This is a genomic window from Microbulbifer sp. MCCC 1A16149 (assembly GCF_050368945.1).
GTDB lineage: Bacteria > Pseudomonadota > Gammaproteobacteria > Pseudomonadales > Cellvibrionaceae > Microbulbifer.
Map to the genome: position 1 here is coordinate 230685 of NZ_CP185959.1, position 115343 is coordinate 346027.

Sequence of the window (115343 nt, forward strand, 5' to 3'; positions counted from 1 at the left end):
AATGGATTCACAGGATTGCACGCATTTCTGTAACACCAGCGAACTGGCATAGGGCGCCCTGTCGTAAAGGTGCGCGGCATCAAACTCCAGCCGCAGCGTTGCAGTATCAAATACAACCGGACAGTTGAAGTGTGCCCGGTAACTTTCGCCGTAGCCCGGATCCGGGTAGGGCAGGTACAGGCGCAGGTTATGCAGTGGTCGCTTCAGTACGTCTTCACACAGGGCGACGATAGTCCCTATCCAGAACTCCGAGCAGATCGGCAGCACCTCAGGGGCGACCCGTATCTGACTCGCCTCAATCCTCCCGATATTGTCCTGCATCGAAATAATGCTATTGACCGCCGGGCTGGCCAGGCGGAGATAGCGCAGCCCCAGCTCGAAAGCATCGGCCATGCTGCGGGCGCTGATCAGCGTGTAGCCGATCACCCCGAAATCTGAAAACCGGGCTTCTCGGCTCGCGTGTAAACCGATATCCGCCCGCGGCGTGAGGCGTACCGTATTTTGGAAGATCACCTGTATCTGGCTGAATGACACCCGCGCCTGCGGGTTATCCAACTGTCCCTCCAGGACACCGCTGCCTTGCAGCACCTCCCGCACCGGCACGCCAAATCCTGCCAGGGTAGATATCAGGCGAGTAATGCTGTGCAGCAGGTAGGACTTCCTTTCTCTTTCCGGCTGAAAACTAGAGAAAAGTTTCACTTTTTGGGCGCTTTCTGAGGTTTTTCGGTAGGTGCAATATTGGTTATTAAATCACCGATTGGCGGAAATGGACACCCCCGTGTCCCCAACAAACCTTATTTGGGTTGGCGCCTTATGGTCCCCTATAAGCGAGTTCGGATGAGGGAATTTCGCCGGTAGCTGCCGGCTTCCCACTCCCGAATACAACGCTAAAAACGATGCCGAAAAATAGCAATAACGAGAGAAAGACCATGAAAACACTGTCCAGTGCCATCGCGCTGTGCGCAGCGCTGTGTAGCGCCTCCACCTTTGCCGCAGAAGCCGGCAGCCACCTGATCAAGATGGGTGCAGGTACCGTCAGCTATAACAGCGAATCCAACGAACTGAGCGACAACATGGGTATGGGCACCGCCCTGACCCCGGCCGGTATCACCGCGATCGCCGACGACCACAGTGTCACCCTGTTCTCATACGACTATTTCATCACCGACAACTGGTCCGTGCAGTTCGCTGCGGGCACGCCGCCGACGGTAAAGCAGGTTGCCACCGGCACTGCCGCAGCCCTGGGTGAGGTGGGTGAGAGCAAGGCGCTGACTCCGGCAGTCATCGGTCTTTACCACTTCGACCTGGGCAGCAAACTGAGTGCCTACGTGGGTGCCGGCGTTAACTACGCCAAGTTTATGGATGTAGAGATTTACGAGAGCTATGAGCACGCGTTCGGCGGTGAAAGCGAAGGCACTGTCGAAGACAGCGTGGGAGGCGTGGTGAAGATTGGCGCGAACTACGCGCTGAATGAAAGCTGGTCAGTGGACCTGGCGTATTCCCGCTACTGGGTGACCAGTGATATCGAAGTTACCACCGATACGCCGCAGATCGGCGATGTTACCCGCTCCATCAGTATCGATGTGGACCCGGACATCTATTCCCTGACGGTCGGATATCAATTCTGATCAAATTGGACACAAACAAAAACGGGCCCCGAAGGGCCCGTTTTCACATCAGTAGGGGATTAAACCACTACGATGTTTTCAGCCTGCGGGCCTTTCTTGCCTTGAGTTACGGTGAACTCAACGGCCTGGCCTTCGGTCAGGGTGCGGAAACCGGTGCTAGCGATAGCGCTGAAGTGTGCGAACACGTCCGGACCGGACTGCTGCTCAATAAAACCAAAACCTTTTGCTTCGTCGAACCATTTAACGGTTCCAGTCACTGTATTAGACATATCTAATTTCCTGAAATTAAAAAGAGTGTTGCCTCGAGAGGCGGGTGGTGCTTGATGTAAAGGCTCTTAGTAACTGCAGGACACGATATGAACAAAACGTGGCATTGCGAGTACGACAGCGATATAGCGGTATCAATAAAAGTCTTTCTTTCTAGCAGGGGCCACTCTATAGGGAAGTGATCGCCCTGTCTAGAAATTGTTCAGTAATTGGTCGATACATTTCGAAGTTTTAGCCGCCAATATCCCCCGGTAAGGGTTTTCAGGCGGCCTGAGCCTCCGCGCGGGCCCGATCGGCGAGATATTCGTCGTAGGTACCCTGGAAATCGACCAGCTGCTTGTCCTTGATCTCCAGCACCCGGGTGGCCAGGGAGGAGACAAACTGACGGTCGTGGCTGACGAAGATCAGGGTGCCTTCGTACTGGGACAGCGCCTTGTTCAGCGCCTCGATGGACTCCATATCCAGGTGGTTGGTGGGCTCGTCCATCACCAGCACGTTGGTATCCATCATCATCAGCTTGCCGAACAGCAGGCGGTTCTTTTCCCCACCGGAGCACACCCGCGCCTTCTTGTTGGCGTCGTCTGCGGTAAACAGCAGGCGCCCGAGCATACCGCGTACCGCCAGGTCATCGTGCTTGGGGGTGCGCCACTGGGACATCCACTCGAATATGGTCAGATCGTTGTCAAAATCCGCGCTGCTGTCCTGGGGGCAGTAGCCGATGGCCGCATTTTCGGACCATTTCACCACGCCGCTGTTGGCCTGCAGCTGATCCACCAGGCAGCGCAGGAAGGTGGTTTTGCCCACCCCGTTCTCGCCGATCACCGCCAGGCGTGCGCCCGCTTCCAGAATCATCTCGCCGCCGGCGAACAGGGTCTCACCGTCATACCCGTGGGCCAGATCTTCCAGGGTCAGCGCCTGTCGGTGCAGTTTCTTGCTCTGCTGGAAGGTAATGTAAGGCTTTACCCGGCTGGAGGGCTTTACCTCCTCCAGCTTGATCTTCTCCATCTTCTTCGCCCGCGAGCTGGCCTGCTTGGCCTTGGACGCGTTGGCAGAGAAGCGGTTAACGAAGGATTGCAGCTCTTCCAGCTCCGCACTCTTCTTGGCGTTCTCCGCGTGCAGCTGCTCCTGGATCAGGGTGGAGGCAGCCACGAAGTCCTCGTAGTTACCCGGGAAGACGCGCAGCTCGCCGTAATCAATATCCGCCATATGGGTGCAGACCTGATTCAGGAAGTGCCGGTCGTGGGAAATGATGATCATGGTGGAGCGGCGCTGGTTCAGCACTTCCGCCAGCCAGTGGATGGTGTGGATATCCAGGTTGTTGGTAGGCTCGTCCAGCAGCAGGATGTCCGGATCCGCAAACAGGGCCTGCGCCAGCAGCACGCGTACCTTCCAGCCCGGTGCCACCTGCTTCATGGAACCGAAATGCAGGGATTCCTCGATACCCGCCTCCAGCAGGATCTCACCCGCGCGGCTCTCCGCGCTGTAGCCGTCCAGTTCCGCGAACTGCACCTCCAGGTCGGCCACGCGCATACCTTCTTCCTCGCTCATTTCGGGCAGCGAGTAGATGCGGTCGCGTTCCTGCTTGATCTCCCACAGGCGGGTATCACCCATGATCACCGCGTCGACTACCGAGTACTCCTCGAACGCGAACTGGTCCTGGCTCAGTACACCCACGGTGCAACCGGGCTCGATGGACACATTGCCCGCAGACGGCGCCAGCGCGCCACTCAGGATCTTCATGAATGTGGACTTGCCGCAGCCATTGGCCCCGATCAGACCGTAGCGGTTGCCATTGCCGAACTTGGCGGAGATGTTTTCAAACAGCGGCTGGGCACCAAACTGCATGGTGATATTGGCGGTGGTGATCAAGAGAATATTCCCGGGGGCTTACAGGTGGGCGGTATAGATGAGCGTCATCAATGACGGCCGCTGACGCCAGAGCGTACGGCGAGCCGCGCACTATAAGGGCTTGCGGGCAGGGTGTCGAGAATTTTGCCTAATAATTGAGCATTCGATAGTCGCAGGACGGGCAGGCTTCTGGCAATGGTCCCTATGCGGGTTTGCGCAGCGATTTGGTCCAGGCGTGTAACAGGCCAACCGGGTTTTTCAGCTTTCTGCCGAGGTTCAGCAGTTTCCACTGCTCCGGATTCAGTAACTGCGGTTGCTGCTCGGCGAACAGGCGGTACAGGTGATATCGGGTTACGGTTTTGGCGATGCTCCAGTCCGGGCGCCAGATACGCGAGCGCAGGGTGGCGCGCTCGAAATCCACCAGTCCGATGTTGCCCTCTGCATCGACAAGGATGTCTCTAAGCGGAAGGGAATGGCGCGCCACCCCAGCGGAAAGCATCTTTTCGACGATTGTCGAAAGGTCCCGCAGATTGCGCTCGCTGAGGGCTTTTACTGAGGCACCTGGCAGGCGTGACATCTCGAGCAGGCGGGATGTGTCCGCAGTGCGGATCAACTGGGGAAAACCCGTGACGCCACGCAGCCGTTGCAGAGCGGATTTTTCAACCCGATAACGGCGATCAACGCCCGGTCTTTGCTTGAAGTACTTGGTCACCGACTCGGTGCCGACCTTGAGCAAGACCTTGCGGGTCTCGTAGGTGCCATTGATGACGCTTTTTCCCGTGGATCGGGAGCGAATTACATTTTCCATGAAACGTCCCTGTTTCAAGTGAACTGCCGAAATCTATCAGTAGTTCAGGCCCGAGAAATCATGCGCCATATGTTCGCTGCCAAACTGGTCTTCCGTGACTAACTGGCGCAGGTAATAATTTCATTCGTGAAATTATTATTACCGGGAAATTAAGATTTGGAAAATGTTTTTCGATGATCCGAGGGGATATCCTCCGCCTAGAGAGCCTGAAAAGAGCAGGCCCTGCATTAGGACGATTTTACGCACACGTAGACTGAATTAGTCGATTCCTCGCTCATGAACGGGTTGTAAAACGAGATCACATGCGACTCCACCGACTCAAAAACTGTCCCCAGTAAATCCTCGAAAGATTCCTCTGGCAGGTTTTGTGACCACATCGCGAATACGCCTCCCGGCTTCAACTGCTCCGCCATCAGTGCCAGATTGTCGGTGGTATAAAAGTCCGCATTGGCTGGGTTCAGGTACTCGGTGGGTGAGTGGTCGATATCCAGTAGAATCGCGTCGAACCTTCTGCCCGGGTATTGAGGGTCAAAACCCGTTTGTGGTGCTGTAGCCAGGTCAAAGAAGCTACCGTGTACATAGCGGTTCCTGCCATCGGCGTTGAGAATTTTTCCGAGTGGCACTTTCTCGTCGCGGTGCCAGCCGATCACGGTGTCGAGTGCGTCGACTACCAGTAACTCGGCGATACGTTCATCTTTCAGCGCCGCCACTGCGGTATAGCCCAGTCCCAAGCCGCCAACCACGACATCCAGCTGGTCACCCCGGGTCTTGGCCAGACCTAGTGTCGAAAGCGCTTCTTCTGCTTCCACAAACATGCTCGACATCAGGAACTCTTCGCCGAGCTTTACCTCGTAAATATCCCGCTCTCCGAGCGCCGGGATACGCCGCCTGCGCAGCGAGATTTCCCCAAGAGGAGACGGTTGACTATCGATTTCTTCAAATAACAGGGGCATGGCGAATAAATCCTAACGCGACTGAAATGATGGGGAATATTTTCTGATGTGGAAAGCTCCACTAATTGGCAGCCAATATACGACGTCGATTGCAAATAAACATCTGGAATTTTTCTCAATCACCGAGATCGCGATTATCAATATGCCGCGATAGATATGTGCGCTCCGAGGGGCGTCATTCCTTGCGCTGGCAGTTGTGGCAAAAGGAGTTGACGTGTAATCGCGTGTAAGGGGTTGTAATCGCTTAGTAATTTCAAACTTTTTGGTCAGATTCTTTTTAATATCAAGCAGTTGTCACGAGTAACTTGAATTCCCCTAAGCGCTAAATTTCGGCTTGTCACGAAAAGCATTTTTCGGTCGTTGCCAAATAAAAATTCACTGATATTCTCGCTGCGCTCGCCGGCTACATGACAAGGAGTTTTAGCCGGATGGATGAGAATGTTAGTGAAAGCGAATCAACTAAAAAGGAATTTAACAATGAACGACACGGTTAGTGAACCCAAGGCAATTCAGTTCAGTGAAGCGGGACAGCCTGCAAAAATCAATTACCAGGTGCCATTGCCCGGTGCACATACCGGACGCCGGATCATGGAGCTGGATCTGGGGCTGGGTAACAAGGACTTTACTGCGCTGGCCAGAACAGCCGGAACCTCCTATAAGGAATCTCTGGGCCTTGATCCGAAGGTTAAGGACAATCTGATTCCCAATGATACTTTAGTAAAAAACTTTCTCAGCGAAAGTATCTACCGGATCAGTACCCGTGTGACTCGGCTTCCTCAGGACGTAAAGCCGGCCCGGGCCCCCATCGACAACACCACATCGCGCGCCACAAGCAGCCAGCAGATGAAAACCATTGCTGCACTGAATGATGCAGTGGATCCTCGTGTTTTCAAGGAAAACATCCATACCGGAATTGTAATGGTGCCGACAGTCGGCTGGGCTGGCAACCTGACCTATACCCCGCATCCGGTTGATTCGTCAGAGAAGCCCAAAATATTCCTGGTGGAGCGCTATGGAGTCAGCTCGTTCCTGGGCGACTACGGTATGGGTAAAACGGTGAAGACGTTTACCCTGTTGCCCGGGGAAACGACGCGTATATCCATGCGTACCTGGCAGAGCACCAAGGAGAGCCGCGAGGAATCCTCCAGTATTATCGACTCGCACGAGCAGTCCGCACGGGAGCGATTTGCCGACAAAATCCAGAATGAAACTACCGACAAGCAGACCAAGTCCAAAACGGAAGAGTGGCATGTAGAAGCGGAAGTGTCCGCCAGTTGGGGTTTTGGTAGTGCCAGTGTATCTGGTGGCGGGAGCGGCGAGTACTCCAGTGGACGTGAGCAGTTTGCCAAGCAGGCAGCAGAATCCGTCAAGGAACACGCTGCAGAATCTTCCAGCAAACGGGAAATGTCGGTAACCAGCAGCTCCGAGCGGGAGGAGGAATCCGGATCGGAAACCATTATCGAACGCACCATCAGCAACGCAAATATGCGTCGTGTCCTGAACTTTGTGTTCCGCGAGTTGAATCAGGAGTACATTACCAAGTTACACCTGAAGGACGTCCGTGTGGCGTTTACCAACGGTCGTCGCGATTCCTGGCGCGAGGTGCCTATTTCCGGTCTGCTGGGCTTCCTGCAAGAGTTCGTAGTGGAGCACAAAATCCCGCAGGTGGCTCGTGCCATCCTTAAAGTAGCGGGCTTTATCGCCGACAGCGAAGATATCATGGTGCCCACCCTGGAGCGGGTAAACCTTGTGGATCACGGTACACGTATTGAGATCGAGCCGGCCACTCTGGGTGAAGATGGCGAGTTCCCGGTGCCTACCGCCAACAGCTATTACCGTTTCAAATCCGGACCTTTGAATCAGGCCGATTCCAGCAATCCCGTGGATGGCGTCCTGCTGAATGACTCGCGTATTACCATGCGAACTGACAGTGTTATCGTGGAAGCATTGCTCGGACAGGCGGATGCACTCGACGAATATGCGATGACGATCCAGCGCGCAGCGGCAAACAAGGAAACCCTCGCTAACGATCGCGAACGCATTGTTCAGGCCGCGATCGCGGAAGCCAAGCTCGAGGATCGCCTCGAAACCATCGTCGACCTGAACCGTCTGTGCGCCCTAGAGACAGAAGAGTAAGGAGGAAAAACCGATGCCTCCAAGACATCCAGTCACTGATGTGGGCCAGGTGCTCAACTCAGCGACGCTGACACAGACGCCGGTGGCAGGTACCAAGGCAGCCACTGGCGGTAGCTCAGGGACAGCCAAGGGTCCATCGATCAAGACATTGATGCTTTACGATAGTGGCGATTCTGGAATCAGCGGCTTCGCGCCGATCCTTGCGCGCGCCTATTATCCGAAAGCAAAACTGGTAGGTGTCGGGTCCGTTGCGGAACTGGCGGCGGCACTGAGCAAGTACGGGAAAATCGATACTCTGGTTATCAATGTACACTCGGCACCGGGGCAGCTATTTATAGGCGGCCGTAACCCGACTACGGAGACCGTGCGCCAGGCGCTGGCAAAGACCGGCGTTACCGTGCAGTCAAAAATCGTATTCGAGGGCTGCCAGGTAATGCGGGATCCGGTCGATACTTGCAAGATGGTCGCGAGTATCTGTGGTCCCAAAACGCAGGTCACCGGCTTTACCTATTTCAGCGTCTCCAATACTTTCGAAATTGATTTTACGGACTTCAAGGACGCAGGTGAAATCCAGTCGTTTTACGACGACTTCACCATGGATTACATGGTACCGGGGCTTCCCTCGGCCAAGGCCTCTGTAGGTAAGGTCATTACCCACGGGCGTCGTTGGTTCCGGGATAAGTACGATGAGACGCTGCCAGAAGACGGGAATTTCTTGCATATTGAGAGTCTGGAAAGTCTGCAGCCCTACAAGCTTAGTACCGCTGAAGATGCCCTGCGAGCCCAGGCTGACTTTTCCGGTCCGGTTGTGCCCGGCGCAAAAGTGACGGTAACTAATGTATCGGCCGTTGCGAATGCAGAGCAGGTGGAAGCGGAAGCTGCCACACCGTGAGATCTATGAGCTAACGCTTACGCTATTAAAAATGGAGTAGCGATGTATGTCGCTACTCCCTTTTTTATGCAAGAAGTCGACCCTGAGAGCACAGACTTAGAAGACTTACCGGATACTTCTGAGTTCTATGTTATCCAGAAAAAAGGCAAATGATCCGGTATCCCGCACTCCCCGGGTCATTCGCAGCTTCACGCTTTGTGCGTTCGGCGGCGCCTCCAATCTCGAAATGGTCAGTCTCTGCCAGCCGTCAATGTACTCCACATTGTCTTCGCGGTGCGCACTTTCACTACTACCCTTGCACTCGGTCTCCTCGTACCAGGAGACCCGGAATATCCCCCCGCCCTCTTGATTGGAGCGGGAGTCGATTTTCACATCCGCAGCCGCGGTGAAAACCCGATCGGTACCAATATTGATACATTGAGAAAAGGTGTGTGCACCATAGCCGCCCTTGGCCGAAGTGATGGCAAGGCGCGCACCGCCGGTGTACCCCTTGCCCTCTCCGGCAGACCAGCGCGTGTCCCCGCTGGTCTGCCAGCCATTCAGTTGCTGGCTGAAATTCCCATTGAATACGTAGTTTGCCCCCAGTGGTCGGGTGAACTTGGGATCGTAGGAGGTGGGTGAACGGGAAGCCTGCTGAAATTCTAAGGGTACGAGAACAATGTCATCCCACATCGCCTGCTCCCCTTTGGCAGAAGTCCTGGATTGGGAAACAGTAATTTTTGCCGATTTCGCACTCAGGTTGCGCAACAGACGATCCCGGGTGACTTGCTGCCAACCACGTACAGAGGGCTTGGGCTCCAGATACGCGGCAAAAGTACCGCCGGTGGAGCAGTCCTCACTCTTGTACCAGACGAGGTTGATCCTGTTCGTCTGGCGGGCTTTGAAGAAACCGATGGGCTGATAGCGTGCGGAAAGGCGATACCGGCGACCGTCTTCAAGCGGCACACACTGGGAAAGCTCCGCATTGTAGATGCGTCGCTCCTTGGGGTGCTCTGGTGGCGTAGACTGCACCGCAAGAGCACCAGTCTCGGGGAGCCCGGAACTGGTTGCCCAGTGGAAGAAATGTGCATTCTTATCGGCACTCCAACCCTCGATACCCCGAGAGAAGTCGCCATTAAAAACCCGGTTACCGAATCTGGGTTGAACGGCTGCGCCTTTCTCCCCGCTGATATTAATCCGGGAGCTCAGGGCCGCTTCATCGAGGTTCCTTTCCTCGATCTGCCCAGCGCAAGGCGTATCCTGAAAGCTCGTATGGCCGTCTACATCAGTACACTGGTAGAGCGCTGCAAAGAGTGGCCGGGGTATCAGCAAGATGGCCAGTAGTAGATACGCACGCATGGTCGATATTCCTTATCCGTTACCGCGAGCTTTCACTTTTCTTCGTGCGCGCATGAAAAAATGTTCAGATAGTCATCTATTGTCGGCTGCATGATGGCTAGGGTGCGTTCGAAACCTAAAGAAGGCTCTTTACTTTCCGACTGCCCAAAGTCACTGCCTGTTATGAGTGCTGCGAATATGAAAAATGGTACTTGGTAAAAAGTAAGTGCTCGCTTGCCGGGAAAGTGTTCCATCGGGTTGCCGATCTTTAATTTTTTATTTGCTTGGTTGCTGATCTGAGAAATTGGTTACTATATCGGTCAAAATGGTTAGCTAATTGTTTCACGGAGCGAAAAATGATTGAACAAAAATTGATAGTGGGCCGCTATCTTGAACTTAATACGCCGGTACCAGTTAATGCCAGGCCGGCGGCGAACGGTTTTCAGGAGGTGACCCGGCAGATACTTCATATTTCCAAATCCTCATCCAAATCCGCGCCGATGGCACCCAATAATCCGATGGCCGGATTTAACCCAACATTCAAACAGAAAATGGAAATTGGTTTCCAGCGCGCAGGACAACATGTGCAAAGTCAGATGGATCGCCAGAGAACCAGTAACGTTGGTACTGGGCATTCTCCCAAGGTGCACCGTAACTTTGCCTGGCTCGAGTGGTTGCCAGGCGTGGTAAGCGAAGTTCGTCCAAATGGTGTGGATATTCTCACCGGTCCTATGAGCGGCTGCTGGATCACAACCTACTTGCGCAATGGCGTGCGCTATGTTGGGCATGTGGGTACGGACATGACGCCTACTACACCAAATTCAATCGCGGCAAGAACAGCTTGGAATAATTATGCCCGTGACGCGCAAATTGGCGCATTCTCTGGCTTCAACCCGTTTAATGATCCGTGGACTAATGGTGCCATGCCTGCGGCCTTACCGGGAGAATCGAACCGTAAAACATTTGCCCTGGTGACAACCGAAGGGCACTTCTACACCGTGATTGCCTATCCCCAGGCCAGCCAGCCCACCCGAATTCGTATTGCGGGTATCCAGAGAAACACTCCCTCTCTGCCGGTGCGTGGTCAGATTTAACGACGCATAGGGTATTTATTGGTGTGGGCTTCCAGCGAACTCCAGGATTCGGATCCGCTGGAAGCCGTTTTCGACGGCTTTCCAAATACTTCTTTATCTTATGGAGTCAGGGACGACAGCTCTTTGTGCTCGTTGCAGCTCCTGATGCAGCTCTGACATCGGGGCCTGTTCCACTATCAACCAGCCCTGGTAGGATCGATCCAGGTCCGCAATCAGTAAAATCACAATCGAGAATGACAGCGCCAGTGCCAGCGCAATCTGTACAGACCCGCGCCGACCCGCACCGAGCTGGAAGCCAATACCGAACATCGCAAGCGCAGTCACCACCGCCAGTGCCGCCCAAATCGGAGACGGGATCCGGTAGTGGGCCCCGACGTGGATTCTCGATGTGTTGAAATCGATGACTTCATTGAGAGCGTCGATAAATTTGCCGAGCCGTATCCCGTCGTACCCCTCAGAACTGAGTTCCGCGGCAATTCGCCAGAGTTCTTCGTGGATTTCCTTGCTGCGCAATACCCGTTGCTCAAAGTTCTCCAGGTGTTTCGGGTCAAAATCCCGTACCGCCGAATACTCCGCCAGCAAGGCACGCGCCCTTAGCCGTGCTTCGACGGGGATAAGGTCTGCCCGCAGGTAGGTAGTGGAAATGGCGTTGACTTCATTAAGTAACAGCGCCTTGCGTTGCATAAATCGCTCTGCCGTAGAGTTGAAGGTAAACGCCAGAAGAAAGGCCAGGAGTCCGAGAATTGCCGCGACTGCACTGCCTATGGAAACATCACTCAATACCCCCTTGCGTGAACTACGCCGACCAAAGAAGTCGCCAAGTGCCATGGAGACGAGCACCAACAGCACCGAAAACCCGCCGAAATAGGGAAGGGAGATTTGATTAAAGATGCCAGAAGAGTCCATGCTAAAAACCGCCGTTTAAAGCAAGTTTGGCCCAAGCTGTGTCGGTCTGTGGTCCTTTATGCGCCAGGCTCACCCAGGGCAGCTATCCACGGTGAGCCTGTGATCATTACTTCCGGTACACGATAAGAATCACCAGATCTTCGTCGCCTGTCTGTCGCAGGCCGTGGGAGTTCCCCGGGCGGGTGAGGATGGCCGTCCCGGGGCCAACCTCGGATGTCTTCCCATTCATGGTCAGTTCCCCGGCTCCACTGATCACGTAATAGATCTCGTCCTTGTGCTGCTCGTGGTAGCCGATGGCCGAACCAGGGTGCAGAACCCGCTTTTTAAAAACCTGATTCATTGCGGATACATCGGAAAAGAACGGAAAACCTGTGGTTTTGCCGCCGCCTTTATGTGGGCCAGGTTGATTGATCGCGATATCTGAATCCTGCTGGATAAAATATCCGCTATCTTCCACTTTCTGTGCCAGCGACACGCTGGCAAAAAGGGTCAGCGCCAAGCCCGATAAATATCGATTCGTTGTTATTTGTAATAATTTCATAGCCTGCTACTAAAGCGCGTACCGGCCAATATAGTGTGCGATGTCCATCAACCGTGCCTTACCGCTGAATTCAAACCGCACCTTGCCCAGCGAAGAAAAATACAGCTCCAGCTCGCTATCGATATCAAAAGTACCGGAACTCTCTACCGAGAAGGCGACGATGTTCTTGTAAGGCAGCGAAGTGAAATCCTTCTTGCTACCGGTGATTCCCTGTACGTTGACCGCAATAATTCGCTTGCTGGTAAACACCACGCCGTCGCGCATGGATTTGAAGGAATCCAGCACCTCCTCGCCGTCGAGTAACAGCGGGGCGACCTTTTCGGCGAATCCGGCATTCTGTTTCAGCTTGAACAGACTTTTGTTTTCGAAATCGATCATAGAATTGGTATCCGTTTATACAGATTTACGGCTAATTGGTACGACAGAGAATGCCATATCTTCGCTATAGTAAGTAGCCCGAGTAACGGCATCCCTAAATTAGATAAAAATTACACTTATGGCGGAACTGTTCCAAGCCAGATTAAAAGAAATCTACCAGAACGAATCGCGCCGGGTGCTCGCAACCCTGATTCGTCTGCTCGGGGATTTTGATCTCGCCGAGGAGGCCCTGCACGATGCGTTCGCCGCGGCACTGACACAGTGGCCCAGCGACGGTATCCCCGATAACCCGCGCGCCTGGCTGGTTTCTGCCGGGCGCTTCAAGGCCATCGATCAGCTGCGGCGCAAGGCGCGCTTCAATGTGTCTTACGAGGAGGTTGCCGAACGCCTCGAAGCCGAGCTTACAACCGATGATGAGCTGGAAGTCCAGGGCATTGAGGATGACCGGCTGCGCCTGATATTCACCTGCTGTCATCCGAGCCTTGCCCCGGAGGCTCGACTTGCCCTCACCCTGCGCGAGGTGTGCGGGCTCACTACCGAAGAAATTGCCAGCGCCTTCTTAACTTCTACACCCACCCTGGCGCAGCGCATCGTGCGCGCCAAGGCGAAGATACGTGATGCCAAAATCCCTTATGAGGTTCCAGCGGCGGAGCAGCTACCCGAGCGTCTCGACAGCGTATTGCACGCCATTTACCTGATTTTCAATGAAGGCTACTCCGCTTCCTGCGGTGACAGCCTGATCCGCCAGGACCTCTCAGCGGAAGCCATTCGCCTGGCGCGGCTGCTGCGCGAGTTATTGCCAGAGCCCGAGGTGGAGGGCTTGTTGGCGCTGTTGCTGCTGCAGGATTCTCGCCGCGCAGCGCGGGTGTCCACTAATGGCGATCTCATCCTGCTGGAGCAGCAGGACCGCACTCTGTGGGATCAGGAGCAGATCAAGGAGGGTAGTGCACTGGTGCTGCGCGCGCTGGCCAGTCGCCGTTTTGGTCCCTATACCCTGCAGGCCGCCATCGCCGCGGTACACGCGGAAGCGGGCTCCATGGATGCCACCGATTGGCCGCAGATTGTCGGCCTGTACGATGCCTTGCTGGAGATTACCCCATCCCCGGTCATCGAACTCAATCGCGCCGTTGCCCTCGCGATGCGGGATGGCCCCGAGCAGGGGCTGGCGGTGATTGATGGGTTACTGGAGCGCGGTTTGCTAACGGACTATCACCTCGCACATGCCGCCCAGGCGGACCTGTACCGTCGTCTGGGGCAAAAGAATGAGGCGTGCGCCGCCTACCGGCGTGCCCTGGCGCTGGCGCAACAGGGGCCAGAGCAGCGCTTTCTCGCTGCCCGCCTCGACGAACTGGACTCGGGCTGACTAGCAAGGCCAAAAAATTTTAAAAAAAAGATTCAATCCACTGTCGAAATCCCTTCTCCCCATTCGACTAACCAGTGAAACCAACACCTCAGCAGCTGCTGGCCAAATAAAAGGAGCAAAAGATGAAGTATCTGGCGCTGGTCTATTACGACGAAAAGCTGATGGAGCAGAAGTCCCAGCAGGAATGGGATGCGCTCAACCAGGAGTGCATTGCCTGTGTAGAGGACCTGAGTGCAAACGGCCACTTCATCGATGGCAGCCCGCTGATGCCCACCAGCTCAGCCACCACCGTGCGCGTGCGCGACAACCGCGTCACCGTGACCGATGGACCCTTTGCCGAAACCAAGGAGCAGCTTGCCGGCTTCTATATGCTCGAGGCCAGGGATCTCAACGAGGCCATCTCCCTGGCCGGCAAGATACCGCCGGCCCGCTACGGTTCGGTTGAAGTGCGCCCCGCACGGGAACTGATGGAAACCGGTAACGCCGCCGGCGGCGACGCAGGCTGAGTTCGCGAAACACGTTAAAAGAGGAGAATCACCATGCCCGGCACCGTACGTTTACACCGCGTGTTGCGCGCTCCGGCCGAGCGCGTCTATCGCGCCTTCACCAACCCGCACGCCATGGCCAAATGGTCCCCGCCAGATGGTTTCTACGCGATTTACGACCATCTGGAGCCCGAGGTGGGCGGTACCTACAAGGCGTCGTTTATCAACTTCACTACCGGGGAAAAGCATTCTTTCGGCGGCGAGTTCAAGGAGATGATCGAGAACGAGCGTATTCGTTACATAGACATCTTCGACGATCCGAACCTGCCAGGCACCATGGAGGTCACGGTCACCCTCAAACCGGTGTCCTGTGGTACCGAGCTAACCATCGTGCAGGACGGTATCCCCGACGTGATCCCGGTTGAGATGTGCTACCTCGGCTGGCAGGAGTCCATGCTGGCCCTTGCCCGTCTGGTCGAACCGGAAATCAAACAGTAACTAAGTTCCAACAGTAATTATGTTTAAACAGGGAAGGGATTAATCATGAAAAACTACCTCGCCATGTACCTCGGTACCCCAAAAACCAGCAAAGCATGGGACCACCTCACCGAAGAAGAGCGGCAGCAGCGCATCCAGGAAGGCATGGCCGCCTGGGGCGGCTGGATGGAAAAACACAGCGATATCCTCGTTGCCGAAGGCGGCCCGCTGGGCAAGACCAAGCGTATTGGGCCCGATGGCATCAGTGATGTGCAAAACAATATGACGGGCTACGTCATCATCAAAGCGGAAAGCCACGAAGACGCGGCCAAGCTTTTCGAAAACCACCCGCACTTCGCCATCTTCCCCGGCGATTGCGTGGAAGTGATGGAGTGTATGCCGATCCCGACGCCCTGAATTCAACTGCCGCCGGGCAATAATCCGCCCGGCGGTTTGAATCTTTATGCAAGGGCAAACTCCACCGCCCGTATCGCATGAATCTCCGCCGTATCATAGAGCGGGGTTTCCGTATCAGACTGCTGCACCAGCAAAGCAATTTCGGTACACCCGAGAATCACTGCCTGCGCACCTCGCTGCTGAAGGTTCTCAATAATTTCCAGATACCTAGCCTTTGACTCAGGCTCAATGATCCCCTGGCACAGCTCCTGGTAAATCACCTCGTGCACCAGGCTCTGCTCGTCGGGCGCAGGGGTAATTACCTCGATACCGAAGTTTTCCACAAGTCGTCCCTTGTAGAAGTCCTGCTCCATAGTAAACCGCGTACCCAGCAAGCCCACCTTGGTAACTTTATCGCGCACCAGCTGCTGTGCGGTGGCATCGGCAATATGCAGAACCGGAATCGAAATCTGTGATTCGATCTCGTGAAAAACCTTGTGCATGGTGTTGGTACAGATCATCAGGAAATCCGCGCCGCCTTTCTCCACGGATTTGGCAGCCTGCGCAAGAATCCTGGCCGTCGCGGGCCAGTCGCCGGCATGCTGTAGTTGTTCGATTTCCGCGAAGTCCACGCTGTACAGGCAGATCTTGGCCGAGTGCAGGCCACCCAGTTCCGCCTTCACCCGCTCATTGATCGCCTTGTAGTAGCTGGTGGTCGATTCCCAGCTCATCCCGCCCAGCAGGCCAATGGTCTTCATTGCTTTTCCTGTTTTTTAATTAGTGTTCCGTATCCAATGCATTTCACTGTATCAGGAGCAGGGGTGCCGATTAAGCTGTGGTCATTGCCAGCAACTTCTCTGCATGCCGGCGCAACTCGGATTTGAGGTCCGCGGGCGAGAGAATTTCAAAATCGTACGGTAGCCGTACCAGCTGTGAGGCAAACCAGCCCAGGCAACCGGTCTGTGCGCGCCACAGCACCCCATCGCCTTTTGGCGTCAGCAGACCGAGTTCATCACCGAGCATCCTGGTGGCGGTCTCGAGATCGGTATGCAGGAACAACTCCACTTCAAAACCTTGCTCCATGGTCGCGAAGCTACCGCTGAGATAGCCGGCTGCATCGAAGTCCTGTGGCCGTTCAAAAGGCGTTTCCAGTCTGCGTAACTGGCGCATGCGATCGAGGCGGAAGGTGCGGATTTCTACGCGCAGGTGGCAGTGGCCCACCGCGTACCAGCGGCCGTAGCGGAACACCAGGCCATAGGGATCAAATTCCCGTTGCGTCACTGCCTCATCTGCGTTTTCCCTGCTACTGGTATAGTCAAACACCACGCGGCAGCGGTTCTGAGTGGCGGCCGCCAGGGTGGCCAGTGTGAGGCTGTCCGCCGCCGCAGAAGGCACCAGATCCAGGGTGACACTATCGTCCAGCGCGCGCAGTTGCTGTTTCAGTTTCTGCGGCATCACCCGTTCCAGTTTGGCCTGCGCGCTGGTTACGGCGGTGGAGACTTCCCCCACACTGAGACTGCGCGCGGCTAGCAGGCCGAGGGAAATGGCCAGGGTCTCTTCGTTGGTGAACATCATCGGCGGCAGCTTGTAGCCAGATACCAGCCGATAACCACCGTAGCGCCCGCGCTCCGCCGTGAGTGGAATACCGATTTCTTCCAGCGTCGCGATGTAGCGGCGCAGCGTACGGCCGTCTACGCCCAGCATCTTTGCCAGCTCGCCCCCGCTGGCATTGCCGTGACTCTGTAGCAGCTCCAGCAGCGCCAGTACCCTCGTCGTCGGATTCGACATGAATTGCATCCTGCATTTTTTATTAGGGCGGAATATAGCCTATTTGACCCATAGAGTACTCGCATCCCGCTCACACACCGTGACGGATGATGAGAAACTGAAGCAACGGAGAGCTGCTATGCAAGATGAAGTGATTTTCTATACCAACCCACAATCCCGCGGTCGTCTGGTGCGCTGGATGCTGGAAGAAGTGAGTGCTCCCTACCGCACCGAGGTACTCGAATATGACGGCAACATGAAAGAGCCCGCCTACCTCAAGATCAACCCCATGGGCAAAGTGCCGGCCATCGTGCACCGTGGCGAGGTGGTAACCGAGTGTGCCGCCATCTGCACTTACCTCGCAGACGCCTTCCCGCAAGCCGGGCTGGCACCACTGCCGGAAGAGCGCGCCAGCTACTACCGCTGGCTGTTCTTTGCCGCGGGGCCACTGGAAGCGGCGATTACCGACTTCAAAGTGCTGGGCGTGGAGCCGGATGCGCAGAAGCAGAGAATGGCGGGCTACGGCACCTACACCGCGGTACTCGATAACCTGCAGCACTGGCTCAAGGAGCACACCTATATCTGCGGCGAGCGCTTTACTGCAGCAGACGTATACGTCGGTGCGCAGATCGCCTGGGGTGTGGAGTTCGGCACCATTGAAAAGCGCCCGGAATTTATCGACTACGCCAAGCGCGTCACCGCCCGCGATGCGCACCGCCGCGCCACGGTCAAAGACGATGCGCTGGAGAAAGAGAAGGCCTGATAGAAAACTGACAGGCTACATGTAACGGGTGGGGCGGCCATTTGCGGCCGCCCCGTCTCACAGAGTCTTAGTTTTTGCTGCCGGTTACTTTTTGATAGCACCCCAGGGGGTTTTGCTGGAAGGGCTGCGCGACTGGCTGTCAGCTGCCGGTTTGGCCGGTTTTTCTGGGCGGCCCGATTTGTTGAACTTCTTGTTCGCCTTCCCACCCTTCGGCGAAAAATTCAGGTTCGACGCCGGCAGATCCTTGACCACAGGAAATTCCTCGATCGTCACCCGCTCAATGATTTTGCCAAGCCGACGCTCCACCGCGCACAGGCGTTTGAAATCGTCCTTGGATACCAGCGACACCGCCTCGCCGGAAGCCCCTGCGCGGCCGGTGCGGCCGATGCGGTGGATATACTCATCGGCGTCGTCGGGCATATCGTAGTTGACCACGCGCTCCAGCTCGTCGATATCAATACCGCGAGCGGCAACCCCGGTGGCCACCAGTATGTTGATCTCGCCGGACTTGAAGCCCTCGAGAATCCGCGAGCGCGAGGCCTGGCTGCGACCGCCGTGGATGGATTCCGCCGCAATGCCGCGCTTCTCCAGCTGGCTCACCAGCTTCGCTGCGCCGTGCTGGGTGCGGATAAAGATCAATGCCTGAGTCCAGTGGCGCTCGTTGATCAGGTGGCTGAGTAGCGCCGACTTGTTGTGCTTGTCCACCGCGATCAGCCACTGGGAAATTTTGGGTGCAGACTGGGTGTTTGCCGCAATGGACACCTCAAACGGATTCTCCACCACGTCCTTTGCCAGTGACCGGACCTGAGGCGACAGGGTCGCGGAAAACAGCAGGCTCTGGCGCTGCTCGGGCAGGCGCGCAAGGATTTTGTTGAGGTCATCGATAAACCCCATATCCAGCATGCGGTCTGCCTCATCCATCACCAGCATCTGCAGCTCGTCGAAATAGAGTGCGCGCTGGTGTGCCAGGTCGAGCAGGCGCCCCGGCGTGGCCACCACAATATCCACACCCTCAATCAGCTGCTGCTTCTGCGGTTCCAGATCCACGCCGCCCACCATGCACATGGACGCCACCGACAGGTGCTTGCCATACAGCCGGATATTGTCCTCCACCTGCATGCCCAGCTCGCGGGTGGGCACCAGGATCAGCGCGCGAAAGCGCTTTGCCCGCCGCTTGCGTTCACCACTGAGCAAATCCAGCATCGGCAGCACAAAGGCCGCGGTCTTACCGGTGCCTGTCTGTGCAGTCGCAATTATGTCCCGCCCTTCCAGGATGGCGGGAATCGCCTTGCGCTGGATCTCGGTGGGGGTTGCATACCCTTTCTCTTCAAGGGCTTGCAGGATAGGGGCGCTCAATCCCAGGGGATGGAATGTCATCTGGACTCTCTAAAGGGGGGGTAGCTAGGGGCATTGGCCGGTGAATGGCCAGCGGCTGGTTTCAGCGCAGCATGGTAACAGTAAAGTACAGCGTAGGCGCCGGCTAACTAATAGGCGTTGGGAGCGGTCGCTCCCTAATCCCCATGCCTTAGGCGTTATGCGCGGTCGGTCCCTGACCGCGGAGGGGCAGATTCCGTTCAGGTAATGGCCCACGCCACGAGTGACAGTACCAGCCCCGCCAGCAGGAACATCAGGCCCTTGAGCATGAGTGATTTCGGGTAGTCGGCTTCCTTGTGAATCAGGGAGTAGGGGAGGCCCGTTATCGGGCCGAGAATAAGAGACGACAGCCCCCAACCCCAGCGGTTGTTACCCAACGCCGTCAGCGCCGCCATCAGGCCCCCAAACCAGAACAGCGTAATGCCAATTACCAGGATGATGAATATCGGTATGGTCAGCCACTGGTTGGTTAAAAATACCTTGAGGATTTCGTGTTCCATAATCTTTCCGGGTGAATATTTTGGCGCGATTGTAGCAAGGCCGGACGGAATTTAGGGCAGCCAGACTCAGGTCAGGATTTGACGCTCGGCCTTGCCGACAATGCCGCCTTGATCCGCTGGCGCAACCAGGCCCGCAACGGATCGTCCTGGGTGCGCTGGTGCCAGATTTGCAGTATGTCTACATCCGGCAGTTTGACCGGGCAGGGGTAGCTCACCAGGTCGGGCAGGCTGCGGCAGGCCTGTGCAGCCACCGAGTTCAGGCAGGTGATCAGCAGGTCGCTGCCCTCAATGGTGGTGGCGGGGGACAGGAAGCTCGACAGCCCCGCCACGATGCGCCGCTGGTGACCGAGTTTGTGCAGTTTCTTGTCTACGATACCGTCCAGGTCACCGGTCAGAGTAGTGACCAGATGCCCGCAGGCCAGGAAGGCCTCTAGATCCAGCGTTTTCCCAATGTGCCGGTTACTGCGGCTCGCCAGTACGCTGAAGCCCTCCTTGTGGACCTTCTGCTGGTAAAAGGACGCGGGCAACTGCTCGAAGAAGCCCGCGATGGCGATATCGCAGGCGCCGGTTTCCAGCTCGGTGCGCGGCAGGCGGCCGCGGGTGTTGTGAAACACCAGCTGTAGTTTGGGCGCCTGCTCACTGATCACCGGCAGCAGTTTGGGCAGCAACAACTGTTCGATAAAGTCGGTGCCAAAGATATGCACCCGGTCTTCCCGCAGCAGAAAGCTCTCTTCGTCGCAGTAGTCGTAAAAGGATTCCAGCGAGCGCACCAGCGCCTGGATCTGCGGCGCCAGCTGGTGTGCCCGCGGCGTGGGCGTCAGTCCGCGCGGGGCGCGGGCAAACAGGGTGTCGTCGAACTCACTACGCAGCTTGGCCAGCTTGTGGCTGAGCGCCGGCTGGCTCAGGTTCATACGCTCCGCCGCCACCGAGGCGTTGCGCTCCTCGTACAGCACCTGGAACAGCTTGAGCAGGTTCAGGTCTTTATTCCCGATATTCATAGCTTTCGATATTCATATTTTGAAAGACTGTAATTCAATGAATCGAATTATCTTATATCAGAATATGCCCTAGCATAGCCCCCAATCTGGCAGCGGCCCGCCCGTGTGGGGCCGGCTGCCGGCGCAAACTGTCTATTGGAGACCTTACATGAAGAAACTGTTTTCGATCGTTGTGGTGCTTCTGGCGCTATCGTCCGCAAGCCTCGCCCTGGCCGCGCCGCGGGTATTGATCGTGGCCACCAGCCACGAGCAGATGGGGGATACCGACGAGAAAACCGGCCTGTGGCTGTCGGAACTGACCCACCCCTACCACGAGCTCAAAAAGGCGGGCTTCGAAGTGGAAATCGCCAGCATCAAGGGCGGCGCGGTACCGGTGGACGCGCGCAGCCTGGCGGATGATGACGCCATCAACTTTGAATTCCTCGCCAGCCCGCAAACCCGCAGCCTGCTGGACAACACCCGCAAGCTCGCGGACGTCAGCCCCAAGCGCTACCAGGCCATCCTGTTCGCCGGTGGCCACGGCACCGTGTGGGACTTCCCCAAGAGCCCCGCGGTGAACAGCGTTGCCTCCGCCATTTATGCTGACGGCGGTTATGTAGCGGCACTGTGCCACGGCCCGGCGGCACTGCTGAACGTCACCGGCCAAGACGGCAAGCCGATTATTGCCGGCAAGAAGGTCGCGGGCTTCAGCAACGAGGAAGAAAAAGCGGTAGGCCTGGCAGACGTAGTGCCCTACCTGCTGCAGGACGAACTGACCGCACTAGGCGCCAACTACCAGGAAGGCAAAGCGTGGGAAAGCTTTGTAGTGCAGGACGGCCGCATCATCACCGGCCAGAACCCGCAGTCTGCTGCGGAGCTGGGTCAGGTGCTGGCCAAGGCCCTGAAGAAGTAAACACTAGCCCGTAAACGCAAAGAGCCCGGTGACTGCCTGTGTTGAGACTGACACAGGCGGTCACTGGGCTCTTTAGTTTCTAATGTAGAGGTAAAAGCCTACTATCAATGTTTGGGATTACCTATGCTGCGGATGCAGAGGGCATAAATTTCCGGTTGTCATTGAATGTCATGAGCAAAGATAAAGTTAAGCACATTAGCGATAAGCAGCGAGAGCGTGACTCCGGGGATGTCTCGAAAGCCATTTGTCGTGCGCGGCAGCATATTCGCAATATGGACTCAGATGAAATCGATGAGCCTGATGGTCTTGCTTCAGGTGATATGAAGAAGTTTCTTGACGACCCGGATTAGTACGAAAAGGACACAGATGATGAGCAAGGAAAATAATAAGTCGACAGCTAAATCATACGGTCAGGCTAAGTCGATATCGGGTTAGGATGGATCAAAGCACGCAAAGTTCTATGTATTACCTAAATTGCAGAAAACAAAACGTCAATTGCGTGTTAAACGCTGCTAAATCTAATATTTCTGTTGGTCTCGTAAGCTAGATCTATAATTTACCCGAACTTATTCAGGTGCTAATAAATATCAATTTTTTCTTTGTGGGTTGTAACGGAATAGGCCATGTATTCAATATTATTTGATTCTTGATTACGTCGAGGTGGCCCTTTTGTTGTGAGATATAGTTTCATTGGCGTCGCGATGAGGATCGTAATGACGGCAATTTTAAATTGCAATATTTGGTCAGGCTCTATTACTCTTTCCCGTGAAGTAATACTTCAATGGCTCTTTGTTTTAGCAGGGTTATACCCATAGAGTAGATGACTAATGGGATTATTTCATCGTCATTCGCGCTGTCGATATAGTGTTCAAGTGAGTCTATCCCATCACCCTCTAGGAGACATTCAAGTACCTCAACGGTCTGTTTATATTTATCAAAAAGCCTTTTGTTTGTTTGAAGTGGGTAGACGCTGTGAGCAAGTAATTCCTTCTCTTTCTTCAGTGAATCAAATGCTTTTTGCAGTATAGGTAGAATTCTCTCATATTCATTTTGGTAATTTTTCAGGTATCCATTTTCTTCCCAGGCTTGCCCCCAAATTTTTCGCCAGTTTTTTTTGGTTACTCGGCGATCAAGTTGATAGCAGGTCCACCTAAAGGCTGGAGAAAGGGTTATTGGTTTGTCCAGTAATGGCTTTCCAAAAACTTGCTCAGCTTCAAAATACGTACCATCCGCTTTTTTTAGTAGGCTCTTATATTCGGAATCAGAACTTTCACCCAGCCCATTCCTTATAATATAGAAAATGTCTCTGCGTGTATGGCTGTAGGTTCTCTCGTTTTCCGTTGCATGCATCTTAAGCATTTCGCTGGCATTTATGAGTACATGACGAAGAGGTCGCGGATTAGAGCCTCCTGCATTTCGGATATCTAATCTATCGATTTCTTGTGGCCATCGTGAGTTGACATCAGAAGATATTTTGATGAGATTTGATAATTCCTTTGATAGAGCTTCAATTGATTCGGTGAGCGTCTTTGTAGCTGGGCCATGTTGGATGGCAAGAGTACTTCGCTCCGCAATCATCTTGGACTCTTGGCTAACCTTTAGGGCGGAAAATGCTGCGTATGCAGCAGCAGTAGTTGCTATCGCTGATAAAATTGAAGGAGCTATGTCAAACCATTCTGCGTAATTCATTTTTATGGTGGCACTTTTTTAGGGTTTTGTTTTTTTGTGGCAAAAAAAACCTAAGCTTTATATTTCTTGGCAGTTCTCGATATGATAGTGATATTAAGATTTTGAAAGCTGCATAAATTCCTGATTTATTTTTCATCTGCTCTTCAATTTAGTAAATGTTAAGCAAAGTAATATATAAATCAATCCGCCAAGTGTTCCGCTAATAAACACGTCAAAAAATAGATTTAGCTTGGAGGAATTGTAGAGAAGCAATGTAGTGCTACCTACAATTGAGGCTGAGACAACTAAGCTTATTAAAGTGAGGAATATTATTTGAGTATTGAAGCGATCGTGAAGGTCTAGGTAGTGTTTTGATAGCCTATCAGAAACGAGCCGGTGCTTATCTTTTATATTCGACCATTGCGAGTCTACCTCAAGCTTTATGGCATTTAATGTACTTTTCTGATTCCTGATTAGAAGCGACATTAAGAGCGCGAAGACAACAGATCCTAGCCATATGGATAAGTTTTTTAGTGTTAGCGCATCCGTTTTTTGCATTTGTCCGCCGGTCAAGACTAAAGCTACTGGTATTGCTAAAAGCTGGTTTTGAATCCCGGAGAATGTAGAGTTTAATTTCGTTGTGAATTCAAATTTTTCATGTTCTATTTGCGTCTTTATTTTTTCAAAAGAAAATTCTGATACGTACAGCTGGTAGTTAGAGTTGATTCTCTCGATGAACTCAGGAAATCGCTTGATTAATGATGAAATGCTGAATCGATCGATTTCTGAATCTTTTAGCATTTCTATTAAAACGCTTTTTACTATTGTTATTTTTTGGTCTTTGTGGATTTCAGCATTAATAAATTGTGTGATAAATGGCTCAGTGTCTAGCGGGTGCGTGAGGTCGCTTAGGTTGTAGTCTAAATTAAGTTCTAGCTTTTCACCGTGCAAAAAAACAGCTTTGGGGATTTCTGGCGCAGCGTAATCTGATAGCTTAAGAAGCTCTTTAACTAGCTTAGCTGTCTCTAAGTATTGTTTTATATTTTTTGGCGTTTTTTCATTTAATTCTTTATGGTGATAATGCTGATCTGCAATATAAAATTCTTCCGGAGGGTTTATTTTTCGGCTTGTAGCTTTGAGGAGGTCGTCCAAATTCTGCGCAAAAAAAGCATCTTTGTCTGACGGTAGTGTGAACTCAACTTTAAATGAATCCGTGCGGTAATTGGTTAGCAGTTGGCATGATTCCAGATTATTTTTAAGGCGTTCAAAGTTTTCTTCTGAAAGAGTGCCAGATGCTTGTCGAGATATAACGCTTTCGTCAGCTAATTGACTGTAAGCTTCTATCGCAATATCTAATTTATTCATCATCACGACTTGGCTCGCCTTTTGCTTTCTGGATTTCTCGTATCAAATCTCCAGGTGGATTTCTGATCAATATTGCACGGTATTCTTCGCTATAATCCACTCTCTCATCAATTAGGTCGCCAACATCGAAACCTAAACTTATTGACCCAAATTTCTTGCTTAGCCGTTTTAGTTTCTTATAGCTTTCTGGGTGAGGTGAAAAGGTTTCACTTACTTCATATTCGTTTTCTCTTACGAATAAAACAAATTTTTCGGGGTCTTGATCATCTATGAAGGCAGAAAGAGAGGTAAGGTTTACAGGTTCGTTTGCAGATTTTTTTTCTATGCAGTAGTCGTGAACGCGAGCTCTAACTCTTTGCTTTTCCTCGGCACTACATTGGCTGTTTTCGCAAAAATCATCAAGAGCCTGCAGTACGTTTTCTGTGTTGAATTTTGCATCCGTATACTCCAAGCAAGATAGCGCATCTCTAAAGTATCTGGATGATTCGGCGTCACTTCCTGAGCCTCTCTTAATAAAAGATAAATATGGCTGCTGATTGGTTTGCCATTTTTGAATGTCAATTCGCGCGGCTTCTCTAAGATTGGTTATGTCGAATGAAAGGGAGTCATTTAAATCTAAAGTTCTTTCATCAATGCCAACGCCCTCTTTCAACTTCAATACTGCAATTAATATCCACTCTCTTCCCTGGTTCGTATATCTAAAAAATATCGGGTAGCTAGTCGTTGCAAACCTCTGCCTCGACATGGATTCGGCGACGATATTAATAGTCCTGCTAGAGAACTGAGCGAAATCTTGATTATTTTGCGTGTATTGAGATAAATAGAGTGGGAATCTGTGGGCATCTAAATTTGATCCCAGGATCCCGTATCCGTTACTAAGCTTTCCATATAGGTTGAGGATGTCCTCACCTAATTTTGTAAGTCGATTATCAATTGGTAGCAGTCTGTCGCGGGATTTAATTTCAACACTCTCACTTCCCTGGGTGTCTTTTTCCTTAATGACCCCATGTATAATTGATTGAGTAATGTTCAATTTTTATCCCCTTTATATTTTAATTTATTAAGTCTGCTTGAATGTGAAATGTATTAAATGGAAAATCTAAGTGCTTGTTGTGGGTTTTCAACTTCGCCCGACAAATTTATTGTATTTTGTTTGAAAATGTTTTTGAGATCTAAATTTGATCATGGGTGTCGTTTGCATGTTGAGACTTCGTATAACGCGTTACGGCTATATTTTGCGAAGGCGCGAAATTTCGTTTTAGATTTATACCATGAAGCTGAAAACAGTGGCAGGCTCTGTAAGTAGTTGTAATTATGTGTGTGGGCACTCACTTATTTCGGTCGCTTTAAAAATGAGCGCAATTGTTGAGGTAGTTTTGAGGTTCCACAGTCTTCAGTCGCTGATTCCCACCACTCCTGCTATCTTCCTCTGCATAACAATGCAAAGGATCGCCCCATGCCCCGCAACCTTACCGCCTCATTGGCGCTGCTGACCTCACTTTCCATCCCGGCTCTCGGCCTTTTCGGCTGCGACCGCTCCAGTACCCAGTCCGAGCCGAAGCCGCAGGCAGAGGCGGCGTCCAAGGCGCCGGCCGAGCAAGAGGCCAAGCCGGATTTCTCCATCGACTACCAGCAGTTCCAGCTGGATAACGGCCTCAATGTGCTGTTCCACATCGACCGCTCCGATCCGGTGGTGGCGGTGTCGCTGACGGCCCATGTGGGCTCGGCGCGGGAGAAGGAGGGGCGCACCGGATTTGCCCATCTGTTCGAGCACCTGCTGTTCCTGGAGTCGGAGAACCTGGGCAAAGGCGGGCTGGATGCGATGAGTGCGCGTATTGGCGGTTCCGGCGCCAATGGTTCCACTTCCCGGGATGTCACCAATTACTACCAGACGGTGCCCAAGGATGCGCTGGAGAAGATGCTGTGGGCGGAGGCGGACAAGCTGGGCTGGTTTATCAATACGGTGACCGATCCGGTGCTGGCGAAAGAGAAGCAGGTGGTGAAGAACGAGAAGCGCCAGGGTGTGGATAACCGCCCCTATGGCCACACCCAGTATGTGATCGATCGCAACCTGTACCCGGAGGGCCACCCCTACAGCTGGCAGGTGATCGGCTCGCTGGAGGATCTGGATAATGCCACCCTAGACGATGTGAAGACCTTCTTCCGTCACTGGTATGTGCCCAACAACGTGACCTTGGTGGTGGCCGGGGATTTTGATCCGGAGCAGGCCAGGGAACTGGTGAAGAAGTATTTCGGTGAGATCCCCGCGGGGGAGGCCATCGAGCGTGCGCCCAAGCAGCCGGTCACCCTAAAGGAAACCAAGCGCCTCTATTACGAAGACAACTTTGCCCGCCAGCCGGAGCTGACCATGGCGTGGCCCACGGTGCCGCGCTACAGCGCGGACAGCTACCCGCTGGCGGTGCTGTCGGAATACCTCTCCGACGGCAAGCGCGCGCCTCTGTACCGGGTGCTGGTGGAGGACGAGCAGCTGACCGCGAATGTCTCCATGGGCGCTTACGAGTCCGAGCTAGCGGGGCAGATGCAGCTGGAGGTGCAGGCATTTACCGGCGGCAATCTGGACGCGGTGTACAAAGGCATCGAGAAGGGCTTTGCCCTGTTTGAGAAAGAGGGCATTGCCGAGGAAGATCTGGAGCGGATCAAGGCGGGCCAGGAAGTGGCGTTTTACAACAGTCTCTCCAGCGTACTGGGTAAGGGTTTCCAGCTGGCCCAGTACCAGATTTACGCGGATGACCCGGGCTACGTGAGCAAGCATATCGAGCGGCTGCTGGCGGTTACCGCAGAAGACGTGAAGCGGGTGTACGACAAGTACATCAAGGACAAGCCCTATGTGGCGACGAGCTTTGTTCCCCGCGGTGAAAAAGCGCTGGCGCTGTCCGGTTCCACTGCCGCGCAAGTAGTGGAAGAGAAGATCGTCGAGGGCGCGGAAGCGCAGTTCGATGCCTCCGCCAGTGCCGAGTACGAGAAAACCCCTTCCATCCTGGATCGCGCCAAGGAGCCGGCCTACGGCGATCCGGCGGAAACCGCGGTGCCGGATGTGTGGCAGGGAGAGCTCGAGAACGGGATCGAGGTCTTCGGCATCGAAAACAGCGAAGTGCCGGTTGTGACCTTCAGCCTGGTGATCGACGGCGGTATGTTGCAGGAGAGCATCGACAAGACCGGTGTGGCCAACCTCACCGCGATGCTGATGCAGCGCGGCACCAAAAACCGCACCCCGGAAGAACTGGAAACTGCCATCCAGAAACTCGGTGCCAGCATCAATGTATCTGCAGGGCAGAGTGCGTTCCGCTTCGATGTGACCACCCTGGCGCGCAACTTCAACGAGGTGTTCGCGCTGCTACAGGAAATGCTGCTGGAACCGCGCTGGGACGAGAAGGAGCTGGTGCTGGCGAAGAAGAGCGTCACCAGCCAGATCAAGCGCGCAGCCGCTGAGCCCAGCGCCATCGCCGGCAAGACGTTTGCGCGCCTGCTGAACGGCAAAAACAGCATCCGCGGTTACAGTGGTCTGGGTACGGAGGAGTCGGTGGCGGCCATCTCCATGGACGACCTCAAGGCCTATTATACAAGCTACCTTTCTCCGTCCGTGGCCCGCGCCCATGTGGTGGGGGATATTGCCAAGGCAGACTTTATGGCGACCGCCGGCCAGCTGGCCAAGCAGTGGCCCGCCAAGTCGGTGAAAATCCCCGATCCGAAATCCGAGCCCGCCAAGCCCGGTATCTATTTTGTGGACGTGCCGGATTCCAAACAGTCCCTGTTGCGTATTGGCCGCCTGGCCATGCCGGTGGTATCGGAAGACTATTACCCCGCGGTGTTTACCAATTACATCCTCGGCGGTGGCGGTTTCGCCTCGCGCCTGATGCAGCAGCTGCGTGAGGGCAAGGGCTATACCTACGGCATTGGCTCGAGTATCTCCGCCGACAAGACCGGGGGCCAGTTCGGCATCGGCAGTGGAGTGCGCGCCAACGTCACCGCGGAGTCGGTACAGTTGATCCACGATATTCTCGAGGACTACGCGGCTACCTATACCGAGGCCGACCTGGAGAACTCGCGCTCCTATCTAGTGCGTGCGAATACCCGCGCGTTCGAGACCGCGCGCGCGAAACTGGGCCTGCTGGAAAACATGAGTGAATACGGCTGGCCCGCGGACTATGTGCGCGAGCGCGAGGCCATCGCCAAGGCGATGACCATTCCCAAGGTACAGAAGATTGCCGAGACCTATATGCAGCCGGAAACGATGATCTGGGTGGTAGTGGGGGACCGCGCCACACAGTTTGATCGCCTGAAGGATCTGGGATTGGGCCAGGCGATCCTGGTGGATCAAAGCGGATCGCCAGAGTAGCGGCCGGCCAACAAAAATTAACCCCTGATTGAGGCCCGGCAGTCTGCCGGGCCTTGCCTGCCCGCCTGAGTTTCATTTTCAGAGCGCTACACGGATCACCAATCCTGCACGTCCGGTAGCGAACTGCGCCATTTAATCCGCAGTTCTTGTACGTGTGTCTATTCTTCCTTTGCCCCGTGCGAGCTGGCTTTGCTAGGGGATTCCATCAATCTTCCCCCCGGTCTGGCAGCAATTTCTGTGGCGCGAGAACAGGGGTTTATTAACGAGTGATCAAAGGATGAAAACATTCACAGGTACGCGGATCCGCATGCTGAGCAGTGTAGCGCTGGCTGCCAGCTTTCTTGTTGCTGGCGGAGCAAAGGCAGAGGTGTTTGATATCGAGCAAGAGGACTTCGCCGGATCATTCATCACGTCTTTCTTAAAGTATCGCGTCAACGAAAAAACAATTTCTACGACATCGACCGGTGAAATCAAAAAGAAAGGTCTCGGAAAATTCCAGAGCCACACGGCAACGGAGTTCAATCTGGGGGGCGGGTCATGTGATACGGGGAATACAGATCCGTATGTGTTCGACCAGCTGTTCTTTGTGGTTAGGTCCAATGTGGTTTTGACATTCGAGAGCGGGCAGGTGTTCCTGAAGGCGGTGCCGCTCGAAGAGGACGCCCCGGCAGGAGGCGGCTGTTTCTATCTCTTCGCTGATCCGGAGGAGGAAACGTTAACGTTAGCAGAAGTACCTGGCCGCTTTGATCTTGTCGTCAAATATAAGGTTGTTGGTGGTACCGGGGAGTTTGCGGGCGCAACTGGAGAGCTGGAAGCGACGTCGAGAGGTACCGTGCTTGAATGGAATGACTTGGGGGCAGATGGCTACAACTTCTTTGGCGGTGTTAGCGGCACCCTTGAAGGTTCTTTCTGTACTAACTGCCCCTAGTGTTCACACCGGGCGCAGAGCAAAAAATGATGTTGTTCTGCGCCCTCCTTTTACTAATCCCTAGCCAATTGGACACCCGGGGTTCTCGCCCTTGCCCCAGGCCATGATCGGTTCCATTAACCAGGCAGAGCCCCAGGGGGAGATGCCGGTGATTGATACGCCGTTATCCTCTTGCGGCTCGACGTTGATCACCGCCACGATATTGCCGCCCTCGTGCTGGGGGCCGGTCCATCCCATCACTTCCCGGCGCAGGGTGAACTGGGTGAGGTTTTCGCTGGCCGCGGTCACCGCGTAGTGCCATACCCCGGAGCCTGCCCCGATCACGATGTTCTGCGAGCGAATAGTGGAACCCTGAATCACGCCCTGGACACAGGCATCCATATTGGCCACTAGGTTGCCCACGGAGTCCTGATACGAGAGCGGCGTGGTTGCGGTGTATACATTACCAAACGTGGAGTCGCTGAGCTTTTGGGCAAATGCGCTCGGTGTGTTTGGGGGCAGTATGGCCGTACACCCCTGCAGTACAGCCATGCCGATAAAGACAGGCAGGGACTTTTTCATCGAATTCTCGCTTTTTTAGTGCTGTTATTTACTGTGCGATAGTCAGAAGCAACCTGTGGAAGTCCTGGGCTGGGACCGAATCAGGAGTGAGTAATCCACAGGTGAAGCCTGGAGTTATAACATGCAAGATTGAAGGTTTGTAGAAAACGTCCAGTCAAAAACACGACTACCAGGTGTTGAAAACGGCTATTTGGAGAGTGGGTCCGTTGCCGGAAAGGCGGAATGTGCCCGCAATGGCTCAAAACTGTCGGCGTGTTGGGGGCGGCGGGCCAGTGTAAGCCCGCCGCCCCCCCAGTATTAGCCGCATCATCGGCTACCGCTTAGTAGGCCTGCTTGTCGTGCCCAACCAGCGCGTCGCAATAGCCGTTGCTGGTTGCCGGTACATAGAAGGCGCTCTCCACCGCCGGGTAGCCGAACCCGGTCACCTGCGCTTCGGCTTCCGCACTGTAGCCCTGGCCGATCAGGTTAAAGTAGGGACGGTAGTCCAGGCCGGTTACCTTGCTGGCGGCAATCAGCAGCCAGTCGTTGTTATCCATGCTGTTGGCCTGTTCACGGGTGTAACCGGAGAAGCCCATTGCATCCCTGCCTGCGGCCCAGTCGGTATCGTTTCCTTTTGCCGCGTTGAATGCGCGCTCGAGAATATGCAGCCGCGGGATCAGGTTCCAGCCGTCGTCGAGCACACCCTGTTCTTCGGCGTGCATCATCATTTCAATCACCAGCGCCACACCGTAGTTCCAGCCGCTATAACCCAGTGATGCCATATAGGCCGCGGGGTCGGCTTCGCTCTGGCTGGCCTGCAGGTCGGCATTGATGTTGCCAAACGGCAGGTTCTGGCAGCTTGCGGCAATGCCGTCTTCGTCCTGCGCGCGGGATTTGGCGTAGTAGGAGTAGAAGTTGGTGGTGGCGTGGCCCTCAAAGCCATTGAATTTGAAGCGCCCCCTTTCCACTGTGTGGCCAACTTCGTGCAGGTCGCCGTGACCGAGGATGGAAAAGTCCCAGCTGGCATCATAGGGGTTGCCGGAGCAGCCGGCGCCGCAGGCGGATTGATCCATATTGCCGTGGTGCACCCGATCCCAGACCGCAATATCAAAACCATTGGCGGTGGCGAAGTCATGGATTTCCGGCACCACATCGATGTCTTCACCCTGTACTCCGGTCAGCACCCGGAAGTAATTGTGGTGGTACTTGGTGATGTAGGTTTCCATCTCGCTCGGGGTATCCCAGCGGCTGTCTTTCGACAGGGTTCTCGCCAGGCGCTCCGACAGGGAGTGGATTTCAAAGTACTCGGTGGATATCTCGGCCCAGTCGTACTGGTCCGTGGCCAGGGCAGCGGCGAAGGCGGCATCGTCGTCACCGGTACGCCAGAACGGATGCTGGCCGACCTGTTCAAAGGCAAAGGTCATGTTGGTGCCTTTGTCGGAAAAGCCGATCTGTACCGGCCCACCGTAGGGTGAGGTCAGTTCCAGAGTTTCGCCGGCCTTGATCGGCATCTGGTTCGATTGCAGGAATATGGGGCGGGTGTAGCCCCAGGTGGGGCCATTGGCGCTCGGGTACATATGCCGGGTAGAGCTGCTGCGCTGGGTGTTGATAAACACGGTGGCATCGATACCGCTGTTGTTGTCGGTCCGCGTTACCTTGAAGGTCTGCCCGGGCAGGGCATAGACGCCCGCCGCGCGGAAAGCGCGGCGGCTGGTGATGCTCACCGTTTTGTCCGCCGGGGTGATATGGCTGAAATCGGTACGGCTGAAGTTGCCCAGGTCAGCCGCGACCGGGTTGTGCTGGCGCGTGGTATATACCAGCGCGTCGGCATAGTAGCTCTTCAAAAAGTCCACGGTGGGGGTGGTGTCTTTCCACATAGGAAATGCCACCGTTTGCCGGTATTTGTCGGCGAGCAGGATCAGCAGCTTTTCAATGCGGTAGTTGCCATCGATGCTGAAAACATCCTGTGCCTGTTGGTCGAAGCGCCTGGGTATGCCTTTCAGGTTCGTTGTGATATCGCGGAACTCGCTGGCGTAGGCCGGTACATTGCTGCAGTTGCTGTCTTCATCCGCACACTGGGAAATCTGGAAGCCAAAGCTGTTGTTCTTGAAGCGTTCAACCAGGCTGGCCACCTTGGTCAGTGTGGAGTGGCTCGCACGCATCTCTTCCGCGGAGGCCCAGTTGGCGGCATCAATGGAGAAGTAATTGCCCGCGCTACCGGGGCTTTGTGTCTGCACATCGAAGTGGCGCAGGATGGGGTTGGTCAGTGCGGTGGAGTTCCAGCTGTTGGTGTGGACGTACAACAGCGATTGCTGGTTATCCACTGCCTGATCCAGCGCGGCGGTAACCGAACCCTCGGCCATCGATGTGTCGGTTGCCCCGGTAATGATCAGGCTGGCACCGCGAACACAACTGCTCAATTCTGCCTCTACCGCGCAGCGCGCAATGGTGACATTGGCGTTCTGCGCCTGTAACCAGCGCTCCGTGGCATTCATGTTGCCGGCGCTCATCTGCATCAATGCGACGGTGACTTCGTCTCCGCCAGACAGGCTCACGCTCTGTGGCGTCAGCAGCCAGTCGAGGAGATTTACCATCGGCTGTGCAAAGGCTGTGTGATCGCCGCTATCGAGCTTCACGATCACATTGTCACCCATCGCTACGGTGCGGTAGGCGGTTTTATCGGTGGCGGTGACGAAGGTATAGCCCTGGTTGCCGGTCACGACTTCGAAGGCGCCGCTCAGGCTGTCCAGGGTGAAGAAACGCGAATTTCTGCTGGGATCGAAGTCGATGGGGCCGTCCGCAAAGATATCACCGTGCAACGCGGCAACGGCCTGTTGCCGCTGTGCAATGCGGTCGAGGATGCGCTGTTCCAGCTCGCTGGCGGTGGATGGCAGCAAGGTCGGATCACCGCTTATTACCGCTTCGTGGATACGGTCTTTTATGGTTACGACGACCGTATCGCTATCGCTGGACTTGTCGTTGCTCGCTGTCAGGCTAAACGAGTAGCTCTCGGTTTGCATCGACGGCGGGTAGTACACCGTTGTTTCTGCCGCGTCGGCCGCGCTGAAAGAGACTTCGGGCCCGGAAAGCTGCTGCCACTCGAATACCAGGGGTGCGTCGCCGCTGACATTGCTGGTCAGGTTGAGTGTTTCACCATTAAACAGGGTGATCTCCTCGGGCAGTTCGACAGCGACCGGCGTTTCGGTCGTGCCGCCATCACCGTCACCCGGGGTTTGCGTGGTGTCATCCGGTGGCGTGTCGCCAGAGGAACTTCCACCGCCACCGCAGCCAACCAGTGCGGCGACGATGAATGCCAGGAAGAATTTCGTCATTTGGTTTTTGAGCATTCTATTTTCCGGTCAAAAAATTCATATCGGGCTCGAAACTTCTGGCGCGAGACAATGGCGAACCAGAATGGCGGCGTACTATAACTTCGCGAGCAAATTGATCTCTTGGCTCAAGGTAAATTGGGCCAAAAATCTGATGTATTTGGGATATGGATCAAGTTCTGGATGCGCGGAGAGGAAGGGGGCAAAGGCAATCTGCTGGGGCACGGACAAAAAAAGGGGGAGCTAATGCTCCCCAAAATTCCTTCTCACAGGAGGGATTGTGCCGGGTTAGAAGAAGCCCAGCGGATTGACGTCGTGGCTCACCAGCAGGTTCTTGGTTTGCTGGTAGTGTTCCAGGGCTTTTTTGTGGGTCTCGCGGCCGATGCCGGATTTCTTGTAACCCCCAAAGGCGGCGTGGGCCGGGTACTGGTGGTAGCAGTTGGTCCACACGCGGCCGGCCTGGATGTTGCGACCCATGCGGTAGGCCAGGTTCATATCGCGGGTCCACACCCCGGCGCCGAGGCCGTATTCGGTGTCATTGGCGATCGCCAGGGCTTCCGCTTCGTCCTTGAAGGTTGTTACGCCCACAACCGGCCCGAAGATCTCTTCCTGGAAAATTCGCATCTGGTTGTGGCCCTTGAGCAGGGTGGGCTGCACGTAATACCCGTTGCGGAATGCGCCCTCCATCTGCTCTGCGCCGCCGCCGAAGATCACTTCTGCGCCTTCGCGCTGGCCGATTTCGATATAGGTCATGATGCGGTCGAGCTGTTCCAGTGATGCCTGGGCGCCGACCTGGGTTTCCATATCCAGCGGGTTGCCGCGTTTGATCGACTTGGTGCGCTCTACCACCCGCTGCATAAACTCGTCGTAGATGGACTCCTGGATCAGCGCGCGGGACGGGCAGGTACACACCTCGCCCTGGTTGAAGAACGCCAGCACCAGCCCTTCCGCCGCCTTGCTGATGTACGCCTCTTCCTGCTGCATTACGTCCGCAAAATAGATATTCGGCGACTTGCCGCCCAGTTCGACGGTGGAAGGGATCAGGTTGTCGGCAGCGCACTTGAGGATATGCCCACCCACTGCGGTGGAGCCGGTGAATGCAATCTTGGCGATGCGATTGCTGGAGGCCAGCGCCTGGCCGGCCTCTTCGCCGATACCGTTGACGATGTTCAGCACCCCGGGCGGCAGCAGGTCACCGATCAGGTCTACCAGCACGAGGATGGATACCGGGGTTTGCTCCGCGGGCTTCAACACCACACAGTTACCTGCGGCCAGTGCCGGGCCCAACTTCCACGCGGCCATCAGCAGGGGGAAGTTCCACGGGATGATCTGGCCCACCACGCCCAGTGGCTCGTGCAGGTGGTAGGACACCGTGTGTTCGTCCAGCTCCGCCATACTGCCCTCCTGGGAGCGCAGGCAGCCGGCGAAATAGCGGAAGTGATCCACGCACAGGGGGATATCGGCGGCAATGGTCTCGCGCACCGCCTTGCCGTTGTCCCAGGTTTCCGCCACCGCGAGCATTTCCAGGTTCTGCTCCATGCGATCGGCAATTCGCAACAGGACGTTGGCGCGCTCTGCGGCGGCGGTCTTGCCCCAGGCGGTTTTGGCGGCGTGCGCGGCATCCAGCGCCAGCTCGATATCCGCGGCACCGGAGCGCGGCACCTCGCAGAAAGCCTCGCCGGTAACCGGGGAAATGTTCTCCATATAGTCGCCCTCTACGGGCGCCACCCATTCACCACCGATAAAGTTTTCATAGCGCGGCTTGAAATTCACCAGGGCGCCGTCCTGTCCGGGTTGTACGTAGATCATCGCTTGTTTCCTCATGGGAATCGTTATTGTGTCGTGTTGCTCCCGTGGGCGTTGTTATCTGCCGGTACCGGGAGTAATCTTTCCAGTCGGGTCAACGCCCGGCTTTTTTGGTTTGAGCAATGAAAAAATAGGGCTTTCGGGACGCGCTAGCTTTCCTCTGAGTACAGATCACTTGATTCTGAATCCAGAGGCCGGCGAGGAAACGGAAGGATCAGAGCAACAATAACTAAAAAGAAAATTATGACTGGAATGGCTATCCGTGGTCGAAATGCGCCGCGGGAGCTGGTGGAAAATCGCGTCTCGTTCGCCGGTCCCAGCTCCGAACTCAGTATCTACGACACCTACCTGCCCGCGGAGCGGGTCGGCCTGTCCTCTGGCGAGTTGCTGTATTGCGGCATGATCAGCGGCCGCAAGATCATGCACGCCGCGAAAAATTACCGCGCGGAATTTCTTCCCCAGGAATCCTTTGTAATGGCGCCGGGGGAGCAGGTCCATATCGATTTCCCAGACGCCCGTCTGGAAACTCCCACCTCCTGTCTCACCATCGAAATCGCCCGAGAGCGGGTGGAAAGCATCTGTGAAAAGCTGAACGGCACCCAAGCAGTAGAGACCGAATTTGAAGATTGGCGTTTCCGTCCGGAGTCACTGATCCATACCCAGCACAGCCAGGCCACCCAGTCCCTGTTGCAGCGACTGGTTACTACCTTTACGGAAAACGCCAGCGACCGGGATTTACTGGTGGATCTGGGGGTGAGCGAACTGGTGGTGCGAATGCTGCGGGAGCAGATGCGCACTTTCCTGTTGAAGGTCTGCGAAAATAATCCGGAAGTAAACGGATTGGGCGCGGCCCTGCACCAGGTTCAGTCGCGCCTCGACCAGCCCCTGGATATCGAACAGCTAAGCCGTACCGCCTGTATGAGCCGCAGTCGCTTTTACAGTGAATTCAAAAAACACCTCGGCTGCACCCCGGCAGAATTCCAGCAGCACCTGCGCATGCAGGCGGCGAAGGAGCGACTGGCGCGCGGAGAAACCGTCACACGGGTTTGTTTTGATCTCGGCTATCGACACCTGAGTCATTTCAGCCGTCGCTTCCACCAACAGTTCGGTATCAGTCCGAAGCAATTTCGCGAGTCCAGAAGCCCTGCCTGAGACGCCGGTTGTCGCGGGAGAGATGAAGAGAAGGGGGGAGGGAGAAGTGTTTTATGAGCTGCAGCCACGGACCGATTCGTCGGTGGCTGCAGTGCAATCTGAATCCGAGAGAGGATCAGCCGGCGGGAACCCAGCTGCCATCCGCGCGGCGGCAGGCAAAGCTCTGGGTGCTCTGGTTGTCGGCAGAACCATAGACCTCGGTGGTGAATGAACGGCAGTACTGGTCGCCGCGACGCTCGAAGGCACCGGGGGTTACTGCGTAGTTCACGTTGTTCTGGGAATTCTGCCAGGTAACACGCTCGCCCTCGGGGGCAAACTCCAGTACCTGTCCCACACACGCCTGGTTGCGCTGGTCCATCTGGCGACCGATCTTGCCACCCACCAGAACGCCGGCGATGGCGCCACCAATCGTGGCTGCAGTGTTGCCGCGGCCGTCGCCAATCTGGTGTCCGATCACACCGCCAATCAGACCGCCCAGTACGCTGCCGACCTTGTCGCTGTTACAGCGAGACACGGTGGTGTGCTGGGGCGGCGGCGCTGGGCGCCACTCCGGGCGGTATTCCGGTTCCGGGGCCCGCTGGTCAAACCAGGGCGGCAGTACCACCACGCGGGTGCCGTGGTCGTGGTGACGGTGGCCGTAGTCGCGGGGCGCCCGGCATTTACGCTCTTCCTCATAGTCGCCATTGCGCTTCCACTTGCGCTCCACCTTGCAGTTGCCGTCCCAGTATTCTTCCTTGTGCTCGTACCGGTGATGCTTCTTGTGCTTCTTCCAGCCGCGGCCTTCGGGCGGTTCGGCGAAGACGCTGGTGGAGAGAGCGCCGCACAGCAGGGCGGCGACGGCGGTTGTGAGGTATTTCATGGCTGGGTATCCCCGCTCATTCATTGTTCAGTGTTTGACGAATGGCATGAATCCTAACAAGTGTCGTCTGAACGGACAGTGAATGCGTCTACGTTTTCGTGGCGCGGGCCCTCGCCATCTAAGCTGCGTGTATCGGCCGAGAGTATGGGAAAGGAAGGGATGGCGGGATGCCGGAATACAGACTCCACTACTGGGACCTGCCGTTTCGCGCGGTCTTCATCGAGATGCTCCTGCACGAGGTGGGGGCCAGCTACCAGCGGCGCGATGCCGGTGAGCTCTACCCGGACAAGTGCCTGAAGATGCAAAATCCGGGCATGGCGCCGCCCTTCCTATACGACTGCGCGACCAGGAAGACCATTGCGCAGATGCCCGCGATCCTGATGCACCTGGCGCGGAAGTATGACTACCTGCCCAAGCGCAATGAGACCCACACCCTCGCCCTGAAAACCATCCTCGATTGCAACGATGTGCTGATGGAAATCACCAATTACAACGGCATGCAGATGTGGGAAAAAGAGGCCTGGGAGCAGTTCCGATACGCTCGCCTGTCGGACTGGATGCAGGTGTTCGAACAGACCGGCCTCGCGCACGGGCTCAAGGAAGACAAGGGATTTCTACTTGGCTCGAGAATCTCCGTGGCCGATATCGCAACCACCGCGCTGTTCGGCACCATGATTCATGCCTTCCCGTCACTGGAAACGGATTTTGAAGAAAATGCACCGGCGATCGCTGCGCTTTGCCGCCGTATCGAGAAGCGGACAAGGATTGCCGGGTTTCTCGCGCAGCGGCGGGAGCACTGGGAGCGCGGTTACTGCGGTGGCCAGATCGAGCGCTCCCTGCGCAAGATGATTGATTAATGGCGAGCTTCTATCAGTGCGAATCTGGCGATGCCTGCTCGAGCGCTTGCAGCATTAAGCCGAGGGCATCGTTGAAGCACCCGTCTCCATGAAGGTGGTTGTTTTCCCGAGCAGATTTATGGCGATCAACAGAATCCCGCAACGTGAGACCGAACATAGCGGGTGATGGCGCTGCTGCGGATTGTTCGCCGCGCCGGTATACCAGTACGCCTTCCTTGTAGGTTTCCTGCACCTTCAGGTCGTCCAGCTGTTCCTCCGGGACCGTTAACGGGTTTTCCGAGAGTACGGTCAGGTCCGCCAGTTTCCCCACTTCTATCGAGCCTTTGCGGTCTTCTTCAAAGTGCTGCCACGCTGGCCACAGTGTCATGGCCTTGAGCGCGGTGGCGACGGGAACGCGATGCTTTGCCCCAAGAATCTTTCCACTGCGGGTGCGGCGGGTAACGGTGGCGGAGAGTACGCGCATGGAGTCCGGTAGTGCCACCGGCGCATCGTGGTGGGTACCAAACATCATGTTCTGTTCAAGGACCCAGCCGGTGGGGGAGATGTTTTCTGCACGCTCCGGGCCCAGTACCGATTCCCGATGGTAGTCGCCCCAGTAAAAGGTGTGCATCGGAAACAGGGAGGGAAAGATTCCCAGTGCCTTGATTTCGTCCACCTGATCCCGGCGCAGGGTTTGTCCGTGAATCATCACGGGGCGATTTTTCACCTTGGGGTATTTGGTCTCGGCCGCTTTTACGGCCTTGATCAAGAGATCAATGGCGGCATCGCCATTTGTGTGAACGATAATCTGCCAGTCATGGGCATAGGCTTTGGCCACGGCGTCCATCGCCTGCTGGTCGGTGATTGCCGCATAGCCCCGGTAATCCTTGTCCTGCCCCGGTGGCGGTTTGAAGTAGGGCTTGGTCAGCCATGCCGTTTTACCCTGCGGTGACCCGTCAATCGTTAGCTTGGCACCACCGACTCGCAGCCGGTGGCGGTATTCCCGTTCCGGGTGTATGTCCGCGACCTCGAGGATATCGGGGTATACGACCACATCAATTTTCAATGCTCCGTTTTCTGCGACCCGTTTTAACGCATCGAGGGATGCCTGGGTGGCTCGCCCCTCCTGCGCGGTTGTGTATCCAAAGGAGGCGAGCAGCTTGGTGCCTTCGACGGCAAACAGATCATTTACATCCTTGTTCAGGGATTTTCCAAAGGCGCCGATAAGTTGAAAGAACGCGTATTCTTCGGCAACGCCACTGGGCGTCTTGCCGTCAGCTTCGCGCTGGAACACGCCACCGTCCGGATTTTTCGTGTCGGGCGAGATACCGGCGATTTCCAGCGCTTTGGAGTTGGCCACACCAAGGTGCCCGGACTGGTGCACGATCAGAATGGGGATATCCGTGGAGACCTTGTCGAGATCCCGGCGCGTCGGGTGACGCTGTTCCGCGAGTTGTGAGTTGTCATAGCCGAAGCCGACGATCCAGCCGAGCTGCTTGACTGCTTTCTGGTTGGCGGCCGCCCAGTCCTGCAACAGCTTGATTAGCGAGGCCATATCCTTGCCATTGCCATCCGGAGGTGGCAGCAGATTGGCGGTAAGCGACTGGAAGCCGATCATCCAGGCGTGGCCGTGAGAATCGAAAAAGCCGGGCAACATGGTTTTACCGGCCAGATCAACTTTCTGCGTGTCGGAACTCGCCGTCTTGAAAACCTCCGCACGTTTACCCACGGCGATAATTTTTCCATCCCTGATAGCGATAGCCTCTGCTTCGGGCTGTGTGTCATTGATGGTGATGATGGTGCCATTGTGGAATATGGTGTCCGCGGTTTCCACAGCGGATGCAAACAGTGAATGCACTAAAAACAGAAAGCTGAGCGCCAGTTTCAGAAGATTATTCATTGGATTTCCCGGCCCGGTGTACTTCAATTTTCTCCAGTCTAGACCTGCGCTGGCACCATCAGAGTTTTCCCATCCCAAACGGCGGTTTTACAGGACCTATCAGCGGGGTTTTCACCGGAGCCGCGAGGCCAAAAAAGACCACTGCGCCGTTTCCACCAAAACGGGTGGACAGGGCTTCATCCGGCGTTTGCTTGAAGCCCTCGTCGGGCCTGTCCCAGTTGTTGGCAACCCATACATTGCCCGCGGGGTCGACTGCTACATCGGTGACGATCTGCAGGCCGCCGATATACCCGGACTTCGGGGAGATTGCCTGGCCGGTTTTAAACCCGGGCGGACAGGTATCCGTGCGCACGCCGCACAGGTGGCTGATGGAGCGGCCGGTAGAGTTCGCCACCCAGACGTTATCGTTGCCGTCGATGGCGATACCCCAGGCACCGATGATGCTCTTGTCGCCATCAAAGGTGCCCCGGGTTTTGCCATCGGGGGCCAGCCATGAAACGGTTCCGCCGGGGAATCGGGTAATGATTTCGTACAGGTCTATCCACTCTCTGGCGGCCTGCTGTTCTTCCGTCATGCCCTTCTTGTGGCCTTCCGCCTTGGCTTTCAGTTTTGCCTCGATAAATGCCAGCTTCTCCCTGGTCGTCGGGTGGCCCACGGTGTTGGCAACCCACGCATTGCCGCGGCTGTCGATGGCAATGGCGCGGGGCGCGAAGCCCACCTTGAATTGCTCGGCCCTGCCGGGATCGCTGGCGGGGAAACGCGTGACGGTATCGCCGCCGCTGTTGGTGACCCAGATACGGTCCTGCTGGTCGATGGCCAGGTGAAAAGGCGCCTTGAACTTGAGGGCGCTATCCACCGTTTTGCCATTGTCTGTTGCGCCGAGAATCCGCCCCTTGCTGGCATCGCCACCGGGCAGGTGGACGATCTGGTCGCGGCCGTTGTCCAGTGCCCACACATCGCCGTTGGGTGTCACGATAATGCCCTGCATGGCCCCCAGTTTGCCGCCGAGGTCATAGCCGCTTTCCGGGGACAGGGGCTTGCCGGTCAGATCGAAGACGGAAATGTTTTTGCCCGCGAGACTGGTGGCCCAGACCTTGTTGTCAGCGGAAATCGCAATGCCGAATCCCGGGCCGTCGATACCGCCACCGCGATAGCCTGTGGTCATGGGTGAGAGGGGTTTTCCATTCGGTGCGAGTTTGGAGAGGCCGCCGCCAAAGCCGGCAAAAATCGTCGATTGTGCGCCCACCAGGAAATTGTCATCCGCCCACATGTTGCCTTCGCGATCGATGGCAATCCCACCGAGGGAATTGAGCCCACCACCGGAATAGACCAGGGAGAGTGTCCACGCACTGGGGGCGAAATTGAGATAGGGGATTACCGGTGTGTTGCGCCAGTGTTTGCCTTCAGGCACCGGATAGAAGTCGTCGAGCAACGCGAATAATGCCTGTGCGTTGTGCCACGGGTAGCGGGCGATATTCTGGGCCGCGGCAAGCGTATTGTCGGGTGCCGATCCGCCCGGTGGTGTCGCTGCCGCAAACAGTTTTTGGCAGTTGGCCTGTGACTGCGCGCAACCCGACAGCAGAATGCTCAGGGTATTGAATCTGGCGAGGGTGGGGGTCTGGGAGCTGTTCAGTGGATCCTGGATTACCGGCCCCAGCGCACCGGTTTGCAGATTCACCAGGTTGGGAACATTGCCCGCGGCGATTTTCAAGCCGAGCGCGTGGCCCGCGAGTTGCTGTTGTTTGAGGAATTGCGCAGCGGTCCACACCGAAGCGATGGTGGTGCCTTCGTTGATGGTCACCTGCGAAGGTGGTTTGGCGCCGAGAATCGCTATCAGCTGCAGCGCATCCCCGGGTGATTGCTCCGCAGTTGCTGGGCCTTCGCCGCCCACGGAGGTCACGTAGAAAACCCCCTTGTCACTAATTGCTGTGTCAGCGCTGAGTGTGAATCGGCCGTCGTTATCGGTTTTTGTCTGGGCGAGTTGCTCCGCGGGGCCCGGGCCTGCCCACCACAAGGTGACCGCCGCCGCAGACACAGGCTTTGCGACCACCTCCACTTTGCCTTCGATAGAAACCGCGGCAGAAACTGCGTTCGCAGCCAGTGTCGACACCGTGGCGCCTACCACGGCGAATACCAGAAGGCCGCGTTTTAGCAGCGCGAAGCAAATAGGCGTCATTATCCGTCCACCACCCAAACAGTTTATTGCCAAGTTATAGCTGTGTTGGGGCAGGGGCAGGGAGGGGAACAGGCAAAGGGCGACAGTTTGTCGTTTAACTGTCGCCGTCTATGGTCTTGCGGATCTTGCCGAAAACATCGCGGATCAATTTTTTTGCGGCCGGCATCTTGGCGTCGATCTCGGTGCGCAGTGCCAGCAGTTCGGCATTGTCCGGCTGGATACCGAGGCCAGTGTTGGTATCCCGGTGCGCGCGATCCAGATCGCCCTCCAGCAGATGGGTGCGGGCGCGTCGGGAGTATTCCGCAGCCAGCTGGTCGATACCCGCCATCGCCTGCGGGTTGTCCTCTTCCAGGGCCAGCGCGGCGCGATAGTAGTGCAGGGCGTTCTTGTCCCGCGGCTTGGTCAGGTCGCCCCGTTCCAGGGCTTCTGCGCCGCGCGCAACATAACCCTGTACCTGCATTTGCGTGACCCGCGCCAGGCCTTCATGGGCCTCGCTGTTGTCCTGTTCCAGCAGCAGTACCTGTCGGTAGTAGTAGCGGGCGTTGTCCTGTTCCGGGGCCACCAGGCGGCCCTCTTCGAGGCCCTGTTCCGCCTGTTCCAGCAGGCGGTTGATCTCGCGTTCGGTTTCGCTCTCGTAGGTGAGGGCAAACACCACGGTTACCGCGGCGACGACACCCAGTACCGGTAACAGGAAACGCGGCATCTTGCCGGGCAGCCGCGACGGCAGCGGGCGCGCAGTGGCGGGCCGCATGGTGCTGGCCGTTGGGTCTAGCAGCGGGTCTATGGCCTCGACCAGCTCCTCGCAGGACTGGAAGCGCTCTCCGGGACGCTTGGCGAGCATGCGATCCAGTAGCGGCTGCAGGTAAGCGTATTCGGCGGGCAGGGCCGGGAGCGCTTGCTGGATATGGTTGATGGCGGTGCTGGTGTGCGTGTTGCCCTTGAACGGGTTGTAGCCCAGCAGAAGCTCCAGCAGGATCACGCCGAGACCGTAGATATCGGTGGTGATATCCAGCGGCTGTCCCTGTGCCTGTTCCGGGCTGCTGTAGGAAGGGCTGCCCAGGCTGTGCCCGGCCATGGTCAGGTCTGAATCGTTATCCACATCCTTGGCGATACCAAAATCTGTCAGCACCGCTGAGCCGTCCTTGCGGATCAGGATATTGGCCGGCTTCACGTCGCGGTGGATGATGCCCTTTGCGTGCACCACTGCCAGGCCCTGGGCGATCTGCCGGATCAGGCGCAGGATTGCCGCGGGTTCGCGGAACTGCTCCCGGTTTTCGCTCAGGTCTCCGCCGTCGAGGTATTCCATGGCGATGTAGTAGTCGCCATTGGCCAGGGTGGAGATATCGTGGATGGTGATGATGTGCGGGTTGTTGAGGCTGGCAATGAAATGCGCTTCGTTGATAAAGCGCTCATTGAACTGGGTGTCGTGTCCGTTGCGCAGAACCTTGATGGCCACCTTGCGGTTCAGGGATTCCTGTGTCGCCAGGTAGACCGAAGCCATGCCACCCTGGCCGATGGGGCCGTGTACAAGGTAGCCGGGGATTTGGAGGTTGGAGTGCGTCATAACTGCCAGCTTTGCCAACGCCGGGAACCGCCTCGGGGAGAGAGGCCGGCAGCCGGAGGGTCAATGGGAAGGCGCAAGGATACCGCTGCCATTTCGCGAAATAAACCGAGCGCACCACAGACTGGGGCAGTGGCTAGAAATCGTCCGGGTTGCGAATAATCTGCGTGGCGCGCGCAGACAGCGCCTCCAGCTCCTCGCTGTCCATTTTGTCCAGCAGGCTCAACATCATTGCCATGCGCGGGTTGCCGTCGAAGTGCGCGCGCTTGTCCGCCAGGAAGTGCCAGTACAGGCTGTTGAAGGGGCAGGCCTCGTCTCCGGTTTTTTGCTTGACCTTGTAATGGCAGCCGGCGCAGTAGTTGCTCATTTTCTGGATGTAGCTGCCACTGGAAATGTACGGCTTGGTCGCCACCAGGCCGCCGTCGGCAAACTGGCTCATGCCCCGGGTATTGGTGATCTCCACCCATTCGATGGCGTCGATATAGATACCCAGGTACCAGGCATCCACCTGATCCGGGTGCACCTGTGTGAGCAGGGCAAAATTGCCGGTGATCATTAGTCGCTGGATATGGTGGGCGTAGGCGTGGTCGAGGCTGTTGCGGATGGCGTGGTGCAGGCAGTTCATCCGCGTGTCGGCGGTCCAGTAGAAGTCCGGCAGGTCATTGTGGTTTTGCAGGCGGTTGCAGCGGGCGTAGCCGGGCATCTCGCGCCAATAAACCCCGCGCATGTATTCCCGCCAGCCGAGGATCTGCCGCACGAAGCCTTCCACCTCGTTGATGGTTATGGTGGAGCGGTTGGCCTGCCAGTACTCGATTACCGCCTGGATCACTTCCATGGGGTGCAACAGCTTGCTGTTCATGGCGAAGCTGAGGCGGCTGTGAAACAGGTAGGCCTGCTGCGGGTCCATCGCATCCTGGTAATCACCGAAGTGCACCAGCAGGTGCTCGCTGAAATAGCGCAGGACTTTCAGGCAGTCCGCGCGCGTGGTGGGCCAGTTGAATTGCTGCGGGTCGATATTACCGAAGGTTTTTACCCCGGCCTGTTCAATGCGCGCGAGCGTTTCGCGCACATCCTTGCGGAATCCCTTTTCGTGGGGGATCTCCGGTTGGCCCTTCCATTTCTTGCGGTTGCTCTCGTCGAAGTTCCACTTGCCCCCGCTGGGTTTATCACCTTCCATCAGAACATCGTGTTTGCGCCGCATATGCCGGTAAAAGCTCTCCATCAACAGGGACTTTTTATCGCTGAAAAATTCCCCGAGTTCGCTGCGGGTGGTGAGGAAGTGCTCGCTATCGAAAGCCTCGCTGTCGATACTCAGGTCGTCCGCCAGTTGTCGCAGCTGCTGGTCCAGACGGTATTCGTCGGGCAATTGGTATTCGAACTTTTCGATGCCGTGCTGTTCGATCAGTGCGGCGATATTGGTGCCCAGCTTCTGGGTGTTGTGCCTGTCATCCAGCCGGTAATACACCACCTGCTTGCCGCGCTCGCGCAGCCACTGGGCAAAGGCGTCCATGGCCTCGAAGAAGGCCACGACTTTCTGGATATGGTGTTTGACGTAGTCGGTCTCCTGGCGCATCTCGGCGATAAAGTACAGGGTGTCTTTATCGTCGTTGCGGTACCAGGAGTGCTTGTGGTTCAGCTGATCGCCAAGGATCAGTCTCAGGGTTTTCAACGGAATCTCTCACTTTCTCTGAACATCCGGTTACTGTCTGGTGGTATCCGCCAGCCATAGTCGACGGTATGCGCCATCCGGATCGTATTTCTCCGCCTGCAGCGGGATGTTGAAGTGACGGTCGCGGGGATCATTGCCGACGCCACTGTTGTACATCCAGTTGCCGTAGTTGCTGTGTACGTCGAAATCGATCAATTGGCTCTCAAACCAGGCGGCGCCGGCACGCCAGTCCTGCTGTAGCTCGCGCGCCCAGTAGCTGGCCACATTCTGGCGGCCGCGATTGCTCATCCAGCCGGTGGCCGCGAATTCCCGCATATTGGCGTTGACGAAGTCATAGGGCGTGCGCCCCTCCCGCCACTCGCTGAGTTTTTCCTCGTCCAGGTGCCACGAATACGTGCGACTTTGAATGCCGCTCAGGGCGAATATCCGGTCGCCGTGCTTGAGCGAGATATATTTGAAATAGTCGCGCCACAGCAGTTCAAACTGCAGCCAGTAAGTGTCCTCGTTGGCTTTGACATCCCGCTCGAACGCTTTCAGCTGCCAGAAAACCTCACGGGCCGACAGGCTGCCATTGGCAAGCCACGGCGAGAGCTTGCTGCTGTACCCGGTGCCGACCAGGCCATTGCGGGTCTGTTTGTAGCGGGTGATGTTTTCGGTGTGCCAGAAATAGTCGCGGATTCGCTGGTGCCCGGCAGTGCTGCCACCGGCAAAGGGAAAGGCGCTGCGCGGGTCCGGCATCGGTTGCGCCAGCCCGAGCGCTTCGATGGAGGGGAGTTCGCTGCTGCCGTAGGTGGCTGTGAGGTTTGCCGCTGGGCGCGGTGCAGGGGCCGGCAGTGTCTGGCGGACCGGAAGCGTCTCCTCGACGGTTTTGCGGAATCTGGTGAAAACCTCGGGAAGATCGGTTAGCTCCGCAAAAGGGAGATCATCGGGGTGGATCAGGAACTGGTCGTAGTATGCGTGAATGGTGACCGAGTCCAGGGTTGGTGAAGCGCTTAGCGACTGCAGCGCACTGCGCTCATCGCGGGTCCACTCCTGCTGCAGGTAGATATCGGTAACCCCGTGCTTGGCGATCAATGGCGGTATGGTTGTTGCCGGCGGCCCCTGCTGAACCAGTAGCGGGATATTCAGGTCCGCCAGCTGCTGTCGCAGATCGCGCAGGCTCTGCAACAGGAAGTGCGCGCGGAATTTTCCGGTGCGCGGAAAACCATATTGATCAAGGCAGTAAAACTGAGGATCAAAACAGTAGAACGCGGCCACCGGGGTGCCGCTATTCTCTGCACAGGCGCGGGTTAATGCTTCATTGTCGTGGCAGCGAAGATTGTTGAGAAACCAGATCAGTCTCACTGCGCCTCCGCGGATTTAGTCCGCCGTTGCCGCCGGCAGCGCTCGCTGCAGTAGCGCACATGGTGCCAGCAGTGTTTCCACTTGCGCCGCCAGGTAAATGGCCGCCCGCAAACCGGACAGGTTTTTACGGGCAGCTCCTGTTTACTTTTCATCGACAGTCCCGCTTCAAAAACGGGCGACTATTCCTTCAGCAGGTCTCGGGAAATGATCAGTTTCATAATCTCGTTGGTTCCCGCATAAATCCGCTGTACCCGCGCATCTGCCCAGGCGCGGGCGATGGGGTATTCCCACATATAGCCGAAGCCGCCGTGCAGCTGCATACACTCATCCAGCAGCTTGCACTGGAAATCCGTGGCCAGCAGCTTGGCCTTGGCGGCAGTGGAGACATCCAGTTTTCTGTCGTAGTGCAGTTCCAGGCAGCGGTCGATAAATACCCGGAGGGCGGTGAGTTCGCTGTCCAGCTCGGCGAGCTTGAACTGGGTATTCTGGAACGCGGCGATGGGTTTGCCGAAGGCTTTGCGGTCCTTGACGTACTCAATGGTCCAGCCGATGGCGGCCTCGCAGTTGGCGATGGCATTCACCGCAACACTCAGGCGTTCCTGGGGCAGTTCCTGCATCAGGTAAATAAAGCCCTGGCCCTCGCCGCCCAGCAGGTTTTCTGCCGGTACCTTGACGTCGTCGAAAAACAGCTCGGAAGTGTCCTGGGCCTTCATGCCCACCTTTTCCAGATTGGTGCCTTTCTTGAAACCGGGACTGTCCGATTCGACCAGTAACAGGCTGACACCGGCGGCACCGGCGGTGGGATCGGTCTTCGCCACCACCACCACGAGATCGGCGTGCTGGCCGTTGGTGATAAAGGTTTTGGAGCCGTTGAGGAGGTAATGGTCGCCGTTTTTAACCGCGGTGGTTCGCACACCCTGCAGGTCTGAACCCGCACCGGGTTCGGTCATGGCGATGGCAGTGACGATATCGCCACTGATACAGCCGGGCAGGTACTTCTGCTTTTGCTCCTCGGTGCCGTAATTGACGATGTAGGGGACGGCGATATCCGAGTGCAGGCCCCAGCCAATGCCGGTCAGCCCCAGGCGGGAAATCTCTTCATCCACAATCGCGTTATAGCCGAAGTCCAGCTCCAGGCCGCCATAGGCCTCCGGAACCTGCGGGCAGAGAAAACCCATGGCTCCGGCCTTGCGCCACAATTCGCGGTCTACCTGACCGTCCTTTTCCCACTGGTGGTGATAGGGGGCAGCTTCCTGCTCGAGGAATTTCTGCACGCTGTCGCGGAATTGCTCGTGTTCGGCAGAGTAAACGGTTCTCGGGATCATGGACTTCTCTCGCTGAATTTATTGTTGGTTGATTAATTAGATGCCAGGCAATCGCTGCACCTGACATCTCCTTAAGTTAGCCCAACAGCGAGAAGATGGAATGTCGTTACGCGCCAGACGCGATTGCCAATCCTTTAATCCGTGTAGATCTAGAAATGCGTGCTGGCGGCATTAGCGGGCAGGTCGTCCCCTTTGCGCTCCGGTACCGCATAGGCGACACCGCGACACTCGATATAGCTGAGGCAGCCATTGAATTCGCTCGTCCCGCAAGCTTCCACCACCAGACCATTGCCCCCCATTTTCTGGGTGCGCACCTTCAGGTCGCGCACCAGGGCAGATTTGCTCGCCTTCCGCTCATCCAGTTTTTCCTGGCAATAAGAGGCATTCACAAATCCGAGCGTGGTGGCGTTGTAGCGGCTGATTTCCGAGATGGTGTACTCGCGCACCAGTGTGCTGCTGAGCCGGTCGGACACGTAGGGGCCGGCGTTGGTATTGAACTGGATACCGTTGCACCCGGTAACCAAGAGTAGGGCGGCGGCAAGCGTGCTAAAGGATATCTGTTGGTGCATCTGGTCTCCGTTATTGTTGATTATTGGCGAATTTTGACCGTTTCTATGGTACTTCCTCTGACCAACTTGAGGTATGCAAGTTTCCGGCCCTCTGCAATGCGGGCGTGGAACCCTGTTCGTTGCACTGAATTCCACATTCTGATGCATGCCGAAATGGTTATTCTGAAATGACCTAACCGGTCGATTTTGCTGCCGTACACTGTTGGGAGTGGTTCCATCGAACACAATCGCGAGGTACGCAAATGGCTGACAATCTTCTCGAAATGGCGGTGCGACACCTGGGCTCTTCGGGCCTGAGTGCACTGGGCAACGCGCTGGGGCTGGGTGAAGACAAGAGTGAATCCGCGTTCACCACCGGTGCGGCATCCGTGCTTGCGGGTATGCTGAACAAGGCGGGAAGCGAAAGTGGCCTGGGCGCACTGCTGAACATGGCGACCAAGAGCACCAGTATGGACCTGTCGTCACCCGGAGATATTTTTACCAGCCCCGACAAAATGACCAGTCTGCAGGACGTGGGCGGCAGCATGCTGGACTCGGTATTCAGCAGCAACAAAGACGGTGTGATCAATGTCATCTCCAGTGCGCTGGGGCTCGACAACACCAAGAGCGGATCTTTATTGCGCATCGCGGCACCGGTAATCATGTCGCTGGTGGGCAAGCTGGTAAAAAGCAAAGGCCTGAATATGGAGGGCCTGGCAGCGTTACTGCTGGGACAGAAAGCCCACCTCAAGGGGCAGTTACCCGATGGGCTGCTGAAACAGCTGGGCGCTGACAACCTGGATGAGCTCGCCGAACGCACCGTGGTGGAAACCACTCCGCGACAGGCTGCGCAGGCCCCGCCGCCGGCAAGAAAGAGCGGTTTTGGCAAATGGCTGTGGCCGCTGTTGATTGCACTGGCGGTACTCTGGGCGCTGAATATGTGCGCCAAGAAAGAGAAAATGGACGATGGCTCCGGTGGTGCGGTGATGGAGCAGGATGAGGTGATCGTCGAGGAAACCCCGACGGACCCGACCCTGGATGGCGGCACCACCACAGTCCCGGACACCGATATGTCCACCGACTCGGGTACCGCTACAGATACTGAAAGTGCGGATTTTGGGCAATCGTTCCGGGAGTACCTGGACAATGCCAACCGCGATCCAAATCGCGAGTTTGCGCTCAATATTGAATTCCCCACCGATGGCAGCATGCCCAATGCCGCATCACTGCCGGACGTGCAGACACTGATCAGCATCATGCAGGAAAACCCCGGTCTGTCGATTGCCATCGAAGGGCACACCGACAGCGATGGCGATGCCGGCGCAAACCAGAAACTTTCTGAGTCCCGCGCCCAGGCGGTGATGAAGATGCTGGTGGATGCAGGTATCGACGAGAGCCGTATGAAGGCGGTTGGATTCGGCCCGGCCAATCCGGTTGCGGATAACAGCACCGAGGAAGGCAAGCAGAAGAATCGCCGCATTGCGGTGAAGGTGACTGCCTTCGAACAGCAATAATTTTTCACTGCCCCGAACGGAAAAACCCGCGGTTCGCCGCGGGTTTTTCTTTTTGTCGTTTGCGATTCGCTGCTGTCAGCTGCGGTATTTTTCCCGGTAGGCACCGGGCGCCAGGCCGGTCCACTTTTTAAACGCGCGGTTGAAGGCGCTGGGCTCGGAAAATCCGAGGCGTTCGGCAATTTCCGCCACCGCAGTTTCCTGCTGCTTCAACTGGTACATGGCCATGTCCCGGCGTACGGAATCCTTGATGTCCTGCCAGCTGTTGCCCTCGTCTTTCAGGCGCCTGCGCAGGGTTTGTGGCGAGGTGTACAAGCGTTCCGCCACATCGTCCAGCGACAGGTTTTCGATACTGTTGTCACCCTGCAGCATGCGCCGGATACGTCCGGTGAAGCTGTTATCAGACTTGTACTGGGTGAGCAGGCATTCGGGCGCGCGGGCGAGAAATTCACTCAGTTGCTGGGCGTCGCGGGTGAGCGGCAAGCTGAGATAGCGGGTGTTGAATACCAGGCAGGTTTCCGACTGCTCGAAGTAGTGCCGGCAGGGAAACATGTCGTTGTAGTCTTCGTCGTAATCCGGTGGCGGAAACGCGAGATGTACCCGCTCGAGCAGGATGGTGCGGTCGATCATCCAGCTGAAAAAGCGCAGCCAGATCACCGCCATGGATTCCACAAAATTCTGGTTTGGTAGCTGCTTGGGGTTCTCGTGGTGGAAGATCAGGCGGGCTTCCTCACCGTTTTCCACCAGCTTGATATGAATGTCATCGCTCACCATCGCCACAAAGCGACTGGAGCGCAGCAGGGCGCGGCGCAGGGTGGGGCAGGTGATGGTGGCATGTCCCATCATGGCGAAGGTGCCCGGTAACCAGGGGCGTGCCAGATAGCCTCCAGATTCGTCCCCCAGCTGATCCCACAGCAGTCGCAGCAGTCGCGCCAGTTGCTCGCGACCCACACGGGCATTGGGGGCGGTGGTGGTGGCCGGGTCGATGCCTGCATCGCACAGCAGCTGGTCGCAGTCGATACCCGCGGCGCGGGCTCCGGCGAGATGGGCAAATACCGCACCGGCCAGAATGCCGGGCTCGGTGAAGGATTTGGCGGGCTGCTCACTGTCCTGAGCGGGGGTTTCAGTTTCTGCAATCACGCTTCCGGTTCCACTATCAGTGAGGAGTATTCGCAGGCTCTGGATACCTGTCTGCGCCCGTTTAATTCTTGGAGTGGCGCGGGGTTGGTGGGAGATTATGCAAAAAGGTGCATAAAAAGTCCCGCGCTGTGCGGTGTGTCGGGCGCCAGAGGCGGTGCAGTCTTGGAAATTTGGGCTGTTTGTGTGCTACAAATGGAGCAAGCGGTAACCCGAAATTTGTGAGACAGGAAGCCTCCATGACCCAGCCTTCGATGAACGAGCCCCCCAGAGTCGACCTCAATCCTACCATCTGTCGACGCCTGCTGATCGCCTACCTGATCGCGCGCCTGCCCCGTCCCAACAATCCCGCACTGGAAGAGATTACCGGCTGGCCGCGTCGCACTATCCAGGATGTCATCGCCAAGGGATTACCGGGACATGGAACCCAGGTGGAGTTTGTGCAGCAGGGGGTGCGCAATAACGACGGTTACTACGCGCTGCAGGACTGGGGTTCTATCGATAAGGGGTGGGTATGCCAGCACCTGGCGGATATCGCCCGGGTGCTGGAGCTGGCGCCGGAACAGATTCCGTCACCGGAAAAATAGCTGTGCAAGGGCAGGGGGAAAGCGCGCGCCCGGGGGGATGATTCCGGGCTCGCAAAGGGCTGTTACTGAGTCGCAGCGGCGCTCTTCAGCATGTCGTTTACCCGCTGCAGCAGCGCGGGATCGTTGCGCAGCTGGGTGGCAATGCCCTGGTATTCTTCTTTGCTCAGGCCAGCACTCTGCACCGCTGCAACCATCTTGGACTGGGCTTCCACATTGATCGCTTCCGCGGCAGCAGCGTCCGCTGCAGATTTGATCTTGGGCGCGTATTCCTGGCTCAGGGTAACGATGGAGCGGTAGGCATCGGCGAATTTCTTCAGCTGGGCGTCGCTCACGGCGGTTTCTGCAAAGGCACTGGAAACGGCGAGAGCCAGAGCAAGTGCGGCGGAGTAGATGGCGGTCGGCTTCATTAAGCACCTCTCGTTATTGAGAATACGCTTCTGTGCAGTGTGCACGCCCAGCGTCAATTGAGGGCTACAGGGCCTTGGCCAGGGAAGCTTTGATCAAGTCCGTGATCAAGTCCGCTGTCGCGGCAAAGCGCTGTCTGCAAAGGGTAGTTGTTATTCCGCTGTGTTTGCGCCATTTGCCGCCAGACTGGGCTGGCGGCAAAGAATTTGTGCGCTGGTGCCTGCGCAAAGTTAGAACAGGCCGAGGAATTTTTTACGCTTCTTGAGCGAGGCCTCGCAACTATTCAGCTGTCGCTGGTAGTTCTGCGCCCGTGCGGACACCTTGTGAGCGACCTTCTGTAGCCATTTTTTGTTGCGATAAGTACGGCGGTTAAAGCCACCCTGGCCCTCGTGGTAAGCGAGGTACAGGTGGTAGGTGTCGTTGGACTTGATACGGCACTGGCGCTGGCTGGTGTTGTGATACCAGCCGACAAAATCGATGGCGTCCTCGAAATCGTCGCGGTCGCCACCGTAGTTGCCGGTGGCGCGCTGGTAGCTCTTCCAGGTGGTGCCCAGTGCCTGTGAATAGCCGTAGGCATCAGACGGACGTGGGCCGGGGAAAATCCACAGGATCTTGGTACGCGGCGGCTTGGCATCGTGCACAAAGCGGGATTCCTGGTGCAGGGTGGCCATCATGGTGGCGATGGGGGTGTTCCACTTGCGCGCGGATTTGGCCGCGTCGTGATACCAGTCGTCCTTCTCGCGGAAAATTTCGCACACATTGTCGGTGTTGCTGGGTGGTGTGGTGGCACAGCCCGCCGCCAGTAGCGGCAGGGCGAGCAGTGCCAGTTTCCATACATTATTGTTTTTCGTCATTGGTCCACTAATTGAGGGTCTCAGACTTTCGATTTGATGGTCTTGACGCCATCGGCGGTGCCCAGCAACAGGATGTCTGCGGGGCGCGCGGCAAACAGGCCGTTGGTAACCACACCGGTAATATTGTTGATGTCGCTTTCCAGCTGCAGCGGTTTGGCGATCTGCATATTGTGCACATCCAGGATGACATTGCCGTTGTCGGTAGTCACACCCTCGCGGTACACCGGATCACCGCCCAGCTTCACTAGCTCGCGAGCCACGTAGGAGCGCGCCATGGGGATCACCTCTACCGGCAGCGGGAAGTTGCCCAGCACTTCCACCCACTTGCTATCGTCAGCAATACAGACAAATTCCTCGGAGCAGGCAGCTACAATTTTTTCCCGGGTCAGCGCCGCACCGCCGCCCTTGATCAGTTGCAGCAGCGGGTTGGTTTCATCGGCGCCGTCCACATACACGCGGATACCGTCCACCGAGTTGAGGTCGTAGACCGGGATACCGTGGGACTTGAGGCGCTCGGCGGAGGCTTCAGAGCTGGCCACGGTGCCGTCGAACAGCCCCTTTTTCTCTGCCAGGAAGTCGATGAAGTAGTTGGCAGTGGAGCCTGTGCCAACGCCGACGATGGTGTCAGCGTCTAGCATGGGGGTGATGTATTCCACCGCGGCACGGGCGACATCCTGCTTGAGTTGATCCTGATTGATGGGCTCTTTCATGGAGGGGAAGGCTTCCTTGTGCAATGTTTGCGATAAAAATGCCCGCTTGCGAAGATTTTTTCGCGCAAAACCGGCTTATCTGTGGCTTTGGTGCTGCGTAGCGATTAGACTGGCGGGCTCCCTAACATCCACCGGCTGCCGATTTCTGTCATGCCCAAGTCCTATATCAAGCGCATTTTAGACGCGCGCATTTACGATGTCGCCATCGAAACCCCGCTGGAGCCCATGCGCCAGATGTCCCATCGCCTCGGCAACCGTGTTTTGCTGAAGCGCGAAGACCTGCAACCGGTGTTCTCCTTCAAGATTCGTGGCGCGTACAACAAGCTCCTGCAGCTACCGCCAGAGCAACGCGCGCGCGGCGTGATTGCCGCCTCCGCGGGTAACCATGCCCAGGGACTTGCGCTGGGTGCCCAGCAGATGGGCGTGCGCGCCACCATCGTGATGCCATCCACCACACCGGCAATCAAGGTGAACGCGGTGCGCATGCGCGGCGCGGAAGTGGTGCTGCACGGGGATACCTTTGATGAAGCGGCGGCGCGCGCCAAGCAATTGGTGGAAGAGCGCGGCCTGGTGTTTATTCACCCTTACGACGACCCGGATGTGATTGCCGGACAGGGCACGGTGGCCATGGAGCTGCTGCGCCAGCACCCGGGTAACCTGGATGCGGTGTTCATCCCGGTGGGCGGCGGCGGCCTGGCAGCGGGCATGGCGGCGTATATCAAATATGTGCGCCCGGAGATCAAGGTTTACGCGGTGGAGCCGGAAGACGCGGCCTGCCTGAAGGTGGCGATGGAAGCGGATAGCCGCGAACGCCTGCCCCAGGTGGGGCTGTTTGCCGACGGTGTGGCCGTGGCGCAGATTGGCGAGGAAACCTTCCGCGTACTGCGCGAAACCATCGATGGCGTCATTACCGTGACCACCGATGAGATCTGTGCGGCGATCAAGGACATCTTCGAGGATACCCGTTCCATCGCCGAGCCCGCCGGTGCGGTGGGCCTTGCCGGGTTGAAGAAATACGCGGAGCAGAGCGGTCAGCAGAACCAGGCCCTGGCGACCGTGTGCAGCGGTGCCAATACCAATTTTGATCGCCTGCGCTATATCAGCGAGCGCACCGAGATCGGAGAGAAGCGCGAGGCGGTGCTGGCGGTGACTATTCCGGAAAAGCCGGGCAGCTACCTGCAATTCTGTCGCGACCTGGGCGATCGCTCCATTACCGAATTCAACTACCGCTACGCCAACAGTGGCGAAGCGCATATCTTCGTGGGGATGCAGGTCAGCACCGATACGGACCGCCAGCAGCTGGTGGCCCAGTTGCAGGAGGGCGGTTACCAGGTGACGGATCTCACCGATAACGAGATGGCCAAGCTGCATATCCGCCATCTGGTGGGCGGGCGTGCGCCCGGCATCGATAACGAGGTGGTGTACCGGTTCGAGTTCCCCGAGCGCCCCGGCGCCCTGCGCAAGTTCCTGGATCAGCTGGCGGGACGCTGGAATATCACCCTGTTCCACTACCGCAATCACGGGGCTGCCTACGGGCGGGTACTTGTGGGGCTGGAGGTTACCGAGGACGAGCGGCCGGCGCTGAAGGCACTGCTGGATCAGCTGCACTACCCGTTCTGGGACGAGACGGAAAACCCGGCCTACCGGTTCTTCCTGTCGCGCGGGCGAGGCGCTTGATCGCGCCTCGATGACGACTGGCGTACAAAATGTGCTCTGGTCGTCATTTTTCGCGGTGAGTAGATCACCAGAATCGGTCTGTCGAACTTGCAATTCTCAAAGTGTGAGGGTTTTCTCAAAAAAAGTCGCTTGACGGGTTACTATTTGGCCATCGATCGAGTATCTTTTGATCGCTGTTTGGTCACAATGGGTAGTCGCGAAGGGGCAAATCGGCGGGATTTTTTTCTCGTCGGCGGGAACTTTCCGGCAATCTCTGGTCCAAACCAGCACTGGCGGCGCAGATCGCCAGGATTAAAAAAAGATCGAAAACAACAAGAATTCCAATCTTACAGGATGGTCCCCATGAAACCCGATGCATTGACACTCGCAGTAGTTGTCTTTGTTGCGGGCGTACTGCTGAGTAGTTCCGGTCTGACCGAAGTGTTCTCCTCCGATGAGGAAGAGGCGCCGGCAGCCCTGCAGCAGGGAGTGGTCACTCGCTGATCCCTTCGCCCGCCGCTGGCTGACGCCAAATCAAAAAAGCCGAACCCTGGAAACAGTGGTTCGGCTTTTTTGTGCCTGGTCGAATACTGGATGCCCCAAGTCTCCCACGGTAAGTAACCGCTGACTCGCGTGTCACCGGCAGCGGTAGAGGCGCTGGTCTGTGGCCACCAGAATCAATGGAATATCCCAGCTCTCCATCGGCAGGTGCGCCACGCACTGCAACTGGTGGGCAATACCCACCAGCTTGGGGCCGCTACCCGGGTGCAGGTGTTTGAACGCGAAGGTGCGGTCGTAGTAGCCGCCGCCCATGCCCAGGCGCGCGCCGCTGGGATCAAACGCCACCAGCGGCAGCAGGACCAGATCCAGCTGCTGCGGGTTTCTGGGATGGCTGCGGCCGATCACCGGCTCCGGTATCCCGTAACGATTGCGATAGCGCAGTGTGGCTCCCGGCCAGTGCAGGAAGTCCATGGTCGTGCGCGTGGCGCGGGGCAGGGTGGGCAGGTAAAAGCGTTTGTGCGGAAACCGTCGCAACAGCGGGCGCGGGTCTATCTCGCCATCCGAAGGCCAGTAGAGACCTATATGGCGGGCCCGCTTGAGCTCCGGACACAGCGCCAGGCGCGCGCACAGTCGCCGGCTGGCAAGCCGCTGCTGGTTGGGACTGAGTGCCCGGCGCGCGGCGCGAATCTGTCGGCGCAGCTGCTGCTTGGATGGCGTGGCGGAATTGGGCATCGGGTTAGTGTTATCGGCGCGGGACTGTTCTGGTCAGATTCGACCGGAACAGGGAGGGAAATCAGGTGCCCCGAAAATGCGGCTGATGACATAGCCTTGAACCGTAAGGCTCAAGGTGGGGGTTTCCGGAATGCATAAGGCTTTCCGCTGCGTGGCGGACTTGCACACCAACATCCGCTGGGAACCTCCAGGGTAGAATTATCGGCTCAGGACATAGTCAACTGGCCAACACTTCAGGGCGAGAGAGAATTATACCTCTTACTGCCACTCTTGGCTAAACGCACTTTCGCGCCAAAATGTGCTTTTTAGCGATAGTCAAGTTGTAGAGATGGCTGCGGAAAATTGCGTAGTCGCGTTAACAAGCAGCGGTGCAGGCATTTAATCTGGTAGGAATTTTGCGGGTATTCCAATTGCAATACCCGCGAGGAATTGTGTTTACAGGTTGTCGAATTTTTCCAGGGCAGCCTGCACTTTGTCGTGCAGGCGATCGAGCATGTCGTCTTCCACAGGCTGGCGCGCGAGATCGGCCTTGGCCTGGATCAATTCGTGGGCAATATTCAGCGCCGCCATTACCGCGATGCGCTCGGCGCCGATTACCGTGCCACTGTTGCGGATTTTGGCCATGCGTTCGTTGAGCAATTTTGCAGACGCCTGCAGGCCTGGCTGCTCTTCTTCCGAGCAGGCGACACGATACTCTTTATCGAGAATCGTCACGGCGACCGTGGCTGAGTTGTGCGGTTTGCTGCTCATCAGTTGTCTTGGCTCAGGCCCTTGAGTCGGTTGATCATGGTTTCAACCCGGCTGCGGGCCACTTCGTTGTTTTTAATCAGCCGCTGGCGCTCTCGCTGCCACTGGCCTTCCTGCTCGCGCAGGGCGCGATTGTCTGCGGCCAGCTGCTGGCACTGCTGAAGCAGTGAGTCCAGCTTGAGTTCTAACGCCTGTATCTTGTCCATATATCCTGCGTGTTCCGTGGTCCGCCTATTCCCGCGAACGTCCTGTGACCTGCGCAAGCCGGGGGATTCCGCTACTATATTGCCGGTGTATTTGGGGGTCAATTGTCCCCAGTGTCTATGTGACGCTCAACCAGGCGGCCGCCAGCCATTATTTCACCAGTTTGGCGATTTATTCGCACATCCGGTGAGGAATGCCTATTGGTACACCTGATTGTCGGCGGTGACCGACAGTTTTTCCCGGGCGCCGTTCAAATTTTCAGCACAAGGTGAATTATTTTGTGGCCAAGCCGTCTTTTCCGGCGGCCGCGACATTTCGCCCATGTAACCAGGAGTATTTATGTCCGCAGTGCAGGTTTCGTTCGATGATCTCGCCAACCAGATAGTGGCAGCGGGAGGCAAAATCGGACCGAGCGAGTTGCACGGTTTTATCTGCGGCCTGCTTGCGGCGGGTGCGCGTCCGGATAAAGCCCGCTGGCAAAAGGAAGTGGCAGAGTTCCTGGATCTCGATGCGTTACCCGCAGACCTGACCCGGGACAGCCTGTTATTAACAGAGCAGAGCCTGCGTGAACTCTCCGATAAGGATTTTTCTTTTCAGCCATTGCTCAGTTCCAGTGATGAACTGGCCGAACGCGGACAGACCCTGTGTCTGTGGTGCGAAGGTTTCCTGCATGGCTTTGGTATCGGCAAATATTCCGGTGAGCTGCCGCCTACAAGTAGCGAGGCGCTGAAGGATTTTGCGGAAATCGCCCAGCTGGATGCAGGGTCCATGGAAAATGGTGCAGAGCAGGAGCGTCAGCTGTTTGAAGTGCAGGAATATGTGCGCATGGCGGCCCTGAATATTTTTATCGAATGCGCTGCACCCACCCAGCCGGCCGGCGGCGACAAGCCCGCGGGCCCGACTCTGCACTGAGCGTATTGCGGTCCCCGTTATGAATATTTCCAAAGCCGAGTATGCCCGCCGCCGGCAGCGCTTGATCGAAGGCCTGGATAGCAACAGCCTCGCCATTGTGCCCGCCGCCCGCGAACAGCTGCGCTCGCGCGATACCTATTTTCCGTTTCGCCAGGACAGTGATTTCTTTTATCTGACCGGTTTTGATGAACCGGAGTCCATGCTGGTACTGGTACCGGGGCGCGCTCAGGGAGAAACACTGCTGTTCTGTCGCGAGCGGGATGCGAAAAAAGAAATGTGGGACGGTCCGCGCCTGGGGCCGGAGCGCGCCGCGGAACACTGCGGTCTGTGCGATGCATTTCCCATTGGCGACCTCGACGATATTCTCCCGGGCCTGCTGGAAGGACGGGATTTCATTTACTACACCATGGGACGCTTTCCGCAATTGGATCGCCGTCTGCAGGGCTATTTACAGGCTATCGAGCAGGCCCCCGGTGGCGTGTCTGCTGCGAAGGGTAGAGCCCCGGAAATGGTCAGCCTGGATCCACACTTGCACGACCTGCGCCTGTTCAAGAGCGCGGCGGAGATCCGCCTGATGGCGCGCGCGGCGGAAATCAGTGCGGAGGGGCATCGGCGCGCCATGCAGCGCTGCCGCCCGGGAATGTACGAGTACCAGCTGGAAGCGGAGCTGCTGCATTCCTTCGCCCTGGCCGGTGCGCGCGAGCCCGCGTATCCGAGTATCGTCGGTGGTGGCCGCAATGCGCTGGTGATGCATTACATCGCCAATAACGCCGCTTTGAAAAATGGCGACCTGGTGTTGATCGATGCCGGTTGTGAATATCGCGGATACGCGTCGGATATCACGCGTACCTTTCCCGTGAATGGTCGCTTCAGTGGACCGCAGCGGGCGGTGTATGAAATTGTGCTCGCCAGCCAGCTGGCGGCGATCGATAAAATTGCCGTTGGCAACGATTGGGATCAGCCACACCTCGCCAGCGTGGAAGTGATTGTGCGCGGCCTGAAAGATCTCGGTCTGCTGCAGGGCGACCTGCACGGGCTCATCGAGTCCGGCGCCTATCGCCGTTTTTACATGCACCGGGTCGGGCACTGGCTGGGCATGGATGTGCACGATGTGGGCGACTACAAGGTATATGGCCAGTGGCGCCAGCTGGAGGCCGGCATGACCATGACGGTGGAGCCGGGAATTTATATTGCCGCGGAGGATGCCGGTGTTCCGGAAAAATTCCGCGGTATCGGTATCCGCATCGAAGACGATGTGGCGCTGAACAAAGACGGACCGCAGGTCCTTTCTGCCACGGCGCCAAAAACTATTGCGGATATCGAATACCTGATGCGCGAGGGCGATCTGGTCCAGGAGGCGCTGTTATGACCTCGATTGAACAAACCCCCGATAGTCGGCAAACGGATATCGCGATTGTCGGCGGCGGAATGGCCGGTGCCTGTCTGGCGCTGTTGCTGTCGCATCACTGCCCGGAATTGAAAGTCTCCCTGCTCGAGCGACACCCGCTGCCGAACAGCGATGCCGTGCTGAACTTGCCGAGTTTTGATACCCGTGCCACCGCCATCGCCGCCGGTAGCCTGCAGATATTTGAACAACTGGGCCTTTGGTCGCAGCTGCGCGAATACGCGGCACCGATTGCCCGGGTACAGGTTTCGGACCGCGGGCACACCCTCGGCGCGAGTCTGCATGCCGGACGCGAGGTGGCGGCGAGTTTTGATGGCATGCTCGGGGCGGTGATCGAAAATGCCGCCCTCGGACCACTGCTGCATCGCGCCCTGGGCGATACCGATGTGGAGGTGCTGGCGCCGGCGGAAGTGGCACGTGTGACCATGAACGAACAGGGTGCGAGTATCGTCTGGCGGGATGGGGCTGACGCGGAGCGCGTGCTCGCTACACGCCTGCTGGTGGTTGCCGATGGCACCGGCTCGCCGCTGTGCCGCCAGCTGGGGATAGCCAGCGAAGAAGTGGACTACCACCAGCAGGCGCTGGTTACCACCGTCGGTCTGCAGCGGGACCACGGCGGTGTGGCCTACGAGCGCTTTACCGATTCCGGCCCCATGGCCCTGCTGCCGCTGCCCCGGCGCGACGGTATGCACCGCGCAGCGCTGGTGTGGACCGGCGAACCGGGCGAGATGGAGCATCTGGCGTCGCTGCCGGAGGCGGAATTTATCCGTCACCTGCAACAGGCATTTGGCTGGCGTGCCGGACGCTTGGTGCGTGCCGGCAAGGTACAGGGCTACCCGCTCAAGCTGTCCCTGGCGCGCGAGCAGGTACGGCGCGGTGTGGTGCTGGTGGGTAACTGTGCGCACTTCCTGCATCCGGTAGCCGGGCAGGGCTTCAACCTGACCCTGCGCGACTGCGATAGCCTCGCTCGAACCATTGGTCGGGCAATGGCAGAGAAAGGCACGGATTTCGGGCAAGCCGGCCCCGGCGAGCTAGACTTACTTGAGGCCTATTGGCGCGAACGTCAACATGACCAGCAGCTGACTATCGGTTTCAGCGACCGGATTCCACCCCTGTTTGCCTCCCGCAGCCTGCTGCTCAGTGGCCTGAGACAGGCGGGGATGCTCGGTCTCGCCCTGGCACCGGCCCTGCGGGCAGGGTTTGCCAGACAAGCGGCGGGACTTGCGCTGTAAGCACACTATAACGGTGCAGCTGTACCGGCCGTGGATCTGCGGCCACTCAATCAAATTTTCCGGGGAGCAACTGCCTATGAACAGACAGCGGATGGACGTAACCATCGTCGGAGGTGGCATGGTGGGGATGGCGCAGGCGGCAGTGCTGGCCGTGCGACACCCGCAATTGCGTATATCGCTGCTGGAGGCATCCAATGTGGACCCGCAGGTGCGCGAGGACAGTTACGACGCGCGGGTGGTTGCACTTACCGAGGCGTCCCGTGCACTGCTGGAAGAGGCAGGTGCCTGGCAGCGGATCGCGGGCAAGCGGGAGTGTCCCTACACCCAGATGCGCGTCTGGGACGCGGAAGGAACTGGCTCTGTGTGGTTTGACTGTCGCGATGTGAAGTTGCCGAATCTCGGCCACATTGTGGAAAACAGTGTGATCCTGGCCGCCCTGCGCGAGCGTATTGAAGAACTGAACAATGTGGACCTGGTTACCGGGTTCAAGCTGGAAAGCTGGTGGCGGGATTGCGGTCTCTGGCACCTGCAGTCGCGCAGCCCTGACCGGGACGCAGTGGAGGGCCTCGACAACCAGTCGCCGGTGTTGACCACGCGCCTGTTGATCGGCGCCGACGGTGCCCGCTCACGGGTGCGCGATCTGCTGCGCATCCGCACCCGGGATGTGGAGTATCAACAGACCGCACTGGTATGTGTGGCCCGCTGTGAGCAGTCACACCAGTCCACCGCCTGGCAGCGCTTCCTGGATACCGGTCCACTGGCGTTCCTGCCGCTGGCGGGGCTCGGTGATGATCGTCACTGTGCGGTGGTGTGGTCCGCGGACGACAGCCTCGCCCGCGAACTGGTGATGCTGGATGACAAGGCCTTTGCCCTGAACCTGGAGAAGGCTTTCGAAAGTCGCCTCGGCACCATTGAATCCGTCAGCGAACGTTTCTCCTTTGCCCTGCGTGCGCGCCATGCGGAGTCCTATTTTGGCCCCGGCGCGGTGCTGATCGGCGATGCCGCCCACAGCATTCATCCGCTGGCCGGGCAGGGGGTCAACCTCGGGTTGATGGACGTGGCGGTGCTGAGCGAGGAAATCGATCGCGCACTCAAGCGGGATATTTCCCTGGCACACACCTCGGTGCTGTCCCGTTACCAGCGCCGTCGCCGCGGGGAAAACGCGGCAACGTTGAAGGCCATGAGTACCTTCAAGTCCCTGTTTGGCGCAGGCGACCTGCACTGGCGCTGGTTGCGCAATACCGGCCTGAGTATGGTGGACGCCAGCCCGCTGCTGAAAAAACGGATTATCATGCGCGCCATGTCGGTGTAGCGATCACGTCTCGTCGTCATCGCACTGTAACCTCGAAAACGCGGCAACCCTGCCGCGTTTTTTGTGTTCCGGGAGCTGCCGGAATCCCGGCGGGAAATTTGATAGAGTCGCGCGTTCAAACTTTTTGCTTTTTACCCGAGTAGGCCCGCGTTTGAGTAACTGGATTACCGTTTGTGAATTTCCGCTGAATAAAGACCTGTCACCGGTGGCGGAATTTATTCGCCGCCATCAGTTGCCCCTGCGTATCAGTGAGGAAAACAACCTCCAGCGGGTTGCGAGCCTGGCGCCGCAATTGGTGGAGCCGATGAAACAGCTGCTCGAGCGTTGGCAGGCGGGCGAAGTGGATCTCTCGCAGATTCAGGTACACACCTACGACGAGAGTGCGCCCGCACACGCAGAAGCCGGGGATGCCGAACAGCCCGTGCAATCGGAGCCTGGTGAAGTTGATCGCGAAACGGCCGAGAGTCAGGAATCTGATGCCCAGGCCATGGCGCCGCCATCGGTCATTCCGCAGTGGCCCCTGCGGCAGACACCGCTGAGTATTATTTTGATCGCCCTGTGTTTTATCGGTTGGTTGATGTTGCGCCAGGGCTGGGCAGAGCCGCTGGTGATTTTCCCGCAGAAACCGGGCGACTTTGACCTGTCCAGCTCGTCCCTGGCCTGGCATCTGTCGCGGGGAGAGTTCTGGCGCCTGTGGACCCCGGCGATGGTGCACTTTTCGCTGCCGCACGCGCTGTTCAACGCCCTCGGGATCTGGATTATCGGCCGCGCCCTGGAGGCGCGTGCGGGCACCCTGTGGTTTGCGGTACTGGTATTGCTGAGTGCGCCAGCGGCCAACCTGGCCCAGTATGTGTGGGCGCCGCAGAACCTGTTTGGGGGTATGTCCGGTGTGGTATACGCGTTGATCGGGGTGGCGTTTGTGATTCAGCGCTGGCAGCCGGGCTGGCGCGACGTGCCGCCGCCGCTGGTATGGCTGGCGGTCATCTGGCTGCTGGTGTGCATGATCGGCGTGGTGGATTACTTTATTCCCGGTGGTATCGCCAATGCCGCGCATATCGGCGGCTTTGCCGCGGGCCTGTTGCTCGGGCTGCTGTTCTGTAGCGCAGGCGGCGCGCGGCGCTATTTTTCAGACACTCGCGCGTCTGCACAAACCAAAACCACCGCCTCCCGCAAAGAATTCTGATCGCCCATGGTTCTGCTGATTGTTTACGTTCTTATCGCACTGGGTTTTTCTTTCCTGTGCTCCATTGCCGAGTCGGTGATACTCAGTGTTACCCGCCCGTATGTGAGCCTGATGGAGCGTGAGGGGCATAAGTCCGGGCGCCTGCTGCGCAAGCTGAAGGACGATATCAACGCGCCGCTCGCCGCAATTCTCACCCTCAATACCGTCGCGCACACCGTGGGTGCCGCCGGTGCCGGTGCCCAGGCCGCGGCGGTATTTGGCAACCATTATCTCGGTATCGCCTCTGCGATACTTACCCTGCTTATCCTGGTGTTTTCCGAGATTATTCCGAAAACCCTGGGCGCCGTTTACTGGCGACAACTGGCTCCGGTCACTGCCTACGGCTTGCGCTATCTGGTGATTGTCCTGAAACCTTTTGTATGGCTGTCGAACTGGTTGACCCGGGGGCTGGCCCATGGCCCAACCCTGACCGGATTCAGTCGCGAGGAGTTCGCGGTGATGGCGGAGATCGGTGAAGCGGAAGGGCAGCTGGAGCGGCACGAATCCAGCATTCTGCACAACCTGTTTTTCACCCTGCGCGACCACACCGTGCGCGAGGTGATGACACCGCGCACCGTGGTGTACTCCCTGTCCCAGGAGTTGACCATTGAGCAGGCCTACGAGCCGGTGGAAAAAAGCCGTTTTTCCCGTATCCCGGTTTACGAAAAGGACGATCCCGACCTGGTAGTTGGGTTTGTGCTTAAACAGGACCTGCTGCAGGCCTATGCCCGCGGCGAGCGCGACGAGAGCCTTCGCAGCCTGCGACGCGATCTGCTGATGCTGCCGGAAACCGCGGCGATTTATCAGGTATTCCACAAGATGCTGTCACGACGGATCCAGATCAGTGCCGTGGTGGACGAGTACGGCAGCCTGGAAGGGCTGGTTACCCTGGAGGATATTCTCGAAACCCTGCTGGGGGAGGAGATCGTCGACGAAGCGGACAAAACCCCCGATCGCCAGGAGCTGGCCAAGCGTCTGTGGCGCTGGCGCTCCAAGCGCTACGGACTGCGGGTGGACGAATCTGCGCAGCGGGAGCAGGCGGGCGAAGAGCCCCAGGATCTGCTGCGGGAAACAATCCAGCGCCAGCTGGACGAGGTGGAAGGCGCTTCACGTGGACATGATGACAGCGCCGAGGGAGATTCCGAAACTCCCGGTGATAAAGGCGATAACAGCGGAAAAAATAGTTGAGTTCATTGTGCAGCGGGCATCTGGCGGCAAGAGTGACCTCAATTCCCTATCGATTCATCGCAATACACTTGAAAAAGTGGCGCAGTGCGCAGATAACAGTAACAACGGAGTAATAAAGGTCAGCCCGGCTGATCGCGGTAACACTCCCATAATTTTGTTTCTGCCCTAACCTAGTCAGTGAGACCGTAGTGCGCGTTGGAATCCTGCTGATACTGCTGCAATCTGTGTTGTTCTGTGCCGAAGGTCGCACGGAAGCGCAGACTGTAGATGTACAGTCTGCACAGACTCTGGTCAGTACCCTGATTGAAGGGGGAAGCGAGCCGCAGGAGCAACCGGACTCCAGTGCGGTAGCCACCGCGACACCGGTCAAATTTGCAGGCGCCAAGCCTGTCTCCTTTTTTCTTCAACAGCAGTTCTCACCTTCTGCGGCGCTCGCCGCTTATCCCATCCGCGGGCCACCCGCCCGGCAATAAATTCCCGTTATCGAAATTGGCACCGATGGCTTTCCGCTTTGCTATCGGTGCCAGCCAAATCATTTGGTCGCATGCGCTACCGACAACGGCCGCCTGCGTCTGAAAAAAGAGAATTATTGCCATGAAAAAACTGGAACTGACCCCGTTACAGGATTCCGACAAGCTGGTTTTCCCGGAAGAGTTTCACGAGCTGAGTCTGGACTCGCCGGCGCTCAAATTTGTCACCGACTTCAAGAAACATCACCCGGCCGTGCTCACGGCATCGATGTCTGCGCTGGATGCTGCCCAGGTGCTGCGCACCGGACATCTTTCCTGGGTACTGGTGATGGACCACCGGGGCGATTTTATCGGGTTGCTGACCGCTGAAGATGTGTCCTACCAGCGGGTCATGCAATTGGTGGCTGCCGGACACAGCCGCGGGGAGTTGGCCGTGGGAGACCTGATGCGTCGCCGCAACCAATTGCAGCTACTGAACCGCGATCAGCTGCGCGGCGCGTCTATCCGCGATGTGCTGGAAGCGATGCGGCGCAGCGGGCAGCGTCACTGCCTGGTGGTGGATACGGATCAGCACCATGTGCGGGGTGTGATCAGCGCCGAAGCGGTGGCCGCGCGCCTGAATATGGAGTACCCGATCGATACCCCGGAAAGCTTTGTTGAGTTACTGCGCGCAGTCGCTGCGGTGCACTGACCGCACTTAACCGGTTTGTTTGCGTTGACCCAGCCTTTAGCGGGGCGGGTCGACGGTTTCCCCGAGGCTGTTATTTACCCGGAACCAGCCGGTTACGCTGTAGCGCGGCCGGTGGCTGGTGAGCACCTCGTGGGGAAATTCCTCGGAGAGGAAAATCACCATCTGTCCGAATCGCGGTGCGACTTTCTCGATCACCGTATCGCTGTCCGGAGCGTAGATCTGCAGTTCGCCGCCGTCCTTGGGCTGCCAGTTCGGGGTCAGGTACAGCACGGTACTCACCACCCGGTTGGTGCCTCCCTTGAACGCATCCATGTGCTTCTTGTAATAGCTGCCGCGATCGTAGCGGGCGTAATGGCATTCGTAGTCAAACAGCCCGAGAAACAGGCGTCGGTTCAGCCCCAGGCGCAGGTTTTCCGCCCAGCTCAGGTAGGCGGACACTGCCGGGTTGCTTCGATCCAGCCAGAAAATCTCATCCGTGCGCACAAACTGGTTCAGCTGGTGCTCCTGTTCTCGGCCGATACCGGCGGTCTGGAAGCGTGCGCGGTCAATGGAGCGGAAGTGGCGCAACAGCGATCCCAGCAGGGCGGGCGGCAGAGGTGCGGGCAGGACAATGTAGCCGGTTTCACGCAGGGCACTGGCGATCAGGTCGAGAGGATCGTCGCCGTCAGGGCCGCGCACCCAGGAGTTGTCCACGGGGAGTTCCGCGTGGGGAAAAGCAGCGTTCAATCAGGTGGATTCCGAAAGTGGCTGCGCGGGGGAGGCTATCGGGCGCAGCGGGTTGGTGTGGGCGGCTTTTATACCGCCGCCCGCGTCGCCGCGCCAGCAAATTCTGTGTGGATTACTGACCCAGGGTGAGATCCCAGCCAGTAATCAGAATGGTCACTGTCACCGCCCCGATCAGCAGGTTCATGGGAATGCCCACTTTCAGGTAATCGGAGAAACGATAGCCGCCGGGACCGTACACCATCAGGTTGGTCTGGTAGCCCAGCGGAGTGGCGAAGCTGGCGGAAGCGGCCATCATCACCGCGAACATAAAGGGTTCGGGGTTCAGGCCGGCGCTGGCAGTAATCTGCAGCACGATGGGCACCATGATGATGGCGGCCGCATTGTTGGTCACCATTTCGGTGAGCATGGAAACGCACAGGTAGACCAGGATCAGCATCAGCCAGGGATGGCCATAGGAGAGCGAGATCACGCCTTCCGCCAGCATGGCGGCGACACCGGTTTTCTGCAGTGCGACGCCCAGGGCGAAGGAGGCGGCAATGGTGATCAGTACCGGCAGGTCGAGGCTTTTCTGTGCCTGGTTCACCGAGCAGCAGCGGGTCAGCAGCATGGCGCCAGCGCCAATCAGGGCGGCGTTGAGCATGCTGATCAGCCCGGTACCTGCCGCCAGCACGATGGTAATCAGGATCAGCCAGGAGGTGAGGCCTCGCTCGTGGCGGGGGCTTTCTGCCTCCAGATCATTGATTAGCAGGAAGTCCTTGCTGTAGCGCTGGCGCAGCACGAAACCGGGGCGCGCTTCCAGCAGCAGGGAGTCACCGGCTTTCAGTTTGATACTGCCGAGGTTGCCCTCGACCCGCTGGCCTTCCCGCGCCACCGCGAGTACCGCGGCGCCGTAGCGTTTGCGGAACTGGGCATCGCGAATACTGCTGCCGATCACCTCGCAGTGCGGGGAGACCACCACCTCCACCAGGCGGCGTTCCTCGATACCGGTAGTGAGCGCGGTATCCTCGTCGTGGTGATCCGACGGCACTATGCCGCGCATGCGCAGCAGGTCGGAGATCGCCTCGGTATCCCCGGCGAACACCAGGCGATCACTGCCGCGCAGTTTCTCTCCGGAACGCACCGGGGTGATGATGCGGCCGTCGCGCTCGATCTCCACCAGATAAACCCGACGCAGCCCCCGCAGCCCGGCATCTTCCACGGTCTGTCCCACCAGTGGGCCCTCGCTGTCGATGGCCACCTCCAGGGTGAACTCCCGCAGGTTACCAAAGGGCTTTTTCTCGCGGCGGTCCGGCAGCCAGCGGGGGAAGAACAGCAGCATGAAGGCCACGCCCACCAGTGCGGCGGGCAGGCCCACAGCGGCGATGGAAAACAGGGAGAAACCCTCGTTGCCGGTGATGGCCTGGTACTGGCCATTGACCACCAGATTGGTACTGGTGCCGATCAGGGTCAGGGTGCCGCCGAGGATGGCGCCGTAGCTCAGCGGAATCATCAGCTTGGAAGGGGCGATATCAATCCGCTTGGCCCAGGCGTTCAGCGCCGGGATCATGGTCGCTACCACCGGTGTGTTGTTGAGATAACCGGACAGGGCCACCACCGGTGCGAACACCCGCAACATGGCCGAGCGCACCGTATTTGGGCGCCCCAGCAGGTGTTTCACCATCATATCGATGCCACCGGACGCGTGGATACCGGCGGCCACCACGAACATGGCCGCCACCGTGATCAGCCCGCTGTTGCTGAAGCCGGACAGGGCTTCGGCCGGGGTGAGAATACCGCTGACACTCAGCAGGGTGAGCGCGGCCATCATCACCATAAAGGCCGGAATCCGGGTGAAGATCAGTGTGGCCAGTACGGCGAAAACAAGAAAAAGGGAAAACCAGCCGGACCAATCCATAGTAGAAAGCGTTTATTGGGGACAGATGACGGCTAAAGCTACTGCAAACCCTTTAGCACCAAAAGTGATTTTTTCGCATATTTATATAGCCTTGCTACAAATAGGGGAGCGATTCCGGGGCAAAAAGTGCGCGCAGACTGCTCCATAAGCGTTGCCGGGTAAAATTTTTCACTGCGGCTGCTAGTCTTTGCAGAGTATTGGCATCTGGTATCTGCCATTGCCGGGCCGTTAGAATACGCGGCTTTGCCGCCTGCCACCGTCTACCGGATTGACGGTTTGCAGTTCGCGCCTTCACTCAGTTTCAAGACACGGGATTCAGCACAGAATGGGAAACAAAACCGCGCTTTACGATGCCCACGTTGCCATGGGCGGCAAAATGGTGGACTTCGGTGGCTGGGACATGCCGCTGCACTACGGTTCACAGCTGGAAGAGCACCACAAGGTACGTCAGGGCGCGGGTATGTTCGACGTATCCCACATGACCGTGGTGGACGTGGACGGTGATGGCGCGCGAGATTTTCTGCGCACCCTGCTGGCCAACGATGTGGCCAAGCTGGACGGCAACCCCGGCAAGGCGCTCTACACCGGCATGCTGAATGAAAAAGGCGGTGTGGTGGACGACCTGATCGTATACCTCCGCGACCCCGGCTACCGTGTAGTGGTCAACTGCGCTACCCGGGAAAAAGACCTGGCGTGGATGAACCAGCAGGCCGCCGCTTTCGACGTGACCCTGACCGAGCGCCCGCACCTGGCGATGATCGCGATCCAGGGGCCCGATGCCATCGGCAAGGTGAAGGAAGTGATGGGCATCGACTGGGCCGCGGCCATCGACGGCCTCAAAGTATTCAACAGTTTTGCCCGTGACGACTGGTTTATCGCGCGCACCGGCTACACCGGTGAAGATGGCCTGGAGATCATGCTCAACAACGATGATGCTTCCGGCTTCTGGCGCGCGCTGGCCGATGCCGGCGTCGCTCCCTGCGGTCTCGGTGCGCGGGATACCCTGCGTCTGGAAGCGGGTATGAACCTGTACGGCCACGAGATGGACGACGATACCTCGCCGCTGCAGGCCAATATGGCCTGGACCATCGCGTGGGAGCCGCAGGATCGCAAGTTTATCGGTCGCGAGGCGCTGGAGCAGGAAAAGGCTGCGGGCGTTGAGAACAAGCTGGTTGGCCTGGTGCTGGAAGAGCGCGGTGTTCTGCGCGCCGGGCAAGAGGTTGTGGTGGACGGCGAGGATCGCCGCGGTATCATCACCAGCGGAACTTTCTCCCCCACCCTGGGCTTTTCCATTGCCATGGCCCGGGTGCCGGTGAGTGTGGGCGACTCTGCACAGGTCGAGATGCGTAAGAAGCTGATCCCTGTGCGGGTGGTAAAACCGAGTTTTGTGCGCAACGGCAAGTCTCTGGTGTGAGGCTGCCTGCGGGCCACTGGACTATTTTCTGAATACACTGTTTACAGCTAAGTTTGAGCTTTTTTGAGGGAAGAACCCATGAGCGAGATTCGCAGCGAACTGAAATACGCCTCCAGCCATGAATGGGCGCGGCTGGAAGAGGACGGCACCGTAACCGTGGGCATCAGCGATCACGCCCAGGATGCGCTGGGTGACGTGGTATACGTGGAAACCCCGGAAGTGGGCCAGACCCTGAACGCCGGCGAAGAGGCGGGTGTGGTTGAGTCGGTCAAGGCTGCCAGCGACATTTACTCCCCGATCTCCGGTGAAGTGATTGCGATCAACGAAGCGCTGGAAGACGAGCCGGAAACCGTGAACTCCAGCCCGTACGACGACGGCTGGTTCTTCAAGGTCAAGCCGAGCGATGAGAGCGAGCTGGACAAGCTGCTGGACGCGGAAGCGTACAAGGCGGAAAGCGACGAGGGCTGATCAGCGCCTCTCTTTCCGAAACAAAAACGCCGGGCATTGCGCCCGGCGTTTTTGTTTGTGCGGCAGCAGTGCCTCCACAAGATATTCTAGAGATCCCCAAAGGGGTCAGGTATCCGAACTGGCCTCAGCCTGCTGCGGTTGCACCAGCCCGCCGATCCCCAGATCCTGTAAATACCCGCGCAGCTTTTCCTCAATCTGCTCCGGGCACTCCATTGTCAGTACCTGCTGGAGCAGGCGGTCGAGATCCGATTTTTTCACTTCCCGCAGCGCGGCCTTGACCCGCGGCAGGTTGGTGGCGTTCATCGACAGAACGTCGTAGCCCATCGCCACCAGCAGCAGCGCACCACCGGGATCGCCGGCCAGCTCGCCACAAATACCCACCTTGGTACTGGTCTCGTGCCCGGCGGTAACTACCTGCAGCAGTGCTTGCAGCACTGCTGGATGGAAACTGTGGTACACGCCGGCAACGCGGCTGTTATTGCGGTCTACCGCCAGCAGGTACTGGGTCAGGTCATTGCTGCCCACGGACATGAATTCCACCCGCTTGGCCAGCTCGCGCGCCTGATATACCGCTGACGGCACCTCGATCATGATGCCGAGCGGCGGGCGCTGGATCGCGTAGCCCTCATCCACCAGTTCATCGTAAGCCCGGTCCACCAGTTTGCGCGCGGCTTCCAGCTCGCCGACACCACTGATCATCGGCAGCATGATGCGCAGGTTGTCGAGCCCAAGGCTCGCCTTCATCATCGCGCGGACCTGGCCCAGGAAAATCTCCGGGTGGTCGAGGGTCACGCGGATACCGCGCCAGCCGAGGAACGGGTTGGTTTCCTCGATCGGGAAATATGACAGCGCCTTGTCGCCGCCGATATCCAGGGTGCGCATGGTCACCGGGCGCGGCGCAAAGGCCTGCAACTGTTCGCGATAGATTTCCCGCTGTTCCTCTTCCGAGGGGAAGCGGTCGCGCAGCAGGAAAGGGACTTCGGTGCGGTACAGGCCAACGCCCTCGGCGCCGCGCTCGAGCGAGCGCACCACGTCGGCCATCAGTCCGGTGTTTACCCACAGCCGCACCCGGTGGCCGTCGGCGGTCTCACCGGGGAGTTTGGCCAGATGATCCAGGTTGCGCGCGAGTTCGCGCTCTTCTTCCACAATCGCGTCGTAGCGACGCTTCAGTTCCGGGCCGGGATGAATATGCAGTTCACCGCGGTAGCCGTCCACCACCAGCTCGACGCCGTCCACCTGCTCCCATGGCAGTTCCTGGACGCCCATTACCGCCGGTACCCCCATGGCCCTGGCAATGATGGCCACGTGGCTGTTGGAGGACCCCTTGATGGAGACCAGCCCGGCGAGCTTTTCCCGCGGCACGTCTGCCAGCACCGATGCGGTCAGCTCCTCGCCGACCAGCACGGTATTGTCCGGGTACTCACGCAGGCTCAGTTCCTGCTGGCGCAGGTGCATCAGTACCCGCGCGCCCAGGTCGCGTACATCGGCGGCGCGCTCGCGGAAGTAGGAGTCGGACATGGCTTCGAAGCGCCGCACATGCTCCAGCATCACCTCTGCCCAGGCGCGGCTGGCGGTCAGTTGCTGGCGGATGCGCTCGCACACCTCGACGGCGATGGAGTTGTCGTCGAGCATGCTGATATAGGCATCGAAGAGCGCGCGCTCCTCTTTGTTCAGGTCGTTCTTCAGGCGTTCGCCGACATCCCGGATTTCATCCCGCGCTGTGGCCAGGGCCTGGTGAAACAGCTTCAGCTCACCCTCGACGTCCATGGTGCAGGCGAAGGGCACGGTGGCGAGGTTGGCGGGTGGCGCAACGATATGCGCGCGGCCGATGGCAACCCCGGGAGACGCGGCGAGACCGGTGAACTTTGTCTCGTTGCGCTGCTGGCCCATGTTGGCCAGGGCCCCGGTGGCTTCCGCGTGGGCGATAACGCCGGCAAGCTGTGCGGAAAGCGTGACCAGGAAGGCCTCTTCGCCCTCGTCAAAGCGCCGCCGCTCGGTCTGCTGTACCACGAGAACGCCGAGCACGTTGCGATGGTGGATGATGGGGGTGCCGAGAAAGGCGGAGAAACGCTCCTCGCCGGTGGCGGGGAAGTACTGGAATGCGGGGTGAGCCTCGGCGTGTTCGAGGTTGATGGGCTCTTCGCGGGTGGCGACGTTGCCCACGAGGCCTTCGCCTGGGGCCAGATGTACCTGGCCAACGGCGTCCTGGTTCAGGCCTTCGGTGGCCATCAGCACATAGTTGCCGGATTGTTTGTCGCGCAGGTAAACCGAGCACACCTTGGTTTCCATTACCTCCCGCACCCGCCGGACAATGATGTTCAGCGCGGTGGTGAGATCCCGGGCGGTGTTGACTTCCTGAACGATGCTGCGCAGTGATCCGAGCAAAGTGGCTTCCTCGCCGTATTCTTCCACCCCCGCCCAATTGCGGAGGCTGTCACTGGCCGTGTCGCGCTCTGTGGTTGCCGGATTTTTCCTCGGCAACTGCGCCGGGCTGCTCCCGGTGCAGGCACAGATTTACTGGTCGCGTTTCAGCCAGCGTCTTTCCAATTGTAATTGCGTGGGCGCAAGCTCTGTAAGCGCACGCCGGTAAACCTCCCGTTTGAAGGTCACCACCTTGGTCAGCGGGTGCCAGTAACTCACCCACCGCCAGTGATCGAATTCTGGCTTGTAGCCGTTTTCGAAACTGATGTTGCTTTCTTCGGCGTTCAGCTGCAACAGGTACCATTTCTGCTTCTGGCCGATGCACAGCGGCTCGGAGCGCCGCCTGACCAAGCGTTGCGGCAGCCGGTAGCGCAGCCAGCCGCGGGTGCTCGCAAGCAGGGTAACCTGACTGCGGGTCAGGCCGACCTCTTCGTAGAGTTCGCGATAGAGCGCATGCTCCGGGGATTCGCCGGGGTTGATGCCGCCCTGAGGGAATTGCCATGCGTCTTTGCCACCCACCCTGCGTGCCCACAGGGCCTGACCGCGCTCGTTCAGGACAATGATGCCGACGTTGGGCCGGAAGCCTTCACTGTCGATATTGCTATCGTTGTCCGAAGTCGTACCAGATTTTTCCGCACCCGACTTGCGGGGGCCTTTTCCGCCGCCGGATTTGTCGTTGCGCGCGGAAGATCTGGCGGGTCTGCGGCGGTTTTTACGCCCGGCTGGAGTCTGCTTGCCGTCGCCCAAAATGCCGTCCTCAAATTTGCCGGTGCGTTACCAGAGCGGTATTGGATACCTGACGCACCATAATGTTCTGCATTGTTCCACAGCGACTGAATTACGGCAATTCGGTGACATCGGTCGGTGCAAGCTGCCACCGCAGCGGGGTAAAATCTCCCGCCTTGGAGATTGGTGAGGGCGGCTTTCCCCCGCCAGCATTACAGCGGCGACGTCGGTTTGGCGTAAAAAATGGCCGTTCGGGCAACCTGCGCGTCAGTGTTGCCTATAGTCAATAAAGGAGAATTTTGTGCAGCTGGCGATTTTTGACCTGGATAACACCCTGATTGGCGGTGACAGTGATCACGCCTGGGGTGAATTTCTGGTAACCCGCGAATGTGTGGATGGCGATCGCTTCCGCAGTGAGAACGATCGCTTCCTGCGGGAATACCAGAGCGGCAGCCTGGATATTTTCGCCTACCTGTCGTTCGCCCTGGAGCCGCTGGCGCAACTGTCCCGCGGGCAGCTGCGAAATCTGCAGCGGGAATTCATGCACGAAGTGATCAGTGACATCTGGCTGCCCCACGCGGAAACGCTGATCCAGCACCACCGGGAGGCCGGTCACCACATCATGATCATCACCGCCACCAACCGCTTTGTGGTGGAACCCATCGCCACCCGGCTGGGAGTGGACACTCTGCTGGCTACTGAGCCGGAAGAGGTCGATGGCAAATTTACCGGCCGTGTGGCCGGCGAGCCCTGTTTTCAGGAGGGCAAGGTCATCCGCCTGCAACAGTGGCTGGAACAGAATCCGCGCTATGCCAGCGGGGAGAAATGGTTTTACAGCGACTCCATCAATGATTTGCCGCTGTTACAGCAGGTTGAGCACCCGGTGGCGGTCGACCCGGATACGCGCCTGCGGGACGAGGCACTGTCGCGGGGCTGGCAGGTGATCAGCCTGCGCGGCGATAGCGAGGAATTTACCAGCGTGCTGCAGCGGTAATCGCGGCGCGGAAATCGGTCTAACTACGCACAGTTCAGGAAAATACGTGAAATACGCAGTCAATAAGTCTCTCCCGCCCTTGGCCCGGGCGCTACCGCTGGCACTGGCCCTGAGTGGGCTGCTGCTGGCAAGCGGATGCGAGCGCAAGGCACCGGAAACCGAGGAGGAATCCAGTGCGCCGGTGGCGTCGGCGCAGGTGATCGACAAAGCCGCAGCGGAAGCCTTCTCCACCGAGTATTGGCAGGCGGGACAGGCGCAGATTATCGATGCCGAAGCGGCCGGACAGGCGCTGGAGCGCGCGGTGGCTGAGCTGCTGGAATCACCCACCGAGGATCACCTCGAGGCGGCCAAGCTGGCATGGCTGGATGCGCACCGGGAACTGGCGGGTGCGCTGCCGTTCATCAAGGTGGCATTTTCACCGGCGGACCTGCAGCAGCAGGGTAAAGAACTGATGCTGGCGCTGGACAGTTGGCCCACCCAGGCGGGCTATCTGGACACGGTGCCCGGTTATTCCACCAGCGGTATCGTCAATGACACCGCCATAGAGCTCACCCTCGCAAACCTGCGCAAGCAACACCGCCTGACCGCCCATGAAGAGGCCAGCACCGGCTTTCACGCGTTGGAAGTCATGTTGTGGGGCCCCACCAGTGAGCGCAGTGCTGACCAGTTCGCCAAGGTCAGTGGCGGTGAGCAGCCCGAGGCTCAGGCCTCCAACCGTCGTCGTGAATTGACCCGTCTGATTACCCAGGGCATCCGCGAGGATCTGTCCGGACTGGCGGCACGCTGGCCGCTGACCGCGAATGACCTGTCCCAGCGCTACCTGGCCAAGCCCCCCGCGGCGAGGCTGCAGTGGGTTCGTTCCGCGCATATGGACCTGATCAGCAACGAAGTATTGCCGCGGCTACCGGAGAGTTCGGAGAGTGATGTGGAAAGCGGCCGCGCTGCGGACTCCAAGCAGGCGTTGCTGGCGATACTGCGCAACCTGCAGGCCAGCTGGCTGCCGGAGGGCGGTGGTGGCCTGGCGGACCTGTTGCTGGACCGTCACCAGACCGCGGCACTGGAGCAGGTGTTTCTCCAGCTGGAGGCGCGCCTGTTGAAAATGGAAGACCCCATTGAACTGGCGGAACCAGCGGAGCTGCAGCGCAGCCGACAGCAGATTGAGACATTATTGGGACTGATCTCTGGTGATACCCGGGTGCCCGCGCGGGAAGAGGACATGACCCCAGTCAGCCTGACTACCCCGGCGGAGGACTAGCACCGCGCGCTTTTACGCAGGCTCCAGACGCAAAAAACCCAGGCAGAGCCTGGGTTTTTTGGTTTTGGCCAGCGCGGCTGGTGATTACCAGCGGCGTACCGGACCGGTATCGACGTGTACGAAGTTACTCTTCGGGTAGTAACCCACACCGCCCGCTTTCAGGTCCAGAGCAGCCTGGCGTACTTTGGACAGTGCGACACCCGGCATACGGATATCCAGTGCCATACCGCGGGTGTGGTAGCTTCGGCGTGCCACACCTCGGCCCGCTGCACGCAGCTTGGCGTTGGTCTTCGGCGAACGGTATCCGGAGATGATCTCGATTTCGCCGTTGTAGTTCAGCTTTTCTTTCAGCTTGTACACGATATCGAACAGTTTCGGGTCCATACGTGTAACTTCGTTGGCGCGGTGGTCGCGCAGCAGTCGGTTGAATTGCTTCAGGCCGCTGCTTGCGTAGTCGCCATCCGCCCAGTAGGCGGTATTCAGGCGCTCACCGGTGTGCAGGTTGCGCATTTTCAGGTTGCGCGACTTGCCTACTTTTGCCAGTGCGGGGCCGGCTGAAACCGCCGCCGCGGTAGCTGCAGAAACTGCCAAAAACCTGCGTCGTGAAAGTTCTTTCATACCCTGTTACCGCCTTTGCTTTAGTAGTGAGTGTTGCCGTCATGAGCTTCTAGTCTTCGAGTTGCTTCCCCTGCATCTCGGTATGGCTGCACTGTACGAAAAATAAGCATTGGTTACAAACCGATCAGGTCTTATCGCGAATTGATCAAAAAATAGCCTGGTGTTTTTTTTCTAGCAGCCTACGGCTTTCGGATTTTTTTTGCCGGATGCGCCGGGCAAAGCCGCCAAATCTTGGTGACAACGTTGTCATGCTTAGAAAATTATTTTTCTGCGACTGACTGGTTCTAACTTTGGCGGTTTTTCGACGCGTGAGTGGGACCACCGGGTTTTAGGCGTGGTTTTGTGGCGGATCAGTGCGCGATAGGGGCTATTGGCGCAATGGGCTGTGCGGAGGGACCACCATTTGGGGGCGGATCAAGGAGGTACGGCTAGCGGACATTTTGCTCAAAGTAAGGAGGAGACAGGGCCTCCGTGGGCGTTCGGATACCACGGAGGCGGGGCGGGTCAGGTCAGTTATCCCTGTGGTAGATATCCGGGCGGAAGTTGACCTTGCCCAGGCCGTCCACCCAGGCAGTCAGGTAGGTAATGAAGAGTTTCGGCGGATCATCCACCTTGATGGTGACTGACTCATCTCCGGTGGTCGCCTGTGCCACCCGGGTTCTGTCCCAGCCCTGGTGGCCGAGCAGGGCGTAAGCCAGCTCCTCCGGTTGCTGCAAGCGGATACAGCCGTGGCTGTAGGCGCGGTGGTGATTCTCAAACAGGCTCTGGGCCTGGGTGTCGTGCAGGAAAATGGCCTGTTTGTTGGGGATAACAAACTTCACCCGCCCGAGGGTATTACCGGGCCCCGAGATCTGGCGCAGAGTGGCCTTGCCGCTGGCGGCACTCTGGATACTCTCATCACTTATCGGGGTAGTGGTGTTGGTGCCGTACTTCACGACCCGGTAGCCGCGTTTGTGCATGGCTTCCGGATTATTGCGGGCCTTCGGCAGCAGATCGGTGAGCAGGATGCTGCGCGGCACCGTCCAGGTCGGGTTGAACACTACGGATACGACTTTGGTGGTCATCTCCGGCGTGCGCTTGGTGCTTTTGCCCACCACGGTTTTCATCGACAGCACGATCCGTTGACGGTCGATCAGTTGCAAGCGGAAGTCGGGAACATTGACCAGAATATATCGCTGCCCCGGGTTGTCTGGCAGCTGGTCCCAGCGTTTGGCATTCAACTCCAGCAGCCGCGCCAGCTCTTTGGGGGGGCGCTCAAGCTCCCGCAGTGTGGCTTTGTCAGCGACACCGGTTACAACCATGCCGTGGCGATGCTGGTAGGACTCCACCGCCAGTTGCAGGCCGGCGTCGAATCGCTCGGGATTGCCGCTGTCATCGGAAACCGGACCGGGTTGACCGGTGTAGTCGCCGAACAGGTGAAGCAGCTTGCGCAATTGCGCTACGCGAGGCCCCTGATCACCGGCGCGTAGCGAGACGCCCGGCTCTATCGCCTGCCACTGGCTGTTCATTTCGCGGTAGCGCGCGGCCTCTTCCCGCAGGCGGTTCCCGGCTGTGGCAAAGTGCACTGCGCTATCTGCACCGGTGTAAGGTTGTTGATCCGGTTCGGAATTTTTTTCAGCAGCTTTTTTCTGTGGCTCGGCGGTAGCGGTCTGTGCGCTTTCCGCTGCTTTATCTCCCTTCGTATTTTTCCCTTCCTTATTATCCGGTTTTGCCTGAGGCTCTGCCGCGGCCTGTTTTTCCCGCTTCACAGGTTTCTTTTTCTCTGGGGCTTGTTCCGGTTCTTTTTGTTCCGATTCTGCTTTTTTCGAATCCGGTTTATCTGACTCCGACTGCTGGGGCTGTGGTGTGCGCGATGCCTGCTCCGGTGCCGGGTGCTCGGTCTGTACCTTCGGCTCTTCGCCGTGAACTTCTGTATCTTCTGCTGTTGCGGTTTCCATCAGCGGTAGCAGGGCACAGCAGCTCAGTGCCACGATGGCATAAAAGTGCCGGCACTGTTTGGATTGCTTAAGTTGTTTGCTGGTGATACTGCTCATGGGAACCCCCATTCCTCATTCTGCGGTGCTGCTACTGCGCGCTGTCATCGGCGGCACTGTCTGTGGCTTCCCCGGCGCTGTCGCGGCCGTATATATCCGGGCGGAAGTTGAGTAACCCCTCTTCATCAACCCAGGCTGTCCAGTAGACGATATGCACCGGGATTGGCTGATCCAGCGCAACTGCCCGTGTGCGGGTGCCGGTGGTATAGCGCGATAGCCTTTCTGCATTCCATTTGCCGGGCCGCTTGCCCTGGTCGGCGAGCACGATCTGTGCGAACTCCTGGGGTTTTTCCAGGCGGATACAGCCGTGGCTGTATGCACGTTTGCTGCGGCTGAACAGTTCCTTCCTCTGGGTGTCGTGCAGAAAGATGGCTTGCTGGTTGGGAATCACGAACTTGAAGCGCCCGAGGGCATTGCCCTCACCACCGCGCTGTTGCAGTGCCACACTGCCGAGCCGCAAGGCGCGCAGGTTGCGGCCGCTGAAGGGGACGGATTTGCCGCGATTGTTGACCAGGCGATAGCCGCCCGCAGTGAGGTGGGCGCTGCCCTTGGGCAGTAGTTCGCGCACCGCAATATTTATCGGCACCGTCCAGGTGGGATTAAACACCACCCTGGTCAGGCGGGTGCTGATCTGTGGTGTGGGGTGTTTGGATTTTCCCACCACCACGCGCATCCGGTACTGCTCCTGATCCCCTTCGATTAAACGCAGGGTGTAATCGGGAATGTTGACCACAATATGGCGGGGGCCGAGATCCTTCGGCATTTTTTGCCAGCGATCGAGATTGGCCTGCAGGGTGGCGAGGCGCTTTGCCGGCGGGGTGTTCAGGTGCGCGCGGGTGGCGCTGTCCACTATGCCGTCGGCGCGCAGGCCGTGGCGGCGCTGGAAACGTTCGACGGCAATGCGTACTTCGCTGTCGAAGCGCTCAGCTGCAGAGTGATCACTGTCGGTTTTGTCGTCGTCCTGTAACTCGGCACTGGCCATATCATTGGCGGTGGCCAGATCGCCATATTGCATCAGCAGGCTGCGCAATATCCTGACGCGCGGGTCGCGCACTCCGGGGGCGAGTGTCTGTCCCTCCGGAAGTGGCTGCCAGTGCTCGCCCTCACTGAGAGCGCGGTAGCGTGCCAGCTCTTCCCGCATCAGTGCGTACTGACGACCGTAGGGGGTAAACGGACTGTAGGAGCCGGTTACGGTGGTGAATACCGAGTCGCCGGGCAATGGGGTGATGTCGGTGGATGATCGCTTGGATGTGATCTGCTGTGGCGTGGGACTGGCCGTGTCTGATGACGGTGTTTCCCCCTGCGTAGCCGCGTCCAGGGCGGCGCTCTCCAGTGACAGCGACAGAACTACCGCGGCGCCCAGATTCAATTGAATACCCAGTCTGTTACCCATCAGTGACCCCTGATCTACGCTTTGCCGGCCGAATGGCCCCGTTACACGGTCGGGCGGCCCACGGCTGGCAGAAGAGTCGGAAATCGAGGAGTCCGAGGCTCAGGTGCGCTGTGGGCGAACCCTGTGCCTCTAATTGGTAACTTGTGACCGGATTGGCGCCAAATAAGATTGGGGTATGCGGAGGGGGGATTTCGCGAGGATTCGGAATAACTGCCGGGCGGATCTTCCACCCGGCAGTGCAGTGGGCAGTGAGAGAAGTGGGTTAAAGCGACTCGCTAGTGGCTGCGATTGCTCGTGTTCAGTTGAACTGGTTCACCGCAAGACCGTCTTTGCCGTAGATGTCGGGGCGGAAGTGCATGCGGCCCTCACCGTCGACCCAGGCGGTCCAGTAGGTGAGGTACACCTTCACATTTTTGCTCATGCGCACCTCGGTGGTTTCGTCGCCGGTGGTCAGCTGCTCGATACGGTAGCGGCTCCAGTCACCGGGCTCGTCTCGCAGCAGTACCTCTGCCAGCTGCCGGGGTTTGGCCAGGCGCACGCAGCCGTGGCTATAGTCGCGATCGGTGAGGCCGAACAGGCTCTTGGCGCGGGTGTCGTGCAGGTAGATATCATCCGAGTTGGGGATCTCGAATTTTATCCGGCCGAGAATGTTCTGCTCACCGCCTTTCTGACGCATCAGGAAACCACCGGCCGCGGCGCGCTTCAGGTTCTGGGAGCTCAGCGGCAGATACTCACCACTGCCGTTGACCACCCGGTAACCCATATTTTCCATGCCGTGCGGGTTGGCGCGGGCCTTGGGCAGTATCTCATTCACCAGAATACTGCGCGGTACCGTCCAGGTGGGGTTAAACACCACGCGAGCGACGCGAGTATTGATCTCCGGGGTCATGTGGACCTTTTTGCCCACCACCACATTCATCGACAGCCTGATGCGGTCGTGTTCGACATAGTTGAGGTTGTACCCGGGGATGTTGACCTGGATAAAGCGGTCGCCGAGGTTGGCGGGCAGCTTTTCGCGGCGGCGGATATTGGCCTCAATGATATGCGCACGCGCAGTGGGGGAGATATTCAGGCGCTCGCGGGTCTGCTTGCCCACAATACCATCGGGCTTGAGTCCGTGGCGGATTTGGAAGCGGACCACCGCCTGGTGCAGGCTCTGGTCGAACTTCTTGCTGTTCATGTCGCCGTAGCCGTAGTAATCCCCGTACACGGCGAGCATGTTGCGCAGGTAGACCACGTTGTTGTGCTTGGCGCCGATGGTCATTGCCGGGCCTGCGGGCAGCGGGCGCCAGCGACCGGAGGCGGCCATATTGCGGTAGCGTGCCAGCTGCTCGCGCAGTGCCTGGGCATCGCTGCCGAAGGGCGTGTTCTCCTCGATGAACAGCCCTTCGCCATGGCTGGGTGTCAGGCCGGAGCCCTCATCCTGCAGGTTGCGGAAGCGCGGCATTGCGCGGGGATAGGTCTGCGGGTAGCTGCGGGTAGAGTAGCGGGCGGAATGGCTGGTGCCATAGCGGGAGCCCGAGCTGTAGGCATTGCCGCGCTGCTGGGTAGTGCCGCGGCGCTGGGTGTAATAGCGCGAGCGGTCCACGGCCTGCGTATTCTGGCTACCGCGATTGTAGCCGCGGAAGTACTGGCGGCCGCTGTCGTTGGCAGCGTACTGGCGCGCATCAGCAGCATAGCTACGGGTGCTGGCCATCATGAACCCGCCCCCGGTGAGATTGACCGGGGTGATGTCCTTGCGACGCAGCCGGGGCTGGTGCTTGGGTGCGCTGGGATTGAGCTTGTCGAGCTGCGTGTCCTGGGCGTAGGAAATAAACGCATCGGTAAGCAGTACATCGAGCACCGCGGCCATCTGCAGGCGCTGTGGTGTGTCGCGCAGGGTGCGGTCGAAATAACCCAGGTGATAGCGGTAGTCCACCATGCTACTCGGGTTGCCGGAACTCGAAGCGGTGAGCTGCTTGAGCAGATCGTTGGCGGTATCGCTCAGGCTGTAGTTATCAAACCACAGCAGTCGATAGTCGGTGCGTCGGTAGATGCGGCGCACCGCCACCGGATTGAAAATCGGATCCTGCGCGGGCCAGGCGTCGGGGTTGTCCTCCAGCCAGTTCACCAGATGCGGCCGCACGGCGTTCTCCGGCAATACCGGCACCGTTTTCTGATTGGCAGTGAATGCGTAATAGAGGGCAAACACACACAGGCTACCGAGAAAAATCAACGGCAGCGGTGACTTGCGTTTGCGACGCTCTGGAATGAAATATGACATGGTACCTCAGCGATACTGCAGGGCGCCGGTTTACAGTGCGGAAGCCGGGAGCCCGATCGTTCATACCTTCCCAACCATCGGCGCGCCTGATTCCCGCTAGACGACGGGACAAACCCGTCGGCGGCGCACCTTAGTCGAGCATCCCGCGCGACCTTCCTTTTATAGAGACGGAGCCGGAGACCGCTTGCGCGTATCTCAACATCCGTCTGCCTGTGAAATTAAGTATGGCAACAAATGCGAAATTTGCTTGGCGCGAACTTCTTTTCACCTTACGAGATGTGGGGGGATAAAAATGAATTCCACGGCATAAACGGTCGCGACGCAGGATAAGTGGGAATCCGGCGCCAAACTGGCGGGAAATACACAGTTACTTGTGTGCAGCGTCCCATCGCGGGACGGCGATCGTTCAGCTCGCCGGATAGGAAAAATGGCGCAGGTCGCCGCTGACCCGCCCGTCAATATAGGTCTGCTCCCACAATTGCACGCCGCCACTACTGTCCACGGCCACCAGGGTGCTGGCGCGGGTGCCATAGCCCTGACGCAGCGGGCTGTCAGTGCCGACGGCATCTTCTCTGTTGATACGCACAAAGATGGGGGAGAGGGCCCGCTCCACCGCCAGTCCTACCCCGGTATCCGGAAGCTGCGTATCGGCTGCGCGGGTGTCGTCAGCGAGCAGCGCCAGTGCCGGGGCGACAAAGGATTCCGTATCTATTTGTTGGGGCAGTGCCGCGGCCAACGCCGAAAGCGCCTGGCGACCCTGGATTACCTTGGGCCAGGGCGCATCCGGTGCCCCGTTGGAAATGCCGTGCACACCGGGGGATATGATGAAGGGTCGGTGGCGATTGCCTGCACAAACCAGTGGCTCGCTTGCGCGATGATCAAACAGCAGGGTATTGAAACCGCGGTAACGAGAGCCTGGCAGTTCCGCGGCGTAGTCCGCGGGAGGCTGTTCACCGGCGAGAAAATTCACCGGGATCTCTCCCCGGGACAGTACCTGTGCGGGTTCCGGTACACCGGGCTCCCGGATATTGGTCACCGCGGCCACGCGGCCTGTGGGGGTGACCCCGAGCCAGGTGCCGCCGGCCTCGAGGTCGCGTCCCGCGGTAATCGGGCTGTCTTGCCACGGCTGCGCGGGCGCGGTGGGGCGCTGGTAGAACTCATCCCTATTGGCCAGGAGTAACAGCGGGTAGCGGGGATGTTGGCGGTAGGCGAACAAAAGCAGGCACATAGCGTCTCGCAATAGTCATTTCCTCAATGCCATAATAACGCCCACTTTCAATAACTGCGGTTTGAGCATGCTGACTTACCCCGAGATTGATCCCGTTGCTGTCGCCATCGGGCCCCTCAAAATCCACTGGTATGGCCTGATGTACCTGGCGGGATTTGCCGCCGCCTGGTGGCTGGCAATGCGTCGCGCGGAGAAGCCGTGGTCGCCGGTAATCAAGTCGGAAGTCGAGGACCTGATCCTGTTTTGCGCCCTCGGCGTGGTGATCGGTGGCCGACTCGGATACATGTTCTTTTACAACTTCAGCGAACTGGTCGCGCACCCCCTCAGCCTGTTCAAGGTGTGGGAAGGGGGCATGAGCTTCCATGGCGGTCTGATCGGCGTCATGATTGCGGCGACCATTTATGCGCGCAAGATCGGCACCACCTTCCCCGCGTTGATCGATTTCGTCGCCCCGCTGGTTCCCATCGGCCTCGGCCTGGGGCGTCTCGGCAATTTTATCGGCCAGGAACTGTGGGGGCGCGAGACCGATGTGCCCTGGGGTATGGTGTTCCCCCGCGATCCGGAGCATCTGGTGCGCCACCCGTCCCAGCTCTATCAGGCCTTCCTGGAAGGCCTGGTGCTGTTTGTGGTGCTGTGGGTTTTCTCCAGCAAGCCGCGTCCGCGCCTCGCGGTCGGTGGCCTGTTCATCCTTCTATATGGGTGCTTCCGTTTCATCGTGGAATTCGTGCGTCAGCCGGATATCGGTATCGAGGTAATGTTCGGCTGGATGACCCGCGGCCAGCTGCTCAGCCTGCCGATGATCGCCTGTGGCATCCTCCTGCTGATCTGGAGCTACCGCACCCAGCCGATACCGGAGGGGCGTGGCCAGGGGGAAGAAAAGCGAGCCTCCAGGGGCGCTGCCGGCACCGCCAAGAGCCAGGCCAAGCAGGCCAAATAAGGCGAAGTCGGCATTGGCCGCCTCACCGTAATCAATTACCAGCCAAGAGATATAAATGAAGCAGTATCTGGATCTTATGCGTCACGTGCGCGACAACGGCACCGATAAGAGCGACCGTACCGGTACCGGCACCCGCAGTGTGTTCGGTTACCAGATGCGATTCGACCTGGCCGAGGGTTTCCCGCTGATCACCACCAAGAAGTGTCACCTGCGCTCGATTATTCACGAGCTGTTGTGGTTCCTGAAGGGGGATACCAATATCGGGTACCTGAAGGAAAACGGTGTGCGTATCTGGGATGAGTGGGCCTCGGAAGAGGGCGACCTGGGGCCGGTCTATGGCTACCAGTGGCGCTCGTGGCCCACCGCAGACGGGCGCCACATCGACCAGATCAGTGAGCTGGTTCAGCAGCTCAAGACCCGTCCCGATTCCCGCCGCCTGATCGTCAGTGCGTGGAATCCTTCGGACCTGCCCGACGAGGGCGTGTCACCGAGTGACAATGCCCGCGCCGGAAAGATGGCGCTGGCGCCATGTCACGCGCTGTTCCAGTTCTATGTCGCGGACGGCAAGCTGAGCTGTCAGCTGTATCAGCGCAGTGCGGATATTTTCCTAGGGGTGCCCTTCAATATCGCCTCCTACAGCCTGCTGACGCTGATGCTGGCGCAGGTATGCGGCCTCGAGCCGGGTGACTTCGTGCACACTTTTGGCGATGCCCACCTCTACTCCAACCATATGCAGCAGGTAGAAGAGCAGCTTTCCCGCGAGCCGCTGCCATTGCCGAAGATGGTGCTCAATCCGGAAGTCGATGACCTGTTCGCATTCCGTTTCGAAGACTTTGAGCTTCAGGGTTACGAGGCGCACCCGCATATTCCCGCACCGGTGGCAGTGTAATGGCTGTCGCTTCGCCTGCGCTGGCGATGATTGTGGCGATGGCGCGCAACCGCGCCATCGGGCGTGAGAATACGCTGCCCTGGCGCATCTCCGGAGACCTGCAGTTTTTCAAGCGCACCACCCTCGGCAAGCCGGTGGTGATGGGGCGCAAAACCTTCGAATCCATCGGGCGACCGCTGCCCGGGCGGCAGAATATCGTCATCACCCGCAACCCTGACTGGTGCGTCGACGGCGTCACCGTGGTGTCGTCACTGGAACAGGCGCTGGCTATCGCCGCGGATACCGCTGTCCGTGACGGGGTTGACGAGATAATGGTGATTGGCGGAGCAGAAATCTATCGACAGGCGATACCTCTGGCACAGCGTTTGTATGTGACCGAGGTGGATACTGAAGTCGAGGGAGATGCCTTCTTCCCTGCGCTGAACGAAACCTGGCGGGAAGTCAGTCGGGACTGTTACCCGGCGTCTGAGAAGGACGAATACAACTACTGCTTAGTCCAGTACGACAGGTTTAAATAAAAAACAATTTGACTAAAAAATGCCCTATCGGGTAGTTTTGGTTAAATGTTGTGCAATGCAAGCCGCCGCATATGTGTGCATGGAACTCGAGGGTGTTACCCGAGTGTTACCCAGCTACACAGCTCAGGTGCCTCAGTCAATCGGCATTTGAATAATCAAAACGGCTGTTTACAATGTGCGGCTCTTAGCTGTCTTCAAACCAAAAAATACCGCGTTGTGGCAGCTAATCCATCGCGACCATGTTGTGAAATATTGAACCCACTGGGGGGTCTAATGAAAACCAAGCGATTCATGGCTGTGGCGCTGACCACTGCGCTGTCTGCCGGCGCACTGTACGGTAGCGTAGCCACTGCGGACACACTCGATAACGTCCTCAAAGTTGGCCAGCAGAAAACTGCTGCGGCAACTGCATCTCAAAAGCGCATCGACAAGATCGCTCAGGAAACCTCTGAACTGCTGACCGAGTTCAAGGTAGTGAACAAGCAAATCGACGGCCTGCGCGTATATAACCGTCAGCTCGAAAAGCAGCTGGCCAACCAGCTGGCCGTGATCAAGGACCTCGACGAGTCCATCGATCAGGTAACCGTGATCGAGCGTCAGATCCAGCCTCTGATCCTGCGTATGCTGGACGGCCTGGAGCAGTTCATCGAACTGGACGCCCCCTTCAAGTTGGCCGAGCGTAAGTCCAACCTCGAAGGTGTTAAGAACAATATGGACCGTTCCGATATCACTGTAGCGGAGAAATTCCGTCAGGTGCTGGAACTGTACAACTTCGAAGCGGAATACGCGCGCAAGATCGACAGCTACGGCGACACCCTGAACGTGAACGGCCAGGATCGCGAAGTCAACGTACTGCAGATCGGCCGTATCGCTCTGGTAGCTCAGACCACCGACTCCAAAATCTCTCTGGCTTACGACAAAGAGCAGAAAGCTTGGGTTGAAGTTGATTCCGGCGAATACCGCCGTGCAATCATGCAGGGTCTGAAAATCGCCAAGAAACAGGCCACTACCGACATCATGACTATGCCGATTCCGGCTCCGGAGGCTGCGCAATGAAAACCATCGCCAAAAGCGTACTCGCAGTAGCTGCCGCTGGCCTGATCAGCGTTTCCGCTGTAGCCCAGGACAAAGCTACTTCCCTGGACCAACTGCTGAAGATGGTTCAGAGCTCTAAAATTTCCGAGTCTGCCGAGCACAAAAAACGCGAAGCTGACTTCCGTCGTCAGAAGGCTAATCAGGCTTCCCTGCTGAGCCAGGCTGAAAACACCCGCGCTTCCGAAGAAGCCCGCTCTGCGGCGCTGGAAAAGAAGTACGAAGAACAGGAACTGCTGGTTCAACAGAAGCGTCAGCAGCTGGACGAGCGCCTCGGCTCTCTGAAAGAACTGTTCGGCCACCTGACCTCCACCGCTGGCGACTTGCGCGCCAACCTGGACACCTCTCTGGTTTCTGCCCAGTACCCTGGCCGCGCCGAGTTCCTCGATCAGCTGATCGAAAAAATGAACTCCGCTACCAAGCTGCCGACCATCCAGGAAATCGAGCGCCTGTGGTACGAACTGCAGCGTGAAACCGTGGAATCCGGCAAGATTGTTAAGTTCAACGGCACCGTAATCCTGCCCGACGGCGAACAGGCCGAGCAGGAAGTGGTTCGTGTGGGTAACTTCAACCTGGTTTCCAACGGTAAATACCTGGAAATGAACGACAACCAGAAAATGGCCGAGCTGATCCGTCAGCCCGACGGTAAGTACCTGAGCATGGCGTCTGACCTGCAGGCAGCTACCAGCGGCTTCACCGCATTCGGTATCGACCCGACTGGTCCTACTGGTGGTTCCTACCTGAAAGCCATGATCGCGAGCCCGAGCATCGTTGAGCGCTGGCACCAGGGTGGCATCGTAGGCTACATCATCACCGGTGTTGGTGTGGTTGCGGTACTGCTGGCCGTATGGCGTCTGATCGTGCTGTCTGGCGTTAATGCCAAGGTTAACTCCCAGCTGCGCTCCTCTACCCCGAACACCAACAACCCGCTGGGTCGTGTTCTGTCCGTAGCGGAAGAGAACAAAGGTGTCGACGGCGAGACTCTGGAACTGAAGATGGAAGAAGCGGTGCTGAAAGAGCGTCCGGCCATCGAATCCGGTCTGAACCTGCTGAAGATCATCGCTATGGTTGCTCCGCTGCTGGGTCTGCTGGGTACCGTTACCGGTATGATCATCACCTTCCAGGCGATCACCATCTTCGGCGCTGGCGATCCTAAAGCCATGGCTGGTGGTATCTCCTCTGCACTGGTAACCACCGTTCTGGGTCTGTGTGTGGCCATCCCGACTGTGCTGCTGCACACCATCGTGAACGGCCGCGCCAAGCGCATCCTGCACATCCTGGACGAACAGAGTGCCGGTATCGTTGCAGAAAACGCTGAACGTAAATAAGAGGAGGCGGCAACATGCACGCATTGAATGACGCATGGGCCGCCGTCAACGCCTTTATGGCGTCGGGCGGGCCAGTACTACTCCTGATCGCCGGCCTGACCTTCTTCATGTGGACGCTGATTTTCGAGCGGTTCTTCTACTTCAAGGGTGCCCTGAAGCGTGATGTTCAGGGTGCTGTGGACACCTGGGAAGCGCGCCCCGAGCGCAAATCCTGGGGTGCCCACCAGATCCGCTACGCACTGGTTTCCCGGGTATCCGAGAAAATTCAGAGCAACATGGACATGATCCAGACCTGTGTAGCCCTCGCGCCGTTGTTCGGCCTGCTGGGTACCGTTTGGGGCATGATCAACGTGTTCGAAGTTCTCGCGATTACCGGCGGTGGTGATGCAAAGCAAATGGCCAGCGGTGTATCCATGGCCACCATCCCGACTATGGCGGGTATGGTGACCGCACTGTCTGGGGTGTTTGCTAACACTTACATCACCCGTACCGCAGAGCGCGAAACCCAGTTGCTGGAAGATCATCTGACGATGGATCACTGACGGCACCACAGTTCAGGTGACCGGTGAGCGCCACAGGCCCTTGCCGCGATCCGAGAAGGTTTAGCCAAATCGGGGAGCTTTCACTATCAATACACTTGAGGTGAAAGCTCCACAGGGCCAAATCTCGCTAATAGCATTTCGCTAAAGAGAGTTGCAATGAGCAGAAAACAGAATACGGCTGAAGAAGAAGGGCAAGCGATTGACCTCACGCCCATGCTGGACGTGGTGTTCATCATGCTTATCTTCTTCATCGTCACCGCGACCTTTATCAAGGAGCCCGGGGTTGACGTAGTGAAGCCGGAAGCGACAACCGCTGATCTCAAAGCCGCCTCTATTCTGGTAGCGATTAACGACAACAACGAAATCTGGATTGCCAAAGAGCAAGTAGATGACCGCCTGGTGAAAAACACCCTGGAGCGTCTCTACGCAGAAAACCCGAAAGGGTGGTTGGTAATTCAGCCCGATAAAAAGGCGAGTATCGAGAAGGTTGCCCTGATCGCGGACGCGGCCAGGAAGATCGGAATCGAGAAAGTGTCGGTCGCTACAGAGAAGAGTTAACAGCTATGAACCCGGTAAGACTAGCAGGGGCAGGTGCGTTGGCGGTAGCCACGACTTTCGCCCTGATCTTCACCATGCATCAGCTGATTGAAGCCAACATGAAGGCTCCCGATGAGGAAGAGCCTATCAAGGTGGCAGACGTCGTGATGCCTGAGACGAAGATCGAAACCAAATACGATACCAGCAAACCGGATAAACCCGACGAGCCCGAAACTCCGCCACCCGATATGCCGGAGCCGGAGTTTGACCAGCCGGATATAGACAATGCCCTGAACATGTCTGCTCCTGCTGCAAGCGCCGCCGTGAAGGTGGGTGGGATTGGTGGTTTCGCCACCGAAGGGGACTACCTGCCTATCGTAAAGGTTCAGCCTCAGTATCCCCGTCGCGCACTGCAGCGTGGTATCGAGGGCTGGGTAGTTGTGGAATATACGGTGACCAAGAACGGTTCTGTACGGGATCCTCGTGTGGTTGAAGCCTTCACCAAAGATGGCAACCCGACCACCATCTTCAACCGCGCAGCGGTGAAGTCGGCCCTGAAGTACAAGTACAAGCCGCGGGTTGTTGACGGCGAGCCAATTGAAGTGCCTGGTGTAAAAACCAAGATCAGCTTCAATATGGCGCAATAAATAGGGGACGCATATGAATATGACGACCGTGACGAAAGGTTTATCCAGATTCGTCCTGCGCACGTCCGTGGCGCTGCCCCTGGTACTTGCCCCGGCGGTAAGTGTCACTGTGCTGGAAGCCGCGGGTGTGTCCGCGTCTTTTGCCCGGTCTGAAGCGGCCGAGCAGAAGACTCGCAAAACGCCATCCATGCGCGAGAGTGCCTTCAAATATCTGGGTAGAGCGCAGGAAGCTGCGGATGCCCAGAATTGGCAGGAAGCGCTTGCCGCGCTGCGGGAAATGGAAGCTGGGAAGAGCAAGCTGAACGGTTACGAAACCGCGCAGATGTACTACTTCTACGGCTTCGTTTACTACAGCATGGAGCGCTATCCGCAAGCGATCGACAACTACAAGAAGGTGCTGCAGCAGGGTCAGGAAAACCTGCCAGTGGCACTGGAAGTGGGTACGCTGCTGACTATTGCCCAGCTGTACTTCGTGACCGAGGACTACAAACAGGCACTGACGTACCTGAACAAGTGGTTTGCGGTAGCGGATAACATCAATGCCGACTCCTACGCGTTGCGTGCGCAGGCCTATCACCAGGTAGGTAACAGTGCCAAGGCGATGTCTGACATCAGTACAGCCATCGGCATGTACGAGAAGGAAGGCAAGGTACCCAAGGAAAACTGGCTCCAGCTGCAGCGCTACTTCTACTACGACAAGAACGACTACAAGAATGTAGCCAAGGTTCTTGAGAAGCTGGTGAAGCACTACCCCAAGGGTGAGTACTACAAGCAGCTGGCGGGCATGTACGGCGAGCTGAAGCGTGAAGACGATATGCTTCACATGATGGAAGCCGCGTATGTCGCCGGCGCCCTGCAGAAAGAGAAAGAGCTGTTGAACATGGCTTACCTCTTCATGGGCGCGGAAATGCCGTACAAGGGCGCCAAAGTCATCGACAAGGGCATCAAAGAGAAGAAGATCAAGCGCACCTCGAAAAATCTGGAAACCCTGGCTCAGGCGTACCAGATGGCTCAGGAGCTGCAGAAGTCTATTCCCGAGCTGGAAGATGCAGCGCAGATGTCTGACAAAGGTGATCTCTATTCTCGTCTGGCCGGTATCTACCTCGACCAGGACAAGAATCAGAAAGCACTGGAGATGGGTGCCAAGGCGCTGAAGAAGGGCGATATCAAGCGTCCGGATCAGCTCTATATCGTACTCGGGATGGCTAATGCCAACCTGAAGAAGTACGACGCTTCTCTGAAGTACCTGAAGCAGGCTGCTGATGACAAACGTTCCGAGAAGTTTGCCAAGCAGTGGATTACTTTCGTAGAAGCTGAGCAGGAGCGGGAAAAGCAGCTGGCATTGTAAGCCGCCTGTTTATTCCAATCCCGAAAAGGTCGCACACTGTGCGGCCTTTTTTTTGCGTGAAATTTGCGTGTTTTGGCGCTTGTTTGATCAATAAATGGGAATTATTTGCATGTTCGCCAAAATCGACTAAATACTGAAAGTAGCTGATCAGCTTTTTCCGCCGCGCCACGACCTGTTGTCGCCCGGCGCGACCAATCTACACCTGACAATAAAAAGGAGAGGTGTTTATGGGACAAGCTTATCCGCTCAATTCCAGTCCTCTATTATCCATACCTTCGAAAACCCTTACGCTTGCGCGCAACGGGGCGTTTGCCCTGGGGATCACCGGCTTACTGCTGTTTGGCATGACGCAGTTAATTGCCACCGACTACCGGGCCCCCGTGGAGGAACTGCCGCCCAAGGTGGCAGCGATCCACCTGCCGAAGCTTGTGCCTACCGTGGAACAGGCGCAACCGATTCGGAAGCCGCAGGATCCGCCTCCGGTGATGGAGCCGATGAAGGTGGAGCGGTCGGTGGAGCCGGGGGACATCCCCCTGAGTTTCGAGCCGCCCGCACCAACCCAGCGCAAGTACGATCCCACACTGGTCAGCGCCGAACCACTGCCGATCTACAAGCCGGCGCCGCGTTATCCGCGCCGTGCGCTCGCTCGGGGAATCGAAGGGTATGTGGTGGTGGAATTCACAATCAGCCCCAGCGGCAGTGTGAAAAACCCGCGGGTTGTGGGTGGCTACACTGCAGCGGGCGAACCCACCGAGGTCTTCAATAGTGCGGCGTTAAATGCGGTGGAGCGATTCAAGTATCGCCCAACTATTGTAGAAGGGCAGGCGGTGGAACGGCACAATGTGAGAAACCGGATCACATTCCGACTCGCGGAATAACTGAGGAGTAGTGGTTGGGCCGCAAGCGTTCAATGCGCTTACGGCCCAATTTTATAGTGCAAGTATCAGTCGATTTCCCGCACTGCGCCCTTGTCGGCGCTGGTAGCGAGCAGCGCGTAGGCTTTGAGTGCACGGCTGACTTTACGCGGACGAACCTTTGCGGGTTTCCAGCCATCGGCGCCCTTGCTGTGCATGGCTTCGCGGCGGCGGTGCAGTTCTGCCTCGGGAACGTCCACTTCAATCAGGCGGTTGGGGATGTCGATGCGGATGGGGTCGCCGTCTTGTACCAGGCCGATATTACCGCCGCCGGCGGCTTCCGGAGAGACGTGTCCGATCGACAGCCCGGAGGTGCCACCGGAGAAGCGGCCATCGGTAATCAGCGCGCAGGATTTCCCGAGTCCCTTGGATTTGAGGTAGCTGGTGGGGTAGAGCATCTCCTGCATACCGGGACCACCTTTGGGGCCTTCGTAACGCACGATAACCGCTTCGCCTTCCTTGACCTTGCCGTCAAGAATATTCGCCACTGCGTCTTCCTGGCTCTCGACGATATGTGCCGGGCCTTCGAACTTCCACAGTTCTTCTTCCACCCCGGAGGTCTTCACCACACAGCCGTCCGGTGCGAGGTTGCCGAACAGTACCGCAAGGCCGCCTTCTGAAGAGTAGGCGTGCTCCACGGAGCGGATGCACCCGTGCTCGCGATCACCGTCCAGATTGTTCCAGCGGCAGTCCTGACTGAACGCCTGCTGGGTGGGGATGCCGGCGGGGCCAGCGCGGAAGAATTTATGTACGTCCGGGTTATCGGTGCGGCGGATATCCCACTCTTCCAGGGCTTCCTTGAATGAGCTGCTGTATACCGTGGGCAGGCTTGCATCCAGCAACCCGCCGGCCTCAAGTTCGCCCAGAATTGCCATCACACCGCCGGCGCGGTGCACATCCTCGATATGGTATTTCGGGGTGTTTGGCGCCACCTTGCAAAGCTGCGGAATCTTGCGTGACAGGCGGTCGATATCCGCGAGGGTGAAGTCGACTTCACCTTCCTGGGCTGCGGCCAGCAGGTGCAGGATGGTATTGGTAGAGCCGCCCATGGCGATATCCAGCGCCATGGCGTTGGAGAAGGCCGCGCGATTGGCGATATTGCGCGGCAGGGCAGAATCGTCATCCTCGTCGTAATAGCGTTTTGCCAGGGCCACGATCTCACGACCGGCGCGCAGGAACAGTGCTTCGCGATCGGCATGGGTGGCGAGCATAGTGCCGTTGCCCGGCAGCGAGAGTCCGAGGGCCTCGGTCAGGCAGTTCATGGAGTTGGCGGTAAACATACCGGAGCAGGAGCCGCAGGTTGGACAGGCGGAGCGTTCGTACTCGGCAACCTGTTCATCGGAGGCGTCGTCTGTGGCAGCGATCACCATCGCATCCACGAGGTCCAGCTTGTGCTCGGAGAGCTTGGTTTTACCGGCTTCCATGGGGCCGCCGGAAACGAAGATCACCGGGATATTGAGGCGCAGGGCGGCCATCAACATTCCGGGGGTGATCTTGTCGCAGTTGGAGATGCACACCAGAGCATCGGCGCAGTGCGCGTTCACCATGTATTCCACGGAATCGGCGATGATCTCGCGGCTGGGCAGGCTGTAGAGCATGCCGTCGTGGCCCATGGCGATACCGTCGTCCACGGCGATGGTGTTGAATTCCTTGGCCACACCGCCGGCTTTTTCAATTTCCCGCGCGACCAGCTGGCCCATGTCCTTCAGGTGCACATGGCCGGGGACAAACTGGGTGAAAGAGTTGGCCACGGCAATGATCGGCTTGTGGAAATCATCATCCTTCATGCCAGTGGCGCGCCACAGGGCGCGGGCGCCGGCCATATTGCGGCCGGCGGTAGAGGTGCGGGAACGGTACTGAGGCATAGCGTTACTTAATGTGCTTGTTCAAAAATGAAACCGGGTGTTTTGACTCTCGCAGAGAGACAAACCATATTCGGGGTTCTGCCGGTCTGGCTGGTGGGACGAGGGTACGCCCGAGAGCCCGACAGATTAGCAAAATAGAAGGAATATTGCGCGACTACTGAAAAGTGCGGTGATGGACGCAAGCACTGTCCGCATTACGCCGCCAGCTCCGCAAGCCTATTGCGTTTGAAGCTGCTTGCGTAAAACGCGGGAATTGCGCTGGATGTTGTACAGGGATTTGCGGCTGGACGGCAGCTCGGATACGTCGACCTGGGAGAAGCCACGCTCGATAAACCAGTGCTCGGTCTGGGTGGTCAGCACGTAGATTTCCGCCAGATCCAGAGCCCGCGCCTGCCGTTCGAGATGCTGCATGAGCTTGGCACCGCGGCCGCCGCCGCGAAACTCCGGGTGAATTGCCACGCAGGCGACCTCTGCGGCGATGGTATCCCCCTGGTCATCGAGAATCGGATAAAGTGCCGCACACGCCACCGGTGTCCCGTCCACCTCTACCAGAGTGAAGTGGTCTATTTCCGCTTCCAGCTTTTCTCGCGAGCGCCGCACCAGCACCCCCTGTTTTTCTAGCGGGCGGATCAGTCCGAGAATACCGCCCACATCCTGGATGCGCGCACGGCGGATGACCTCGTAGCTGTCGCGATAAATCATGGTGCCCGCGCCCTCGCGGCTGAACAGTTCCTGCAGCAGGGCGCCATTGTCGGCGTAGCTCAGCAGGTGCACCCGCTGTGTGCCGGCATTACATGCGTTGATCGCATGGTTCAGGGTTTCACTCTCGACGGACTCCGCAACGTCCTCCGCCTGATGGATACTCAGGTCGTAAACGGGCCCGCCGTCCACTTCCAGCTGCGGCAGGTCACGGTACAGAATCAGCTTTTCTGCACGCAACGCTTTGGCCGCCTCGGCGGCCAGATCGAGATAGTTCAGATTGAACAGTTCACCGGTCAGCGAGGTTCCCAATGGCGAGAGCAGTACCAGGGCACCTTCTTCCAGGGCGCGATTGATGCCACTGGTATCCATGCGCCGCACCCGACCGGTCCAGTGCATATCCGTACCGTCGATGATGCCTTCCGGGCGCGCGGTGACATAATTGCCGGAAAGCATCTTGAGCGCGGAGTTGGCCATGGGAGAATCCGGCAGCCCCTGGGAAAAGGCAGCCTCGATTTCAAACCGCAGGCGGCCCACCGCGCCCTTGATCACCTCGAGGGTTTCGCGGTCGGTAATGCGGGTGTTGCCGTGGAAGCGGTTCTGGATACCCGCGCTTTGCAGGGCCCGGTTTACCTGTGCGCGCGCGCCGTGCACCAGCACAAGACGCACACCGAGGCTGATCAGCAGGGCCAGGTCGTGTACCAGGTTGCGAAAATTCTCGTGCTCCAAACCCTCTCCGGGAATCGCGACCACCAGGGTTCGCCCGCGCAGATCGTTGATATACGGCGCGGCGTTACGGAACCAGTTGAGGTTGGTGGTTTCTGTGTTCACGATCTTTTCAGTTCAGCACGTAAATTGGTGGTTTGCACAATATACCGTATTTTCTGCGGCCATAATGCGTGGAGTTTTGATCTGAGCTTGTAGCGGTACCGCTACCGGGGCGGCCTTGCGAGACACGCCGTGAACCCATCCCTGGGGGCTCTTCGAAAAAGTCCCTTTTTTCGAAGGTCTCGCAAGGCCGCCCCGCTATCGATACCTTCTCGTCGAGTCTTAAGACCGTCACAGGCAAAAACGTCCGATCAGCCCGCGCAGGATTTCCACCATCGGGTCGATCCGTTCCAACCCAAGATATTCGTCCGGCTGATGCGCCTGATCGATATCGCCGGGGCCGAGTACGATGGTCTGCATGCCCAGCTTCTGCAGGAATGGCGCTTCGGTGGCGAAGGCGACGCTCTCGGCCCCGTGCCCGGTAAGTTTTTCCGCAGCCTTGACCAGCTCCGATTGCGCCGGCTCTTCAAATGCTTCCACACCACCGATCAGTGAATCCATTTCCAGGCTGATCTTTTCACCACCGATGGTGTTTTTCAGGCGCTGATGTAATTCACTGCGCAAATCGTCCATCGGCATCCCCGGTAGTGGGCGCAGGTCGAACTGTAATTCCGTGTGGCCGCAGATACGGTTGGGATTATCACCGCCGTGGATGCAGCCGAGATTGAGGGTGGGTACCTGCACCGCGAAACCCGGGTTCTGGTAGCGCTGTTGCCACTCACCGCGCAGTTTCAGGATTTCGCTCATGGCGCTGTGCATGGCTTCGAGTGCGCTGGCTCCGTAGGCGGGGTTGGAGGAGTGCCCGGCCTGGCCGGTAATGCGCAGGCGCTCCATCATCATGCCCTTGTGCATACGGATGGGCTTGAGTCCGGTGGGCTCGCCTATCACCGCGTAGCGCGCTTTGGGCATGCCCGCTTTTACCAGCGCGCGGGCCCCGGACATGGAGGTTTCCTCATCGGCGGTGGCGAGGATGATCAGCGGCTGCTGCAGCGGTTTGTTGGCAAAACTTTTTGCCGCCTCGATGGCCAGCGGGAAAAAGCCTTTCATATCGGTACTGCCGAGGCCGTACAAACGGTTGTCCCGCTCGCTGAGCTTGAACGGGTCCGACTGCCAGCGATTGTCATCGTAGGGCACGGTATCGGTGTGCCCGGCCAGAACCAGGCCGCCGTCGCCACTGCCCAGGGTGGCGATCAGGTTGGCTTTGTGGGGCTGGTCCTCGATGGGCAGTATCTGCACCGCAAAGCCGAGGGTTTCCAGCCAGACGGCGAGCAGGTCAATGACACCGCGGTTACCCATATCCAGTTTCGGGTTGGTGGCGCTGACGCTGGGGCTGGCGACCAGTTGTTGCAGCTGGCTCTGCAGGGAGGGCAGCGTGCGGGTGCTCATGATGACAATCCTTGTATCGTTAGGAGGTTTTGGGCCGGTGTTTACTGCGCCATTCGCTCAGGGTAACTGCCGCGGCGATTAGAATACCGCCACAAAGCAGGCGCAACAGGTCGGCATCGTGATTCCATATCAGCAGGTTGACCAGCAGTCCCGCCGGTATCAGTGCATTGTTCATTGTTGCGAGGGTGGCTGGTGAAACCTGGGTCGCCCCCTTGTTCCATAGAAAATAGCCCAGTCCCGAAGCGACCGCGCCCAGCCAGAGTAACACGCCCCATTGCACCGGGCTGCCCGGGTACTGGGGTTTCCCCAGAATTATCCAGGCGAGCGTCGCTACCGCGCTGGCACCGATAAAAAACCAGCCGAATGACTGGCGCGGGGCAAGAGATTCCCCCTGGGTGCGGGCAGATTGCATAAACTGCCTGTAGGCCACCTGACCGGTGGCAAAGCAGAGATTGGCGCCCTGAACCACAAAGAAGCCCCGCCAGTAATCGTCGCTCAGTTCGCCCCAGCGAATTATCGCGGCCCCGGCCACTGCGATTGCTGCCATGGAAAGGTTCCACAGGGAGTTTCGCAGTGAGAAACGCCGCGCCATCAGGTCGTAGATCAGGGCAATGTAAACCGGGGTAAAAATGGTAAACAGCAGTACTTCGGGTACGCTCAGTAACAGAAAAGACTGGTAGTAAAACAGGTACATCAGCCCGAGCTGCACCACTCCTATGGCCATGAGTGTCAGGGCCGTCCGCGGCGGTGTACGCCAGTTCAGGAACGGCAGAAATACCAGGGTGGCCAGCAGTACGCGGGTCAGCACAGAGAAATAGCTGTCCACCTGGCCCGCCAGGTAGACGCCAATCAGGCTGAAGGAAAAAGCCCACAGCAGGGTGACAAGTAGCAGCAGAATCATGAGGACGGAATAGCTCAGTGAGTTTAAGGATGGATTACAAATCCCTGACGGCGCTGGCGCAACTGTGTACGCGACTGGAAAAAGTGCGCGCATTCAGTTTCAACGCCAGTAATGGCCCGGGGTCGCAGACCAACTGGCGCGGCCACGGCAGGGGCGAAGTGGAGGTCGCACGCAGCGGAGCCCACATCCTGTTTGCCGAGCAGGCCCGGTTTACCGATGGCGACGGCAACAAGATCGAGTTGCAGAACCGCTACCGCTGGACCCGCTGTCTCGACTTTGTGCGGCTCGAACACCTGCGGCGAGAGGAGCCGGTGCTGCTTTTCAATCTGGTTCCGGTGACCGAGCAGGGCTTTCGCCATCAATCGCCCCACCTGTGCGGTGATGATACCTATACCGCCGAACTGTTGCTGCACGATGATGAAATCGAATTGATCTGGCAGATTCACGGGCCGCGCAAGAATGAGCGGCTGCACTATCACTATTGGTAAGAGGCACTACTAATTAAGAGGCGCTGCGGGTAAACGCCAAGCCTGGTGAAAGGTACTGCTGGTAAGATACACGGCAGGCCAAATCCAGGAGAAAAACGACCATGCCGAGCAAACGCCATCTGTTGAAAGCCGCCGCATTACTGGCTGTCGCACCCGCGCTGCCACTGCGCGCGGCCACAAGCCCAAACACCGATAAGAAAGCCGAATCCCTGCTCGCGGACGTAAAGCCGATCAGTGTGTCCGAGCGCAAGGCCCGGGTGGCGCGGGCGCAGGAGCTGATGGCAATAAACGACATCGATGCAATGGTACTCGAGCCCGGTGCGGCCATGCTGTATTTCACCGGTATCCGCTGGTGGCGTTCGGAGCGACTGACCTGTGTAATTATCCCGCGCCGCGGTGAGCTGGCGGTTGTAACCCCATTTTTTGAAGAGCCCTCGGTACGCGAGTCGATGACTTTCGGCGAAGATGTGCGCACCTGGCACGAGCACGAGAGTCCGTTTGCGCGGGTAGCCGGTGTACTCAAGGATCGCGGTATCAAGTCTGGCGCAATCGCGCTGGAAGCATCGGTGCGCTGGTTTGTCGCCGACGGTATCCGCGACGCGCTTCCCGGATTCAAACTGGTCAGCGCAGATCCAGTCACCCGCGGCTGCCGGATGATCAAAAGTCCCGCCGAGCTGGCGCTGATGAAGAAGGCCAATGAAATTACCCTGGCGGCCTATGGCAGGGTCTACAAAGGCTTGCGCCCGGGGATGACTCCCGATGACGTCAACCAGATGATGCGTGAGGCACAGAGCGCGCTGGGTGGGCAGGGGGTGTGGACCATGGCGCTGTTCGGCGAAGCCAGCGCCTATCCCCACGGCAGTGAGCAGCCGCAACAGATCCGCGAGGGGCAGATTGTGCTGATGGACTGCGGTTGCAGTGTGGAGGGCTATCAGTCGGATATTTCCCGCACTTTTGTCTACGGTGAGCCCAGCAAGAAACAACAGAAGATCTGGGACCTGGTGCGCGAAGGGCAGAACGTTGCGCTTGATGCGGCCAGAATCGGTGTAACGGCGGGTTCCGTGGACGATGCGGTGCGCGCGTTCTATCTGAAAAACGGCTTTGGACCGGATTACCGGCTGCCTGGGCTTTCCCACCGCACCGGGCACGGTATCGGTATGGAGGGGCATGAGCCGGTGAATTTTGTGCGCGGCGAAAAAACCAAGCTTGCACCGGGCATGTGTTTCTCTAATGAACCGGGGCTGTACCTTCCCGGTGAATTCGGTGTGCGTATCGAAGACTGTCTGTACATGACCGAGGATGGCCCCGCCTGGTTCACCAAGCCGCCGGTGAGCCTCGCCAGTCCTCTCGGAACACTGGGGTAAGCGACGGGCCTTCGGCCCGTCCAGTAATCTTTGATGGGGTGCGAGGCTAGTTACAGGCTGATCTGCCCGCGCAGGTAGGTTTTGGCTCTGCCGCACATGATTACCCTGTCGCCCTGCAGGGTGCAGTCCAGCTCGCCGCCGCGGGCGGAAATCTGTTTGGCTTTCAGGCGGGTTTTGTCGAGCTTTTCTGCCCACATCGGCACCAGACGGGTATGCGCGGAGCCGGTTACCGGGTCCTCGTCGATACCGATGGCAGGGGCGAAAAAGCGGCTGACGAAATCACAGTCGAAGCCCTCTCCCGGCGCGGTGCAGATCAGTCCCTTGTAGGGGAGGGCTGCTACGGCACGCATATCCGGTGCCAGCTCAGCCACTTCTGCGGCACTGGCAAATTCCACCAGCAACTGATCGTCCGATCCGGCAACTTCCAGTGCGCGCAGCGGTTGTGCACCCAGGGCGCGGGCATATTCATCCGTGAGCGCAATTTCCGAATTTGTCTGTGCCGGGAAGTCCAGCGCGAGCAGGTCGCCATCCCGGCGCACAATCAGTTCGCCGCTGCGGGTGAAAAAATGAATCTCGTCATCGGTGACCCCGAGCTCTGTCCACAGCAGGTGGGCGGTGACCAGGGTCGCGTGGCCGCACAGGGGGACTTCTTCACCGGGGGTAAACCAGCGCAGTTCAAAGCCGTTGCCGGCGGCTACGGTAAAAGCGGTTTCCGCCAGGTTGTTCTCCGCGGCAATCTGCTGCATCAGGTGATCGTCCAGCCAGCGGGTGAGTGGCACGTAGGCGGCGGGGTTACCTTGGAACAGCTCGGAGGTGAAAGCGTCGGCCTGATAGATGGGCAGTTGCATGGGAGTTTCCTTCTCTCATTGCCAGTGTAAAAAACAGAAACAAAAAAGGGAGAGCCGATTGGCTCTCCCTTTTTATCAAGTGCCGCGGGTAATTGCCATTACCCGTCCAGTACTTATCCGTCTCTTCTTACCAGCCAAAGACACCTTTGAAGAAGAAGAAGAACAGGATCGCCAGGCCGGCGCCCGCCGGCAGGGTAACGATCCAGGAGGCGGCGATGGTGGTGATCATGCGCAGGTTGAGTGCGCCAATACCCCGCGCCAGGCCAACCCCCAGTACCGCACCCACCAGAGTGTGGGTGGTGGAAATGGGCAGGCCGGTGCCGGAAGCGAGCACCACGGTGGAGGCAGCGCCCAGCTCGGCAGCAAAGCCGCGGCTAGGGGTCAGCTCGGTGATTTTGCGACCGATGGTTGCCATTACCTTGAAGCCGTAAGTGGCGAGGCCGACCACAATACCGGCACCTCCCAGCAGCAGGATCCACGGTGGCATTACCGCCTTGGCGGTTACCGCGCCCTGCTGCACGGTGTTCACTACCGCGGCCAGCGGGCCCACCGCATTGGCCACGTCGTTGGAGCCGTGAGCAAACGCCATGGCACAGGCGGTGAAGATCATCAGAATGGCGAACACTTTCTCCACGTTGGCGAAGCGATTGTCTTTTTCCACGGCGGGATCGCGCTTGATACGCTTGAGCAGCACAATGCCGATGCCCATCACGACCAGACCCATGACGCCGGCAATCAGTGCATCCTGCCAGAAAGACAGGGAAATGCCCGCGTCTTTGAATACGTGCTTGAGGCCTTTGGTGAGGGTCACCATGGAAATCATCCAGCCCACTGCAAACATGTATACCGGGATATAGCGCTTGGCGTTGGTGAAGGGGTCTTCAGTGTTCAGGATCAGTCGCTGCACACTTCGGAACAACAGGAACGATATGGTGCCGGCCAGTACCGGCGACACCACCCAGCTGGCGACGATGCTCGCCACCTTGCCCCAGGCGACGGCGTCCACGGAGATACCCACGGCGGAGAAGCCGACAATGGCGCCCACAATAGAGTGGGTAGTGGAAACCGGCCAGCCGAGGATACTGGCAATCATCAGCCAGGTACCCGCCGCCAGCAGCGCCGACAGCATGCCGTACACCAGCAGTTCCGGTGTGTCGTTAAACAGGTCCGGGGCGATGATGCCCTTGCGGATGGTCGAGGTCACTTCGCCGCCCGCGAGGTAGGCACCGGCGAACTCGAAGATCATGGCGATCACGATCGCCTGCTTGATGGTCAGTGCGCGCGAGCCCACCGAGGTACCCATGGCGTTGGCGACATCGTTGGCACCGACACCCCAGGCCATGAAAAATCCGAATACACAGGCCAGGATCAGGAAGATATGGCCGTATTGAGCGATGATATCCACGTTTTCTCTCTCCCGGTTAGCGTGCCAGCAACAGCTGCAATCGGTTGCCCACGCCGTGGGCCTCATCTGCGAGGTCACCGACCCACTCGATTACCCGGTAGAGGAAAATCACGTCTACCGGCGGCAGGTCTTTTTCTAATTTGAACAGACTGGCGCGCACTTCCACTTCGAGTTTGTCGGACTTGCGCTCCAGCTCGTCGAGCTCTTCGGTCATACGGCGCGTGATATCCACTTCGCGACCGGAAAAGCCGGATTCCAGCAGTTCGTCCAGTTCATTGATGGCTTTCAAGGCCTGGGCAGAAGCGGCTACCGCGCTCTCGACGAAGGTGCCCATCATGCTGTGCATGGATGCGGGGACTTCCATCTGACGGCCGATGGCGAGGCCGGCAATATCCTGGGCCTTGTTGGCGACCTTGTCCTGAACGTGCAGCAGTTCCAGCAGGTCGGTACGGGATACCGGCATAAACAGGCTGTCCGGCAGGTGCAGGCGCAGGTCTTTCTTGATGTCATCGGCGCGGTTCTCGCTGGCGGAGATGCGCTGCTGAACGGTTTTGGCAGTGCTGAAGTCACCTTTCATAAGGGCTTCAAAGAAGGGCACCAGATCCGCTGACGCCTCGTGGGCAGTCGCCATGTGCTCCTTGATCGGCTTGATCGGCGAGCGGCCGAACAGGTTGGCGATATTGGACAGGGGCATGGTCTGTTCCTTTTTCCGGTCCTGACAGTTGGTTGAAAAGCCACCGGGGCGGCCGATTTGGGCGGCATGGTACCCCAACCTGTGCGCAGGTCACAGTGACGCTTCGGTTTCGATGCGTTTTGAGCGGACCTGCTGCACTGTTGCTGCCCGCCATAAGAGCTACAATGCGCCTTCACTTAAGCGTAGACGGGTGCAAGGATATGGCTGTGAGCAGAGTTGCGGACCGGGTTCTGGATCTCTCCGGATTACTGGAAGACCTGGTAAGCCAGGGCTATGTGAGCCGTTTGGACGCCAACCGCCTGATCGGTACCCCGCGCAGTGCCGAACAGGCGCAGATGCACCCGCTCTCGTATATCGCCACCTGTGAGCTGGAGAACCAGAAGAATCCCGGCAAGGTGCTGGATGCCGCGACCCTGACCCAGTGGCTGGCGGATACTTCTTCTCACAGCATCTACCATATCGATCCGCTGAAGGTGAACGTGGCGGAAGTCACTGAGGTGATGAGCTTCCAGTTTGCCAAGCGCCACCAGATCCTGTGTGTGGAAGCCAGCAAGGAAATGCTGCTGGTGGCCACCGCGCAGCCCTATACCAGTGGCTGGGAAGAGCAGCTTGAACACACCAGTGGTCGCACTGTGCGCCGGGTGGTTGCGGATCCCGCGGATATCAAACGCTACGGCACCGAGTTCTATTCCCTCGCCAATTCCATTTCCGGTGCCAGCGGGCTAAAGGGTAGTTCCGGTGCCGGCAATTTCGAGCAGCTGCTGGAACTGGGCAATCTGAAGGACCCGGAAGCCAACGACCAGCACATCGTCAATATCGTCGACTGGCTGCTACAGCACGCCTTCGACCAGCGCGCCAGTGACATCCATATTGAACCGCGCCGGAATATCGGCCGCATCCGCTTCCGCATCGATGGGGTGCTGCACCCGATCCACGAGCTGCCGGACCAGGTTAATGCCGCCGTTACCAGTCGTCTGAAGATTCTCGGGCGCATGAACGTGGCGGAGAAACGCAAACCCCAGGATGGTCGTATCAAGACCAAGCGCCCCGACGGCAGCGAGGTGGAACTGCGCCTGTCCACCTTGCCCACGGCGTTTGGCGAAAAGCTGGTAATGCGGATTTTTGATCCGGAAGTTCTGGCGCGCTCCTACCACGATCTCGGCCTTGCCGGTGATGACCTGGCCCGCTGGCACAAAATGCTCGGCCGTCCCAACGGCATCGTGCTGGTAACCGGCCCCACCGGTTCCGGTAAAACCACCACTCTCTACACCGCGCTCAAGCAGCTGGCCTCCACCGAGGTGAATGTGTCCACCATTGAGGACCCGATCGAGATGGTGGAAGACAGTTTCAACCAGACCCAGGTGCACCACAGCATTGGCCTGGATTTCGCCGCCGGCATCCGCACCCTGATGCGCCAGGACCCGGATATCATCATGGTGGGGGAGATCCGCGACCTGGAAACCGCGCAGATGGCGGTGCAGGCGGCACTCACCGGCCACCTGGTGATATCCACCCTGCACACCAACGACGCGCCCACTGCCGTTACCCGTCTACTGGATCTTGGGTTGCCGCACTATTTGTTGAAGTCCACCGTGCTCGGGGTGATGGCCCAGCGGCTGGTGCGTACCCTGTGTCCCAGCTGCAAACGCAAGGCGGAAGTGAGCGACGAGGACTGGCAGGCGCTGGTAAAACCCTGGAAGGCGCCCAAGCCGGAAGTGGTGTACCAGCCGGAGGGCTGCCTCGATTGCCGCAACACCGGCTATCGCGGCCGTCAGGGTATCTACGAAATCCTGCCCTTTACCGAGGGCGTGCAGGCGCTGGTAACCCACGACTGCGATCTGCAGCAGGTAAGGCGGCAGGGAATGCGGGAAGGTATGAACAGCCTGCGCCTGTCCGGTGCGAGAAAAGTGGCGGCGGGAATCACTACCGTGCAGGAGGTGTTGAGAGTGGCGCCACCACCGGATATTTCGTTCTGATCAGGGCAATGGTGGTAAATAAAAAGGATTATTGAAAATTGCGCTGCGCTTCGACCATATTGTTGTACGACGGTTAGGGATTCTCGGTCGAAGGATTAATTGGCGAACAATAAAAGGATGGATCAGATGACGCTTGAATATGTGCTGTTAGATGTATTTGCCGACAAGCCCTTCCAGGGAACGCAGATACCCGTGGTCAACCTGGCAGGTCGTACTCTGGATGAAGCAGCAAAAAAAGCCGTTGCCAGCGAATTCCAGCAGACGGAAACCGTATTTATCGAGCCGGAAAATCCGGTCCCTGCCTGCGTATTTACCGACCGGGGGCCGCAACGGTTTGGCGCTCATACGATTCTCGCGGCATCGTTTATGGCCTTTGAACTCGGGTTGAGCAAAACCGAGGGCAGTTTTGCGTCATTCCTCCTGCAGCAGGAGAGTGGCCTGATCGAAAGCTTTATCGATGACAATAACGGTATGCCCGGCAATATCCAGTTTGCCCGCGAGCTGTCGCCGACATTGGATCGCTACACCCCGGACGTAACCCGCCTTGCCGCCGCGTTGAATACTGACGAAAAACATATCTCCTTCAGTAAATACAAACCGCTGGTCGTCAGCGTGGATACGCCCACCCTGATCGTGCCATTCACCCGCCCGGAACACGTGCTGGCGGCGAATCTGAATCACGACCTGTGGAACGCAATGCTGGGCGAGATGTACACCTCGGAGCTGTTCCTGTTCGCACCCGGTTCCATTACCGGTACCACCGAATTCCATGGACGTCTGCTAAACCCGAATCTGGCAAAAGCGGTGTTCCCGCCCATCGGCAACGTTATGCCGGAGTTTGTTGCCTACCTTGCCGAGCAGCAGGAAACTGCGTCGGGTACGCATATTTTTTCTGTGGATCGCGGCAGCCCCGATACCCGAAAAAGTATCCTGCATGCGGAATTCGACAAAAAGCTCGGACGGGAAGTGCGTTGTCGTATTGGTGGCAATGTGATCAAGATGGGGGAGGGGACGCTGTTTTACGCGTAAGCGGAGCCCTTCATACCAGAAAAAGCCGCGCACCCGCGCGGCTTTTCCATATCTGGTCCGCGGTGAAAGCTGCGGCACCCAATGTATACTCGGGACTCTATAGTTTCGCTTTGCAGGATTTCTGCCCCGCCCACAGGAGATGTGCTTCATGCCGTTGATCGATCACTGTCCTCCACAACACCAATCACTGTTGCAGCAGCGCTGGCAAGACTGGTGTGACGTGGTCACTGCGGAGCAGGTGGCAAAGGTGGAGTCCCTGCTCGATGGGGATATCGGTGGGGCACTGGCGCGCACGTTCGTCGGGTCTAATTTTTTTGTTCAGCAGTGCTGTCGCCACCCGGATTTGCTGGTGGCATTGCTGGAGCAGGAAGACTGCGGACTGAACGCGCCGCTCGTCCACACGTTGGATTCAGAAGAGCAGCTTGAAAGTGCGCTGCGCCAGCTGCGCAACCGGGTGAATGCCGAGGTGATCTGGCGGGATTTCTCCGGTCAGTGGGATATCCCCACCGCCTGCGCACGCCTGACAGATTTGGCAGAGGTCACAACCCAGACGGCGCTGGACTGGCACCGGGAAAAAATGGTCGAGCGCCACGGCGAGCCGCGCAGTCGTGACGGCGATATCCAGCCGATGATCGTGTTGGGTATGGGTAAGTTGGGGGCACGGGAGCTCAATCTCTCTTCCGATATCGACCTGATATTTGCCTATCCGGAACCCGGGCAGTCCGATGGCGAGAAACCTCTCGAGAATCAGGCCTGGTTTCAGCGCCTGGGCCAGCGCCTGATCAAGTCACTCGATACGGTGACCGCGGACGGCTTTGTTTTCCGCGTGGATATGCGGTTGCGTCCCTACGGTGACAGTGGTCCGCTGGTGAGCCATTACGCTGCGCTGGAAGATTACTACCAGACCCAGGGGCGGGAGTGGGAACGCTACGCAATGATCAAGGCGCGCCCGGTCGCCATGAGTGGCGGCGATGACGGGAGTGCGGCGCAGGCAGCAGAAGAATTGATGGAGCTGTTGCGCCCGTTTACCTACCGCCGCTATATCGATTTCAGTGTGATAGACGCGCTCAGGGAAATGAAGACCCTGATCCAGCGCCAGGTGCGCGCGCGTGGACTGATCGACAATATCAAGCTCGGCCGCGGCGGTATCCGCGAGGTGGAATTTATCGCCCAGGCGTTCCAGCTGATCCGCGGTGGGCGTGAGCCGGATCTGCGGGTGCGCAATATTCTGAAAGTGCTGCCGCTGCTGGAGCAGGGTGGGCATTTGCCCGAGGGGGCGGCGCAGGAGCTGCGCGAAGCCTATCTGCTACTGCGTCGGGTGGAGCACGGTTTGCAGGCGGAAAAGGACCAGCAGACCCAGACACTGCCGCCGGAGCTGGAACGTCGTGAACAACTGGCGTTTGCCCTTGGATACGAGGACTGGGCAAAACTTGAAAGCGCGCTGGTTGAAGCGCGCGCGGCGATTGAGCGCGAGTTCGACGAGGTGATCGCACCGCCGGAGGAGAGCGGTGAAATTACTGCTTCGGACAAGTGGGAAATGCTGTGGATTGGCTGCGAGCGCAGCGACGACCGCGACAGTTGGCTGGAGCAATTGCACGAGGCGGGATTCCAGCCCGCTGTCACTGCGCTGGAGGCGATTGCCAATCTGCACGGCGACCGCATTGTGTCCGCACTGCCGGCGTCCGGGCGCCAGCGCCTGGACCAGACCATGCCATTGCTGCTGGCAGCGGCCTCCGAGGTGAGTCAGCCTTTGCTTGCGCTGGAGCGGGTGCTGCCCCTGCTGCGCTCCATCCTGCGCCGCAGCGCCTACCTGGTGCTGATCAACGAAAACCCGCCGGTGTTGAATCAGCTGCTGCGCCTGTGCAGTGCCTCTCCCTGGATTGCCGATCTGCTCGCCCGTCATCCGATCCTGTTGGATGAAATGCTCGACCAGCGCCGCTTGCTGCAGCCATCTACTGCCGGGGATATCGCCGACGATCTGCGCCAGCATATGTTGCGCGTGGATGAGGACGACCTGGAGGCGCAGATGGAAGCCCTGCGTCATTTCAAGCAGGGGCAGAGCCTGCGTATTGCGGCACAGGAAGTGACCGGCGCGCTGCCGCTGATGAAGGTGAGCGATTCACTGACCTGGCTGGCGGAAGCGATTCTGCAGCAGTCGCTGATGCTGGCGTGGCAGCAGGTCACGGAAAAACACGGTGCGCCGAAAGGCGCCAGTGCCGAAGATATGCGTTTCTGCATTGTCGCCTACGGCAAACTCGGCGGCCTGGAGCTGGGGCACGGCTCGGACCTGGATATCGTGTTCGTTCACGACGCCGAGCCTCAGCAGTACACCGATGGTGAAAGGTCCATCGACAACCTCAGTTTCTACACGCGACTCGCCCAGCGCCTGATCCATATCCTGCAGACCCGCACCTTGAGTGGCCCGCTGTATGAAGTGGATACGCGCCTGCGCCCGTCGGGCAATTCCGGTCTGTTGGTGACGTCGCTGGCGGCATTTGAAAAGTACCAGCGGGAGAGCGCCTGGACCTGGGAGCACCAGGCACTGGTGCGCACACGACCCGTTGCGGGAAGTGTGCGCCTCGGATCGGCGTTTGAAAGCCTGCGTACAAAGCTTTTGTGTGAGACGCGGGATGAGCAGAAATTGCGTGAAGAGGTGGTGGACATGCGCAATAAGATGCGTGCGCACCTCGATAAGAGCAATGATCGACAATTCGATCTCAAGCACGGTGCGGGTGGTATTGTCGATATCGAATTTATGGTTCAATATGCCGCATTGGCCTGGGCGCAGCGCGCCCCTTCGATCGTGCGATATACCGATAATATCCGCATTCTCGAAAGCCTCACTGAGGCGGGCCTGATGCCGGCCCACCAAGCCGAGCATTTGATCGACGCCTACAAAGCCTACCGATCAGAAGGTCATCGCCTGGCATTACAACAGCAGCCGGGGGTTGTATCCGGTGACCAATTCGAAGCGGAAAGAAAGACCGTTGAAACAACTTGGCAGCAGATTCTGGGCTGAACTACTCCCGCAGGGAAGTTTGCGCCCGCGAAATGCACGCTGCCCGATTAAACTGTTTTTCACCTGGCTCTGTGCTGTAGGAGCCAGCCTGCTGGCGAACTGATTCGATCTTCCTTCCAAGGGCTCGACTTCCCTCCCCAGGCCTGAACTCCTACAGAGTGCGTAATAGAATTTTGTAGGAGATCCCCATGTCTTTTGCCGATCGAGACGGCGTTATCTGGTTTGACGGTGAACTGGTTCCCTGGCGCGATGCGCGGGTACACGTACTCACCCACACCCTGCACTACGGAATGGGCGTTTTCGAAGGCGTGCGCGCCTATGAAACCGCCGATGGCGGCACCAGTATCTTCCGTCTGAACGAGCACACCCGCCGCCTGTTCCGTTCCGCCAAGATTATGAACATGCCCATGCCATACAGCGAGGAGCAGCTCAACGAAGCCCAGCGCCTGGTGGTACGTGAGAATGGTCTGAAAGAAGCTTACCTGCGCCCGATGGTGTTTTACGGGTCCGAGGGGATGGGCCTGCGCGCCGACTCCCTGCAGACCCACGTCATCGTCGCGGCCTGGGAGTGGCCGAGCTACATGACCCCTGAAGCCCGCGAGCTGGGCATCAAGGTGAATACCTCGTCCTATACCCGCCACCATGTGAACATCGCCATGTGCAAGGCGAAGGCCAACGGCAACTACATCAACTCCATGCTGGCGCTGCAGGAGGCTATCCGCAACGGCTGTGAAGAGGCACTGCTGCTGGATCCGGAAGGCTATGTGGCGGAAGGTAGCGGCGAGAACTTCTTCCTGGTGAGCGACGGCGTTATTTACACCCCGGAGCTGACCTCGTGCCTCGACGGTATCACCCGTGCCTCGGTGATCCAGCTGGCCGATGAGTGCGGATACAAGGTGAAGGAAAAGCGCATTACCCGCGATGAAGTCTACATCGCCGACGAAGCCTTCTTCACCGGAACCGCTGCGGAAGTCCTGCCGATCCGTATACTGGATGGGCGCACCATCGGCTCCGGTCGTCGCGGTCCAATCACCAAGCGCCTGCAGCAGCTGTACTTTGATGCGGTACAGGGTAAAAGCCAGGCGCATATGGGCTGGCTTAGTGACGTGCATGAAACCTGCGAGCCGGTTGCGGCATCGGCCTGATTTATTCTGGTTGCGTAAAACGTGGGAAAGGCGGGCACCGAAAGGTGTCCGCCTTTTTTTTTGCATGAATTTTGTGTGCAGGTGTTGAGTACCGGCTTCTAGAGCGCGCGAGGTCTATCCCTTAGAATAGTTGTCAATCGTTACAGGTTACGCAGGCGACACCAGTAGACGTGACAGGAATCATTCAATGTTTTCTTATCTGAAGAAGCGACTGCAGAAACACGATGCAGTGAATAACCGCAAACTGGAATCCATACTGAGAAAGCAACTGCTGCAGCAGCAGGCGCTTGACGCTGGGCTGTCTGGAATTGGCAATGACAAGGAGCACAACATTGTTGTCTCCCTAACGTCCTTTGATGCGCGCATCGAGAATGTGGTGTACACGATCGAGAGCCTCTTTCAGCAGTGGGTGAAGGCCGATGCCGTGGTCCTTTGGTTATCAAAAGAACAGTTCCGGGATGGGCAGCTGCCGGAGAGTCTGGTGCGTCAGCAGCAGCGTGGCCTGCAGGTTTTGTATGTGGAAGACCTCGGCCCCTACACCAAATACTTTTACGCCTTTGATCAGTTTCCAGACAGTTTGATCATTACCGTGGACGACGACACCCTTTATCCGCCGGATATGATCGACCAACTATATCGCGCCTGGTTGTGTCACCCCGACTGGATTCACTGCCATCGGGCACACCTGATGCAGCTGGATCCTCGCGGCAAGCTGGCGCCTTACGGCGACTGGGAATCCGACTGGAAGTGGCGCGACTTTGGCGGTGAGACCTCGCCCCTGGTCTTCCCTACCGGGGTTGGCGGGGTGTTGTATTTTCCGGGATCGCTGCACCCGGATGCGTTTGAAAAAGAAAAATTTCTCAAGCTGTGTCCCAAGGCGGACGATGTCTGGCTGAAGGCCATGAGCCTGCTGCAGGGCACGCCCTGCGCACGCCTGCCAGATTCACGGGACTGGTCAGATCGGTTTTTTACCGTAGGCGGCACTCAGGAGTTGGCACTGCGCAAGGAAAACCTGCGCAGCCGCGGCGGCAATGACTGCAAGATCCGGAATGTATTCGAATACTACAATCTGTACAAATTGCTGCGTTGAAATTCCTGGTTCAGAAAAGTTTGTCAGTGTCTTGAGGTGGGATGCGAAGACCCTGATGCCCGGTAGCTGACCGCTACCGGGCGACATTTGAAAACGATACCCGTAAAACTGATTACTGATTGCTCGCAGCCACCTGAGGGCGCCCTACACAGTGGTACTCGAATCCAGCCTCGGCCATGTCCAGCGGGTGATACAGGTTGCGGCCGTCAAACACCACCGGCTCCGACAGGCTGCCGCGCACGGTGTTGTAATCCAGGGACTTGAACTGTTGCCACTCGGTGGCAATGATCAGTGCATCGGCACCGGCCAGGGCGCTGTCGCGGGTGCCGCACAGCTGCAGGTCATCGCGGTTGCCGTAGATACGCTCGGATTCGTGCATCGCTTCCGGGTCGAACGCGCGCACCTTGGCACCCATCTCCCACAGCTTCTCCATCAGCACCCGGCTCGGGGCCTCGCGCATATCGTCGGTATTAGGCTTGAATGCCAGGCCCCACAGGGCGAAGGTCTTGCCGGACAGGTCGCTGCCGTAACGCTGAATGATTTTTTCCAGCAGGTAGTGTTTCTGGCTGTGGTTGCGCTCTTCCACTGCATTCAGGATCTTAGGCTCCAGCCCCAGTTGCGCGGCCGTAGTCTTGAGTGCCTGTACGTCTTTCGGAAAGCAGGAGCCGCCATAGCCGATACCGGGATAGATAAAGTGATAGCCGATACGCGGATCGGAACCGATCCCCTGGCGTACGGATTCGATATCTGCACCGACGTGATCGGCAATGGTCGCCATTTCGTTCATGAAGCTGATCTTGGTGGCGAGCATGCAGTTGGCCGCGTATTTGGCGAGCTCCGCGCTGCGCACATCCATCACGATAACCTTGTCGTGATTGCGGTTAAACGGTGCATACAGCTGGCGCATTTTCTGCTCGGAGGCATCTTCGGAGGTGCCGATGATGATGCGGTCCGGCTTCATGCAGTCCGCCACCGCGGAGCCTTCCTTGAGGAATTCCGGATTGGAGATGACATCGAACTCAAGGTTCAGTGCGTCGCGTTTTTGCAAGCTGCGGGTCACTTCCTCGCGTACCTTGTCCGCGGTCCCCACGGGTACGGTGGACTTGTTGATGATGTACTTTTTGTCCTGCATATGCTCGGCGATGGTCCGCGCCACGGTCAGCACGTAGCGCAGGTCCGCGGAGCCATCTTCATCCGGCGGGGTGCCGACGGCGATGAAAATCAGCTCGCCGTGAGCAACGCCCTCGGCGGCGCTGGTGGAGAAGGTCAGATTGCCGGATTCATTGTTGCGCTTTACCAGCGGCTCCAGGCCCGGCTCGAAAATCGGGATATGGCCCTGTTTGAGGCGTTCGATCTTGTTTTCGTCGATATCGATACAGGCGACCCGGTGGCCCGCTTCCGCCAATACTGCGGCCTGTACCAGACCGACATAGCCGGTGCCAAATACGGTGACGTTCATGCTTGCTGGAATCCTTGTTGTGCGATTTGAGCGGGGCAACCCCAGTCTCGCGCGACCCGAAGAGTCACGCTTTCTTCAAAATGGTAGGCGCAGAAGTTTACCTTCAATCCGCCTGTGTCGCCACGCGGGCGGGTCAGCTGGCGTGCAAATTACGTACCGCGCGGGTATCGTATGCCGTCATTCTGAGCGGGCAGCTGCCCACCGCGTAGATCCTGTGGAGGAAACCGGTTGATCATTGTCTGGCGATTTCTGGATGGCAATCGCGCCCACGAAAAGCAGAGCGCTGCGCTGGTGGCGGGCCTTGAGGCGAACCTGGGCGCCGATGCGGTCCAAACCCGGGATATCAATTGCGCGGGCCTGCGCTTCTGGCACCCGTCGGACCTCGCCCGGGCGCTGGATACCGCCGGTGTAGTCGCCGGTGAAGCACCGCAGTTGCTGATTGGCGCCGGCCACCGCTGCCACCTGCCGATGCTATCGGCGCGCCGTCGCTTTGGCGGGCGCACGGTGGTGCTGATGCGACCCTCCCTGCCGCTGCACTGGTTCGATTTTGCGCTGATTCCAGAGCACGATCGACCGGCGCCCCTGCCCAATGTGCTGGTTACCCGCGGTGCGCTGACGGTCCCCCTGGCCGATGTCCAGCCCCATGCCGGACGCGGGCTTATTCTGCTGGGGGGGCCGAGCAAGCATTTCGCCTGGGACAATGCCGCACTGGCCCGGGATATCGAGGTCCTGGCAGCAGCACCGGTACACTGGAACCTGGCGGACAGCCGGCGCACGCCGGAGTTTGCCCTGGAGCAGCTGGCCCGGCCTGGGTTCGATGTCTGCTCCTGGAGGGGTTGTGAAGCGGGCTGGCTAGAGTCTCAGATCGCCAGTTGTGAGCAGGTCTGGGTGACCCGCGACAGTATCTCGATGGTATTTGAGGCCCTGCAGGGACGCGCCCAAGTGGGGATTCTGGACCTGCCCTCGCGACGTCCGCACAACAAGGTGCGCGCTGCGGTGCAGCGCCTGATCGACGAAGGTGTGGTCACCGATAACCTGGCGGATGCCGCGCATGCTGGCGAGAGACTGCGGGAGCCCTGGGCGCAGTACCGCGTGGTCGCACGGGCGCTGTTGCGTCGCTGTAATATTGAGGTGGGCCGATGAATAGCCATTCCGCGGAGACGAATCCTCCGGTAAAGATCTGTCACCTGTTTATGAGTCGCGAATTTGGCGGTCTGGAAAAGCACGTGGTCGAACTCAGCGGCTGGCAGGCGGCACATACCGGGGCTCAGGTGTTTGTCATCGCGCATCCCCGTTACCGCAAGCACTTTACCGATAGTGTCACCTTTATTCCGGTCAATACGGATCTCAGCCGCCGCAACCCCTTGCTGTATCTCTCCCTGCTGCGCGCTTGCCGCCAGTACGAATTCGACCTGGTGCACGGCCACGGCGGCAAGGCGGCGGCGGTTCAGAAATGGCTGCACCGGTTCACCCGCTGCGCGCCAGTGATTACCCGGCACAACATCGTGCACCCCAAGGATTCTCTGGCAGCGGGATTTCCACAGCGGATCGCGGTCAGCCGCAAGGCGGTTGCAGTGTCCGCCCTCGATTGGACGATTATTCCCAACGGCACGCACCCACCGCAGCCCGGTCAGCCGCGCCCGCAAGCCATGGAGGCGGGCAAGCGCGCGGTGCTGGCGGTGGCCAGGCTGGTGCCGGCCAAGGGCATAGACCTGCTGTTACAGGCCTGGGCCTCCGTTGCGCCTGCGGGGACGATTCTGTATCTGGTTGGGGATGGGCCGGACCGCAGCGCGCTGGAGGCGCAGGCAACGGCGCTGGGCGTCGATGACAGTGTGCGATTTATCGGCTTCTCCACCGAGGTGAGTCGCTGGATGCAGGCGGCGGAATTTATGGTGGTGTCCTCGCACAAGGAGGGGGCGCCCTATACGGTGGTAGAGGCGTTGTTGTGCGGTTGTCCGGTGATCTCTACCGATGTGGGCAGCAATGCGGAATTGCTGCCAGCGGCCTATGTCGCAGGTGAGACGTCGGCGGAGGCCATTGCGACATTGCTGGACCGGGCCCTGGCGGATCCGGTGGCGCTGCGCGATGCATTTGAGCCGGTTTTCCAGTACGCCACGGAGCATCTCAATGTGGCGGCGATGGCGCGGGCTACCTGGGCGGTTTATCGGCAGGCGCTGGGGCGAGAGCTGCCCCTAGTGCGGGGATAAGCTCTGCCAGCTGGTCGACAGCGCGGCGGCGGGCGCAGGCCACTCTGCGGTCGATCTCCGCACCGTGCAGGGGTTGCCAGTGGTGGTTTTCCAGTCTGCAGGTTTCTGCCCGCTGCAGAAATCCCAGTTGTTC

General features: G+C 58.1%; 104 protein-coding genes and 1 other RNA gene (2 of these 105 cut by a window edge). 50 read left to right on the forward strand and 55 right to left on the reverse strand.

All coding sequences use genetic code 11. The annotated features are described in order from the left end of the window. Positions 1–699: the 5' portion of an AraC family transcriptional regulator gene (locus tag ACONT6_RS00945; RefSeq protein ID WP_428820034.1), read on the reverse strand. The gene continues 330 nt to the left of window position 1, outside the view; 699 of the gene's 1029 nt are visible here — the first part of the coding sequence; the start codon lies at positions 697–699; its stop codon lies beyond the left edge, outside the window. 230 nt (positions 700–929) lie between these two features. Between ACONT6_RS00945 and ACONT6_RS00950 the strand changes: the two genes are divergently transcribed. Then, positions 930–1628: an OmpW/AlkL family protein gene (locus tag ACONT6_RS00950; RefSeq protein WP_428820035.1), complete on the forward strand. Its 699-nt coding sequence runs from the start codon at positions 930–932 to the stop codon at positions 1626–1628. Between the two features lie 59 nt (positions 1629–1687). On the opposite strand, the gene ACONT6_RS00955 is transcribed toward ACONT6_RS00950, so the two are convergent. The 4 genes from ACONT6_RS00955 to ACONT6_RS00970 form a co-directional block, all read right to left on the reverse strand. Further along, a complete protein-coding gene (locus tag ACONT6_RS00955; RefSeq protein WP_078083408.1) occupies positions 1688–1897 on the reverse strand; it encodes a cold-shock protein in 210 nt (69 codons plus the stop codon). Positions 1898–2156: 259 nt separating this feature from the next. Further along, positions 2157–3764, reverse strand: a complete 1608-nt coding sequence (locus ACONT6_RS00960; RefSeq protein ID WP_181254401.1) for an ABC-F family ATPase — start codon at positions 3762–3764, stop codon at positions 2157–2159. Between the two features lie 181 nt (positions 3765–3945). Further along, positions 3946–4551 (reverse strand): hypothetical protein, encoded by a 606-nt coding sequence (locus tag ACONT6_RS00965; protein WP_428820036.1) that lies wholly within the window; start codon positions 4549–4551, stop codon positions 3946–3948. 227 nt (positions 4552–4778) lie between these two features. Then, positions 4779–5504 carry a spermidine synthase gene (locus tag ACONT6_RS00970; RefSeq protein WP_428820037.1) on the reverse strand — a complete coding sequence of 242 codons (726 nt, stop codon included), beginning with the start codon at positions 5502–5504 and terminating at the stop codon, positions 4779–4781. A gap of 477 nt (positions 5505–5981) precedes the next feature. Between ACONT6_RS00970 and ACONT6_RS00975 the strand changes: the two genes are divergently transcribed. Continuing rightward, positions 5982–7640 (forward strand): hypothetical protein, encoded by a 1659-nt coding sequence (locus tag ACONT6_RS00975; protein WP_428820038.1) that lies wholly within the window; start codon positions 5982–5984, stop codon positions 7638–7640. 13 nt (positions 7641–7653) lie between these two features. Further along, a complete protein-coding gene (locus ACONT6_RS00980; protein ID WP_428820039.1) occupies positions 7654–8532 on the forward strand; it encodes a hypothetical protein in 879 nt (292 codons plus the stop codon). A gap of 105 nt (positions 8533–8637) precedes the next feature. Here the strand turns inward: ACONT6_RS00980 and ACONT6_RS00985 are convergent, their stop codons facing one another. Further along, entirely contained in the window at positions 8638–9870 is a 1233-nt protein-coding gene (locus ACONT6_RS00985; protein WP_428820040.1) for a DUF4124 domain-containing protein, read from the reverse strand. A gap of 335 nt (positions 9871–10205) precedes the next feature. On the opposite strand from ACONT6_RS00985, the gene ACONT6_RS00990 reads away from it, so the two are divergent. Beyond that, entirely contained in the window at positions 10206–10943 is a 738-nt protein-coding gene (locus ACONT6_RS00990; RefSeq protein ID WP_428820041.1) for a hypothetical protein, read from the forward strand. 93 nt (positions 10944–11036) lie between these two features. On the opposite strand, the gene ACONT6_RS00995 is transcribed toward ACONT6_RS00990, so the two are convergent. The 3 genes from ACONT6_RS00995 to ACONT6_RS01005 form a co-directional block, all read right to left on the reverse strand. Continuing rightward, positions 11037–11849, reverse strand: a complete 813-nt coding sequence (locus tag ACONT6_RS00995; RefSeq protein WP_428820042.1) for a hypothetical protein — start codon at positions 11847–11849, stop codon at positions 11037–11039. Positions 11850–11955: 106 nt separating this feature from the next. Then, positions 11956–12390 (reverse strand): cupin domain-containing protein, encoded by a 435-nt coding sequence (locus ACONT6_RS01000; protein ID WP_428820043.1) that lies wholly within the window; start codon positions 12388–12390, stop codon positions 11956–11958. A gap of 9 nt (positions 12391–12399) precedes the next feature. Beyond that, the gene (locus tag ACONT6_RS01005; RefSeq protein ID WP_428820044.1) at positions 12400–12768 is read right to left on the reverse strand and encodes a PH domain-containing protein; all 369 of its coding nucleotides are present in this window, start codon (positions 12766–12768) and stop codon (positions 12400–12402) included. A gap of 118 nt (positions 12769–12886) precedes the next feature. On the opposite strand from ACONT6_RS01005, the gene ACONT6_RS01010 reads away from it, so the two are divergent. The 4 genes from ACONT6_RS01010 (at position 12887) to ACONT6_RS01025 (ending at position 15510) form a co-directional block, all read left to right on the forward strand. Then, a complete protein-coding gene (locus tag ACONT6_RS01010) occupies positions 12887–14131 on the forward strand; it encodes an RNA polymerase sigma factor (RefSeq protein ID WP_428820045.1) in 1245 nt (414 codons plus the stop codon). A 122-nt stretch (positions 14132–14253) separates the two neighbouring features. After that, positions 14254–14637, forward strand: coding sequence for a YciI family protein (locus ACONT6_RS01015; protein WP_428820046.1), 384 nt, complete (start codon positions 14254–14256; stop codon positions 14635–14637). A 33-nt stretch (positions 14638–14670) separates the two neighbouring features. Next, the gene (locus ACONT6_RS01020; protein WP_428820047.1) at positions 14671–15114 is read left to right on the forward strand and encodes an SRPBCC family protein; all 444 of its coding nucleotides are present in this window, start codon (positions 14671–14673) and stop codon (positions 15112–15114) included. A 45-nt stretch (positions 15115–15159) separates the two neighbouring features. Continuing rightward, entirely contained in the window at positions 15160–15510 is a 351-nt protein-coding gene (locus tag ACONT6_RS01025; protein ID WP_428820048.1) for a hypothetical protein, read from the forward strand. Between the two features lie 44 nt (positions 15511–15554). Here ACONT6_RS01025 and ACONT6_RS01030 read toward each other — a convergent pair whose 3' ends face one another. Together ACONT6_RS01030 and ACONT6_RS01035 are read right to left on the reverse strand one after the other, a co-directional pair. Beyond that, positions 15555–16247, reverse strand: coding sequence for an aspartate/glutamate racemase family protein (locus ACONT6_RS01030; protein WP_428820049.1), 693 nt, complete (start codon positions 16245–16247; stop codon positions 15555–15557). A gap of 70 nt (positions 16248–16317) precedes the next feature. Further along, positions 16318–17277: a helix-turn-helix transcriptional regulator gene (locus ACONT6_RS01035; RefSeq protein ID WP_428820050.1), complete on the reverse strand. Its 960-nt coding sequence runs from the start codon at positions 17275–17277 to the stop codon at positions 16318–16320. Positions 17278–17395: 118 nt separating this feature from the next. Between ACONT6_RS01035 and ACONT6_RS01040 the strand changes: the two genes are divergently transcribed. Next, positions 17396–18019, forward strand: coding sequence for a glutathione S-transferase family protein (locus ACONT6_RS01040; RefSeq protein ID WP_428820051.1), 624 nt, complete (start codon positions 17396–17398; stop codon positions 18017–18019). A gap of 84 nt (positions 18020–18103) precedes the next feature. Here ACONT6_RS01040 and ACONT6_RS01045 read toward each other — a convergent pair whose 3' ends face one another. The 3 genes from ACONT6_RS01045 to ACONT6_RS01055 all read right to left on the reverse strand — a co-directional run bounded on the left by ACONT6_RS01045 (position 18104) and on the right by ACONT6_RS01055 (position 20891). Then, the gene (locus ACONT6_RS01045) at positions 18104–19396 is read right to left on the reverse strand and encodes a DEAD/DEAH box helicase (RefSeq protein ID WP_428820052.1); all 1293 of its coding nucleotides are present in this window, start codon (positions 19394–19396) and stop codon (positions 18104–18106) included. A 197-nt stretch (positions 19397–19593) separates the two neighbouring features. Then, on the reverse strand, positions 19594–19893 hold the full coding sequence (locus ACONT6_RS01050) for a hypothetical protein (RefSeq protein WP_255463486.1): 300 nt from the start codon (positions 19891–19893) through the stop codon (positions 19594–19596). A 71-nt stretch (positions 19894–19964) separates the two neighbouring features. After that, positions 19965–20891 (reverse strand): LysR family transcriptional regulator, encoded by a 927-nt coding sequence (locus ACONT6_RS01055; RefSeq protein WP_428820053.1) that lies wholly within the window; start codon positions 20889–20891, stop codon positions 19965–19967. Positions 20892–21039: 148 nt separating this feature from the next. On the opposite strand from ACONT6_RS01055, the gene ACONT6_RS01060 reads away from it, so the two are divergent. Together ACONT6_RS01060 and ACONT6_RS01065 are read left to right on the forward strand one after the other, a co-directional pair. After that, positions 21040–21783: a type 1 glutamine amidotransferase domain-containing protein gene (locus ACONT6_RS01060; protein ID WP_428820054.1), complete on the forward strand. Its 744-nt coding sequence runs from the start codon at positions 21040–21042 to the stop codon at positions 21781–21783. 170 nt (positions 21784–21953) lie between these two features. Beyond that, the gene (locus ACONT6_RS01065; protein WP_428820055.1) at positions 21954–22133 is read left to right on the forward strand and encodes a hypothetical protein; all 180 of its coding nucleotides are present in this window, start codon (positions 21954–21956) and stop codon (positions 22131–22133) included. 403 nt (positions 22134–22536) lie between these two features. On the opposite strand, the gene ACONT6_RS01070 is transcribed toward ACONT6_RS01065, so the two are convergent. From ACONT6_RS01070 to ACONT6_RS01080, 3 genes are all read right to left on the reverse strand, one after another. Next, positions 22537–23472 carry a hypothetical protein gene (locus ACONT6_RS01070; RefSeq protein ID WP_428820056.1) on the reverse strand — a complete coding sequence of 312 codons (936 nt, stop codon included), beginning with the start codon at positions 23470–23472 and terminating at the stop codon, positions 22537–22539. Positions 23473–23604: 132 nt separating this feature from the next. After that, positions 23605–24822, reverse strand: coding sequence for a hypothetical protein (locus ACONT6_RS01075; protein ID WP_428820057.1), 1218 nt, complete (start codon positions 24820–24822; stop codon positions 23605–23607). Further along, positions 24809–25849 (reverse strand): nucleoid-associated protein, encoded by a 1041-nt coding sequence (locus ACONT6_RS01080; RefSeq protein WP_428820058.1) that lies wholly within the window; start codon positions 25847–25849, stop codon positions 24809–24811. The genes ACONT6_RS01075 and ACONT6_RS01080 overlap by 14 nt, the downstream gene beginning before the upstream one ends. A 423-nt stretch (positions 25850–26272) precedes the next feature. On the opposite strand from ACONT6_RS01080, the gene ACONT6_RS01085 reads away from it, so the two are divergent. Further along, on the forward strand, positions 26273–29173 hold the full coding sequence (locus ACONT6_RS01085; RefSeq protein ID WP_428820059.1) for a M16 family metallopeptidase: 2901 nt from the start codon (positions 26273–26275) through the stop codon (positions 29171–29173). A 277-nt stretch (positions 29174–29450) separates the two neighbouring features. Beyond that, the gene (locus tag ACONT6_RS01090) at positions 29451–30101 is read left to right on the forward strand and encodes a hypothetical protein (protein WP_428820060.1); all 651 of its coding nucleotides are present in this window, start codon (positions 29451–29453) and stop codon (positions 30099–30101) included. 60 nt (positions 30102–30161) lie between these two features. Here the strand turns inward: ACONT6_RS01090 and ACONT6_RS01095 are convergent, their stop codons facing one another. From ACONT6_RS01095 to exaC, 3 genes are all read right to left on the reverse strand, one after another. Then, a complete protein-coding gene (locus tag ACONT6_RS01095) occupies positions 30162–30662 on the reverse strand; it encodes a hypothetical protein (protein ID WP_428820061.1) in 501 nt (166 codons plus the stop codon). 320 nt (positions 30663–30982) lie between these two features. Then, positions 30983–33988 carry an ImpA family metalloprotease gene (locus tag ACONT6_RS01100; RefSeq protein ID WP_428820062.1) on the reverse strand — a complete coding sequence of 1002 codons (3006 nt, stop codon included), beginning with the start codon at positions 33986–33988 and terminating at the stop codon, positions 30983–30985. A 270-nt stretch (positions 33989–34258) separates the two neighbouring features. After that, entirely contained in the window at positions 34259–35779 is a 1521-nt protein-coding gene (gene exaC, locus ACONT6_RS01105; protein WP_428820063.1) for an acetaldehyde dehydrogenase ExaC, read from the reverse strand. Positions 35780–36019: 240 nt separating this feature from the next. Here exaC and ACONT6_RS01110 point away from each other — a divergent pair, with 240 nt between their 5' ends. Beyond that, the gene (locus tag ACONT6_RS01110) at positions 36020–36928 is read left to right on the forward strand and encodes a helix-turn-helix domain-containing protein (protein ID WP_428820064.1); all 909 of its coding nucleotides are present in this window, start codon (positions 36020–36022) and stop codon (positions 36926–36928) included. A gap of 115 nt (positions 36929–37043) precedes the next feature. Here the strand turns inward: ACONT6_RS01110 and ACONT6_RS01115 are convergent, their stop codons facing one another. After that, entirely contained in the window at positions 37044–37787 is a 744-nt protein-coding gene (locus ACONT6_RS01115; RefSeq protein WP_158078639.1) for a glycine zipper 2TM domain-containing protein, read from the reverse strand. Positions 37788–37954: 167 nt separating this feature from the next. Here ACONT6_RS01115 and ACONT6_RS01120 point away from each other — a divergent pair, with 167 nt between their 5' ends. After that, positions 37955–38644: a glutathione S-transferase family protein gene (locus ACONT6_RS01120; protein ID WP_428820065.1), complete on the forward strand. Its 690-nt coding sequence runs from the start codon at positions 37955–37957 to the stop codon at positions 38642–38644. A gap of 13 nt (positions 38645–38657) precedes the next feature. On the opposite strand, the gene ACONT6_RS01125 is transcribed toward ACONT6_RS01120, so the two are convergent. From ACONT6_RS01125 to ACONT6_RS01160, 8 genes are all read right to left on the reverse strand, one after another. Beyond that, on the reverse strand, positions 38658–40523 hold the full coding sequence (locus ACONT6_RS01125; protein ID WP_428820066.1) for an amidohydrolase: 1866 nt from the start codon (positions 40521–40523) through the stop codon (positions 38658–38660). A 58-nt stretch (positions 40524–40581) separates the two neighbouring features. Further along, the gene (locus tag ACONT6_RS01130; RefSeq protein WP_428820067.1) at positions 40582–42699 is read right to left on the reverse strand and encodes a hypothetical protein; all 2118 of its coding nucleotides are present in this window, start codon (positions 42697–42699) and stop codon (positions 40582–40584) included. A 94-nt stretch (positions 42700–42793) separates the two neighbouring features. Then, complete coding sequence (locus tag ACONT6_RS01135) at positions 42794–44263, reverse strand: protein kinase domain-containing protein (RefSeq protein WP_428820068.1); 1470 nt, start codon at positions 44261–44263, stop codon at positions 42794–42796. Between the two features lie 133 nt (positions 44264–44396). Continuing rightward, on the reverse strand, positions 44397–45929 hold the full coding sequence (locus ACONT6_RS01140) for a cryptochrome/photolyase family protein (protein WP_428820069.1): 1533 nt from the start codon (positions 45927–45929) through the stop codon (positions 44397–44399). Positions 45930–45959: 30 nt separating this feature from the next. Beyond that, on the reverse strand, positions 45960–47273 hold the full coding sequence (locus ACONT6_RS01145; RefSeq protein ID WP_428820070.1) for a DASH family cryptochrome: 1314 nt from the start codon (positions 47271–47273) through the stop codon (positions 45960–45962). Next, the gene (locus ACONT6_RS01150) at positions 47270–47425 is read right to left on the reverse strand and encodes a DUF2256 domain-containing protein (RefSeq protein WP_428820071.1); all 156 of its coding nucleotides are present in this window, start codon (positions 47423–47425) and stop codon (positions 47270–47272) included. The genes ACONT6_RS01145 and ACONT6_RS01150 overlap by 4 nt, the downstream gene beginning before the upstream one ends. A 27-nt stretch (positions 47426–47452) precedes the next feature. Continuing rightward, a complete protein-coding gene (locus ACONT6_RS01155; protein ID WP_428820072.1) occupies positions 47453–48598 on the reverse strand; it encodes an acyl-CoA dehydrogenase family protein in 1146 nt (381 codons plus the stop codon). Positions 48599–48747: 149 nt separating this feature from the next. After that, positions 48748–49167, reverse strand: a complete 420-nt coding sequence (locus tag ACONT6_RS01160; protein ID WP_428820073.1) for a hypothetical protein — start codon at positions 49165–49167, stop codon at positions 48748–48750. A 242-nt stretch (positions 49168–49409) separates the two neighbouring features. Between ACONT6_RS01160 and ACONT6_RS01165 the strand changes: the two genes are divergently transcribed. After that, the gene (locus tag ACONT6_RS01165) at positions 49410–50660 is read left to right on the forward strand and encodes an OmpA family protein (protein ID WP_428820074.1); all 1251 of its coding nucleotides are present in this window, start codon (positions 49410–49412) and stop codon (positions 50658–50660) included. 75 nt (positions 50661–50735) lie between these two features. Here ACONT6_RS01165 and ACONT6_RS01170 read toward each other — a convergent pair whose 3' ends face one another. Beyond that, on the reverse strand, positions 50736–51797 hold the full coding sequence (locus tag ACONT6_RS01170) for an AraC family transcriptional regulator (RefSeq protein WP_428820075.1): 1062 nt from the start codon (positions 51795–51797) through the stop codon (positions 50736–50738). Between the two features lie 236 nt (positions 51798–52033). On the opposite strand from ACONT6_RS01170, the gene ACONT6_RS01175 reads away from it, so the two are divergent. Next, positions 52034–52381, forward strand: coding sequence for a helix-turn-helix domain-containing protein (locus ACONT6_RS01175; RefSeq protein WP_428820076.1), 348 nt, complete (start codon positions 52034–52036; stop codon positions 52379–52381). A gap of 62 nt (positions 52382–52443) precedes the next feature. Here the strand turns inward: ACONT6_RS01175 and ACONT6_RS01180 are convergent, their stop codons facing one another. From ACONT6_RS01180 to rpiA, 3 genes are all read right to left on the reverse strand, one after another. Further along, positions 52444–52788 carry a DUF4168 domain-containing protein gene (locus ACONT6_RS01180; RefSeq protein ID WP_428820077.1) on the reverse strand — a complete coding sequence of 115 codons (345 nt, stop codon included), beginning with the start codon at positions 52786–52788 and terminating at the stop codon, positions 52444–52446. A gap of 228 nt (positions 52789–53016) precedes the next feature. Beyond that, positions 53017–53640: a transglycosylase SLT domain-containing protein gene (locus ACONT6_RS01185; protein ID WP_428820078.1), complete on the reverse strand. Its 624-nt coding sequence runs from the start codon at positions 53638–53640 to the stop codon at positions 53017–53019. A 20-nt stretch (positions 53641–53660) separates the two neighbouring features. Beyond that, positions 53661–54338 (reverse strand): ribose-5-phosphate isomerase RpiA, encoded by a 678-nt coding sequence (gene rpiA, locus ACONT6_RS01190; RefSeq protein ID WP_078085530.1) that lies wholly within the window; start codon positions 54336–54338, stop codon positions 53661–53663. 162 nt (positions 54339–54500) lie between these two features. On the opposite strand from rpiA, the gene ilvA reads away from it, so the two are divergent. Further along, a complete protein-coding gene (gene ilvA, locus ACONT6_RS01195) occupies positions 54501–56027 on the forward strand; it encodes a threonine ammonia-lyase, biosynthetic (protein ID WP_428820079.1) in 1527 nt (508 codons plus the stop codon). A gap of 342 nt (positions 56028–56369) precedes the next feature. Continuing rightward, complete coding sequence (locus tag ACONT6_RS01200; RefSeq protein ID WP_162276141.1) at positions 56370–56510, forward strand: hypothetical protein; 141 nt, start codon at positions 56370–56372, stop codon at positions 56508–56510. Between the two features lie 132 nt (positions 56511–56642). Here the strand turns inward: ACONT6_RS01200 and ACONT6_RS01205 are convergent, their stop codons facing one another. From ACONT6_RS01205 to ACONT6_RS01220, 4 genes are all read right to left on the reverse strand, one after another. Further along, entirely contained in the window at positions 56643–57239 is a 597-nt protein-coding gene (locus ACONT6_RS01205) for a 5-formyltetrahydrofolate cyclo-ligase (RefSeq protein WP_428820080.1), read from the reverse strand. Positions 57240–57302: 63 nt separating this feature from the next. Next, a non-coding RNA gene (ssrS, locus tag ACONT6_RS01210) (6S RNA) lies at positions 57303–57482 on the reverse strand. 192 nt (positions 57483–57674) lie between these two features. Then, positions 57675–57989, reverse strand: coding sequence for a cell division protein ZapA (locus ACONT6_RS01215; protein WP_078085498.1), 315 nt, complete (start codon positions 57987–57989; stop codon positions 57675–57677). After that, positions 57989–58192 (reverse strand): TIGR02449 family protein, encoded by a 204-nt coding sequence (locus ACONT6_RS01220; RefSeq protein WP_181254353.1) that lies wholly within the window; start codon positions 58190–58192, stop codon positions 57989–57991. Before ACONT6_RS01220 ends, ACONT6_RS01215 begins: the two co-directional genes overlap by 1 nt. 337 nt (positions 58193–58529) lie before the next feature. Between ACONT6_RS01220 and ACONT6_RS01225 the strand changes: the two genes are divergently transcribed. The 8 genes from ACONT6_RS01225 to ACONT6_RS01260 all read left to right on the forward strand — a co-directional run bounded on the left by ACONT6_RS01225 (position 58530) and on the right by ACONT6_RS01260 (position 66622). Further along, the gene (locus tag ACONT6_RS01225; RefSeq protein WP_428820081.1) at positions 58530–59102 is read left to right on the forward strand and encodes a UPF0149 family protein; all 573 of its coding nucleotides are present in this window, start codon (positions 58530–58532) and stop codon (positions 59100–59102) included. 19 nt (positions 59103–59121) lie between these two features. Then, positions 59122–60471, forward strand: a complete 1350-nt coding sequence (gene pepP, locus ACONT6_RS01230) for a Xaa-Pro aminopeptidase (RefSeq protein WP_428820082.1) — start codon at positions 59122–59124, stop codon at positions 60469–60471. Continuing rightward, on the forward strand, positions 60468–61739 hold the full coding sequence (locus tag ACONT6_RS01235) for an FAD-dependent monooxygenase (RefSeq protein WP_428820083.1): 1272 nt from the start codon (positions 60468–60470) through the stop codon (positions 61737–61739). Before pepP ends, ACONT6_RS01235 begins: the two co-directional genes overlap by 4 nt. 76 nt (positions 61740–61815) lie before the next feature. Continuing rightward, the gene (locus tag ACONT6_RS01240) at positions 61816–63051 is read left to right on the forward strand and encodes a UbiH/UbiF/VisC/COQ6 family ubiquinone biosynthesis hydroxylase (RefSeq protein ID WP_255463472.1); all 1236 of its coding nucleotides are present in this window, start codon (positions 61816–61818) and stop codon (positions 63049–63051) included. A 151-nt stretch (positions 63052–63202) separates the two neighbouring features. After that, a complete protein-coding gene (locus ACONT6_RS01245) occupies positions 63203–64234 on the forward strand; it encodes a rhomboid family intramembrane serine protease (protein WP_428820084.1) in 1032 nt (343 codons plus the stop codon). A 6-nt stretch (positions 64235–64240) separates the two neighbouring features. Next, a complete protein-coding gene (locus ACONT6_RS01250) occupies positions 64241–65461 on the forward strand; it encodes a hemolysin family protein (protein ID WP_428820085.1) in 1221 nt (406 codons plus the stop codon). Between the two features lie 188 nt (positions 65462–65649). Continuing rightward, entirely contained in the window at positions 65650–65934 is a 285-nt protein-coding gene (locus ACONT6_RS01255; RefSeq protein ID WP_428820086.1) for a hypothetical protein, read from the forward strand. Positions 65935–66055: 121 nt separating this feature from the next. Beyond that, positions 66056–66622, forward strand: a complete 567-nt coding sequence (locus tag ACONT6_RS01260; RefSeq protein ID WP_428820087.1) for a CBS domain-containing protein — start codon at positions 66056–66058, stop codon at positions 66620–66622. A 36-nt stretch (positions 66623–66658) separates the two neighbouring features. Here ACONT6_RS01260 and ACONT6_RS01265 read toward each other — a convergent pair whose 3' ends face one another. Further along, on the reverse strand, positions 66659–67315 hold the full coding sequence (locus tag ACONT6_RS01265) for a 2OG-Fe(II) oxygenase (protein ID WP_428820088.1): 657 nt from the start codon (positions 67313–67315) through the stop codon (positions 66659–66661). Positions 67316–67460: 145 nt separating this feature from the next. Next, on the reverse strand, positions 67461–69242 hold the full coding sequence (locus ACONT6_RS01270; protein ID WP_428820089.1) for an SLC13 family permease: 1782 nt from the start codon (positions 69240–69242) through the stop codon (positions 67461–67463). A gap of 325 nt (positions 69243–69567) precedes the next feature. Between ACONT6_RS01270 and gcvT the strand changes: the two genes are divergently transcribed. Then, complete coding sequence (gene gcvT, locus ACONT6_RS01275) at positions 69568–70656, forward strand: glycine cleavage system aminomethyltransferase GcvT (protein ID WP_428820090.1); 1089 nt, start codon at positions 69568–69570, stop codon at positions 70654–70656. Between the two features lie 78 nt (positions 70657–70734). Next, positions 70735–71124, forward strand: coding sequence for a glycine cleavage system protein GcvH (gene gcvH / locus ACONT6_RS01280; protein ID WP_428820091.1), 390 nt, complete (start codon positions 70735–70737; stop codon positions 71122–71124). 105 nt (positions 71125–71229) lie between these two features. Here gcvH and ptsP read toward each other — a convergent pair whose 3' ends face one another. After that, positions 71230–73509, reverse strand: coding sequence for a phosphoenolpyruvate--protein phosphotransferase (gene ptsP, locus ACONT6_RS01285; RefSeq protein WP_428821469.1), 2280 nt, complete (start codon positions 73507–73509; stop codon positions 71230–71232). Between the two features lie 129 nt (positions 73510–73638). Next, positions 73639–74142 carry an RNA pyrophosphohydrolase gene (gene rppH, locus ACONT6_RS01290; protein WP_181255523.1) on the reverse strand — a complete coding sequence of 168 codons (504 nt, stop codon included), beginning with the start codon at positions 74140–74142 and terminating at the stop codon, positions 73639–73641. A gap of 430 nt (positions 74143–74572) precedes the next feature. Between rppH and ACONT6_RS01295 the strand changes: the two genes are divergently transcribed. Both ACONT6_RS01295 and ACONT6_RS01300 read left to right on the forward strand, forming a co-directional pair. Beyond that, positions 74573–75265 carry an HAD family hydrolase gene (locus ACONT6_RS01295; protein WP_181254341.1) on the forward strand — a complete coding sequence of 231 codons (693 nt, stop codon included), beginning with the start codon at positions 74573–74575 and terminating at the stop codon, positions 75263–75265. Between the two features lie 46 nt (positions 75266–75311). After that, the gene (locus ACONT6_RS01300) at positions 75312–76520 is read left to right on the forward strand and encodes an imelysin family protein (RefSeq protein ID WP_428820092.1); all 1209 of its coding nucleotides are present in this window, start codon (positions 75312–75314) and stop codon (positions 76518–76520) included. 84 nt (positions 76521–76604) lie between these two features. Here ACONT6_RS01300 and ACONT6_RS01305 read toward each other — a convergent pair whose 3' ends face one another. The 5 genes from ACONT6_RS01305 to ACONT6_RS01325 form a co-directional block, all read right to left on the reverse strand. Then, positions 76605–77138, reverse strand: coding sequence for a DUF882 domain-containing protein (locus tag ACONT6_RS01305; RefSeq protein WP_181254340.1), 534 nt, complete (start codon positions 77136–77138; stop codon positions 76605–76607). A gap of 509 nt (positions 77139–77647) precedes the next feature. Next, positions 77648–79171 carry a L,D-transpeptidase family protein gene (locus ACONT6_RS01310; protein WP_428820093.1) on the reverse strand — a complete coding sequence of 508 codons (1524 nt, stop codon included), beginning with the start codon at positions 79169–79171 and terminating at the stop codon, positions 77648–77650. A gap of 31 nt (positions 79172–79202) precedes the next feature. Next, a complete protein-coding gene (locus ACONT6_RS01315) occupies positions 79203–80564 on the reverse strand; it encodes a L,D-transpeptidase family protein (protein ID WP_428820094.1) in 1362 nt (453 codons plus the stop codon). 298 nt (positions 80565–80862) lie between these two features. Continuing rightward, positions 80863–82827: a L,D-transpeptidase family protein gene (locus ACONT6_RS01320; RefSeq protein ID WP_428820095.1), complete on the reverse strand. Its 1965-nt coding sequence runs from the start codon at positions 82825–82827 to the stop codon at positions 80863–80865. Between the two features lie 406 nt (positions 82828–83233). After that, positions 83234–84067 carry an NRDE family protein gene (locus ACONT6_RS01325; RefSeq protein ID WP_428820096.1) on the reverse strand — a complete coding sequence of 278 codons (834 nt, stop codon included), beginning with the start codon at positions 84065–84067 and terminating at the stop codon, positions 83234–83236. A 55-nt stretch (positions 84068–84122) separates the two neighbouring features. Between ACONT6_RS01325 and lgt the strand changes: the two genes are divergently transcribed. From lgt to ACONT6_RS01375, 10 genes are all read left to right on the forward strand, one after another. Further along, entirely contained in the window at positions 84123–84992 is an 870-nt protein-coding gene (lgt, locus tag ACONT6_RS01330; RefSeq protein WP_428820097.1) for a prolipoprotein diacylglyceryl transferase, read from the forward strand. 55 nt (positions 84993–85047) lie between these two features. After that, positions 85048–85881: a thymidylate synthase gene (locus tag ACONT6_RS01335; protein ID WP_428820098.1), complete on the forward strand. Its 834-nt coding sequence runs from the start codon at positions 85048–85050 to the stop codon at positions 85879–85881. Then, positions 85881–86399 (forward strand): dihydrofolate reductase, encoded by a 519-nt coding sequence (locus ACONT6_RS01340; protein ID WP_428820099.1) that lies wholly within the window; start codon positions 85881–85883, stop codon positions 86397–86399. Before ACONT6_RS01335 ends, ACONT6_RS01340 begins: the two co-directional genes overlap by 1 nt. Before the next feature lie 273 nt (positions 86400–86672). After that, positions 86673–87455, forward strand: a complete 783-nt coding sequence (locus ACONT6_RS01345; RefSeq protein ID WP_078085520.1) for a DUF3450 domain-containing protein — start codon at positions 86673–86675, stop codon at positions 87453–87455. Further along, the gene (locus ACONT6_RS01350; protein WP_428820100.1) at positions 87452–88819 is read left to right on the forward strand and encodes a MotA/TolQ/ExbB proton channel family protein; all 1368 of its coding nucleotides are present in this window, start codon (positions 87452–87454) and stop codon (positions 88817–88819) included. The genes ACONT6_RS01345 and ACONT6_RS01350 overlap by 4 nt, the downstream gene beginning before the upstream one ends. Positions 88820–88833: 14 nt before the next feature. Next, a complete protein-coding gene (locus tag ACONT6_RS01355) occupies positions 88834–89361 on the forward strand; it encodes a MotA/TolQ/ExbB proton channel family protein (protein WP_078085522.1) in 528 nt (175 codons plus the stop codon). A gap of 156 nt (positions 89362–89517) precedes the next feature. Further along, positions 89518–89919 (forward strand): ExbD/TolR family protein, encoded by a 402-nt coding sequence (locus ACONT6_RS01360; RefSeq protein ID WP_078085523.1) that lies wholly within the window; start codon positions 89518–89520, stop codon positions 89917–89919. Positions 89920–89924: 5 nt separating this feature from the next. Further along, the gene (locus ACONT6_RS01365) at positions 89925–90545 is read left to right on the forward strand and encodes an energy transducer TonB (RefSeq protein WP_078085524.1); all 621 of its coding nucleotides are present in this window, start codon (positions 89925–89927) and stop codon (positions 90543–90545) included. A 13-nt stretch (positions 90546–90558) separates the two neighbouring features. Continuing rightward, positions 90559–91893, forward strand: a complete 1335-nt coding sequence (locus tag ACONT6_RS01370; protein ID WP_428820101.1) for a tetratricopeptide repeat protein — start codon at positions 90559–90561, stop codon at positions 91891–91893. Between the two features lie 227 nt (positions 91894–92120). Beyond that, positions 92121–92771, forward strand: coding sequence for a TonB family protein (locus tag ACONT6_RS01375; RefSeq protein ID WP_428820102.1), 651 nt, complete (start codon positions 92121–92123; stop codon positions 92769–92771). Positions 92772–92836: 65 nt separating this feature from the next. Here the strand turns inward: ACONT6_RS01375 and ilvD are convergent, their stop codons facing one another. From ilvD to ACONT6_RS01395, 4 genes are all read right to left on the reverse strand, one after another. Next, on the reverse strand, positions 92837–94672 hold the full coding sequence (gene ilvD, locus ACONT6_RS01380) for a dihydroxy-acid dehydratase (RefSeq protein WP_428820103.1): 1836 nt from the start codon (positions 94670–94672) through the stop codon (positions 92837–92839). A gap of 216 nt (positions 94673–94888) precedes the next feature. Next, positions 94889–96202, reverse strand: coding sequence for an amino-acid N-acetyltransferase (gene argA, locus ACONT6_RS01385; protein ID WP_428820104.1), 1314 nt, complete (start codon positions 96200–96202; stop codon positions 94889–94891). Positions 96203–96430: 228 nt separating this feature from the next. Continuing rightward, on the reverse strand, positions 96431–97585 hold the full coding sequence (argE, locus tag ACONT6_RS01390) for an acetylornithine deacetylase (RefSeq protein WP_428820105.1): 1155 nt from the start codon (positions 97583–97585) through the stop codon (positions 96431–96433). A 19-nt stretch (positions 97586–97604) separates the two neighbouring features. Further along, on the reverse strand, positions 97605–98486 hold the full coding sequence (locus ACONT6_RS01395) for a DMT family transporter (RefSeq protein WP_428820106.1): 882 nt from the start codon (positions 98484–98486) through the stop codon (positions 97605–97607). Positions 98487–98515: 29 nt separating this feature from the next. On the opposite strand from ACONT6_RS01395, the gene ACONT6_RS01400 reads away from it, so the two are divergent. Then, entirely contained in the window at positions 98516–98974 is a 459-nt protein-coding gene (locus ACONT6_RS01400) for a DUF6314 family protein (RefSeq protein ID WP_428820107.1), read from the forward strand. Positions 98975–99075: 101 nt separating this feature from the next. Next, positions 99076–100338, forward strand: a complete 1263-nt coding sequence (locus ACONT6_RS01405; protein WP_428820108.1) for a M24 family metallopeptidase — start codon at positions 99076–99078, stop codon at positions 100336–100338. A 50-nt stretch (positions 100339–100388) separates the two neighbouring features. On the opposite strand, the gene ACONT6_RS01410 is transcribed toward ACONT6_RS01405, so the two are convergent. The 3 genes from ACONT6_RS01410 to ACONT6_RS01420 all read right to left on the reverse strand — a co-directional run bounded on the left by ACONT6_RS01410 (position 100389) and on the right by ACONT6_RS01420 (position 103285). Next, entirely contained in the window at positions 100389–101186 is a 798-nt protein-coding gene (locus tag ACONT6_RS01410) for a PhzF family phenazine biosynthesis protein (protein ID WP_428820109.1), read from the reverse strand. Positions 101187–101313: 127 nt separating this feature from the next. Then, positions 101314–102591 (reverse strand): inorganic phosphate transporter, encoded by a 1278-nt coding sequence (locus ACONT6_RS01415; RefSeq protein WP_428820110.1) that lies wholly within the window; start codon positions 102589–102591, stop codon positions 101314–101316. A gap of 16 nt (positions 102592–102607) precedes the next feature. Continuing rightward, complete coding sequence (locus tag ACONT6_RS01420) at positions 102608–103285, reverse strand: TIGR00153 family protein (RefSeq protein WP_428820111.1); 678 nt, start codon at positions 103283–103285, stop codon at positions 102608–102610. A gap of 200 nt (positions 103286–103485) precedes the next feature. Between ACONT6_RS01420 and ACONT6_RS01425 the strand changes: the two genes are divergently transcribed. From ACONT6_RS01425 to ACONT6_RS01445, 5 genes are all read left to right on the forward strand, one after another. After that, complete coding sequence (locus tag ACONT6_RS01425; RefSeq protein ID WP_428820112.1) at positions 103486–105261, forward strand: GspE/PulE family protein; 1776 nt, start codon at positions 103486–103488, stop codon at positions 105259–105261. A 126-nt stretch (positions 105262–105387) separates the two neighbouring features. Beyond that, the gene (locus tag ACONT6_RS01430; RefSeq protein WP_428820113.1) at positions 105388–106290 is read left to right on the forward strand and encodes a PhzF family phenazine biosynthesis protein; all 903 of its coding nucleotides are present in this window, start codon (positions 105388–105390) and stop codon (positions 106288–106290) included. A gap of 148 nt (positions 106291–106438) precedes the next feature. Continuing rightward, positions 106439–109309, forward strand: coding sequence for a bifunctional [glutamate--ammonia ligase]-adenylyl-L-tyrosine phosphorylase/[glutamate--ammonia-ligase] adenylyltransferase (glnE, locus tag ACONT6_RS01435; RefSeq protein ID WP_428820114.1), 2871 nt, complete (start codon positions 106439–106441; stop codon positions 109307–109309). A 188-nt stretch (positions 109310–109497) separates the two neighbouring features. Continuing rightward, the gene (locus tag ACONT6_RS01440) at positions 109498–110454 is read left to right on the forward strand and encodes a branched-chain amino acid transaminase (protein ID WP_428820115.1); all 957 of its coding nucleotides are present in this window, start codon (positions 109498–109500) and stop codon (positions 110452–110454) included. A gap of 187 nt (positions 110455–110641) precedes the next feature. Next, positions 110642–111544 carry a hypothetical protein gene (locus tag ACONT6_RS01445; protein ID WP_428820116.1) on the forward strand — a complete coding sequence of 301 codons (903 nt, stop codon included), beginning with the start codon at positions 110642–110644 and terminating at the stop codon, positions 111542–111544. 112 nt (positions 111545–111656) lie between these two features. Here ACONT6_RS01445 and ACONT6_RS01450 read toward each other — a convergent pair whose 3' ends face one another. Continuing rightward, positions 111657–113003, reverse strand: a complete 1347-nt coding sequence (locus ACONT6_RS01450; RefSeq protein WP_428820117.1) for a UDP-glucose dehydrogenase family protein — start codon at positions 113001–113003, stop codon at positions 111657–111659. 228 nt (positions 113004–113231) lie between these two features. Here ACONT6_RS01450 and ACONT6_RS01455 point away from each other — a divergent pair, with 228 nt between their 5' ends. Then, a complete protein-coding gene (locus ACONT6_RS01455; protein WP_428820118.1) occupies positions 113232–114146 on the forward strand; it encodes an ELM1/GtrOC1 family putative glycosyltransferase in 915 nt (304 codons plus the stop codon). Further along, positions 114143–115210 (forward strand): glycosyltransferase family 4 protein, encoded by a 1068-nt coding sequence (locus tag ACONT6_RS01460; RefSeq protein ID WP_428820119.1) that lies wholly within the window; start codon positions 114143–114145, stop codon positions 115208–115210. Before ACONT6_RS01455 ends, ACONT6_RS01460 begins: the two co-directional genes overlap by 4 nt. Here ACONT6_RS01460 and ACONT6_RS01465 read toward each other — a convergent pair. Then, positions 115152–115343, reverse strand: partial view of an ELM1/GtrOC1 family putative glycosyltransferase gene (locus ACONT6_RS01465; protein ID WP_428820120.1) — the final stretch only. Its footprint extends 834 nt past the window's final position; the window shows 192 of its 1026 coding nt (coding positions 835–1026); its start codon lies beyond the right edge, outside the window — the gene reads right to left on this strand; its stop codon occupies positions 115152–115154. The genes ACONT6_RS01460 and ACONT6_RS01465 overlap by 59 nt on opposite strands.

Excerpts from the sequence above, each read along its gene's own strand:
- ACONT6_RS01270 (WP_428820089.1), bottom strand. The coding sequence starts at position 69,242 with ATGGATTGGTCCGGCTGGTTTTCCCTTTTTCTTGTTTTCGCCGTACTG.
- ACONT6_RS00955 (WP_078083408.1), bottom strand. The coding sequence starts at position 1,897 with ATGTCTAATACAGTGACTGGAACCGTTAAATGGTTCGACGAAGCAAAA.
- gcvH (WP_428820091.1), top strand. The coding sequence starts at position 70,735 with ATGAGCGAGATTCGCAGCGAACTGAAATACGCCTCCAGCCATGAATGG.
- ACONT6_RS00965 (WP_428820036.1), bottom strand. The coding sequence starts at position 4,551 with ATGGAAAATGTAATTCGCTCCCGATCCACGGGAAAAAGCGTCATCAAT.
- ACONT6_RS01175 (WP_428820076.1), top strand. The coding sequence starts at position 52,034 with ATGACCCAGCCTTCGATGAACGAGCCCCCCAGAGTCGACCTCAATCCT.
- ACONT6_RS00985 (WP_428820040.1), bottom strand. The coding sequence starts at position 9,870 with ATGCGTGCGTATCTACTACTGGCCATCTTGCTGATACCCCGGCCACTC.
- ACONT6_RS01045 (WP_428820052.1), bottom strand. The coding sequence starts at position 19,396 with ATGACATTCCATCCCCTGGGATTGAGCGCCCCTATCCTGCAAGCCCTT.
- ACONT6_RS01410 (WP_428820109.1), bottom strand. The coding sequence starts at position 101,186 with ATGCAACTGCCCATCTATCAGGCCGACGCTTTCACCTCCGAGCTGTTC.
- exaC (WP_428820063.1), bottom strand. The coding sequence starts at position 35,779 with ATGATCTACGTACAACCCGGACAGGACGGCGCCCTGGTGAATTTCAAG.
- ACONT6_RS01020 (WP_428820047.1), top strand. The coding sequence starts at position 14,671 with ATGCCCGGCACCGTACGTTTACACCGCGTGTTGCGCGCTCCGGCCGAG.
- ACONT6_RS01060 (WP_428820054.1), top strand. The coding sequence starts at position 21,040 with ATGAAGAAACTGTTTTCGATCGTTGTGGTGCTTCTGGCGCTATCGTCC.
- ACONT6_RS01315 (WP_428820094.1), bottom strand. The coding sequence starts at position 80,564 with ATGGGTAACAGACTGGGTATTCAATTGAATCTGGGCGCCGCGGTAGTT.
- ACONT6_RS01395 (WP_428820106.1), bottom strand. The coding sequence starts at position 98,486 with ATGATTCTGCTGCTACTTGTCACCCTGCTGTGGGCTTTTTCCTTCAGC.
- ACONT6_RS01030 (WP_428820049.1), bottom strand. The coding sequence starts at position 16,247 with ATGAAGACCATTGGCCTGCTGGGCGGGATGAGCTGGGAATCGACCACC.
- ACONT6_RS01225 (WP_428820081.1), top strand. The coding sequence starts at position 58,530 with ATGTCCGCAGTGCAGGTTTCGTTCGATGATCTCGCCAACCAGATAGTG.
- ACONT6_RS01160 (WP_428820073.1), bottom strand. The coding sequence starts at position 49,167 with ATGCACCAACAGATATCCTTTAGCACGCTTGCCGCCGCCCTACTCTTG.
- ACONT6_RS01335 (WP_428820098.1), top strand. The coding sequence starts at position 85,048 with ATGAAGCAGTATCTGGATCTTATGCGTCACGTGCGCGACAACGGCACC.
- ACONT6_RS01025 (WP_428820048.1), top strand. The coding sequence starts at position 15,160 with ATGAAAAACTACCTCGCCATGTACCTCGGTACCCCAAAAACCAGCAAA.
- ACONT6_RS01365 (WP_078085524.1), top strand. The coding sequence starts at position 89,925 with ATGAACCCGGTAAGACTAGCAGGGGCAGGTGCGTTGGCGGTAGCCACG.
- ACONT6_RS01005 (WP_428820044.1), bottom strand. The coding sequence starts at position 12,768 with ATGATCGATTTCGAAAACAAAAGTCTGTTCAAGCTGAAACAGAATGCC.
- ACONT6_RS01115 (WP_158078639.1), bottom strand. The coding sequence starts at position 37,787 with ATGAAATACCTCACAACCGCCGTCGCCGCCCTGCTGTGCGGCGCTCTC.
- ACONT6_RS01100 (WP_428820062.1), bottom strand. The coding sequence starts at position 33,988 with ATGCTCAAAAACCAAATGACGAAATTCTTCCTGGCATTCATCGTCGCC.
- ACONT6_RS01405 (WP_428820108.1), top strand. The coding sequence starts at position 99,076 with ATGCCGAGCAAACGCCATCTGTTGAAAGCCGCCGCATTACTGGCTGTC.
- ACONT6_RS01460 (WP_428820119.1), top strand. The coding sequence starts at position 114,143 with ATGAATAGCCATTCCGCGGAGACGAATCCTCCGGTAAAGATCTGTCAC.
- ACONT6_RS00970 (WP_428820037.1), bottom strand. The coding sequence starts at position 5,504 with ATGCCCCTGTTATTTGAAGAAATCGATAGTCAACCGTCTCCTCTTGGG.
- pepP (WP_428820082.1), top strand. The coding sequence starts at position 59,122 with ATGAATATTTCCAAAGCCGAGTATGCCCGCCGCCGGCAGCGCTTGATC.
- ACONT6_RS01120 (WP_428820065.1), top strand. The coding sequence starts at position 37,955 with ATGCCGGAATACAGACTCCACTACTGGGACCTGCCGTTTCGCGCGGTC.
- glnE (WP_428820114.1), top strand. The coding sequence starts at position 106,439 with ATGCCGTTGATCGATCACTGTCCTCCACAACACCAATCACTGTTGCAG.
- ACONT6_RS01010 (WP_428820045.1), top strand. The coding sequence starts at position 12,887 with ATGGCGGAACTGTTCCAAGCCAGATTAAAAGAAATCTACCAGAACGAA.
- ACONT6_RS00995 (WP_428820042.1), bottom strand. The coding sequence starts at position 11,849 with ATGGACTCTTCTGGCATCTTTAATCAAATCTCCCTTCCCTATTTCGGC.
- ACONT6_RS01055 (WP_428820053.1), bottom strand. The coding sequence starts at position 20,891 with ATGAATATCGGGAATAAAGACCTGAACCTGCTCAAGCTGTTCCAGGTG.
- ACONT6_RS01150 (WP_428820071.1), bottom strand. The coding sequence starts at position 47,425 with ATGAAAAGTAAACAGGAGCTGCCCGTAAAAACCTGTCCGGTTTGCGGG.
- ACONT6_RS01110 (WP_428820064.1), top strand. The coding sequence starts at position 36,020 with ATGACTGGAATGGCTATCCGTGGTCGAAATGCGCCGCGGGAGCTGGTG.
- lgt (WP_428820097.1), top strand. The coding sequence starts at position 84,123 with ATGCTGACTTACCCCGAGATTGATCCCGTTGCTGTCGCCATCGGGCCC.
- ACONT6_RS01135 (WP_428820068.1), bottom strand. The coding sequence starts at position 44,263 with ATGACGCACTCCAACCTCCAAATCCCCGGCTACCTTGTACACGGCCCC.
- ACONT6_RS01450 (WP_428820117.1), bottom strand. The coding sequence starts at position 113,003 with ATGAACGTCACCGTATTTGGCACCGGCTATGTCGGTCTGGTACAGGCC.
- ACONT6_RS01320 (WP_428820095.1), bottom strand. The coding sequence starts at position 82,827 with ATGTCATATTTCATTCCAGAGCGTCGCAAACGCAAGTCACCGCTGCCG.
- ACONT6_RS01375 (WP_428820102.1), top strand. The coding sequence starts at position 92,121 with ATGGGACAAGCTTATCCGCTCAATTCCAGTCCTCTATTATCCATACCT.
- ACONT6_RS01040 (WP_428820051.1), top strand. The coding sequence starts at position 17,396 with ATGCAAGATGAAGTGATTTTCTATACCAACCCACAATCCCGCGGTCGT.
- ACONT6_RS01065 (WP_428820055.1), top strand. The coding sequence starts at position 21,954 with ATGAGCAAAGATAAAGTTAAGCACATTAGCGATAAGCAGCGAGAGCGT.
- ACONT6_RS00990 (WP_428820041.1), top strand. The coding sequence starts at position 10,206 with ATGATTGAACAAAAATTGATAGTGGGCCGCTATCTTGAACTTAATACG.
- ACONT6_RS01370 (WP_428820101.1), top strand. The coding sequence starts at position 90,559 with ATGAATATGACGACCGTGACGAAAGGTTTATCCAGATTCGTCCTGCGC.
- ACONT6_RS01125 (WP_428820066.1), bottom strand. The coding sequence starts at position 40,523 with ATGAATAATCTTCTGAAACTGGCGCTCAGCTTTCTGTTTTTAGTGCAT.
- ACONT6_RS00980 (WP_428820039.1), top strand. The coding sequence starts at position 7,654 with ATGCCTCCAAGACATCCAGTCACTGATGTGGGCCAGGTGCTCAACTCA.
- ilvD (WP_428820103.1), bottom strand. The coding sequence starts at position 94,672 with ATGCCTCAGTACCGTTCCCGCACCTCTACCGCCGGCCGCAATATGGCC.
- ACONT6_RS01420 (WP_428820111.1), bottom strand. The coding sequence starts at position 103,285 with ATGCCCCTGTCCAATATCGCCAACCTGTTCGGCCGCTCGCCGATCAAG.
- ACONT6_RS01350 (WP_428820100.1), top strand. The coding sequence starts at position 87,452 with ATGAAAACCATCGCCAAAAGCGTACTCGCAGTAGCTGCCGCTGGCCTG.
- ACONT6_RS01155 (WP_428820072.1), bottom strand. The coding sequence starts at position 48,598 with ATGATCCCGAGAACCGTTTACTCTGCCGAACACGAGCAATTCCGCGAC.
- ACONT6_RS01260 (WP_428820087.1), top strand. The coding sequence starts at position 66,056 with ATGAAAAAACTGGAACTGACCCCGTTACAGGATTCCGACAAGCTGGTT.
- ACONT6_RS01440 (WP_428820115.1), top strand. The coding sequence starts at position 109,498 with ATGTCTTTTGCCGATCGAGACGGCGTTATCTGGTTTGACGGTGAACTG.
- ACONT6_RS01185 (WP_428820078.1), bottom strand. The coding sequence starts at position 53,640 with ATGACGAAAAACAATAATGTATGGAAACTGGCACTGCTCGCCCTGCCG.
- ACONT6_RS01360 (WP_078085523.1), top strand. The coding sequence starts at position 89,518 with ATGAGCAGAAAACAGAATACGGCTGAAGAAGAAGGGCAAGCGATTGAC.
- ACONT6_RS01240 (WP_255463472.1), top strand. The coding sequence starts at position 61,816 with ATGAACAGACAGCGGATGGACGTAACCATCGTCGGAGGTGGCATGGTG.
- gcvT (WP_428820090.1), top strand. The coding sequence starts at position 69,568 with ATGGGAAACAAAACCGCGCTTTACGATGCCCACGTTGCCATGGGCGGC.
- ACONT6_RS01445 (WP_428820116.1), top strand. The coding sequence starts at position 110,642 with ATGTTTTCTTATCTGAAGAAGCGACTGCAGAAACACGATGCAGTGAAT.
- ACONT6_RS01035 (WP_428820050.1), bottom strand. The coding sequence starts at position 17,277 with ATGTCGAATCCGACGACGAGGGTACTGGCGCTGCTGGAGCTGCTACAG.
- ACONT6_RS01310 (WP_428820093.1), bottom strand. The coding sequence starts at position 79,171 with ATGAGCAGTATCACCAGCAAACAACTTAAGCAATCCAAACAGTGCCGG.
- ACONT6_RS01355 (WP_078085522.1), top strand. The coding sequence starts at position 88,834 with ATGCACGCATTGAATGACGCATGGGCCGCCGTCAACGCCTTTATGGCG.
- ACONT6_RS01000 (WP_428820043.1), bottom strand. The coding sequence starts at position 12,390 with ATGAAATTATTACAAATAACAACGAATCGATATTTATCGGGCTTGGCG.
- ACONT6_RS01425 (WP_428820112.1), top strand. The coding sequence starts at position 103,486 with ATGGCTGTGAGCAGAGTTGCGGACCGGGTTCTGGATCTCTCCGGATTA.
- ACONT6_RS01200 (WP_162276141.1), top strand. The coding sequence starts at position 56,370 with ATGAAACCCGATGCATTGACACTCGCAGTAGTTGTCTTTGTTGCGGGC.
- ACONT6_RS01085 (WP_428820059.1), top strand. The coding sequence starts at position 26,273 with ATGCCCCGCAACCTTACCGCCTCATTGGCGCTGCTGACCTCACTTTCC.
- ACONT6_RS01215 (WP_078085498.1), bottom strand. The coding sequence starts at position 57,989 with ATGAGCAGCAAACCGCACAACTCAGCCACGGTCGCCGTGACGATTCTC.
- ACONT6_RS01165 (WP_428820074.1), top strand. The coding sequence starts at position 49,410 with ATGGCTGACAATCTTCTCGAAATGGCGGTGCGACACCTGGGCTCTTCG.
- ACONT6_RS01250 (WP_428820085.1), top strand. The coding sequence starts at position 64,241 with ATGGTTCTGCTGATTGTTTACGTTCTTATCGCACTGGGTTTTTCTTTC.
- ACONT6_RS01095 (WP_428820061.1), bottom strand. The coding sequence starts at position 30,662 with ATGAAAAAGTCCCTGCCTGTCTTTATCGGCATGGCTGTACTGCAGGGG.
- ACONT6_RS01235 (WP_428820083.1), top strand. The coding sequence starts at position 60,468 with ATGACCTCGATTGAACAAACCCCCGATAGTCGGCAAACGGATATCGCG.
- ACONT6_RS01015 (WP_428820046.1), top strand. The coding sequence starts at position 14,254 with ATGAAGTATCTGGCGCTGGTCTATTACGACGAAAAGCTGATGGAGCAG.
- ACONT6_RS01345 (WP_078085520.1), top strand. The coding sequence starts at position 86,673 with ATGAAAACCAAGCGATTCATGGCTGTGGCGCTGACCACTGCGCTGTCT.
- ACONT6_RS01050 (WP_255463486.1), bottom strand. The coding sequence starts at position 19,893 with ATGGAACACGAAATCCTCAAGGTATTTTTAACCAACCAGTGGCTGACC.
- ACONT6_RS01340 (WP_428820099.1), top strand. The coding sequence starts at position 85,881 with ATGGCTGTCGCTTCGCCTGCGCTGGCGATGATTGTGGCGATGGCGCGC.
- ACONT6_RS01090 (WP_428820060.1), top strand. The coding sequence starts at position 29,451 with ATGAAAACATTCACAGGTACGCGGATCCGCATGCTGAGCAGTGTAGCG.
- ACONT6_RS01305 (WP_181254340.1), bottom strand. The coding sequence starts at position 77,138 with ATGAAAGAACTTTCACGACGCAGGTTTTTGGCAGTTTCTGCAGCTACC.
- ACONT6_RS01180 (WP_428820077.1), bottom strand. The coding sequence starts at position 52,788 with ATGAAGCCGACCGCCATCTACTCCGCCGCACTTGCTCTGGCTCTCGCC.
- ACONT6_RS00950 (WP_428820035.1), top strand. The coding sequence starts at position 930 with ATGAAAACACTGTCCAGTGCCATCGCGCTGTGCGCAGCGCTGTGTAGC.
- ACONT6_RS01205 (WP_428820080.1), bottom strand. The coding sequence starts at position 57,239 with ATGCCCAATTCCGCCACGCCATCCAAGCAGCAGCTGCGCCGACAGATT.
- ACONT6_RS01130 (WP_428820067.1), bottom strand. The coding sequence starts at position 42,699 with ATGACGCCTATTTGCTTCGCGCTGCTAAAACGCGGCCTTCTGGTATTC.
- ACONT6_RS01430 (WP_428820113.1), top strand. The coding sequence starts at position 105,388 with ATGACGCTTGAATATGTGCTGTTAGATGTATTTGCCGACAAGCCCTTC.
- ACONT6_RS01070 (WP_428820056.1), bottom strand. The coding sequence starts at position 23,472 with ATGAATTACGCAGAATGGTTTGACATAGCTCCTTCAATTTTATCAGCG.
- ACONT6_RS01220 (WP_181254353.1), bottom strand. The coding sequence starts at position 58,192 with ATGGACAAGATACAGGCGTTAGAACTCAAGCTGGACTCACTGCTTCAG.
- ilvA (WP_428820079.1), top strand. The coding sequence starts at position 54,501 with ATGCCCAAGTCCTATATCAAGCGCATTTTAGACGCGCGCATTTACGAT.
- ACONT6_RS01400 (WP_428820107.1), top strand. The coding sequence starts at position 98,516 with ATGGATTACAAATCCCTGACGGCGCTGGCGCAACTGTGTACGCGACTG.
- ACONT6_RS00975 (WP_428820038.1), top strand. The coding sequence starts at position 5,982 with ATGAACGACACGGTTAGTGAACCCAAGGCAATTCAGTTCAGTGAAGCG.
- argE (WP_428820105.1), bottom strand. The coding sequence starts at position 97,585 with ATGAGCACCCGCACGCTGCCCTCCCTGCAGAGCCAGCTGCAACAACTG.